The organism is Bacillus sp. BS98, assembly GCF_008432245.1.
GTDB lineage: Bacteria > Bacillota > Bacilli > Bacillales > Bacillaceae_G > Bacillus_A > Bacillus_A toyonensis.
In genome coordinates this window covers 1-115,343 of the sequence record NZ_CP043832.1, presented here as the reverse complement: position 1 = coordinate 115,343, position 115,343 = coordinate 1, and the positions used below count along the sequence as shown (strand labels likewise).

Sequence of the window (115,343 nt, the reverse complement as noted above, 5' to 3'; positions counted from 1 at the left end):
AATATGATGAAATTGTATGAAGCGCAGTCAAGGGAGAGACATATAAAGAAACAAAATGAACACATGCTTATACTCATCTCTAATTTATATGAAGACGCAGTTCATTTAAAAAAAACGTTACAGGATGCTGAGAATATAACCAAAAAATCCTATGATTTATATAAAAGCTTAGACGCTTTTGAGCATAAAAAAATGAGCTTTCAGTTTGAGGATTTAAGGCAACAGGCATTACAAATTGCTGGTGAGGTCCATGATGTTAAAAAGGATAACCAACGTATTTTTGCTGGACTTTCAAAGTTAATTTCTGATGAAAGTTTTACAGATTATATGTCTGTACATGAACTGGTAAACATCATTATACGAGCAAATGCAAAATACGCCCGGTTACTAGAGAAAGACATCCAATTTGTATATAAAATTGATGGCGTGCATCCTCACTATCATATTTACACAATCTTATCTATTATAAATAATATCGTTACAAACGCTGTAGAAGCTATCCAAGATATGGGAACCATCACAATTGACATTAATAAAGACCATCATTTCGTTGAATTTCGAATAGAAGATAACGGTCCCGGTATTTCTTCAAAATATAAAGATTCAATTTTTGAACCAGGGTTTACTTCTAAATATGATAATTTAGGTAATCCATCGACAGGCATCGGACTATCGTATGTTAAAGAAATAGTTGAACAACTTGAAGGTGATGTTACGCTTGAGGACAGAACCGAAGGAAAAGGATCAATCTTTATAATTAGATTAGGGGTTGATCATATAATTTCGAAAGGGTGATTCTATGTATTTTTATATAGTAGATGATGAAAAAGCGGTTCGCTCAATGTTGGCTCAAATTATTGAGGATGAAGATCTTGGAGAGGTTGTAGGAGAAGCTGAGGATGGTTTATTGTTAGATCAACAAATGCTAATTCTCAAAAATATAGACATTTTATTTATCGATTTGTTAATGCCGATTCAAGATGGAATAAAAACAATTCGTCAAATAAAACCCACGTTTAAAGGGAAAATCATCATGGTCTCTCAAGTAGAATCAAAAGAATTAATTGCTGAAGCGTATTCGCTTGGCGTTGAATACTACATTATTAAACCAATTAACCGGATTGAAGTATTAACAGTCGTTCAGAAAGTCATTGAACGAATTCGTTTGGAAAAATCGATAAAAAATATTCAAGAATCGCTCAATACGATACTAAAATTGGATAGTGATCCAAGTATGCAGGAAAAATATCGTAATGAAAAGCATCTAAATACTTTCAACCATTTTCAAAATGCCATTCATTTTCTTCTATCTGAATTAGGAATAGCCAGTGAAAGTGGAAGTAAAGATTTAATGGATATGCTAGATTATTTATATAAATATGAACAAGATAAAACGTTGGAACAAGGTTTTCCCTCACTAAAAGAGATTTTTGTGAATTTGGCTCAAAAAAAACTTGGAGAATCAGCTGAAGATACTGAATTAAAAAGGTTCATAGAAGCTTCCAAACAACGGATTCGGAGAGCGATTTATCAATCATTAAACCATTTAGCATCCCTTGGACTTACTGATTTTTTAAACCCGAAGTTCGAAAATTATGCTTCGAGATTTTTTGATTTTACTACCGTAAGGAGAAAGATGACAGAGTTGAATAATGAGCCAACGTTACCGGCTCGTATTGATACGAAAAAATTTATTCAGGTCCTTTATTTTGAAGCAAAACGAATTCACTTGGAATTACGATGATAAACTCTTACTAATTCAAAATCTCAATTGGTATATTTATATTTGGATGGTTATTGGACTTATTATATATATGTTATATGGAAAAAACAAAAGTAATTTAGCTAAAAATATAAATAAATAATAAGTTGAATTAAAGAAAAAAAGATGCTATCTAGCATCTTTTTTTCTTTAAGAGGCAACATTGATACTTATATTATTTGCAATTTGAATGTGGGCATATAAATAAGAGAAAAGGAAATAATATCTAACAAATTATAAATGGAAATCGTATTTTAGGTCAGAAATGTTTTATGTTAACTAGTTTGCTGGTATTAAATAGCATATGGTCTCGCTTTTCTGTTCTTTGGTCTGATGGCGATTTTTAATTAATTAAATACCGATTTTTTGAAATATATCCTAGTACTGTATATAAAGCAGGTGATCAAAATGTGGAACATAATTGTTTCTTATCTTCCGGATTGGAAAATATTTGTACAAGCTTTTATCTTGTTTTTAATTCCATATACTATCTCAAGATTTTTTCATTGGGTCCGTATGTCAGAGAAAGAGTGGTAAGAATGAGTTGGTGGAAATCAAAAGATAAACAGGTGCAAAAAAATACTATTCAAAGTGAAACTAATCAACAATATAAGCCTTCTCAAAATGCAAATATTCATTTCACGGATGATTTTGCTTCCAATTTAGAACTCATAAAACAAAAAATCGGTCATAATTCTGATATTCGCTTTCGGGAGTTTAATATTGGACGCACAGGTATTCAAGCTGGGATCATTTTTGTTGAGGGACTATCAGATAAAGAGATAATTGACAAACATATTATGAAATTACTAATGGATGATTTTTCTGACGAATATAAAAATGAATCTTCTTATGTGGAGGGTACCGTTTCAAAAGCATATATTAAAAATAAAGTTCTTTCAATTAGTGAAGTAGCAGAAGTCCATTACATAAATGATTTGATATCAAAAGTATTGATAGGTTCGACAGCTCTTTTGATTGATGGTTTAGCAGATGTGTTTATTCTGGGCACAACAAAAGCGAATAAACGGAACATTGAAGAACCAGTATCGGAGGCTTTAGTAAGAGGTCCGCGGGTGGGTTTTACTGAGGTATTAAGTGATAATACCTCACTTTTGCGACGGCATTGTGCAGATGAGAACTTATCATTAGTAAAGCTATCAGTAGGAGAACGTGCAAAAAAAGAGTTAGTTGTGGCTTTTATTAAAGATCTTGCTAGTACAGAATTGGTGGAAGAAGTAAAAAATAGAATTCAGAAAATCAACATAGATAGTGTACTCGAATCTGGTTATATAGAGCAGCTCATTGAAGATAATTATTTCAGTCCTTTTCCGCAGATTCAGAATACCGAACGACCTGATCGTGTTATTAGTGCTTTGATGGAAGGCCGAGTAGCTATTTTGTTAGATGGAACACCGTTTGTTTTAATTGCTCCAGTTACATTTAGTATGTTGCTGCAATCACCAGAAGATTATTATGAACGGTGGATTCCTGGTACGCTTCTCCGTTTATTACGCTTCATGACAGCTTTTGTTTCATTATTTGCTCCAGCACTGTATATTTCTTTTATTTCATTTCATCCAGGATTAATTCCCACTAAGCTAGCTATTTCAATTATCGGATCGCGAGAAGGAGTTCCTTTTCCCGCTCTAATAGAAGCGTTGATTATGGAAGTGGCTATCGAAGTTTTACGGGAAGCAGGTTTACGTCTGCCTAAACCGATTGGACCTGCAATGGGAATTGTGGGCGGGTTAATTATTGGTCAGGCCGCCGTTGAAGCAGGAATTGTTAGTCCAATAATGGTTATCATTGTTGCGGTAACAGCTATTTCTTCCTTTACTATCCCACAATATAGTGTAGGGATTACGTTACGCATTCTTCGTTTTGTAGCTATGTTTTGTGCTGCGATTTTTGGCTTGTATGGAGTTATTCTCTTCTTTCTTTTACTTTGCAGTCATTTAGTGAAATTGAAAAGTTTTGGCGTTCCTTATACCAGCCCTGCTGTTCCGTATCAATTTAGTGATTGGAAAGATTTTATGGTTCGCATGCCATTAAAAATGATGAGACGCCGACCGAAAATAATGAATACCAAAAATACTATCCGCAAAAGGTAGCTGATGACGAAAGGAAGTGGCCTTCAGTGATTACTAAACCCAAAGACCGTATAACAAATTCGCAGGCAGTTGTTATTATTGTAAATTACATACTTGGAACAGGAATTCTCACTCTGCCCAGAGCATCTGTGGAAAAAGTGAAAACACCAGATGTATGGCTAAGTGTGATATTAGGTGGGATACTCGCAATGGTTACAGGAATAATCATGGTAAAATTAAGTCAGCAGTTTCCAGAAAAAACTTTTTATCAATACAGCCAAGAAATTGTAGGGGAATGGATAGGCAGATTGCTTAGTTTACTTATTATAGGTTATTTTCTTACAACTTCAGCTTTTCAAATTCGTTCAATGGCAGAAGTAATAGGCTTTTTTTTACTGGAAGGAACTCCTACATGGGCCATTATTATGCCTTTTATGTGGATAGGTCTTTATTTGATTATGAGTGGTATTAATTCAATTGCACGGATGTTTGAAATAATATTTCCTATAACGGTTTTTATTTTTTTACTCATTTCCTTTATGAGTATCGGAATATTTGAGGTAGATAATCTCCGTCCCGTATTAGGTTTGGGGATCAAACCGGTGTTAGATGGGATAAAAACAACGTCTCTCGCATATACAGGTCCTGAAATTATGTTAATTCTTTTGGTGTTTATGGAACAACCAAATAAAGCAGTAAAAGTCATTCTAGTTGGAATTTCTATTCCGTTAGTCTTTTATGTAATAACTGTTGTAATGGTCATTGGTGCATTATCTATTGATGGAGTTGTAACAAGAACATGGCCGACAATTGACCTTATGCGCAGTTTTGAAATTTCTGGTTTGATATTTGAACGTTTTGAGTCTTTATTGCTTGTAATATGGATTATGCAAATATTTGCTACCTATACGATTAGCTATTATGCTGCTGCATTAGGAGTAGCGCAACTCTTTAAAAAGAGTATTCATCCGTTTATGTTTGTTTTGCTTCCGATTATTTACATCATTGCTATGACTTCGAAAAATATAAATGATTTACTTAAATTGGGGGATATGCTCGGTAATGCTGCTTTATTTTTATTCGGTTTACTGCCACTGCTCCTTCTCATTATTATGCGATTAAAAGGAGGAGTAGCGTGAAAAATAACTTTATTTGTAAACGGTTCTATTTGGCTATGTTATCGATGCTTGTGCTCCTATTTTTAACAGGATGTTGGAGCAGTAAAGAAATAGAAGAGTTGAGTTTAACTGCAGGTATAGCACTAGATAAAGGGAAGGAGTCAACAATTGAGAAAGAGGTTGAGGAAGAAGAATATCCTAAAAGAAACCTTATAACGGCTACTTATCAAATTATTAGTTCGCAAGCGCAAAGTAAAGGAAACGGACAACAAAAACGGTATATAAATGTTTCTGAGACCGGTGATTCTATTCATCAAATTGTTCGTGAGTTTTCATTGAAAAGGGAGAACCAAATGTTCAGCGCACATTTAAAAAACATTGTTATTAGTGATAGTCTTGTACGTACATACAGTTTAGAACAATTACTTGAACAGTATCTCCGTGACAATGAAGTTCGACTTAGCTGTATGATTTTAATTAGCAAGGGCCCAGCGAGGGAGGTTTTGGAATCAAAGAAAAATGGAGAAATCCCAGCATTTCAGTTGACTGGAATTGCAGATAATAGAAATAGAACAACAAGGATTTTACCTCCCGTCTCGCTCACTAAATTAGAAGGAAAGATGCGGTCAGGATCCAGTTTTCTTTTACAAAATGTGGCTTCGATAAATGGGGAAACAAAATTTGCAGGAGCTGCTGTAATTAAAGGGAAAACAAAAAAGTTGATAGGTTTTTTAAACGAACAGGAATTGGAAGGATTAATATGGATAAACGGAAAAAGGAAAGGTGGTGTGGTAAAAACTTTTGATAGAAAATCAAGGAAACTTATTATTTACGAAATAAAGTCAATAAAAAGCAAAATCATACCGCATGTTAACGGAGATAAGATTTCTTTTGATGTAAACATTGAGTCAGAAGGGCGTTTGTCTGAAAATTGGATGCAATCAGAAAAAGATTTTGAAAATGAATTTTTAAAAAAGGAAGAAAAAGCTGTTGAAAAAGAAGTAAAGCACTTGGTACATCATGTTACTGAAAAAATACAAAAAGAATATCAAGTCGACATTGCGGGCTTTAGCAACCAATTAAGAATTAAAAACCCGAGAACATGGGAGAAAGTCAAAAAAGATTGGGATCGAACATTTAGTAAGGTACCGATTAAATATCATGTAAATGTAACTATTGAAGATTATGGGGCATCAAGTTTAAAAAGGTGAGACGTCTTAAGTGACATTATATTTACACCAAAACAAAAAGCTATAAAAATTTTAATTTAAAAATTTTTGTAACTTTTTGTTTTTTTATGTCCTTCTTATTATAAATTAAAGAAATGATTTTATTGAAATTTAATTTTTTCTTCATCATATGCATTGCTTCTACTCTTTAAAGTCGATAAAGGGATTTAATAAAGGAGCTTTATTTAACATTAAGAAAGAAAGAGGAATCGTTACATTGCCTTTACTAGTTTAAATAGGAGGGAGTTCTGAATTGCAAGCGAGAGCGGTGAAGATAGAGGAAATCTATCAAGAAATATTAGACGGTAAAAGAAGTAGATTTCCACCGAATACATGGAAAGAAGATAGCAATAGAGAGCTATCTAAAAGGGTCACAAAATATTTAATTGAAACAATTTTAAAGTGGACTGAAGAAGATATTAAACAAAGATGGAATACGCGTTTAATTATAAAATATCGATTACTTGGGGCGCTCAAACATGGTTATGATAATAGTCCTTATAAGATGATTGAAGACTTATATCCTAATAGATTTAAAGAGTGGGAATTTGGTATGGCACCATTAAATTTTTGGACTAAAGATAAAGCTCTTGAAGTATTAAAGTGGACTATTAAAGAAAAAGAAAAGCTAAGTAAAGTAGAACTATTAAAAATTTATAGTAAAAAATGGTTAGAGAAAAATAAACTCAGTGCGCCATTAGTTATGTATTGGAATGGTAGCCCATATGCAATGATAAATTCTTTATATCCTAATAAATTTAAAGAATGGGAATTCAGTATGACTCCTAACAAGTTTTGGACCAAAGAAAAAGCATTGGCGGCATTAAGATGGACTATTGAAGAAAAAGAAAAATTAACTTCTTTTCAATTATTACAAGTTTACAGTGTCAAATGGCTTACTATTCATAAATTAATTTCTCCTTGTCAGATATTATGGAACAACAGTCCGTACTCTATGATCAATGAGTTATATCCTGGTCAACATAAAGAATGGGAATATAAATTCACACCTACTGGATTTTGGACCGAAAAAAAGGCATTAGAGGCGCTGAAATGGACTATTGAAGAAAAGGAAAAACTAACAGAAGAACAATTACTTTCTATTTATACACAAAGATGGTTAATAAAACATAAGTTATGGACGCCATTAAGAAGATATTGGAATGGAAGTCCATACAAGATGTTAAACACTTTATACCCAAGTCGCTATTCAAAAGATATGTTAAAAGGTTATAAAAATAAATAATGATAATACATAGGAACGAGCAAAAAGAACATCGCTATCAATCTAACGAAATTAAATATCTCAAAGATGAAAAGTTTGAATACTTTAATAATGATTGAAAAAATGTAAATAAATTTTAAAACGTTAGTTTGTGTCTATTTTATAGCTATTAATAAACTCATATCGATTTTTTGAAAGAATGTAAAATCAATAAAAGATAAAGATAACATTAGAAGACTTACTTATATCATATACTATCAAGTTTAAGATAGAGTTAATAAAAATGTTGATTTAATTATTTCTTAACTTAATTATAGGAGCGAAATTATATGTCACCTTTACGAGATGAAGCATTAAAAATGCATAAAGAAAAACAGGGTAAGATTGGTGTTTATCCTAAAGTTAAAGTACAAAACTCAACAGATTTAAGTCTTGCTTACTCCCCAGGTGTTGCGGAGCCATGCTTAGAGATTTATAAAGATGAAAATAAAGTTTTTGACTATACAATGAAAGGCAATCTTGTTGGAGTTATATCAGATGGAACTGCAGTATTAGGACTTGGAAATATCGGACCTAAAGCAGCTATGCCAGTAATGGAAGGAAAAGCTTTACTTTTCAAATCATTTGCTGAAATCGATGCTTTTCCTATTTGTTTAAACACCAATAATCCAGATAAGATTGTTGAGGTTGTTAAATTATTAGAACCAAATTTTGGTGGGATAAATTTAGAAGACATTGCAGCACCTCAGTGCTTTGAAATTGAAGAGCGCCTAAGAAAATCTTGTGATATTCCTATTTTCCATGATGATCAACACGGTACTGCAATTGTAACTATTGCTGGCCTAATTAATGCGCTTAAGTTAACAAATAAAAAAATTGAAGATGTGCAAATTGTTGTAAATGGTGCTGGTGCTGCTGGGATAGCCATTGTAAAGCTTTTACTTCATATGCATGTGAAAAATGTTATTTTGTGTGACACAAAAGGGATAATATATGAAAAGCGACCTATTGGAATGAATGCACTTAAAGAAGAAATAGCTCGTATTACCAATGTAGAACAGAAGCAGGGAACATTAGCAGAGGCACTTATTGATGCTGATGTATTTATTGGTGTATCAGCTGCAGATGTAGTTGATGAGGATATGATTCATTCTATGAATCATAATCCTATTATTTTTGCTTTGGCTAACCCTACACCTGAAATTATGCCTAATAAAGCAAAAATAGCTGGAGCGCTAGTAGTTGGTACAGGTCGTTCTGACTTTCCTAATCAAGTAAATAATGTACTTGCTTTCCCTGGAGTTTTTCGTGGAGCTTTAGATGTACAAGCAAAAGAAATTAATGAAGAAATGAAGCTAGCAGCTGTTTATGCAATAGCTGATTTAATTTCAGAAGAAGAGCTTCATGTAAACTATGTTATTCCAAACCCGTTTGATCCTAGGGTGGTGCCACATGTAGCTTATGCTGTTGCACGTGCTGCAGTGGAAACCGGTGTTGCAAGAAAAAATATCAGCATGTCTGAAATTAAAAACAATCTACTAAGATTAATAAAAGAGGAAAAAGTATTAAAATAAGTATTTTTCTCAAGATAATATTATTGTAGCAAAGATAACATGTATTTGAAACAGGCTATCTCACCTGAGATAGCTTACTATATTCTTGAAACTTTTTAATTGTTTCATGTGTTTTTGATTAGATTTTGTAGTATTAATTATCAAATTAAAGTTATGTTTCTATTAGAATTAGCTTGCAAGTGTATTGATTCCTTTATTCATCAGGCTTTTTGTATAAGTTAGTTGTAAAAAAGCGGACAAATTCATGTTCTTAAGAGATTTAACAAAAAATCATTTATTGACTATTAATTATAATTAGAGTGGATTTTTGCAAACATGTAAAGGTCGTGTGTACAACTTTGATTAAAACCAACAAACCATTACTTTAATAGATTAATAACAGAAGGCTTTCTACTTATTTCTAAGCGTATAAAACGTTTATATATGTGATTCTTAGAAGACTTTTGTATAGGGATGATAATTTTTAAATTTCATTGGCATATACAGGAATTGTAGTAGATCTTATTTAGAATAATAATTTCAAATCAATAAATTTTATAATAGAGGGAGCAAGATTGAATTATTATGAATAAACAAATAGGGTTCATCGGATGTGGAAATATGGGTATTGCTATGATAGGTGGGATGATTAGCAAAAATTTAGTTTCTCCAGATCAAATAATTTGTTCAGATTTAAACGTCAGTAATTTAAAAAATGCTAGTGATAACTATGACATAACTACAACTACTAACAACAATGAAGTAGCTAACAAGGCGGACATTTTAATTTTATCAATTAAACCAGATTTATACCCATCAGTAATTAACCAAATAAAAGATCAGATAAAAAATGATGTAATTGTTGTAACTATTGCTGCAGGAAAAAGTATGAAGAGCACTGAGAATGAGTTTGGTAGAAAGTTAAAGGTTGTTAGAGTAATGCCTAATACACCGGCACTTGTTGGGGAAGGAATGTCTGCGTTATGTTTTAATGAAATGGTTAAAGAAAAAGATATAGAAGAAGTACTAAATATATTTAATATTTTTGGCAAAACGGAGGTCGTAAATGAAAAACTAATGGATGTTGTAACAGCTATTAGTGGTTCTTCTCCGGCATATGTGTATATGTTTATAGAAGCCATGGCAGATGCTGCTGTACTTGGTGGTATGCTAAGAAATCAAGCTTATAAATTCGCAGCTCAGGCTGTATTAGGTTCTGCAAAAATGGTATTGGAAACGGGGATACATCCAGGTGAATTGAAGGATATGGTTTGTTCTCCAGGTGGAACGACGATAGAAGCTGTAGCAACACTTGAAGAAAAAGGTTTAAGAACAGCTATCATTTCAGCTATGAAACGTTGTACTCAAAAATCTGTTGAAATATCTAGTTTAACTAGTAAGTGAGAAGCATTGTTTAGGCGTAACGTCATATCCATTAATTCAAACTTTTTATTTAAGTTAAAAGTTTGTTGTTATTCTCTTATAGGGCGTGGAACCATAAAATACTCTTCCCCAACGGTGCTCTAGGCTGGAATAAGCTAAACTAGTATTAAAATTATGTAAAAAATAAAGAGCGTGTACAAATGTGTAATCGGAGGATTTGTTATGTCAAATAAAGTTCCTACGTCCTTTATTATTATTATAGGATTGATGCTGTTTGCATTGTTTTTTGGAGCAGGAAATTTAATTTTCCCACCTATGCTTGGTCAAATGGCTGGAAAAAACGTATGGATAGCCAATGCAGGTTTTTTAGTTACCGGAGTTGGTTTACCATTATTAGCAATAACAGCATTTGTTTATTCAGGTAAAAATGATTTGCAATCTTTAGCTAGTCGTGTACATCCGGTATTTGGTATTGTATTTACAACCGTTCTCTATCTAGCGATTGGTCCTTTTTACGCCATCCCTAGATCTGGAAATGTATCGTTTGAAATCGGAATTAAACCTTTTTTATCAAATGATGCTAGTCCTGTTACATTAATCATATTTACAATCTTATTTTTTACAGTTACATGTTTATTATCACTTAATCCTACAAAAATTATTGATATAGTTGGAAAAGTTTTGACTCCTATCAAATTAACCGTTATTGGAATGCTCGTAGTTGTAGCTTTTGTTCATCCAATTGGCAGAATTCAAGCACCTGTTGAAGGGTATACATCAGATGCATTCTTTAAAGGTTTTCAAGAAGGTTATTTAACATTGGATGCTCTTGGAGCTTTTGTTTTCGGAATCATTATTGTGAATGCAATTAGGGAAAAAGGGGCTATCACTAAAAAACAGCTTATAATTGTTTGTGCAAAAGCAACGGTTATTGCTGCTACACTCTTAGCTCTTATCTATACTGCACTTTCCTATATGGGGGCTTCTAGTGTTGAAAAGCTAGGTCTTTTAGATAATGGGGCTGAAGTTTTAGCAAAAGTTTCGGACTATTATTTTGGTTCGTATGGTGCAATTTTATTGGGTTTAATGATTACAGTAGCATGTTTAACCACAAGCGTAGGACTTATCACTGCTTGTTCTTCTTTTTTTCATGGATTATTTCCAAAGATCTCTTACAAAAAATTTGTTATTATTTTGTCTGTTTTCAGTACACTAGTTGCAAATATAGGATTAACACAATTAATTATGATTTCGATCCCTGTATTAATAACTATGTATCCAATTGCTATTACTTTAATATTCTTAACGTTTTTACACTCTGTATTTAATGGTAGATTTGAAGTATATCAAGGGAGTTTGATATTAACATTTATTATTAGTTCATTAGATGGCTTAAATGCTGCTGGAATAAAAATCGAACTAATTCATAATTTTCTTGAGCATTTTCTCCCTTTATATAGTGTAGGTTTAGGATGGGTACTTCCAGCTATTATAGGCGGTGTATGCGGTTATATTTTTAGTGTATTACGAAAGAAAAATGACCTTAGTTCTGGTGAAACTCAATTATATAAATAAATTATTTTTGTATATGATATCATCGTATTGCTATCGAGGAAGAAAGCTAAGTATCTCTTTAGAATGTGTAAATCTGTTATTTATTGCTTTGGGGGCAAATCAAACCAGCTATAATATATTGTAGCTAATCTTTGTTGAACACTGGATTAAAGAGAAAAAATAGAATGTATTAACCTAAAAACACCAATTAATTTATAGAATATTTAAAATCTATTTAATGTAAAAGAAATATTATGAGGCTAGCTAATAACTAAGTAAATTTATATACAACAATAACGAGAAGAATAAACCTTATTTTTAAAGGGGATACAGAGAAAATGAGTAATTTATTAAAAAAGAAATCCGTTACGCAATTGTTAGAGCATAATCAAAGCAAGACCTTAACGAAAACATTAGGAGCATTTGATTTAATTATGTTAGGGGTAGGCTCGATAATTGGAACGGGGGTTCTTGTGTTAACTGGATTAGTAGCAGCAAGAGATGCTGGTCCAGCAGTTATTTTTTCGTTTGTACTTGCAGCAATTATATGTGGATTTATAGGATTATGCTACGCAGAAATTGCTTCTACACTCCCGACGTCTGGTAGTGTATATACGTATTCGTATGCAACAATTGGTGAGTTTATTGCTCATCTAGTAGGTTGGTCGTTACTTCTAATATATATAGTGGCAACAGCGGCTGTTGCTGCTGGATGGACAGGGTATTTCCACAATTTAATAATGGGATTTGGATTAGAGATACCCAAAGCTCTAGTAAAGATTCCGTCGCAAGGTGGTATTGTGAATCTACCAGCGGTAATCATTACATTGATATTAACATGGATGTTATCGCGCGGTACGAAGGAAAGTAAACGTATCAATAATATAATGGTATTGGTTAAAATTGGAATGATTTTATTGTTTGTTACGGTTGGTATATTCTATGTAAAACCAATGAATTGGGTACCAATTGCACCATACGGTTTAAGTGGAGTTTTTACTGGTGGAGCAGCCATTTTATTCGCTTTTACGGGTTTTGATATATTAGCAACTTCAGCAGAAGAAGTAAAAGATCCGCAACGTAATCTCCCAATTGGTATTATTGCATCATTAATCATATGTACAATTATTTATGTTATGGTTTGCCTTGTTATGACAGGAATGGTTTCCTATAAAGAATTAAATGTGCCTGAGGCAATGGCTTATGTAATGGAAGTTGTAGGGCAAGGAAAAGTCGCTGGTGTAATTGCTGCAGGTGCTGTAATTGGTCTTATGGCTGTTATTTTCTCGAATATGTATGCAGCAACACGAGTATTTTTTGCAATGAGTCGTGATGGACTGTTACCCAAATCATTTGCGAAGGTCAATAAGAAGACTGGAGCACCCACCTTTATAACCGGATTGGCAGGATTAGGGAGCTCTGTAATAGCTGGGTTTATTGATTTGAAAGAATTGGTTAATTTAGTTAACATCGGTAGTTTAGTAACGTTTACGTTAGTTTGTGTATCAGTTATTATCCTCCGTAAATCACACCCAAATTTAAAACGTGGATTTACGGTACCTTTTGTACCTGTATTACCAAGCATCTCAATTGTATGTTGTGTGTTCTTAATGCTAAATTTACCGCTAAGGACATGGTTGTACTTTAGCATTTGGATTACTATTGGGGCAATAATATACTTCATTTATTCGATAAAACACAGTAATTTAAATGAGGAACCGATTTCAAAATCATATGATAAAATTGCGAGATAATAACAATAGAAAATTCTATTAATAATCATATTGATAGTTGAGTAACATAGAAATTAGCTTCTCAATGTTAGCCTGAAAGCAATGTGATGCTACCTCCTAAAAAGCTTAAATTGATAGACATGTTGCTAAAGTCCCAATATAGATTGTGATTCCTATGAAAATATTTTATAAATGCAAATACAGTTATTTCTTTCCTTTAAATTTGAATAAATAAAATCATACATAATGTATGATTTAAAAAATCAATAAAGTCCCCTTGACGATTAAAAGTAGAATGCTATAATAAACGAAAACATATGAATATATGAGCAATTATTCATATGTTTTTTAAAAGAGTAGGCACTGTTGAGAACTATTTCTTAGATTTTATGTTGTCATTGCTGTTGCTGTTCAAGCTAGTTTGAGTATGGGATCTTACTTGCAAATAGAAGGTTATCATTTTGTAATCCTTGATAGTGGGAAATGTATTAGAGATTTGTGGAGAAACATATATGAATCCTTGTTTTTATTAGCACATAGATTACATGGTTCACTGTCAGGAATGAGATTTTTTATAAAATAGAGTACATGCAGAAAACGCAATGCATATTTTTGTCTTTTTCGTATTTTTCTATAACTATAAAGAGGTGTAAAAGGATGAAAAATCATACGAATAAACTTAAGTATAAAGGTATTTCTATAATTTATGATTACTTAATGAGTAACAAATTATTTATAAAGGCAAGGGAGCGAGCTTTCTCTCTTCTTCCTCTTAAGTCGAAACAAGATATTTTATTTGTTGGTGTCGGAACTGGAGAGGACTTACGATTTATTCCTTCAGATGTCAATATTACGGGAATTGATCTTTCACAAGATATGTTAAACAAAGCAAGAACTAAAATAAAGGAAAATCAAGTTACACTTCTACAAATGAATGCAGAGCAATTACAGTTTCCAGATGAATCTTTTGATGTAGTATCGTTAAATCTCATTTTAAGTGTTGTGGAACATCCAAAGCAGGCTTTAGCTGAAGCTCTTCGAGTAACTAAACAAACAGGATTCTTATTAGTTTTTGATAAATTTTTGCCGGAGGAAATGTCTTCCAGTATAAGCAGAAGCATAATCAATAGTATTACTTCCTTTGTAGGCACAGATATTAATCGAAAGTTTAGTGACATATGTATAGATTTACCAATGAAAATTGTATATGAGGAACCCTCTATATTTAAAGGAAATTATAAAATTATTCTTGTACAAAGGGAAGTATGATGTTGAATTTAAAGATAATGTATACTGTGTCAATATTTGCTATCTATAATATAAAAATGGTCTGATTTTTCTTTTGATAGAAAATCAGACTATTTTTATGTTGAAATTTGCTTTGCTTATATTTTTGTTAAAATATGAGTGTTTGCCTACTACTATCAACTTAAAAAATGTATATTTACATAAAATGAACTATAAGCTAAATTTTTATAAATTACTAGCTGTAGAAATTCTTTTTTTGCTATGTGGAAATTTAAAATCTTAACTTAATTGTGATAGGGCAGTACGCCTTTTTTAATGTTTAATATTAAAAAAAATCTGTATTTTTTGGTTAGACTTTGTAGTATTGATTGTAAACTTAATATAAATTTCGTTAGATTAAACTTTACTTGAGCACTATTAATTACCATCAGAGTGTATCATTAAAAATCTGCAAGAAAGATTTTCATAACCTTAATTTATACCAACAAACTTTTTTTAGATAAATGAATAGTAAACTTTCTTCTCTATTCATTTATCTCATATGAAAAAAATCATTAAAGATTACTATTATTTGCGGGTACTATCACTCCTTCACAGAAATTGAAGAAGGAGTGTTCTGTTAGTAAGAGAGAAAATGAGAGATGCTAGGGCAGCCAAGTGCTCTTTTGGAAATTTTGACTACTTTTCATGATTTAAACTACTAAGGAGAGGGAAGTATGAGTGAATTGCATTTTATGAGTCTAGAAGAACTGGATAATAAATTAAAAAAATCTGACAGTGGTATTTATCTAATTAAAGATTATAATGACAATATTGTTTATGTGGGAAAGGCTTTTAGTATAAAGAGTAGAGTTTTAGCTCATTTCAATAGTTATTCGAATATTAAGGAGTATGTACATTTATTTAATAAAGTAGCGTATCTCATTGAAGATAGTTTGTTAAAACGTTCTTTATTACGGGTTACTTATATAATGAAATATAAATCAGTATTAAACAAAGAAGTTCAAAAAGAGTTCCCAGAGTTATATACTCAATACATTAAGCAGACAAATAAAAAATCCATGTTATTAGAAATTGAGGAAGCTAAAGAAAAAAGGGAACGACAAGAAGTTATATTACAAAAAATTGAAACAGAGAAACAACATCAGTCAGTATTGGAATTAAAAGAACTGCAAAATAAAAAAACAAGAGAAAAGGGTGAGCTAAAGAATAAATTAGTAAAATTAGTTGGTGGAAAAACTATGTTTTATGAAATAATTTCTTTGTTAGACAATAGATATAACTATCATGTCCTCGCAAAAGTATTAAACGTAGAACTTCAAACTTTAATTACAATTAAAGAACACCGAAACAATTTCCGGATACCTGGTAATCATAAGAGGACGATAAAGCATCAAGATATAATATATGCTTTATCTGGAAAAAAGAATTTAAGTAATCCAAGGCTAAATCCTTAACTATAAAATACATCACAATTTAAATCGGTGACTCATTATGCGGTTGCTGACACTATACGCTTGCCCACTATATATATTTTTCTTAAGTTGATAGATGTAGGGTAACACCACGTGACCATCAACTTAAGAAGAATAAACGCCACCAAAACAAAAAAAGCCCCAAATTTTTCTTGAAAATAAGTTGGGGCTTTTGAACCAGAAAAGTATATTTTTAACTATGAAAACTACGATACATTTTTCCTTTTTTCCTACTTGCTAAATTCAGCAAGTAAAATTTTTTTAAAAGGATTAGGACTGTCAGTTCTACCCAAACTATTCCAATTGACGACCAACGTATGCTTGCCTCCAAGCTTACCTCCAACAAGAGTAGTAAACCCTAGAATGCCACCTGTGTGTCCCCATATCGAGACACCGCTTGGAAGCTTAGTTTCATAGATCCCAAGACCATATCCATCGATTCCTTCTTTTCCTGTAGGAACTGTAGTAAGCATTTGTTTTAGTTGCTGTTCCTTCAGTAATTTGCCACCGAGCAAGTAAGAGAAGAATTTGTTTAAGTCGTCAGCAGTAGAAATCATATCTCCAGCAGAGCTACCTGCACTTGGGTTATAATAAGTAACGTCTTTTAGCTCACTTGCTCCGTCTGGTTGGACATATCCACGGGCATGGTTAGTGCCTGGAATAACACTTGAGTTGCCTGGTAGGAATGTATTCGACAATTCAAGTGGTTCAATAATTCGATTTTCAACCTCTTCCGCATAGCTGTTTCCAGTTACTTTTTCAATAAGAATGCCCAGTAATACGTATCCTGTGTTTGAATAAGACCAGCCCTTTCCTGGAGCAAAGTCTGGAGGCAGAGACACCCCCATCTTCACTAACTCTTCAGCCGTATACGATTTTTTTGTATCCGTAAAATCAGCGTCTTTTGACCTTGAGTATTCAGCGATACCACTTGTATGGTTCAATATGTGCCGGATAGTAATCTTGTTACCATCATATCCATTTCCTTGAATGACACCAGGCAACCAGTCTTCGATATAGTCGTCTAGCTTCAGGCGATTCTCTCCAACTAATTGAAGTACAACTGTTGCGGTGAACGTCTTCGTCACACTCCCAATGCGAAAGCGAAAATCTGTTTTCATTGGTTTCTTGTTTCTCAGATCCGCTATTCCAGTGGCATACCCCCACGTTTTTCCACCCTCAGAAGTTTTAGCAAGTATCCCCGGGTATCCAAGTTGCAATGTATCCCGCATTGCTTGCTTGACGGAAGTATGATCTCGTTGAGTATTTGTTTGTAACGAACTAGATACATTTTGAGTGGGCTCTGCTTTTACAATTGAGGTTGGTGTTGTATATAACAGGGAACTTCCAGCTATTAAAAGGGCCAGACTTGCACATGTAATTTGACTACGTATTTTCATATGGCATTCCTCTCCTCTATTCATATTGTATAAGTGTTTGCTTACTGATCCTTACTTCCTGAAAAGACTTAGGGAAAGGCCCTCACGCATATAGATTAAAGCCCCAGTACAAAGGTATCTATCAATACCAACAATTTGAGCCAGTTAAATCTCCATCCCTTCTATAAAAAAATTATTCAAAGGTATGAAAGCATATTATGTACCCTTAGTTATTGTTAGGATTAACACAACATGAGACATAGCCCCAACCCATATTTTACTTTATTTATCCATGATATGTATTGAGAAAGAATGTAAATTCGAATCCTTTCCGTACCCCAACTATTGATCGTTTTTTTCACCTATTATAATTAATTATTTAGAATGTCATAATAAAAAACTGTAAAAAAATAACGAGTCCCTTAACGTACAGGAAGCGGTTGAAAAATATGTCTAAACGCACAATTTTCTTTTTTTGATATGGTGCCTCCATCGCAATCAAGCTAAGGTTTTGAAGTACCCACTAAATGAAATTTTTCTTTCTCTATAGTTAGTTATTTTGAGAAGTCAGCTCATTTTTTGTTTTTGGGGTGTTTACTTTTCTTAAGTTGATGGATGTGGGGTCTCGCCACATCGCTATCAAGCTAAGCTCATACAACGTCACTTATAGTAGAGGTTATTTCTTTTTTTCTAGAGGATACATGTAGGGAATTTAAAGATTTGCATACGAAATAAACCCTAATGGGTTTCACTTTTTTGAATTAAGCGACTTGATTATCAGATAAGGTACAATTGTAAACGGCACTTAATATATCAAAGACCGTTTTTTTCTCATATCTATGGGATTTCCGCCAGTTTTGCTGTAGGAGATTGAACAGGCGATTTAACACCTTTGATGGCTCTTGGGTGTTTTTTTTGTATAGTTTGGAATAGAAGAAGAAAATGGGAGTAAAGAGTGGGGATTTTCTAAAAAGACATATCAACAGAAGACAGATTTTATATACTTAGCTGAAGAAGCTTTAACAAAAGAGGAGCTTGAATAGTATATACAATTGTATAAGGAAACTTTTTCTCTTCAGAAAAAAGGGTAGGCAGCTGAGTCGTTCAGCGTTATATCGTGAAATTGATAAGAGAAATTTGAAAATGAATAAATAATGTGTCTATGAATTTATTAGCAAATAAAATTCATAGACACATTGGAAAATGTTATAATTTCAAAAATTACTTTGCTAAATATGGATGCTAATTTTTATAGATATTATTGGAAGTGGGGTAATGTTGTATGAAATCAATAAATGTAAATGGGAATATATATCATATTGAATGTGTTCCTTTTGAAGATAAAAGTGAGCAGGACGAAGAGGGATACTACGAATATTTTTACAAAGGAGTCAATTTATCGTTTCACTCGGACAAAGAAACAATAAAAGCCCGAATTTATGATGGGGAAGAAGTAATATATTTTTTTAGAAATCCAATTCTTACTTTTGATATAGATTTTGAAGCGATAAAGGTATATATAATTAAAGAATATAATGTAAAAAAAATTAAGATTCCAGGTGGGGAAAAAGCCTATATAGAGTTATAGTCATAATCGATCTCTGTCTTTATCATTATATATTAAATGCAAAGGTAGGTAGTTATATGATTCGTGAAGCTGAACCAAAGGACAGTAATGTAATTGAAAATCTATATAAAAAATTAGCACCACATAGCAAAAATATTAAGGTTTTACCAGAAAGAATTGAGCAGATAAGGAATGATTCTAATAATTTTTTGTTTGTCTATGAGGAAAGTGGTAACGTCAAAGGGAGTATATTTATGACGTTTTGTCTTGATCCTGGATACCAATTTAGACCGTATACTGTTTTAGAGTATGTAATTGTAAATGAAGATTTTCGAGGTAATGGGATAGGGGAAAAGTTATTGAAACATGTAGAACAGATATCAATTGCAAGGGGTTCCACAAGAATTATCTTATTAAGTAGTGCAACTAGAATAAAAGCACATAAATTCTTCACTAAAAATGGATACAATGGAACCATAAGTAAGGGTTTCAAGAAGTATATACCAATTAATTAAATTTTATTTATAGATGCTTTTGCTTAGAGTGTTTAGAAAGAATAACGTTTTTTGTACTTAGAGGTAGTGAAAATTCGTAAGTTAATGGATATAGATTATTAACTTAAAACATCATAATTTCAATTGTCTAAAGACAATGGTCTTTCATTAATATAATAAATGGAAGGTTATTTAATTCCCTATTTTTGGATATGTAAAATTACATAAAAAAACATGTTTAAATAAGACGCGCTTTTATATATAACTAGAGGTAGAGAAGGAAAATTATTGTTTAGGGTTAATTTAAAATTTTTAATTTAATCGATGTATGATGGTATTCCTTTAAGAGAGAAATTAAGCAGTTAGCCTTTGCTAATCGCTCTTTTATTAGAGCTATTTAACTGTCGTTGTTAAGATGAATATCCGCATAAGAATCTTTATATTTAGGAAGGAATAAAAAATGAAAAAAATCGTATCAACACTATGTATAGCTGGAGTGACTTTAACTATTTTAGGAGCATGTCCTCAAAGTAGTTATGCTCATCTCGATCAAATTGATTTAAATGAGAATGATCCTATTACTGCAAGATGGTCTGCAGAAGCTCCGTATCATTCTGATAAAAGTACACATTTATGGATTGCAAAACAAGCTATTGAAATTATGAAAACAGAATCTAATATTGAAGCAAATAAGCAGGCTGTGGACTTTTTAAATTATCCACAATATAAAGATCTATTTTCTAAAGGATTATATGATGCAGATTATAATGCAGAGTTTAATGATGGTGGAACAGGAATAGGCGGCGTTTTTAAAGGCGGATGGAAATCTCATTTTTATGATCCTGATACTAAAGAAAATTATAGAGGAGAAACAAATCCAACGGCTCTTACACAAGGTAAGAAATACTTTTATGAATCTGGAGAACACTTACGAAATAAGGACTATGAAAAAGCTTTCTATTACTTAGGAGTAGCCACGCACTACTTTACAGATGCTACCCAACCTATGCATGCAGCAAATTTTACTGCAATTGATACGAGAGCTATAAAATATCATAGCTACTTTGAAAATTATGTTACAACCATTCAAAATCAATTTGCAGTCAATACTGGAGGGAATTATAACAATTCTCTATCCACACCTGAAGAATGGATTGATTATGCAGCCCGAGTAGCTAAACCTGAAATCCAAAATATTACTAATGATAAAACATTTAAGTATTATAATAGTGGTAAGGCACAATTGTGGCAAGAAATGGTTACCCCAGCTGTGCAGCGAAGCTTAGGAGAAGCTCAGCGCAATACAGCAGGTTTCTTAAATCTGTGGTTTAAAACTTTTACTGAAAATGTAAAATCTCCAAGTATAGAGACTGCATTAATCTATGATATAGAAGGAAACGTCATAGAAGCAGGGAGAAACTATTATATCGTACCAAGTGAATCTCCTTATCAAGGTCTAACATTTGAATGGTATATGGCAAATCGTTACGATTATGTCACACTTGCAAATAAAGAAAACAATGGTTTATCTGGTACACCTATGGAATTTGAATTCTACAAAGAAAATGATGCAAAGCTACACCACGGGGAGAGTATATATCTTCGCATGAAGCACTCAAATTACGACCAATTCCAATATTTAAATTGGTCTAATTATTCTAGTTGGATTCACCTTGCTCAAAAATCTGATAGTTTAGCTGATTTTAAAATTAAAATTAACCTGGACAATCCTACAGAATATAATATTTTTACAGATGACTATCCATTAAATTATGAGAATATAAATGCAAAGAAAAATTGGATTGTACTAGGTGAAAAAAAACAAAAACCTAGCTCATGGAAGTTTATCCCTGTTAGATAACCTAAAAAGAAAAGCACTCGTCCTTAATCAGAACGAGTGTTTTTTATCATTTTAACCAAGAAGGCTCCTTTCTCAAGGAACGCGAAGAGAGTAGGCGGGAGATGAGTTGGCTTCGGACAAGGGATGGCAGGAAGCCATCTTAATCAATTCAAAGATAAATATTATATATAACCAAACATATGCAATATCTTCTAAAAAGGTATCCATAATTCCCTTATTTCATCAAAAACCCATATTTGATGAAATAATAATTAAATCACTGAATACATTCGACAAAAATCTACTGTTTACGCATTGGGAATTTAATGTTTTAATAAAGTTGTAATTGGTATGACCATTATGGAAGAAGAATATGAAAAGCCTTCATCTATCCTAGAAGCTAGATGAAAAAACTATATAAAGTTCAAAAAAATGGTGTTATCTATATCGTACAATCAATAAATATGGACGTATATTAGATATTTAACTTCGAAAATAGCGAAGTTTTTTGAAATCCACAGACTTTCAAAATCGGGGTCATACTTCTCTTACGATTAAAGGAATTGAAACGCTTCATGCTCTATATAAACGAAACCGAAGTTTGCGACTAAACTTTGGTTTTTCAACGTGTAGTGAGTTACAGTGATTCCTTACTATTAATAAAAAGTGTTATAGGTTTGTTAATTTACACAATGAATACTTTTTTACATTTTACAGTAGTTGAACTACTCACCACTTAACGTCCTAACGGACTGTTTGAAGTGGGAGATTCCTGCGAACACCAATTATCCACCGGTTATCTTAGCAGGCTCTACCCGTAGTCCCTACGGTGAGAACATAAGTATCTTGTACGTTGACTCACCACACTCCCTACTTTAGCTTGGTTTTCGCAACTTCAGCAAGTGTGGGCGATAGAACGTTGAAGATTTTACGGTTGCAACGTTTTTCTGCAACCAACCTCATATCTTCAGTTTTCAAAGAGCAATCTGTACAAGTAAATGATAGCAAACATGTTGGCCTATGCCAACCGACATTCATCTCCCACCTAAAATTGGTGTTTCACACCTTCACATTTTTGAGGAAGGAGTCTTCTGTCGGAAAACGATAAAAACTATATTTAAAATAGGATGGATGAGTTTTGACATATATGAAAAATGATTTCTCTAAAATCAACTTTAACAGTTTAGAAGAGTTTGCGGACACAATTAGTGAGATTCTACAATGCCCAGTTACAATTGAAGATGTGAATCATCGACTTCTGGCATATAGTACTCATGACGAAAGAATAGACTCCGCGAGAGTTGCAACTATTATGGGAAGACGTGTACCTGAAAAAGTAATTAATAGTTTGTGGAAAGAAGGCATTATTCCTGAACTTTTGAAAAAACGTGAACCTATTCGTATAAAGAAGATAGATGGTGTTGGTCTCAGTAACAGGGTTGCTATCTCTATTTGGAACAAAGAGGAAGTTTTGGGGTTCATCTGGGCTATGGAAGACGAACATCCCTTAACTGAGGAAAATTGCACCTTGCTGAAAAAAGCTGCGGAGGCCATAAAAAGTAAATTAATACAGATTCAAGCTCGTAAAAATATAAAGGGCGAACAATCACAAGAATTTTTATGGAAATTATTGACCAATCATATAAAAGTAAATGAAGAGATTATTGAAAATTTCCATCGACTGCACATTACTCCTGCATCTGTATTTACTATCATCGTATTCCAGTTTGAACAGACAATTATAAATGAAATAGAAAGACAGATTTCTTATTTGTTAAAAACAAGCCAACATTTCGAAGGTTTACTTGGCACAATAGATCGTAATCGATTAATTCTTCTTATTCCATTAGATGGTGTTAATCGACCGTCCAATGAAATCAACAATTTCGTTGAAATGTTTGTGCATAAAATGGAAAAACGATTTGGAATTAAGTCTATCAAGCCAGCGTTCAGTAGTGTTTATAGTGATTATCAAAAAGTTGATAAAGCTTATAAAGAGGCTCTAACTGTTTTATCTATAAAGGAAAAATTCCCTTGCGACACAGCAAATATCTACGGATATCAAAATATGGGTATTTATCAATTGATTGACCTTCTCCTTGAGAAAAGAAAATGTGAAGAGTATGAAAATCAAGCGTTACAAAAGCTGTATGATTATGACCATAAGTATAATTGTGATCTTGTTGAGACGTTGGAAACCTTTCTGAACAAAGACTGCAATGTGGGGGAGGTAGCAAAATCTTTAAATATTCATCCGAATACATTAAGTTATAGACTTAAACGTATTTGTGAAATCAGTGAGATTGATTTAAAAGATCCAAATAAAAAAATGATTATGTTCTTGGATCTTAAACTAAAAAAATTCTTGTAGCAGCATCCTTTTGTGGAATTCCACAAAAGGATGCTGCATTTTTCTTTTTTTTCAACAATGAAAAAAGATTTTTAATACCCTATACTTGGACTACAACTAAGTTACACAAAGATAAGTACAGGGGGGAAATCATTTCATGATTATTGGAGTTCCAAAGGAAATTAAAAATAATGAAAACCGTGTTGCACTTACACCTGCAGGAGTTCTTACGTTTGTAAAGGCTGGACATAAAGTACTGATTGAAACAAATGCTGGTGTCGAAAGTGGGTTTAGAAATGTAGATTATGCATATGCGGGTGCAGAAATTATTCAAAGTGCTGCAGAAGTATGGAGACAATCAGAAATGATTATGAAAGTAAAAGAGCCCCTCACCAGTGAATACACATACTTTCGTCCTGAGTTAATTCTATTCACTTACTTGCATTTGGCTGCAGAGCCAGCTTTAGCTCAAGCTCTTAAAGATAATGGCGTTACTGCAATTGCTTACGAAACTGTAGAAGTGAATCATACACTTCCTCTTCTTACACCAATGAGTGAGGTAGCTGGACGAATGTCTGTGCAAATTGGCGCACAATTCCTACAGAAATCAAATGGTGGACAAGGGATTCTTCTGGCAGGTGTTCCCGGTGTAAATCGTGGAAAAATCGCTATTCTCGGAGGAGGGATTGTAGGAACAAATGCTGCGAAAATGGCAATTGGCCTAGGTGCTGATGTAACAATTATTGACTTGAATGCAGAAAGGTTACGCCAACTGGATGACATTTTTGGTACTCAAATCAAAACATTGATGTCCAACCCGTTTAACATCGCGGAAACAGTAAAACAAGCAGATTTATTAATTAGTGCTGTTTTAATTCCTGGTGCAAAAGCACCTAAGCTAGTTACAGAAGAAATGGTAAGGGCAATGAAAACCGGTTCTGTAATCGTGGATGTAGCCATTGATCAAGGTGGGGCCGTGGAAACTTGCGCTCATGTTACAACGCATGATAACCCGACATTCGAAAAGCATGGAGTACTTCACTACTCTGTTGCGAATATGCCAGGGGCAGTTCCAAGAACTTCCACCATCGCTTTAACTAATGTAACACTTCCATATGCTTTACAAATCGCCAATAAGGGTGTGCAAGAAGCAATCTTTGAAAACAATGCATTAAAACTCGGTGTAAACATGCTGAACGGTGAAGTTATATGTGAAGTGGTTGCAAAAGAACTCGGCTATGCTTGTGTTTCTATAGAAGAAGCTCTTGCGAAAAAATAAACCAAATTAACATGAGCCTTTCATGTATTAAATAAGATGAAAAAAGAAGCTAAGTTGTTGTCATTTGATTTAAGAAATTAGCGGTAAAATAGTTAAACTATCTGAATCCCTCAAGAAGATTGGATAGAATTATTATCTAATCTTCTTGTATTATAAGAAAGCTTTAATCGATTTAATAGTTAATATAAACATATCAGGAATCGTTTTCATATCCGTTAATGAAGTTTTAAAAATTATATGAAGGATAAACGTCTTTTCCTCCAAATACTTCAAAAGGATTATCTGTAAATCGTATCAACGCGGAAAAACACCCTCAATGTAGCTTTGGACATTGTATATATCCTCAACAACTTATATCTCTTCTATTAAAAAGAGAAAAATTATTACTTTGATTTGTTATTTATTAACGTCATAGCAAATCAAATGTGAATCACATAATAAAATTAATATATGCAGCGAAAGGGATTACTATTATGAGAAATACTACTAATATACAACGTATATCTATTACAATTATAGCAATTATTGCAGTAGTAGCTTGCTATTTTATGTATCAATCTCTTACTTCACCAGCAAGATCCGTAACGAAGCAAGAGAATTCAGTGCAATTAGCAAGTGAACAAGCCAAAAATGAAATAAAGAAAGAAGCACCAAAGCGCTTTAATGGCCAAGAGAGAAAAGTTGCTTATCTTACTTTTGATGATGGACCTGGTAAATATACAGCTGAGTTGTTAGACATCCTACGACAAAATGGCGCGGAAGCAACATTTTTTTTAATTGGTGAAAACGTGAAGCAGTTTCCGGATTTAGTGAAACGAGAGAAAGAAGAAGGCCATTATGTGGGCATGCACAGTATGACACATAACTTTAAGAAATTATATACCGATGGTGAGTATGTAAATGAAATGAAGGAAGATCAAAATTTAATAGCAAATATTCTGAAGGAATCTCCCAAATTAACACGTCCACCATATGGCTCCATGCCAGGACTAAATGAAGAACTTCGCAATAAAGCAGTAAAAGCTGGTTTTACAGTTTGGGATTGGACAATTGACTCTTTAGATTGGAAGTATAACAAGATGCCAATTGATTCAGCTTCAGCTCAAATTGTTCAAAATGTACTAGCAGGTGCAACAGAACCACAAGAAGTTATTTTAATGCATGATATTCATCCGCAATCTGTTGCTGCTGTACCAGCTATCATAAAAGGATTAAAAGAAAAAGGATATGAACTTGAAGCGTATCATGAAGAGGAACATTTTCCAGTAAATTTTTGGCACGATAAACGTATTTGACATTGTAGGAGGGATTGAAATTGTTTAATAGAAAAGCGATCCTAATAGGAATCATATCAATTGGATTTCTAGGGGGATGTTTAGGAGCAAAGTCAGAAGAGAAATTATACGTTGCTTTTGAAAAGGCAGCAAATCAAGAAAAAACGTTATCTGATAATGTAAAAAAATTAGAGCAGTTAGAAGCAAAGGGACAAGAATTGTATAATCAAATTATACAGAAAGGACAAGAGAATAATGAGGAAGCACTACCCCAAGTAGAACAAGCTGTTGCAAATGTATCTGAACGTGAGAAAGAATTAGATAATGAAGCAGATGTATTAGAAAAAGCACAAAAAGAAGTAACATCAGTTCTTAATGATATAAATAAAATCGAGGATAAAAAATTACAAGAACAAGCCAAAACAGTAGAAAAAGCTTATAAAAAACGTTATGATGCTTTTCTAAAAATGAATGGAAGTTACAAAAAATCATTAGTAATTGAAAAGGAACTTTATGAAAAGCTAAAAGAAAAAGAAACAAAACTAAAAGAGATTAGTGAGAAAGTTAAAGCTTACAATGTAATAAATGAAGAAACACTAAAGGAAAAAGAAAAGTTCAATCAATATACTACAGAGTATAATAAGGAGAAATTAAATTTTTATAAAGATGCGAAGATAAAAATAAAAGAGCAAAAGCCAGAGAAATAGTTATGAATTTAAGTATCTTGAAATTCTTCTATCTATAGACTAATCAAAATTTTACACCGAGCTTCTTATATTGAAAATCTGTAAAAAGGATAAATTGGGATTGTGAAATATTAGAAGGGGGTACTCTAGTACTAGTTTAACTAAATGATATAATCTAAAAGTCGAAAAAGCATTTTATAATGCTCTTTCGACTTTTTGGCTTGGTAACAAAGAATAAAATTACAAATTAAGGAATTTCTATATAAAAGTTTCGTTGTATAGATGTACTTTTTCTCATATTCATAGAGTTTTCATTTGTTTTCTGTTGATAATTACTTATGAGAAAAAGTAACCAAACATATCAGCAAAGTTTAAGGGAGGATTATACATGCCCACACAATTAAAGAAAAATAATCGTTATATGGTCGGATTAGATAGTTTAAGAGGACTGGCTATACTAGGTGTCGTGTTATATCACGTCAACTATAAATGGATACCTGGAGGATTCCTGGGCGTTACAGTCTTCTTTGTGCTCTCTGGTTATTTAATTACCGATCTTCTTGCTACTGAGTGGGAGAAATATAAAAGAATTGATTTAAAAAATTTCTGGATACGTAGGGCAAGAAGATTACTTCCAGGAATGTTTGTTATGCTCATTATCGTTTTTGCATGGGTGACGTTATTTCATAACTCCTTACTAGGAAAAATGCGGGGAGATTCGTTAGCAGCAGTATTATATATTAGTAACTGGTGGTACATTTATCATAAATTATCATATTTCGATAACTTTGGCCAACCTACTCCTTTAAATCATTTTTGGTCGTTGGCCGTTGAAGAGCAATTTTATGTATTCTGGCCATTCATACTTAGCTTAGGATTCTACTACATAAAAAAACGATCACGTATGACACTATTTATTTTTTTAGGAGCAATTGCTTCAGCAATTGCAATGGCTGTACTGTATGAACCAGGAAGTGATCCAAGTAGAGTTTATTATGGTACCGATACAAGAGCGTTTTCTCTATTAATAGGGGCAGTACTCGCTCTACTTTGGCCAAGTAATAGACTTTCTAATAAAATTATTCCGTCAGCCCGTCTTGTTTTAGATGTAGTTGGGGGAATCGCTTTAATTATTATTTTAATTATGTTTTGGGAGACAAATCAATATGACTCATTCCTATATCGTGGAGGAATGTTATTTTTATCAGTTGTTACTGCTTTATTAGTAGCCAACCTTGCTCATCCAACTAGCAGAATTAGTGTGCTTTTAAGGTTTAAACCATTACGTTGGATTGGTATTCGGTCCTATGGAATATACCTTTGGCATTATCCGATTATCACATTGACGAGCTCGCAAGCTAGTACAGAAGGACCTCATCTTACTAAAGCTATTTTTCAAGTTTTTTTGATTCTAATTATGGCACATCTTTCGTGGAAGTTTATTGAAAATCCAATTCGTCAAGGTGCATTGAAGAATCTTCGTTTAAAGGACTTGAAAATAAGAGACTTATCATTCGTTAATAGAGTTGCTTTAGCATGTACAATATTCCTCTCCATAACAGTTATCTTTGGTTTCTCAACAGCCGGCAAAGTAAAAGACAATTCTAAACAAGTTAGGACAGAGGCGGTACAAGTGAAAAAAAATGAGGAACCTGCTCATCCAGTTACTAAGGAAGAGAAACCGGTTGATAAAACATTAGAGGACGAAAATAAAGATTCCTCTAAACAAATTAAACAACCTAAAACTGTTACAGCCATTGGTGATTCAATTATGATCGATATCTCTCCATATTTAAAAGATGCTTTTCCTAATATTACTATTGATGCGAAAATTGGAAGACAGATGTCTCAAGCATTGGAGATAGTAGAGGGAATGAAAAAGGAAGGCACTTTAGGAAGTCATGTTATTATTGGATTAGGTACAAATGGGGCATTTACTACTGAGCAACTAGAATCGTTAATTCAGTTAATAGGTGATGAACGTGAAATTGTATTAGTTAATACTAGAATACCTCGTCCGTGGGAGTCCGTAGTTAATGAGAAATTAAAAGAAGTCTCTTCCAAATTTCCAAATACTGTGCTAGTTGATTGGTATGCAGCAAGTGCTGAAAATCAATCATATTTCGAACCAGATGGAATTCATTTAAATCCAACAGGAGCAAAAGAATACGCTTCACTTGTTGTTCAGCATATAGATAGGTAATTTGATTCTCGTCTAGATAATTTACCATTCATTTTATTTTTAAAATAGAGGTAGTCAAAACGTCTTTTTGTTATATCTATCAATAGGATTTAGCTGTAAAACAAGTTATTTAACTCCATAATTAACTAAACTCAAGGTTTGTTATAATAAAGAACATAAGCATGTTATTAGTTTAGAATAGAATTTAATCAGAAAAATTTATTTCCTTGATTTTACGTCAAACAAAAAGACTCCATTTTGAAAAAGATTAATCAAAATGGAGTCTTTTTGTGCTAATCAGTATATACATCAGAACAATTTTGTTACATTCGTATTCTTTTAAGTCTATATTTTCTGTTTCTATGTAATTTAGAAATATCTTGTGCTAAAAACGTAATTGTAATGATAACTAATACAAGATTAACGATAAAAGTCGTTATTACAATTCTATCTGTCAAAGAGAAAAAGGAGACATACATGAAGAAAATTACAGTAATGAAAGGAATACTTTGTCTCATTCGTTTGATAGAATTTGTTTTTTTCTTATCATAATATGTCATAATTGTGCCTATAATTAATAGTACAGGGGCAGTAATAAAGATTCCAATCCACCCAAATCCTTTTTTAATAAACCAAGGAAAAAATGGAACATTTGTGGAGCAAATAAATAGGGTAGTTACTAAAGTGAATAGTTGAATGAGTGTTAGGGTTATAGTTATAGTTAAATTGGCTTGTTTCATCTTTTTACACCTCCTAATGAACCTGTATATAAAATTATAAATAATTAATATGTTTTTATATTATTACAGTGGAAGTTTTATCAAGAATAAAAAGGTTAGCTAATCTCCTACTTACTAATAAAACGATTCCTGATAATGCTTCTAACTGTTTTTGTTTATCACTAGTAGTAGTAACCAGGTGATACATTTTCTCCTCATTGTTTTCTTCCATTCCACCTATATCCCTTTCCCCATACAGTAAGGAGAAATTGAGGATTAGAAGGACTAGGTTCGATCTTCTGACGAAGACGACTGATATTCACATCTACTACTTTTGTGTCACTTAAACAATTTATACCCCATATTTTATTTAAGAGTTCATCACGTGGAATTGGTTTTATGGAATTTTCCATTAAATATCGTAAAATAATATACTCTGTTGGAGTTAAGTCAATTTTTATCCCATCCTTATATAATTTTTCTTGCAGAATATTTAATTTAAATGGTTCTGAGTGAATTGATGCCATATCCTTTTTAGTTTCTTTTACTCTTCTTAGCAATGATTGTACACGTGCTACTAATTCATTTATACTAAATGGCTTTTTAATATAATCATCTGCCCCAATTGTCAAACCGTGAACCTGATCTTTACCTTGCACACGTGACGTTAACATGATAATACCAATCTTCTCGTTGTTTTTTCGTATTTGTTTGCATACCTGAAAACCATCTATTCCTGGTAACATAACATCAAGTATTATAATATCAACATTATGATTTTCTAGAAGATCAAGAGCTTTTTCACCTGTATCGGTTTCTAGAACATTGAAACCAGCATGCTTCATCTTTAAAGTAATAAAACTACGAATTGTTATCTCATCATCTAATACTAAAATTGTTGTCATACTCTCTGCTCCTTTATTTTCGTTGATAATCAGCCATGGATTTGATAAAAGATTTAGGATTCTGGTAGTTGGAGTTTTTGTGGAATTTCATATACATGCTCTCTTGTTTTAACTGCCGCTTCATAATTTTTGATCTTTGGCCATTCCTTATGATCAAAGGTATAAACTTCAAGCCACGTTTTATCTGTATCAGTATAAAAAAACGTTGAGTAGTTCAATGTAATTAGAGTATAGAGTGTTCAAAACGTTTTTTCATTGTTAAGAAGGGAGAAAAATACATCTCACTTTTGTGGAATTACACAAAAACTTTATTTAATCAATTGCATCCTGAACACCCTGAACCAATACTCTATTATTATTTTGCTACTGTTGTTTTCTATATGTATTACCTTCTAGCGGGTACCATATATGTCTATCAACCTAAGAACCTAATAAAAAAACGTTATTCTTTCTAAACAAGATTATTAGAAAGAATAACGTTTTTTATGAATCTTTTGATTTAAGAGGGATTACCAGTATTTGCTGAAGATCTGCGAAGACATTTAACTCATTCTATTTTGGAAGAACTCACAAAAGACTTAGGTTTTATAATCTGAAAGGATCATGTTTTACAACTCATAAGACATGTCTTCAAACCTTCGTGGCCTTATTATAAACATCGCATCTTTTTTCAAAGCATCGTGACTTTATTTAAAAGCGACACCATTATTCTGAAGAGGTGGATACCTCTCATATATATAAAAATGACGTAGAACATATTCTACGTCATTTTTATATAAACACTTTAAAGGATTAGGGGCCTTACATTTTGACTTTTTTTACATATCTGAATGAATTAAATTTATATTACCCGTTTAAGTGAGCCTGTAAAAGCAAAGGATATTGTAGTAGCTGTATTCTTTGCTTCAACTTTCCTGAATTATATAAATTTAAATTCGCTGTTTGTTTACAGATTTTGTAGCCATCAGAGTAGGTTCTAGGGTGTATTTACTTGATATAACACTGCTACGAATATTTGGAATCAGAGTCATTAGCGAGATTACATTTTTGAGATACTGCTTATTCTTCGCTTCAAGAGATATTTGTCCCAAACTTATTTTAAAATCCCTAACTTACTTCAATTTTCAATACACCTTTAACACTAAAACCAACCAATTTATACCCACTATATGAGCCAAAGATAGTGAGTATAAATTGTCATATCTGTTTTAACTTTAAATTGCATCTCATACCTTAGACTTTTGCAGAAATTCATGCTGATTGACAAGGTGTCACTCTTTTTATTGACTTTTTTTGGTGAAATTTTGCGCTCCAGAATTATTTAAACGTTAAGCATGACAAGTTTTAATAAAGAACTCCAATAATTCCATAATAGGAACTTAAATAAAGGTTCTTCCATAGTGTTTCTAAATATTTTTTTGCTTCACTGTACCCCATGAATTTCAAAACACAATAAAATCTAATTGTATATTGAAGAGGTGTTACTTGTTTGGTTTGAGGTAATACCACAGATGATACTTTTTGCTTTTTCACTTATCGAATAATCTACAACACATACATACTTATTAAATATTTACTAAGCTTAAATTATAGATACAAAAAAACTGAAATTTACTTCTTTTGTATCTTATAGAATGTAAGGACCTTACATCCAAAATTAAAACATTTATTTTTCGATAAGTAAATGATGAAACCTTATTTGTAATCATTTGTTACCTTTAATTGAACTACTCACCACTTAACGTCCTAACGGATTGTTTAAAGTGGGAGATTCCTGCGAAAACCGATGTATCCACCGGTTATCTTAGCAGGCTCTACCCGTAGTCCCTACGGTGAGAACATAAGTATTTTGTACGTTGACGCACCACACTCCCTACTTTAGCTTGGTTTTCGCAACTTCGGCAAGCGTGGGGCGATAGAACGTTGAAGATTTTACGGTTGCAACGTCTTTCTGCAACCAACCTCATATCTTCAGTTTTCGAAGAGCAATCTGTACAAGTAAATGCCAGCAAACATGTTGGCCTATGCGAACTTACATTCAGCTCCCACCTAAAAGTGTTGTTTCACACCTTCATATTTTTGAGGGGGAGTCTTCTGGAAGAAAATGATAAAGTTTATATTGCAATTGCTGAAAATAAGCATGTATGCATTTCATATCAAATACAAAATATGTTCCGAATGGGAGAATTATGATTAAATGCTGAAAAGGTAACAACTTTGTTACTTTTTGTTGATATTTGTCGATTTGAATGTTATATTCATAACAACAAAGAAAGAGTAAACAAAAAACCCTTATCAAGTGATATTTCAGAATTTTTAGTTTTCTCTACCTATGTACTTCTTGTGTCGAAGAAGTTTGTGCATTTTTTTCCACTCTTTCTTTGTTCACCCTACATAAGAAAACAATCTGTTTTTATACAGGTTGTTTTTTTTTGCGTTATAACGTCCAGCAAAAACATGGAGTGGCTTTGCAATATGTTTTATAATTAGACTTGTAGTTTACTTCAATTACGGTTAAAAAAATAATACCTTACAAAAGGAAAATGCAGTATAATGAAAAGGCTGTTGTCCCATTAGGACAGCAGTTTTTGTCGTACTGGTACAAAAAATAATATCACTGTCTATACTGAAAGTAATGAAAGAAGTACGTCACTTTTTTCATTATTAGGATATGGTTTGTAAGGGGTTATGATTAAATGCCGAAAAAGTAACAATTATGTTACCTTTTGTTGATATATGTCTTTTTGATGCTATATTCATAATAACAAAGAAAGAGTAAACAGAAACCCTAACTAGTATGATATCAGAATTCTTAGTTCTATCTAATCGATCTACTTTTTGTGCTTTATAAGTTTGTGTCTTTTTGCCATTCTTTCTTTGTTTTACCCTTAAATGAAAACAATCTGTTTTATACAGGTTGTTTTCTTTTTGTAAAAATATAATTTATTTTATTATTTTAAGGTATTTGTTTAAGCAAGACATGTACTATGAATTATAAGGTTCATTGTTTATTTATCCTATAATTATTATATAATAATTATAGGGTTTTATTTTAAAAAGAGATTTTTACTAATGATTTATATATATAATATATCTAGTATGTTATCTTTTTCTTTTTTAAGGAACAAAAAGTTGCTGTCCTAAAGGACAACAACTTTTTTCTATACTGGTGCAAAAAAATTAATAATTTCATTGAGCAAGAGAATCATTATTTAAATTGTCTGGGTTTCAAAACTTCGCTATGATTCTCGTATAATAAACATACATAAATCGGTAATATAGATCAAGGTATTGGTTCGCACTACTGATTTTTATAATACTGCTCGTCCATTAATTGGTTGAACTGGTCGGTTATTCGTTGGGAATAATTTATGGAACACTTTAATTTGTTTTTTGGACATCTCTATTGTCTGTTTCATCACAATCCATTGGACATTTTCAGTACAAGGAGGTGTGGTCAAAGACCCCATGTAACGGAAGGATGAATGATCAGAAGGAAGAATCTGTTTTATATCAATGGTATGTTGCACATCGGCCTTTATATTTTTTCTGTGCGGGAGATTTTGCCACATAGCTGCAAAACCTTCGTTTTTTTGTCCTTCTTTGATCATAATACCAACTACTGCTAACTGACCTTGATCATTTTGATGGACTAGATGTAATTCCATATCTGCATGTTTTCCTTCAAATTGGTGCTCACTTGGTGTATGAAAATGGAATTGTTTTAATGTGTAACGATTTTCTCCTAGCGTGAGATAATCATCAGAACTATTTGCTTTTCCCTCAATACTATGCCCATTATTTTTAATAGAAAATGATATTGGTTGATAGTTTATTTGCAAAAGATTATTATCAACTGTTGATTTTATTTGTTCTGTTTTGATATCTATCGGAGATTGTTCTTGCCCATTTAAACACATATTGTATTCTGGTTTCAATTTTCCCCAGTGCTCTGGACCAGTAGTCCCTTTATATGACCACTGCGTATTTTCCTTCGTAGATTGTTTTTGCGGAGCCTCTTGTTTTGCTGTGTTACATCCCATCAATACTACACTCATTGTTAATATAAGGGGAGTTTTATAAACAAACTTTAAGCCTTTCATACTGTTTCCTCCTTAGTTGATAAAACATTGTATTTAAAGAATATTGCTTGTAACTAAAGGTTCTGTTACAAATTCGCCAAAAATATTAAGAATTTAGAGAAGCATTCCTCGATTGTTATGCAATTTAAGTTATTAAATAGAAAAATGGAATACGGAAACTATACAGTTAATTTACGCGAAAAGGAATAACTATGCTTCTTACCCAAGTTAGAAAATCTTTATACAAAGTCAGGTTGCAGGCGATAATTTTTAAATACTATGAGAAATGGAAGTAAGAACATATTACATTTCTATCGTTCTATTTGTCTTCATGTAGTACTAAATAGAATAACTTCTTACCCATACCCATACCCAAAATCGATTATGTAATCTAATTATGATTCAAATTACTTAACCTGGTCATATTTAGTTGGCATTCCTGTATTCATTCCGAAGCATGGATGTTTTATCATTCTTATATTCATCATCCTCATTCCTAATTGATATTGACTTTCATTTTATATTTATTATAATTATATATAAATTATTAAAAAAAAATCAATATAGATTTATATTCTTTGATGTGATACTATGTATTTCTGGTTATGTTGAAGAGTTTTCAACAATAAGTTATTTTCCTAAATCTACGAAATAGAGAAATCAGTTTAATTGGATCTACCTTCCATCAACATCAAGCTAAAAAACAACCCAAATATAAAAAGATTGAATTCTCAAGATGAAAATGTACAATTTTGTTTTAAGTGCGTCATAAAATTTTTAAGTTGATGGAGAGATAGGGTGACCTCTACTAGTTAGTGGTAATATTAGTTTGTGAAAAAATGTCGAATTTGTGAGAATTTTGTGATTTTTTGTCTTGTGATACTTTATATTTAGTGCTAAACTCATAATACAAAGAAAGAGTAGCCGAAAATATCTCCATCCGAACAGAAAAGACTGAAGATTCAGTCTAATTATTAAATGAATAATACTCATGTTTACTACTCTTTCTTTGTTTTATTTTATATATGATATTGAACATTATGTATAGATAGCGGGGTGAATGGAATGTAATTATTCGGTAAAAGTAGAGGATAAGTATTCTGTTGTTTGTATGACATCTTAATGAATAACATACTTATTACAAATATTTGTAGAGAGAATTGAGACGTTTTTTTCAATCTAGCAACGAAAAATGTGAGTTCATACAAGTAAATAAACAGCTACAAATAATTATGAATCTAGTCAACAAACTGAGAATTTCATTGAAGATTCGGTATAACGAGATTTAGCCATGGAGTTTATCATTCATGCAGATTTTAATTAAGATTCTAAATGCATAAGTAGACCGAAATTGATAAACGTTTTTGATGATCTTTTTGAAAATTATAAGACTATCTAATTAAAAATCTGAGAAATGATTTTTAAGTGACATTTGAATAAACAAAATTATTTGTGATTTATATTTTTACTAAATGAATCAAGAATTAGGTAGTGGTGTAGAACAATAATTTAAGGACAATATTTTGGTGTATATAGGAGGGAGTATAAAATAAGGATCTTATCTCAAGAGGGATATTAATGTACGTTTGGTTTCTTTAATTACAAAATCAATTACAAAAACTACAAAAACTATCTTTGGCATTTAAAAAGCCCTATATTACGGATGGGAGCATGAAAGAATGCCTATAGGAGGGGGAAAAAGATTCTGGTGAATAATGTTATAAATCATTTAAAAACGCGATTAAAAAACTGAATATATTAATATTGTGAATATAAAGACAATAAAAGGTAATATCAATAAACTAATAGCGTTGAAATAAAAGCATTATTAATCAGAAATGTATGCTCAAAATAAGACGGTAGATATGATATAAAATCTCGGGATTTTATAGGAATGATGAAAAACGTAACTTCGCCAGTTACAATTATATCGAAAATTGTTTAACTTGTAAATATTAAACTTAGTGAAAGTAATGTTACATTTAAAAAATGAAGTTTAGTAGAGTACAAGAGAATTATTTATAGAAATTTGTTTTCAAGCTTTATGTGTATAACGATTAAAAGAAATGGAATACCATCAGCCTATAAAGTCATTGTCATTGCATATTCATATTAGAGCCATCTAATTATAACTGATAGGAGAATGACATGATCAAGAAAGTAACTTCGATTTTTTCGATTCTAATGCTTTTTATATTTACTATAGGTCAGAGTTTCACATCGATAATAGCAAATGCACAGGAGTTAAATACAACAGGATTTGTTGATAGTTTTACAATCGATAAAACGACGCTTAACTCCGGAGAAACGACAAGAATGGCAGTACAGTTTAGTGATAAATCTGGGAATCAAATGAAAGCTGGAGATACATTAACATTAACATTACCTTCAGAATTGAAAGGATATAGTGGAACTATTCCATTAAATAATGATGCAGGTGTTAATTTTGGTACTTGTCAAATAAAGACAACTAATGTTGTATGTACATTTAGTGATACGGTTGAGAAACTTAAAAATATTAGAGGGAATTTTTATTTCCAAGTTAAAGCAATTGATGTTGCACAAGGACAAACGGTAACAACTGAAACGAATTTAGGTACACAATTAGAAAAGAAAACGGTAACGATTATCGGCCCGACTGGTGGTGGAGGTGGCGGATCTTCACCATTTTCATACAAAACGGGTAGCATTCAACCAGAAAACACTAATGAAGTACAATGGGTTTTAAATGCAAATACTTCAAAACAAAATTTAGATAGTGATATTGTTTTGGTTGATACTTTACAAGAAGGGCAAACGCTAAATCAAGATAGTCTCCGTATTGGAGGATTTGCAGCTCCAATGACACCACAAGAATTCCAAGCGCAAGGTTATGGCACGGTTACATTTATTGGTGATAATGGATTTAAAGCTGTTATCAATAAAGATAAAGCCAATGGTCTTACTTTTGTTTTTGAATATAAAGCAAATATAACTGATAGTGGAAAGAAATTAGAAGCATTTTATAATAATTATAACGTAGACTACAAGGTTACAGGTGAAGAGAAAGTATCTAAATCAGATAGTGTCAGTGTTAAAAATATAGATCAGGGCGGCGGTGCGCAAGGCGATTTACCTCCTAAGGGAACGTTAAGAATTGTGAAGCACATTGCCGGTAATGAGACAAAATTTATACCAAATGTTTCATTTAACTTGTATACGGAGTCAGGTCAGCAAATTGGTAGTACGTATACAACCGATCAACAAGGTATGGTCGAGGTTCCTAATTTAGACCCAGGTAATTACTATGTACAGGAGATTGCAGGTCCAAACTATTTGGATTTTGATCCTCAAGTAAAAGTACCTTTTACCATTGATGCCAATGCTGATAAAGGTGTAAAGCTTACTATTCCGAATAAAGTAAAAACGACATCTGTTTCAGGAACGAAAACATGGAATGACAACAATGCAACAGATCGTCCAAGCTCAATTCAAGTAGAGTTACTGCAAAATGGAAATTCAATCAAAACACAAGAAGTAACAGCAGTGAATAGCTGGAACTATACGTTTGCAGATTTACCTGCATATGATAATGATGGTAATGCTTATACGTATACAATAAAAGAGCAACCAGTAGCGGGATACAAATCAGAAGTGAATGGCTACAACATTACAAATACAAAAGATGCAAAGACATCTGTTTCAGGAACGAAAACATGGAAAGACGGAAATGCAACAGATCGTCCAAGCTCAATCCAAGTAGACTTATTGCAAAATGGGAACGTAATCCAAACAAAAGAAGTAACAGCAGCAAATAGTTGGAATTATACATTTGCAGACTTAGCACAATACGATATGAACGGTGTTGCTTATACGTATACAGTAAAAGAGCAACCGGTAGTGGGATACAAATCAGAAGTAAATGGCTACAACATCACAAATACAAAAGTAGCGAAAATGACAGTAGAAGGAACGAAGAAGTGGAAAGACGGAAATGCAACAGATCGTCCAAGCTCAATCCAAGTAGATTTACTACAAAACGGAAATGTAATCCAAACACAAGAAGTAGCAGCGGCAAATGATTGGAAATATTCATTTACAAATGTAGAATCATATGATGTGAATGGTAGTGCCTATACGTATACAGTAAAAGAACGACCAGTAGCGGGATACAAATCAGAAATAAACGGTTATGACATTACAAATACAAAAGTAGGCCAAACAACGGTAGAAGGAACAAAAACGTGGAAGGACGGAAACGCAACAAATCGTCCGACAACAATCAAGGTAGACTTACTACAAAATGGTCAAGTAGTTGCGACGCAAGAAGTAAGTGAAGCAACAGGCTGGAAATATGGATTCAAAGACTTAGCAGCATATGATGCCGAAGGAAATGCGTACAAGTATGAAGTAAAAGAACAACCGGTGGATGGATATAAAACAGAAGTAAACGGTTATGACATTACCAATACAAAAGATGCAAAAACATCTGTTTTAGGAACGAAAACATGGAATGATGGAAATGCAACAAATCGTCCAAGCTCAATCCAAATAGACTTATTGCAAAATGGAAACATAATCCAAACAAAAGAAGTAACAGCAGCGAACGGTTGGAATTATACTTTTGTAGACCTAGCGCAATATGATGCAAATGGTGTTGCTTATACGTATACAGTAAAAGAAAAACCGGTAGCGGGATACAAATCAGAAGTAAATGGCTACAACATTACAAATACAAAAGTAGCGAAAATGACAGTAGCAGGAACAAAAGCGTGGAAAGATGGAAATGCAATAGATCGTCCGACAATGATCAAAGTAGACTTACTACAAAATGGAAATGTGATCAAAACACAAGACGTACTAGCAGCAATAGGTTGGAAATATATATTTGCAGATTTAGAAGCATACGATGCGAATGGAGTAGCTTATCAATATGAAGTGAAAGAACACCTAGTAGCGGGATACAAATCAGAGATAAGCGGTTATGATATTACGAATACAAAAGTGGCACAAACAACGGTAGAAGGAACAAAGACATGGAAAGACGGAAACGCAACAAATCGTCCAGAAATGATCAAAGTGGACTTACTACAGAATGGTAAAGTAATTGATACAAAAGAAGTAAGCGCAGCGAGCGAATGGAAATATGCGTTTACAGACTTAGCGGCATATGATGCCGAAGGAAATGTGTACAAGTATGAAGTAAAAGAACAACCGGTAGATGGATATAAATCCGAAGTAAAAGGTTATGACATTACAAATACAAAAGTGGCACAAACAAAAGTAGAAGGAACGAAGACGTGGAAGGACGGAAACGCAACAAATCGTCCAACAACAATCAAGGTAGACTTACTACAAAATGGTAAAGTAATTGACACAAAAGAAGTGAGCGCAGCGGGCGAATGGAAATATGCGTTTACAGACTTAGCGGCATATGATGCCGAAGGAAATGCATATAAGTATGAAGTAAAAGAACAACCGGTAGATGGATATAAATCCGAAGTAAAAGGTTATGACATTACAAATACAAAAATGGCACAAACAAAAGTAGAAGGAACGAAGACGTGGAAGGACGGAAACGCAACAAATCGTCCAACAACAATCAAGGTAGACTTACTACAAAATGGTAAAGTAATTGACACAAAAGAAGTGAGCGCAGCGGGCGAATGGAAATATGCGTTTACAGATTTAGCGGCATATGATGCCGAAGGAAATGCATATAAGTATGAAGTAAAAGAACAACCAGTAGATGGATATAAATCAGAGGTTCATGGTTATGACATTACAAATACAAAAGTAGCGCAAACAACAGTAGAAGGAACGAAGACGTGGAAAGATGGAAATGCGACAAACCGTCCGACAACAATCATGGTAGACTTACTACAAAATGGTAAAGTAATTGACACAAAAGAAGTGAGCGCAGCGGGCGAATGGAAATATGCGTTTACAGATTTAGCGGCATATGATGCCGAAGGAAATGCATATAAGTATGAAGTAAAAGAACAACCAGTAGATGGATATAAATCAGAGGTTCATGGTTATGACATTACAAATACAAAAGTAGCGCAAACAACAGTAGAAGGAACGAAGACGTGGAAAGATGGAAATGCGACAAACCGTCCGACAACAATCAAAGTAGACCTACTACAAAATGGCAAAGTAATTGATACAAAAGAAGTGAGCGCAGCGGGCGAATGGAAATATGCGTTTACAGACTTAGCGGCATATGATGCCGAAGGAAATGCGTACAAGTATGAAGTAAAAGAACAACCAGTAGATGGATATAAATCAGAGGTTCATGGTTATGACATTACGAATACAAAAGTAGCGCAAACAACAGTAGAAGGAACGAAGACGTGGAAGGACGGAAACGCAACAAATCGTCCAGAAATGATCAAAGTGGACTTACTACAAAATGGCAAAGTGATTGATACAAAAGAAGTGAGCGCAGCGGGCGAATGGAAATATGCGTTTACAGATTTAGCGGCATATGATGCCGAAGGAAATGCGTACAAGTATGAAGTAAAAGAACAACCAGTAGATGGATATAAATCCGAAGTAAAAGGTTATGACATTACAAATACAAAAGTGGCACAAACAAAAGTAGAAGGAACGAAGACGTGGAAGGACGGAAACGCAACAAATCGTCCAGAAATGATCAAAGTGGACTTACTACAAAATGGCAAAGTGATTGATACAAAAGAAGTGAGCGCAGCGGGCGAATGGAAATATGCGTTTACAGATTTAGCGGCATATGATGCCGAAGGAAATGCATATAAGTATGAAGTAAAAGAACAACCGGTGGATGGATATAAATCAGAGGTTCATGGTTATGACATTACGAATACAAAAGTAGCGAACTTAACAGTAGAAGGAACAAAAACGTGGAACGATAACAACGCAACAGATCGTCCAAGCTCGATTAAAGTAGACTTACTACAAAACGGTAAAGTAGTAGATACAAAAGAAGCAACAGCGGCAACAAACTGGAAATATGCATTTGCGGATGTAGAAGCATATGACGCAAATGGAGTAGCATACAAGTATGAAGTGAAGGAACAGCCAGTAGCGGGATACCAATCTGACGTACACGGTTATGACATCACAAATACAAAAGTAGGCGAAACAAAAGTAGAAGGAACGAAAACATGGAAAGACGATAACGCGAAAGATCGTCCGGAAATGATTACAGTAGACCTTTTACAAAATGGTACAGTGATTTCGACGCAAGAAGTAAGCAAAGTAACAGGCTGGAAATACGAATTCAAAGATTTAGCAGCGTATGATACAGAAGGTAAAGCATACAAGTATGAAGTGAAAGAGCAAGCAGTACCAGGATATGAATCAAAAGTAAGTGGTACTGACATCACAAATACAAAAATAGGTCAAACAAAAGTAGAAGGAACGAAGACATGGAAAGACGGAAATGCGAAAGATCGTCCGGAAATGATCAAAGTAGACTTACTACAAAACGGTAAAGTAGTAGATACAAAAGAAGTAACAGCGGCAACAGAATGGAAGTACACATTTGAAAACCTCAAAGCATACGATGCAGAAGGTAAAGCATACAAGTATGAAGTGAAAGAGCAAGCAGTACCAGGATATGAATCAAAAGTAAGTGGTACTGACATCACAAATACAAAAGTAGGCCAAACAAAGGTAGAAGGAACGAAGACATGGAAAGACGGAAATGCGAAAGATCGTCCGGAAATAATCAAAGTAGACTTACTACAAAATGGCAAAGTAATTGCAACACAAGAGGTAAGTAAAGCAAGTGAATGGAAGTACGTGTTTACAGATTTAGCTGCATATGATGCCGAAGGAAATGCATACAAGTATGAAGTAAAAGAACAGCCAGTAGATGGATATAAATCAGAGGTAAAAGGTTATGACATTACGAATACAAAAGTAGGCGAAACAAAAGTAGAAGGAACGAAGACATGGAAGGATGGAAATGTAAAAAACCGTCCGGAAATGATCAAGATTGATCTACTACAAAATGGAAAAGTGATCGCAACAAAAGAAGTGAGCGCAGCAGATGAATGGAAATATGCGTTTACAGATTTAGCGGCATATGATGCCGAAGGAAATGCATACAAGTATGAAGTGAAAGAACAACCAGTGGATGGATATAAATCAGAGGTAAAAGGTTATGACATTACAAATACAAAAGTAGGCGAAACAAAAGTAGAAGGAACGAAGACATGGAAGGATGACAATGCGAAAGACCGTCCGACAATGATCAAGGTAGATCTACTACAAAATGGCAAAGTGATCGCGACAAAAGAAGTGAGCGCAGCAGATGAATGGAAATATGCATTTACAGACTTAGCGGCATATGATGCCGAAGGAAATGCATATAAGTATGAAGTGAAAGAACAACCAGTGAATGGATATAAATCAGAAGTACATGGTTATGACATCACGAATATAAAAGATCCAAGTACGGATCCAAAAGATCCAAGTACGAATCCAAAAGATCCAAGTACAGATCCAAAAGATCCAAGTACGAATCCAAAAGATCCAAGTACAGATCCAAAAGATCCAAGTACAGATCCAAAAGATCCAAGTACGGATCCAAAAGATCCAAGTACAGATTCAAAAAATCCACCTACTCAAGAAAATTCTACGACATCAGTATGGCTTCCTAAAACAGGTGGAACATCAATGGATATGATTTCATATATTGCTGGAATGTTGTTATTGGCTTTAGGTGGATTCGTATTAGTTCGTCAACGAATGAGATAAAAAGACTGGTTATGTTGGTTTGAATTATAGCTTGATCAAAGTGTTGCTGTAAATATAGATTTTATAAATAGAGGAGACCCACACATTTTGAAAAAAGTTTAATCAAAATGTGTGGGTCTTAATTTTAGATTTCTTAAGTTTGTATAATTAATTGTGTTTTTTGTGTTTACTTTCATTTAATCCACCCTCAGAGAGTAGATATAGGTAGATCTATATTGACTGTTGTTCCTTTACCTACTTCACTTTCAATAAATATCTTTCCTTGGTGCTTCTCAATAATTTTATAACAGATCATTAATCCTAAACCGATACCATTTTCTTTGAGACTATAGAATGGTTCTCCTAGGTAAGGTATACGTTCCTGTTCAATTCCACACCCATAATCAGTAAATCGAATGTTTACTTGATTTTGATCAGGTGCATATTCGATTTGAATCAATATTTCCCCTCCCATTGAAGTTGCCTCAATTGCATTTTTTAAGATATTTATAAAAACTTGCTTTAATTGATTACATTCACAAAGTATGAATGAAGTATCAGATGTAAACTGAGTTTTAATTTGTATGCAATTCATTGTCGCTTGAGGTTCAAGTAACATTACAACTTGCTTCATTAATACATTCAGGTCATTAGTTTTAATTTCTAATGCCTCAGGTTTTGCTAATGTCATAAATTCGCTAGTAATACTATCTATACGTTCAATCTCTGATAACACTATATCTATGTAATGCTCGGTATCCTTATTTCCCAGTGATTGTAATAACTGCATGAATCCTTTCATTGCTGTTAAAGGATTTTTAATTTCATGAGCAATTGCAGTGGATAATTGACCTACTACAGCAAGTTTCTCCGATTTTCGTAATAATTCCTCTGTTTTTAGCCGTTCAGTGATGTCTCGAGAGATGCTTAAGAAAACTTTTTTGCCATTCAAGTTAAACACACGAATAGAAAATTCAATTGTCAGGGTTTTTCCTCTAGGAAAAACAAATTCATCTTGTAATGTAAAAGATGTTTGCCCTTCTCTAATTTTTTCTATGATTCTTTGGACCATTGGAGAATCTGGTAGAACGTTACTAGGGAAAGACATCGAAAGAAGTTCTTCTCTACTATATCCAAATCTTTTACACGCAACAGGATTTACTTCGATAAAGCGAGTTGGTAATTCATTATCATTCAGTTCCACTACATATACTGCATCAGTTGCTTGTTCGATGAGTGCACGGTATTTCATTTCACTGTCACTTAATTGCTGGTGTAATTGATGCAGTTTTCTTTCTGCTTGTTTCCTTTCAGAAATGTCTCTACAAATTCCTGATAAAGCAATTACATTACCTCTAAAATCTAAAATAGGCGAAATTGTCAGGCTTACATCAATTAAAGTTTTATCTTTTCTTTGTCTAACAGTTTCAAAACGGGTAAGAATTGGGTCATTCATATTGGTATTTTTAATGTGGTTTATATATTCTAAAGTTTGATCTATTAAAAATTCAGGCACGCAAGGTAATTTTTTTCCTACAGATTCTTTTTCTGACCAACCAAATATTCTCTCATAAGCTTTATTCGCTTGTAACATATGCCCATCTAAATCAAATATAGTGATAGCATCTACATTATGGTTAATAAATGATTCTAGTCGCTCTTTGGTAACCTTCAGTTCATTTTCCGCATTTATTCTTTTCGTTATATCAACAGTAGAACCAACTACCTCAACCACTGTTCCCCCTCTTTTAACAGGTCTAAGAGAGAAAAGTATCGTAGCCTCATCATTTGGCCATGGTAGTTCAAAAGTTACTTCTTCACCATCCCATGCCTGTTGATAATATTTTAATAGTCGAGGAATTAAATGAAATGGAATAATTGAAGCATCTATATTAGATAAACATTTACCTACGACTTGCTGAGAGTGAAACCCGTTTTGATAAAATAATTGTCCATCACATAGAGTATGGACAAAATTCCCCCCTACTTTTTCGAATTTAAAAATACCTCCTTGCAATTGGTGTACAGTATCCTTTAATTCTCGCTTTGATTCTAGTAATGTTTCATTCGCTTTGGCTAAATTTTGTGTTAAAACATATAACTTTTGATACGACTCCATAAGAAAAATACCAATTAAGAGTCCGCATGATATAAAAAATGTACCTTGGATGTTAAGAAGTATAAGTGGTATAGAAGGAAAAAAGAATCCAAATACAACATGAATTATAACTAGATAAGCAGCTAGATAAAGAAAAACGCTTTTAAAAGGATGGATATTTTTTAGATATGTTTTGAATATAGTATATATAATAGCTATTCCTAAAGATGCTATTAAAGCTGGTCCCCAATCACCACCAAGGTAGAAAATACGCATAAATAAAATAAACATTAATGTAATCCAACCAGCTGTACGACCAAAATAAATAAAAGAAATAATTAGTGGAACGACTCGCAGGTCGTAAAACAATCCCATGTGCTTAAAATTAAAAATCATTAAAATGGCAGCTATGATACCTGCGTAAATACCACAAAATAAACGAAATGATTTAGAATCTACTTTACTTATAAATACTTGAATAAAAATAGATGTACTAACTAAGAATGCAAAAATAGATAGATTAATGATGAACCCTGTAAAAAGCATGCCATATTCCCCCTTAGTAAATATATTGAAAAATAGAAAGGAAATTCTATGAATTATGCGGTGATTAGACTTGTTATTTGGAAAAGGGAAATGAGTATTGATAAAAATTCAGTTCTTTTTTATCTTTTTCCAACAATAGATCCTTCACTAAAATATTAAATGTAAGAAACATTAATTTTAGATAGGAAATGAATGCTAATAAGGATATATAATCAGGGCATCTACAACCCATGTTAGTAAATAATGTGTATAAGTTTTGTATCTATTTAAATAGGCGATAAGAAATAGTAATTGCTTAAAAGATGGGGGACAGTCGTCTCCTGGCCGTAGGAACTACGGGAATAGCCTAATGAACTAGAAACCAATAAGTTTTCAGTACCTAACAATCTCCCACTTCAAACATTGAACTAGAATGTTAAGTGGTGATTAGTCCGAAATATTTTCTGTATTAATAAAAATAATAAACTAAGTATAAAAAAAAGAAAACAACTTGGATAGGAACAAATTGTTTTCTTATGAAGGGTACAACAAAGAAAGAGTAGGGAAGGAATACACAAACATGCCAATCTAACGGAGTGGAGTAAAATAGGTAAAGACTGAAAAATCAGAAAATTTATAAAGCGAAGTTTCCTATTTAATCTCTTTCTTTGTAAGTATAAGTTTAACATCAATAACAAGATAAAACAACAAAAAAATACAAAATTCTGATAAATTCGACATCAAATTAACTGCTAAATAAATCTTTTACGTTAATATATGAAAAATTTCTTATTAAAATGTACTGAATGGATTTTGTAACATTTGCGAAATCAGTGGATCCAGATCCAGGTGATGAAGATGATCCTGTGACGCAGAATGGCTATACGTATGCGGATAATAATCCGGCGATGATGACAGATCCGGATGGTCACTTTGCTCAATTTTTAATTCCAGTAGCTATACATGGCGCACGTTATGCAGCTAAGAAACGCGCAAAATATACTTATAGATATGCTAGAGGAAGAGCTTTTGAGAAAAAAGCTCTAAGAGAACTGGGATTAAAAAAGAACTCTAAACGTATAAATGGTACTATACCTGATAGTTTATCTAAAGGAAGAATTACAGAAATAAAAGATGTTCGAAGGGTATCAATGAGCAAACAGTTTAGAAGGTATGTAAAAACTGGGAAAAGGATTGATTTAGTTGTTTCGAAACATTCTAGAGTTTCTAAGCCACTTCAAGCAGCGATAAAGAAATCAGGTGGTAAAATAAAAGTTAGATATGGGAAAAATCGATACTATACTCATAAATAATTTTTTGAAAGTTGAAAAATATTGTTTAATAATGTAAACAATGAATCAAAATTAAATTATTATAGAAAGGAGCTTTATTTTGACTGTAACAATGAGTGTTTATACTAAAGAGAATATTGGTTCCAAGATATATGCAAATTATTTTTTTAATACGCTACAAAATAAAGGACTTACTGTCAAAAAAATTGCACTTTATGAGCCCATAAATAAAGAATTTACTATAGAAAAAGCAGTGGAAATGTGGAATTTGGCTGAACCTGGTTGTTATGATGAAGAATTAGATGCATTGATTGGTACTGCGGGGGGGCTTCTTGGTAAAGGGCAAGGGTTTTCTTTTATGGTAAATTGGTGGAATAATCCTAAGGAAGCTAGTATAAATTATTTAGATATTAGTTTTCAGGAAAAAACGTTTAATAAATATAAAGATGCTATAATAGTAATATTCAAAGAAATAACATTATTATTTAATGCCTTATACGGATATATAAGTGAAGAAAATGCTATAGATCGTCAACATGTAACCGGTACTTTAAAAGAAAGAATACCTGGGATATTTTGGTGCAATTACTTTGGTGATGTTTTTGCTGGTTATATTGGGAAAGAAAAATTAAATTCTTTTCATTGGTTTGAAAAATTGGAGATGGATAAAGGAATATTAACTTTTATAGGAGAGAGTCCTCAAGATGACTTTTTACAAATAGAAAAACAAATCAAAAATAATTTTGGTTTAGATTTGTTTAACGGTCAATCAAGAGAATATCCAAAATTATAAAGTAATTATTATTTTGTAGAAAGGGAATCTATACAAGGATTCCCTTTTTTATTTGAATGTTTTTATCCCTTGAAAAAGGTTGATCATGAAAAGATGGTGTTCGTCTAGCGACGAAATCACAAGGCCAAACGTTATTCTATCACTACAGTCTACGTGGTGACGTAGTGGCGATGACAGATGCAAACGGACAAGTAGTCGCAAATTATGAATATGATGCATGGGGTAATGTCTTAAAGAATGACGCGAAAGGTATTGCAGCAGAGAATCCATTTGGATATGCGGGATACCTGTATGATAAAGAAATTGGCATGTATTACTTAATTGCGCGATACTATAATCCAGATCCGGGTGATGAAGATGATCCTGTGACGCAGAATGGTTATACGTATGCGGATAATAATCCAGTGATGAATGTGGATTCAGATGGTCACTTGGCATGGATGGTATTCAATGCAGGATTCGCAGCATATGATGGTTATAATGCTTATAAAAAGAATGGCTGGAAAGCAGCAGCAATAGCTGTTGGCGTTGGTTTAGTCGGTGGAGCAGCTTTCAAAGGTGGAAAGATAGCTTATAAAGCTGCTAAGAATTGGTATACTACGACACGCCATTGGAGTAAGGGAACATTTAAAAGCAGATCAAAATCTCTAGCATATCATCATAAAAAGCATGTAACTTGGAAAGAAAAATCTTATGGCCAAAAAAGATATACAGATATGGCTAGATCTTTTTATCGATCAAACAAACATTTGAGACAAGAAGTAGTTTTATCAAATGGAAAAAAAGGTTATAAAATTAAGAATGGGAAAAAAGGTGGTTATTATACTAAAAACGGTAAGATAATTACTTACTGGAATAATGGATGGAAAAAGAAAAAGCGCTAAGAATTTAATAAGTGAATGGATTGTGAATATTACAATGGCAAAAATTAATTTAGAATTATTGCAAGAGATAAAGAATGCTAAAATACAATTAGAAATTCCATATCCTTCAGATGATATTGAGCGCATCCAATTAGATTATAATATAGATTGCTTTGCTGAAGATTATTACAATTATTGTTCGATAATTGAAGGAAGTTTAAGTTATGTTTTATCTCAAAAAAAAATTCCTATTCATCAAAGGAGATTATTGTATAAAAATTTTTATCAAATGTATCCCCAATATATGTTCTTATTTAGAGAAAAATCAAAGTATCAAGAATTGCATCAGCAATTAAATGTTTATGAATATACTCGGAATTTATTAATTAGAGCAGTTGAAACATATTAGTCTAGAGTTATAGTAAGTCGATATATATTAGTAATAATTAGATTTTTAATGGGTAAGTTAGGGGTTTGTTGCAAATTTGAAAAAAGCAAAAACGGGTTGGTAAATGAGGAATACTGTTTAGAAAGTAGCTAGTAATTATTGAAGTTCATTGTACGTTGAAAAGGCGGAGTCTCTTTGAAGACTTCGCCTTTGTTTATATATATCGTGAGTAATCTCGATGCCTTATAGCGTACGTGAAGCATAACAAAAATTTTGAAACTCTACATATATCTAGAGAAACAATCTTACTCGAACGTTACAAATATGATAAAACAGGGAACCGTACTGAGATTGCACGAGACCTTGGAAGCGGAAAAAAAGAAATTGTAAAATACGAATATGATTACGATGGTTTTGGTAACCGTAAAACGGTTAAAGAAACAGTAGCAGGAAAAATAGTAAAAAATGTGAGTCTAGCCTTTAACGCTGGGAACCAACTAGAAACGTACGGAAATGAAAAGTTGAAATACGATGCAAATGGTAACCGTACAGCAGATGGCAAGTATAGCTATACATGGAATGAAGCAGATCAATTAACGACCATTACGAAACAAGGTGAAACGGCACCATTTGCGAAATATAAATATGACGATGATGGTCGCCGTATTGAAAAAGAAGTAAATGGGCAAATCACACGTTACTTCTACGATGGTGACAGCATTAATCCTTTATATGAAACAAATGGAGAGGGAAATGTCCTTCGTCAATATGTATACTCAATAGACGGTGTACGTCTCGCGATGAAAGCACAAGGACAAACGTTATTCTACCACTACAACCCACGTGGTGACGTGGTAGCGATGACAGACCAAAATGGACAAATTGTTGCAAACTATGAATATGATGCATGGGGTAATGTATTAAAGAGTGACGCAAAGGGTATTGCAGCAGACAATCCATTCGGATATGCGGGATACATGTATGATAAAGAGATTGGCATGTATTACTTGATTGCTCGTTACTATAATCCAGAGCATGGTGTATTCTTATCAGTAGATCCAGATCCGGGTGATGAAGATGATCCTGTTACACAAAATGGATATACGTATGCAGATAATAATCCTGTAATGAAGATTGATCCGGATGGGCATAAAGCATGGAAAAAGAAAGGAAAACGTATTTGGTATGCAACGAAGGCCGGTGCTAAAGCAGGTGCTAAGGCTGTTTATCAAAGTTATGCTAGTATTGGGAAGGCCTTATCCTTATCAGTGGGGTTCTCTATTGGATATTCTAAAGGGAAATTTCAATATAAAAAACAGAACAGGCCAGCTTATAATAAAGCCTACGTAAATAAAGCTGCTAGAAAGGCTGGACTTAAAGTAGGATTTAAAGTGTTTTGGGGCGTTGGGTTAATAGAAGATGCTTATACTTTTGGATCGGCGGCATATAAGGGATATAAAAAAGCGTATAAAAGTTATCGTTAAAATAATAAAAAATCTAAGTGAAGAAAGTGATAGGGTAAATATAAATGATAAATATTTATGTTATAGACAATTTGTTTCCACTAATATTAAAATATCCAATACGGATAATTTTAATATTAGCAGGGTTAGGTTTGATTCTTAAGTGTATAAAGCAAAGACTCTTTTTATCAGCAGTACTTATGGTATCCGCACTCGCTTTACTTATTATTGTTACTTTTACAAATATTTTAACATCAGTACTAACAGATATTCCTCTCACAGTACAGTATGTTAGTTTAGTAATCTTTACGATAATTTATTGTTTTATATTTGATTATGAGTTATCCCGTAATTAAATAACGTAGAACTAGAAGTGGAACACTATACTATTGTAAGGTTATAAAAATTATGTTGCTAAGTTTTGTAACATCCAACTAGATTAGAGATTTGTCACTAACTAGAATTCAACTATGGTGCTTATCCCATCCCTTTGAAAAGGGGGAATTAGAAAAAAGCAAGCTTGCCTTTTAAGGAAGCTTGCTTTTTTCTAAGCTATATTCGTATTCTTTGACTCTTCTATAAAATGTATTACTCTTCATTCCTACTCTTTGCATTGCTTCTACTGCAGTAATTTTATGATTTTTCCATTCTTGATAAGTTTCTATAAAATTATCATCAATTTCAACTTTTTTGCGGCCAAATTTAACACCTTTTTGAAGTGCAATTGTAATTCCCTCTTTTTGTCGTTCACGAATCCTTTTTCTTTCATCTTCAGCCATATAACTTAATAAATGCAAAATTAAATCTGAAATAAGGGTTTCAATTCCATTTAAATCTTTATATTTCATGGTGTTAAGAAGGGGCATATCTAACACAACGATATCAATTTCTTTTTCCTCAATTAATTCTTGCCATTCGTCTAAAATCATTTGTTTATTTCTTCCCAAACGATCTAGTGATTGAATATATAAAATATCTCCATTTCTCAACATACGCTTCATAAGTTGATATTCAGGACGCTTAAAATCTTTTCCACTCGCTCTCTCTATAAAGATGTATTCTTCAGGAATATTTATTTCTGATGCAGTCACAAGTTGTCTTTCAATAGATTGATCCTTACTACTTACTCTAATGATTGCTCGTTACTTTAATCCAGAGCATGGTGTATTCTTATCAGTGGATCCTGATCCAGGTGATGAGGATGATCCTGTGACACAGAATGGGTACACATATGCAGATAATAATCCAGTGATGATGACGGATCCAGATGGTAAATGGGCATGGTTAGTACCGGTTGCAATTGCAGGTGGAATGGTAGCAGCTAGGTATGGTGCGAAATATGCAATCCGCTATGGTGCGAAATATGGTAAACAGGCAGCAAAGTGGGTAGGTAATAAGGCGAAGACAGTTTATAATAATTATAAACACTCTGGGGCTGTGAACAAAAAATTAAAAAATATAGGGAAGCAAACTAATAAAGTACAGCATATTTTAGCTCCAAAGCACAATTGGAATAAAGTTACAAAAAAAACCGGGTGATTTTAAATCTGTTTCTAAAGTTATGGGGAAGGTAATGAGGAAAGGGAAGGAAACACCATATAAAAAATCAAGTTATCAAAGAACTATGAAGGTGAAAGGACAACAAGTAACGGTTACGTATGCTAAAAAGAACGGGAAGATATATATATCAAATGGGTGGGTAAAATAATGAATAATTTGTTAAAAGATGCAATTTATCGAGGAGACATTGGAAATGCTATAGCACATGCAAATAAAATAAGTATTGAGGAATTAGAGGATTTATTAATAGAATGGTCTTTTAATGAACCCAATATTATTGTATACACTTTCTTGACTAGTTATTTAGAGAGTCGAAATGATGCTAGATTACATTCACTAGCATCAGATATTTTATGTCATCCACTATGTCATTTAGAGGGGGCATACCTAGCTGCTTTTTATCATGCAAAGAAGTGTATCGAATTGGAGCCTAATAATATGCAATATAGGGAGTTTTTATTGTTTTTTGCTAGTGTTCCAGATGATGTTTTTGAAGAAAAATCAGCTATGAATTGGGCAAAAGATATATTAAAAGATGACCCAAACAATGAGGTAGCTAAAAATTATATAGAAGAAAATTTATGACAAATGGATAGTAAGTTCGTTATTTGAATTGGAAAATGAATGTTTGCTATATGATGTAGAATAAATGAAAGTAGAATAATAAACAGAGAAGTAATTGAAAGAGGGAAGAGCTGATGTGATGTAGACTCTTCTCTCTTTTTGTATACAATTAATTTTTGTTGATTATAAAATCATAAGAAGAAGCGTTATACTACAACCCACGTGGTGATGTCATTGCAATGACAGACCAAAATGGACAAGTCGTAGCAAACTATGAATATGATGCATGGGGTAACGTATTAAAGAGCGACGCAAAAGATATCGCAGCAGAGAATCCGTTTGGATATGCAGGATACATGTATGATAAAGAGATTGGCATGTATTATTTGATTGCGAGATATTACCAACCAGAGCATGGTGTGTTCTTATCGGTAGATCCAGATCCGGGTGATGAAGATGATCCGATTACGATGAACGTATACACGTATACGGATAATAACCCAGTTATGACGACGGATCCAGATGGTCATGTACCTTGGTTAGTTATTAACGCTGGTTTTGCCGCTTATGATGCGTATGGAGCTTATAAATCTAGTAAAATTTGTAAAAGCGTTGGGAAAGCAGGGCTAAAAGGATTTGTAGGTGGGCCACGTATTAAAGCTGTTCGACAAATTGGAAAAGTTGTACAGATGAAGAATGCTAAGAATATTCGTTTTACACAGGATAGTGTAAAAGGGACTTTCCAAAGTGGTGGATCGGTAAATAAGTTGGCTAATCAAATGAAAAGAGGACAGGTTAGTTCAAGAAATTTACCACCAATTAAAATATTTAAGCATCAAGGTAATATCCATTCCTTTGATAATAGGAGGTTGTATGCTGCAAAAAAAGCAGGTGTGAATGTTAGGGTTCAATGGGCTACAGCGAAGGAGATACAAAAAGAACTAAGGAAAGGTAAACTAAGTACTAAAAATCAAAGGGAATCTATAATGGTTAGAGGTAGTAGAAAAAATATAAAAGGGGTAATAATGTGGATATCTATGATTTAATTAGTAATGTGGATTCAAAAGAGAAACTGTTAGAATTTCTATTTTACTTGCAAAAAGATTTCAAAGAGAATAAAGATGAATGGGAAAATATAAAAATAGAGGATTATCTAGAGGGCATGGAAGCGTGGTTAAATGATTGTGAGGGAGTCTATCAAAACAGAGGTGAAGAGATACCGAAAAATATATCATGGGGTTTCATTGCACAGGTGTTATTAGCGGCAGCCTACTATGAATAAATTAATTGATCGAGGTCTAAGCTCGAATAAAAAGTGAAGAGTCTAAATGGGGTTCAGCCGAGATACGTGTAAAAATGGGTCATATAGTGGAATTTATCTCCATCATATGACCCCCTTTTATTTTAATATGCATATGTGCATTGGTTTTTGTATCATTTGCATAAAGTTAGGTAATATTACTTAATTGCGCGATACTATAATCCAGAGCATGGTGTATTCTTATCAATAGATCCAGATCCGGGTGATGAAGATGATCTTGTGACGCAGAATGGCTATACGTATGCGGATGGTCACTTTGCTCAATTTTTAATTCCAGTAGCTATACATGGCGCAAGAATGGCTGCTCCTCATGTCGCACGTTATGCAGCGAAAAAAGGAATTAAACGGGCGACTTTAAATGCTATGAAAAAGAAGCTTTTTCAAGTGCATCACTTTGCAACAAATAAAAGTGAAAAATATACAAATCAATTCCAGAAAATAAGTAAAAAATATGATTTAGATTTAGATGCAGGCTGGAATAAAAAAAGGATGCGTCATCAGGGGAGACATCCAAATGCATACCATGAATTTATGTTAAGAAATATGAAAAAGATTGATAAGCAAGCTAAAGGGGATAGGCAGCAGTTTCTAAGGTCTTATCGAAGCTTAAGAAAACATGTTTAAAAAATTCAGATATGCTATATTCACCATATTGGAAAAATAAAAAGAAGAGGAGATAAAAATGCGTGAGATTTATAAATATTTAGATGAGTTGCAGAATGATATTTTTGTACTACAGTGTGAGGGAATTGAAAGAAAATATTATCAAATTTGTGTACAATTAGCAGGTATGGACGCTGCAAAAAAATAAATGCAATAGACATGACGGGATATAAAAAGGAATTAAAAGAAAGGTTTATAGAGGTTAGTAATTATTTAAATAATAATAAAATAAAAAGTGTTTATTTTGAATATGATTTAGATAATAATTGGGCTGGACAATATTATTTGTGTGAGGACTATTATCCTATAGAAGATGAGGATGACGATTGGGCATGTGAATGGGAATTTTGTATAGAAGGTCCAGAACAAAAAGAGTTTAGTACTATATATGATAAAAGTGATGGGTTTGATACTACTGAGGCATCACATGGAATTATAATCTTTTTGATTGCACGAACAGTTATTGCGTATCTAAAGAGTGTTCCAAAAAGTGATTTAGATATTCCTGTTTGTATTGGTTTCCATGACCAAGAGCCAATTTTTCGATTAATAAGGGATTAATAGCTATTAATTGATACGTGGTAGAAGAGAGAATGAACCGAGAGGTCTTAAGGATTTTATTACCTGAAGAAAGAGGGGTTTTACTAACTCGTTCAGAGTGTAGTGACGATTATAAGAGACAATTAGATAACATTGAAAGTTCTGTTGCAAAGTGTGAAAAAAATTGAGCGAGGGTTATAAAGTGGAGATCGGGTTAAGCGACCGCTACTAATTTTTGTAGTGCATTGTACGCCGAAAAGACGGAGTCTAATCCAAGACCTCGTCTCTGTTTATATATAGCCTGAATCGTTTCAATCCCTACGGATACTTTGGAATCCAGAAGATTTGGCAAAGCGTCGTTTTACATGTCGATGATCTTGTTCAATAAGATTATTACGATGTTTAATGGTACAGTGTTTGGTATGTGTATAATAATTGTTTTTCTTTAATTTTTTAAATGCACAAAGCAAAGCCGGGGCCTTGTCTGTCGTATGAACCGATGGTTCTCCAAAAGCGTTGACGAGTCGCTTTATAAACATTTAATCCGCTTGATGATCACGTGTTCTACGAAGTTGAATATCCAAAGTATGTCCATCTCCATCAATTGCACGATAAAGATAGCGCCACTCCCCTTTAACTTTGATGTAAGTCTCATCTAAATGCCAAACAGGGTGTGCCGTTTTGTTTTTCTTTTTCCATATTCATGCACCTAAAGTATGATTGTTGTAGGATGAACGGATATACCACGTTCTTTCAAGATTTCAGAAACACCACAATAATTTAACAATAATAGCCGACGGCTACCAAGATAATGTCTCTCTCGAATTGTTTTCCTTTAAAATATCCCATATGTTATGCTCCTCATCTCATTCTTTCTACAGTCTAGCTCAGCTCCAAAAACTTTGCAATAGAACCCTTATGACTATGTATATATAATAGTTAACTTCCCTCTATATAGATATGCAATTTTACATATCCATATAGAGGAAGAAATAAGCGAAAAGTATTGAAAAGTTATACTGAAATAATTTTTCTGGAATGAAAATTCACCTAGTTAAATTAAATTAAGTACCTTTTTATTAGTACTATTAAATTATAATTATTTTAATTATAGTAGTGAAGTTGCATAGCAATTTTAGAAGTATAGTATTTTAATTTCTACACATATCAAATAATTAAGATAAAAAAACAAAAAAGGACAAAATTATACAAAAATCAACAAAATTTTACTATATACGCAATGAAAATTTGATGTTTTAATAAGGGCACAAGATGTTAGTTACATTTTAAGACATGTAAAATCAAGATTATCTTCGTATATGCCTTTTATGTAATGACTTAGGAAATAAGTTTATAGTAGAGCATTATGTACAAATGTTTACAATCTATATTCCTAAAAAATCATCTTTAAAATAATCTATATAGATTAATAGTTACAATGTTAGGTTTCAGATTAATTAAAATTTAGTCCAACTATTTTATCAAAAGGCACCAATAAATGGGAGGGATCACCATGAAAAAAGCGTTAGTCGCAGGGTTATTAGTTACAGCAGTATCTACAAGTTGCTTCTCACCTGTAAATATTTATGCAGAAAGTAATACAACTTATTTACAACCAAGTAGTATACTTGGACCCGCTATGGATAGGTTATCAAATTCGATTACGAACTTAGGATCACAGACGCCATTAATTCAAGGATATGGGCTAATCATATTACAGCAACCAGATCTTGATGTAAGTACTATATATGGAATAACAACTGATCAAGCCACTATAAGAAACCATGTTCGAGACTGCCTGGATGTAAATAACCACAAATTATCCGTTGTAAATCAAGAGATACAGAGTTTCGGAATAAGATTTACAAATTACTACAATAAATTAGTTGAACTATCTGGAAAGATGAATGAAGATCCGGAAGCAAGAGCATTATTTGTACGTATTTTTAACTTACTTCAAGGTGACGTTCAAAAAATTCAGTATAATATGAAAATAACTTCGGAAGACTTAAACGATTCTAAAAACGAATTGGTTGAAGATAGTAATAAATTTTCTAGTAAAGTTAGCAAAGCGTTTGAATCTTATAAGGGTTCCGACGGTGACATTGAAAAATTAAGAACGGAAATGGGACAACTTAATGCAGGTATTCAAGAAGATTTTGAAAAACTTCTAGCTCTACCAAAAGAAAATCTAGACGGTTCTTTAAATATTACAAAGTCGGTTATTAATATTTTGAAAGACGGAGTTAAGGATAAAACTGTAGACGTGTCTAATTTGGAAGCGGTTTATAACCAATATGGAGAACTCACAAATGATAAAGTAACAGAACTGAATAAAGCTATTGCTCAAAAGCAACAGAAACTAATTCAATTGGTACAAAATTTATCGAATATTGAAGTGCAAGCAACTCAAATGACACTTATTGAGCAGCAATTAAATAACTTTACAAGAACAGTTAAAAAGCAAACTCAGAGTTTTGACAATCTAGTAAGTAGTTGGGACACCTTTAATATCATAATGATTGAAACGGGGACAAGTCTTAATACTGATGCAAAAATAGATTCAAATTCATTACAAGCACGATTAAAAGAGCTTAAACAGTTTACGGATGAATTGAAAAAACAAACAACGGAATATCAAGAGAGTGTTACAAAAATAAAAGTAACAGGATGAGATTTGTAGAATCCAGAACAATAATTCTTAATAATATAATGTAAGGAGAGAAAAATGTGATGAAAAAACCTTATAAAGTAATGGCTTTATCTACATTAATAGCAACAATCGTAGCGGGTGGCATTATGCCATCATATGCTTCGGCAGCGGAACCAGCACCTATTTATGCAAATCAAGACCTTAAATACCCTAGTTATTACCTTGGACCAACAGGGCTTGATAATGCGATGAAGGATACTAAATCCAATATGTTGGTAATGGACCTGTATGCCTTAACTATTCTTAAACAAGCAGATATTAATTTGGATGGTTTACCTTCAGTTGGCGATAATTTAAAAACATCCATTAAAGCCAACCAAAATCTTACTAGAGAAAATGCAACATACTGGTTAAATAATTTGAAATCAGGGATAGTTACGACGAATCAAAATATTATCAGTTATGATACAAAATTCCAAAATTATTCTCGTTATTTATTACAATATAAAAATGATCCAGTCAAACTAACAGCTTTGCTTACAAAGTTGAATGGTGAAATTTCACAGAATAAAGATCAAGTGACCAAATTAGTGGAGGATTTAAAAAGCTTTCGCGGCAAATTAGAAAAAGATACACAAAATTTAAAAGGGAATTCTGAAGATATCGTAAATATTTTAACTGGTCAAGAAGCTGGAATTCCACTGTTTCAGAAACAAATCGAAACAAATAAAGCATTAATCGATGAGAATAACAAAATTTATATTGCATCGTCGGTTGCAACTGCTGCTGGTGCATATTTAGTTCTTTCACCTTTTGCGCCCATTGGTGCACCTATATTAGGAGGCGGGATATACGGAGTAGTTTCATCGCAGCAGCAGATAATTAAGGCACAAGAAGAAATTATAACGCTAACACAAAATATTTCAATGGCGCAACTACAGTCAGCTAGGTTAACGATAGTGCAAAGTGATATTAAAAATTTAACAGATACAATTGATAAAGCTATTGTTTCTCTTGAAAATATAAAGACTGCGTGGGATGGAATGGGAACAAAATATGACTCATTGATTAAGAGTGCTAAAGCTGTTGACCCAGAATTCCTTGCTATGGATATAACAGCAGATCTGGATACAGCGAAGGATCATTGGGCGGATATTAGAAAGTATGCTGAAAAAATTCAAAGTAGTGAGATTTCATTCGTAGAAGATAAAAAATAATATTACTTCAAGAAATTGCCGAAGTAATGAAAATATAATATACTGAGTTTCCTTTTTGAAGAATATATAATGTGAGTCTCCTGTTCAAGTATGAGCAGGAGACTTCCTATATAGTTATGAAACTTAATAAAAATTATAGAATAAGAAAGTACGAGAATCTCTATTTTAATATGTTGTTTTATTTGCAATCATCGTAATTCATTTGAAGTAAAGAATCGAAGCTTATGAATTTAATAAAACATGTGATGTATGTGAAAGAGTAGGTGAAAAAGATGAATAAGAATTTATATAAGAAAATTATTTTGTCAACAATCATTACGGGAATGGCAGCGAGTAATGTAATTCCACTTCATACTTTGGCAGCAGAACAAACTGTGTCCCAACAGCAAGAAAGTTTGAAGAACTATTCCCTTGGTCCTGGTGAATTTAAAGAAGTAATGGGAAAAATGGTGGCAAATATCCTTACAATGGATTCATATGCCAATACAATCAGTAATCAACAGCTGACAGATTTAAGTAAAATAAGTTCTATAAATGGTGATTTACAAGCAAACATGATTAAGCATCAACGGGATGCAATAGAGAATGCCGACTTTTGGTTCATGTATTTTAAAACTCGTATTATGTACACGCATCAGAATATTGTAAGTTATAATGATACGTTTCAAGCAAGTTATAAGCTTTTACTAACTGCTATAGAGCAAAAAGATACGGAGAAATTAAAATATGAACTAGAAAATTTGTACAATAGTATTTTGTACAATAGTCAAAAATTAGATGCACTGTTAGAAAAATTGAAAAATTTTCAAGGTGAAATAGCAGAAGATACAAGAAATTTCAAAGAAGATTTCAATCAATTGGAGAATATTCTAGAAAGTACGAACGTGGGTATTCCGCTTCTACAACAACGAATTGAGAATTGTAATAATACAATTAAAGAAAACTATGATAAACGTGGTGGCTATATAGCTTTATCTGTATTTATGCCTCCGGTTGGTATACCATTGATTGTCACTGCTGACAAGAATATCGCATCTGCACAACAAGAAATAGAACAATTAAAGTCCAGAATTTCTGGAGCAGAGGCCGAAGTAGTTATTTTGACTGATGCCAAAAATAAAACGGAACATATGGCTGCAACAGTTGGTACAGCTGTTACTGCTCTTGAAAATATAAAGACTCAGTGGGGGACAGTGGGGAAAAAATATAAATCATTGATTGACAGTGTTGACAACATTAATCTAGACCTGTTTGATGAGATTATAAGAGCAGATCTGAATACAGCGAAGGATAATTGGCAGGACCTTAAAAATTATACGGATAAATTATATGAAGGTGCTAAGATTGCACAAAATAAATAGATTGTACAAATTGGAAAAGCGCAAATAGGACCGGATTGCAACTGAATACGTGTAAAATAACAAAATATACGTTATATAGAAAAGATAGTTTAGTTGTTTCAGGTTCTTGGAATGTATGAGACACTATTCATAATGAATCATGTAGCAAAAGAAAAGGGATACAAAAAGGACTTAGAAGAGATCCAAGATAAAAAATTGAGAGATTAGCATATAGTTTATAGAAATTGCTTAACAAAACCGGATGAAAACAGTAGATTTATTTTTAAGTACCTCAACAACTTGAATTAGGCCTTTAAGTTGTTTTGTATGTATTTTTATTGGTTTGTTGTTTAAAACCTGATACATGCGAATCTGAGGGTCTGTTTTTTGAGGGTGACTAGATAAAATATTGAATTTAATGTAAAAATGGTATTATTTTACAATTGCGATGGAATAAAAATATTATTTCAGATGAATATGAAATAATAGAGGAATGATAGAAATATAAATTGTTTAACCTAAATATCTAATAAAAGAAAACATTAAATAACTAGCTATATGAAAGATGGTATTACTATTTTAAGAAGACGGTTTTAAAAGAACCGCCTTCTTTTTGTTTCTCTATAAAAAGATACAGACTAATTAATGCCATTTCTATGTTTTATAATTGTAATAGACTTATTTTAAACAGCTTTTTTAGTAGCTATGTTAAAGGTATTACTTCTCATGCTATAAAATTGTAGGCCTAATGAAATAATCATAGAAATTATCGCGAAGTAGATTAGAGCCATAGTCCCCATTCCAAGAGAAATTACTACTCCACCTAATGTGGCACCTACTGAACTTCCTAGATAGTTAATAGAACTATTGAGGGCGACAGCTGCACTTCCATGTTTAGGTTGATAGGATAATAAAATATGTTGCTGTGGTGCTCCTGATGCCCATCCCATTGCTCCCCATATGAAAAATGGTAAGTACTTTATAATTGTTAGATTAATCATTATAGGAATACATACAACTGAGACAGTTAAGATAATTAAAATAAGAGCCATTAAAGTTTTTGGTTTTTTGAAGTAATCAATTAAATATCCAATTGTTATACTTCCAAATAATCCACCCAATCCCCAAGCCCATAAATAAATTGTTAAATCACTTGAGTTATCAAGATCTTGTAATAATGGCGATAGATAGGTATATAAACCTAAACTTGAAATACTTGCAAAGAATGTTATTAAAACAGTGATAGTAACTCTTCTATCTAAAAACATTGCAAGTCTTTCTTTCATAGCAGGTGGTGCTGTGACTGGAACATGTGGTAGAAACTTAAGAATACTAATAGCAGCAATTAAACTAAGTAGTACCACAAACCACATTGCTGATTGCCAATCAAACTTGTCTGCGATATAAAGACCTATAGGAACACCTAATACAGTTCCCATACTCATGCCACCGATTGTTAAGCCAAGTGCGCGTCCTTTCTTTTCTACAGGTACTAACATAGTTGAGCCTGCGACAGCTAAAGGAGAAAATAATCCAGCACCAACACCAGCAATTGCCCTTGATATTAAGAATACCGAAAAGTTTGGAGATACTGCAGTTAATGCATTTGCAAGACCAAATATAACTATTGAAGTCAATAGAACTTTTTTGATAGGTTTACCTGCTAAGAGAGAAGCAAACAGTGGAGCGGATATTGCATAGCATAATGTAAATATACTTACCGCTTGCCCAACTTGGGATGCACTTTTTTGATAGGTATCACTAATTCCAGGAACTAGTCCAGCAATAATATAAGCATCGAATCCCAAGGCAAACATACCAATAGCTAAAAAAATAACTTTTTTCATAGTTTTGCCACCTTTACATTGTCAAGATTAAAATAAATTATCAATCTTATACACTCTAGTTGCTAGTTTTATACAGATAGAGAATGATTATTGAATTAATATATAACTCTATAAGGATTTCGTTTTCAATTATAATAATTGAGCTATATATAATTATTGAATAATGCCATAGTAATTAAAAATCTGCAGATTAAATTAAGGTAAAATAACATTTGATAATCATTACTCGTCTAGCTTAAGTAGGTTAATATTAGTATACTTAATGAATGGAATTAAATAAAATGAATAATATTAATGCAAGGGATGAAAAAAACTCATGAGTATTATTAAGTATGAAATTTTTGAATCAGTTATTACAACGGGGAGTTTTACAAAGGCTGCTGAAAAATTAAACATGACGCAATCTGCAGTAAGCCATGCAATTTCTAGCTTAGAAAAGGAATTAGGAACGTCTTTATTCCTAAGAACTGGTCGAACAATTACTTTAACTCTTCATGGCACTAAAGCTTATGAGTATATTGGTCAGATATTAAATATAAACCGTAAATTAATAGAGACTAATTTTAATGATGAATTATTGCCTAAAACACTAAAGATTGGGGCCTTTACAAGTGTAAAAAAACATATATTACCTCCAATTATGAAAGAATTTAATAAATTGTATCCGTTTATTGAAATTATAATATTTGAGGGGACTTATGATGAAATTCAAGAATGGGTTATTAATAAAGTAATTGACCTGGGATTTACAATTAACGGGGAATTCGGATGTGAATCCGTTCCATTTTGGGAAGATGAGTTAGTTATAGCAACACCAAATGACTTAAAGGTAATTCCTGAAGATTGCTCTTTAAAGGATTTCTTTGATCAAAATAATATCATTATGCCAGCAGCGCCGTACAGAAATCAAGTTGAGAAATTTTTTAATCAGCACAGTATAGAGCCTAAGGTTCATTCATATATAAGTGACTGCAATACAATAGTGAAAATGATTGATTTAGGAATAGGTATTTCTATAGGACCAAAGCTTTTCTTAAAATCATTTGATAATATAAAGATATATAAATTACCAGATAGGCATTATAGAAATATATACATATCTTATAAACATTCTACAGAATTAACACAAGCAGAAGGCTATTATGTTCAGGAATTTATAAAAATAGCAAGGAACTTATTTTAAGTTCCTTGCTATTTTTTATCCTAGTCGCCCAAATCCGCTATTTTCGTTAAGCAAGACCCTTTTCTCCGAACTGTTATATTTAACTGTGTAAAAGCTCGATTTCTTAGAATCAATTTCATTAAGTAATTCCTGTAAGCGAACTGCATCTTTTAGGTTTGGAAAACCAAAAGAAGGTTCTTTTTCTAGCATAACAAAATCAGTAACATCTTTGACTACATTTATAATTCGTTCTATTTTTCTATCCCCATCATATTCATGTTCAAGGGAATTAAAGTATAACAGTTCTTCAGATTGTGTACTAGTTTCTGTCCAAATTTTTACTGAATCTTCATACCAGTTTGGCGTGTCATAAGATAGTTGAGCAAAAATTAATTGATTATTAGCATCTTGAAAAACAAAATCTAATTCTCTTCTTCTGAATAAGTTTACAAAACTACTGTACCCTGTCACTACAGCACCATTTATTTCACCCATCACAGAAACGCTATCTGAAATTTCATCTCCAGAGATTGAATAATCAGATTTTACCCCTTGAATATGTCTTAATTTTAATGATGAATTACCGTTGATCCATTGAACAAGATCTAAAGAGTGTATAATTTCACTGATAACTCCTGTTGTAGGTCGGTAGTCATTAATTCTATTTTTTTCCCATAAGAAGTTGGCACGTACTAATTTTAAATTATTTTCATTTACATATGCTTTTAATAATCGAGCGGCTTGTGAATATCTTGCAACCATATTTAAGCAAAAGCCCGATGTGTATTTTAATAGTTTCTCTGCATTTTCTAATTTGAAATTTGGATCAACAAAAGGCTTTTCACATATTACAAATCCGTTGAAATTTTGAATTGAAAATAATACTTCTCCATGATTTTCGTCATTAACGGATATTACTAAAATATCTGGTTTAAATAATTCTAAAGCAGATTCGATAGTCGGATAATACACTAAATTAATATCTTTTTGAGATCTTGAAGTGTAAGCAATATCAATATCATTATTGTATAGATGTGAGATGTTATGGAAAGCTTCTAAAAACATTTGCCCTGAAAAACCCATTCCAATAATTAAGACTTTCATTTTGGTATGCTCCTATTCTATTGTTTTAAATAATAACTGTTCTCCAGTTTGGAGATAACCTCTTTTTCTATTGAACTCTTCAGCCATTTTACTAGATTGAACAACAATTTTTTGAACATCATTTTCTTTAAACCAATTATGAAAAGCATCCATCATGGCTTCTGCAATTCCTAGACCACGTCTATCTTTGCTTACTACAAGAGATTGTCCCCAACCAACTCGTCCGTTAAGTGCACCTACCATAGGAGCGCGTAAATCAATTATTCCAATAACACATGAACATATTTTTTCATCTTTATCATATTGAGCGACCTGAATCAGTACATTCTCATTTGAAATATTCTCTTTAATCCAATGGCGATAAGCATTTTGCCAGGCCAAATTATCTTCTTCACTTTTTGCTGCATAATGTGTGTCACCACTAGATAATAAAATCTTTCTTAATTCCACTAATTCTTCAGTGTCTTGAATGGTAGCTTTACGAATCACTAATTTTTCTTGCATAATCAAATTTCCTCCTAGAGTTCATTGTTTGATGGATCTGTATTTTTAGGGGTTATAATAACCAGACTAAAGACATTTTTATCTATGAATTAAAATATAATGATAAATCATTTTCATAATCATAAACTTAATTTGAGAATGTATAGTTGATCTTTAACTATTAACTTTAATAACCTAAAAATACCTTTTTTGTAAAATTAGTTTTCACGAGCCAAATATTATCATGACTTAAATATTATATCAATATTAATTTTCTAACTCTTTAGAAAAAAAATTTAAAAATAAAAAATTTATTTTCTTGTTAGATAAATGGCTGTAAACACTCTATTTATCAGCTTTTCACTATTTCTAATCGTATTAAAACTTAAAATTTAATATAAATATATATATATAGGAAGAGTAAAAATATAATTTACCGAAAAAATTTTATTTTTAAAATTTTCGTTTGTTTTTTTTGTGCATTATGCCTATAATGAGAGAGCACCACAACTTTATTAACATTTTTTTACATTACCCCTTTAAATTGATAGTTAGAGAACTTATAATTGGAGGCACAATATGTATACAGAAATATTAAATGAAAAGCTAGTAGAACTGAAAAAAAGTGGGCAATACCGTGAGTTTGTTACATTAAATCGAATTCGTGGACAATATCCTTTAGCTAAATTAAATGGATCAGAAGATAGTCAGCCTGTAGTAGTTTGGTGCAGTAATGATTACTTAGGTATGTCACAACATCCAGTTGTTGTTGAGGCTATGCATAATGCAATTGATTTATATGGTGCGGGATCAGGTGGTTCTAGAAATATTGGTGGTACACATTATCAATATGAGGCATTGGAGTCATCATTAGCTGAATGGCATGGTAAAGAATCTGCGCTTGTATTCCCGACAGGATATGGATCAAATGATGCAACACTTCAGTGTTTACTACGTTTATTTGAAGATTGTATTGTTTTTTCCGATGAGCTTAATCATGCGTCTATAATTAATGGGATACGTAGTACGAAGGTAGAGCGTACAATTTTTAAGCATAATAATACAGAACATTTAGAGCAATTACTTGCATCACAACCATATAATCGACCAAAAGTAATTGTTTTTGAGTCAGTTTATTCTATGGATGGTGACATTGCACCAATTGAAGAAATTGTTAAACTTGCTAAGAAGTATAACGCTTTAACATTCCTTGATGAAGTTCATGCAATTGGTATGTATGGACCTAGAGGGGCAGGAATAGCTGCTGATCTAGGTATTGCAGATTCGGTTGATATTATTCAAGGGACTATGGCTAAGGGAATTGGTGTTATCGGAGGTTATATTACAGGTTCGGGACCAATGATTGATGCAATCCGATCTTTTGCCTCAGGTTTTATATTTACGACTTCACTACCACCAGCTATAGTAGCGGCATGTTATACAAGTGTTGAGCACTTAAAGGTTTCTAAAGTAGAAAGAGATGGTTTACATAAAAAAACAGAAATGCTAAGGAATTCTTTTGAAAGAGCGGGAATTCCAATTATGAATTCAAGCGAGACACATATATTACCAGTTTTAGTTGGTGATGCAACAAAGTGTAAAGCGGCTGCACGTCAGTTACTTGAGAAACATAATGTATATTTACAACCAATTAATTCACCAACTGTACCAATTGGGACCGAGAGATTTAGGGTAAACATTACTCCAAATCACACTGAAGAACAAATTATACAATTAACAAATGCACTAACCGAAGTATTTATTGCATTCGATATACCTTTCTTGAAAGAAGAACAAGTCATAGTATAATACTATTATTTTAAATTCTTTATATATGGTTATATTAATTACTTATTTAAATAATATTTTACTATATTAAAATTACATATGGTTTATTACTTAAAATACCCCATATAAATATGGGGTATTTTAAGTGAGGGGGAGTTAGTTATGGAAAGTTGTTCTATGTTCGATATTGTAAAAACTAATAATTTATCACCTGAAATTATGGGAACCGAAATGGGTAAGTTAGCTAGAGAATTATTTATTTTAAGACCTGAAGAAGTGAATATTTCAATTTATGGAAGCTTTAAAAACGTCACGAATAAACATGAATTACAAATAGGCTTTTTGAAAGGAATATTTAGTTCCTCTGAAAAGGATATGTTAGAAAAAGTTCCATTTATTATTGATAATTGTACTGTAATTAAATTTGTAGAAGGTTATGCAAAAACAAGTTATCCTTATACTGCAAAAATTTCTTTGTTAAATGGAACAGAAAGTATAGAAGTTGTTACATATAAAAATGATGTGGGAAAAATACTTATTTCAGAAATTAATGGTTTTAATGTTAAAATATCAGAAAACAGTCCAAATCTTTTAGTACGAAATAAAAACAGTTGTAAATTTCTCGCTTTTATAACATCCTTATTCAATGATTATGAAATTAATATTATAAAAATTCATTGTTCATCTCAAAAGATAGATAATATTATGGTCATTGAATTAGACAGATTACCATCGGCTAAAATAATTGAAAGGATTCATAGTAATCCTTATGTCTATACGGCTATTGTGATAAATTGAATTAATTCATAATAAGTTTCGCATTATTCGTTATAGAAGTATAAAATGAGACTCAAATATTATAATGAATAATATATAGAATTTAAAACCGATTATAAATGTATGGGAAAGAATAAAAATTCAGCAATAAAAAATTGCTGAATTTTTATTCTTTACTGTTTATTCTTTCCTATTCTTCCTAAACTATCTTTAATAGTTGTTTCCCCAAGTTGTGTATATAGCAAAGCTGTATCTTGACTGGTATGCCCAAGTTGTTGCATCACTTGTAATGAGTCCTTTTCTTCCATATATAATTTATTTGCCAGTGTATGTCTTAATTTATGGGGAGACATTCTTTTTCCATAGGCCTTCGTATATTTTTCTACTATATCTTGGATAGCTCTAACCGAAAGAGGCTGTGCAGTATGTTTATACTTCGATAAAAACACATTTTTTAATTCTTTCCCTGGAGCGTATTTGTTATCTCTAATTTCCATATACTTTTCAATATCATTCAACGCAATGGGGGTAATCCATACTGAATCTTCTTTATTTCCTTTTCGGATCACATCAATTAGTCTTTCTTTTAAGTTCATATCTTCCATACGAAGATCGGCCAATTCACTTACACGAATACCACTACCAAGAAAAAGGGAAAGGATAGCTACATCACGATCTTTATCTCTTAGGAAATAGAACAACTGATGTTTTGTTAAAGATTTTTCGTGTTCATACTTAACATAATTCAAAAATTCTTGATCGTCATCATTATGAAATATCTTAGATCTCATACGTTTTGCACGAGCATTTAATGTTTCTTTATCTTTATGTATTTCTATTTTAGCCATTACATTTCTATAAAAATAACATTCTCCAGCATCATTTTCTGATAGGGAGGTAAGGTACTTAAATAAAGACTTTAAGGCCGAAATTTTTCTGTTAACAGAGGAATTCTGCATGTTTTGTTGTAATTTTAGAAACCTTATAAAGTTCTCAACATCTTTTTTCTTTAAATTCTCCAAATCAGAGAAGGATATGTCTTTTATGGGTTTCAATTCAATAATTTGTTCAGATAATAACCAATTAAAGAAGACTCTGAAATCATATACATAATTCAGTAGAGTGGAGGGAGAGGCATCATGCAATTCTTTGTACTCCACAAATTCTTCTATGTAAAAGGGCATTTCATTTAAATTTTCGTATAATTTCTTACGATGTACGGATTTTTGACGTTGCTTGCTGTAATCCATAAAAATCACCTCATATCTACTATAACAGAAAAAACACACGAACACAAGTTCGCGTGAAATTCAATTTTTACACGGACTTATTTACATAATTAAATTATGGTTGCTATAATTTAACTGAAATTGAATAAGAATAGCGTAATCATTCTATTGAAAATGATAGATAACCAAATGATAAATTAAAATTACATTATAAAACTAGTAGAAAAATCACATGTAAATGTAGATAAAATAAAGGATTTTTCACATAAAAATCAATATGTGGAAACAGTTTAAAAGTTGTTATCAAATATGAATTGGTTATTTTAATCATGATTATGAGGAATTAATTAGATTAACATAAGAAAAAATCTTATAAATTAAAATGTAATTTACTATAAAATATGAATTATATAGGCACATATCAATACGCTAAGATCAATGTAATTAAGTTCAAACCCCTAGAGACTGTATTAGAGTTTTATTTAACATTATTATTGTTCGTGAAATTGGTATTTCGTGCGAAGTTTTGAAGTGTTTATTTTTTTGCCTCTTTATACATGCATCATTCACTTCCCTTTCGTCAGTATGAAGATATTTTAGTTTCAGATACATTCAACTATACACATTAATATCGATTACATGGTTGTTTCTAAGACATAGCCAGTATATAACATTTTAATATCAAACAGTTAACTTTAACATCTTAAGATTAAATAAATTTTGTTTTTCACAAAACTTATTTGTTGTGATGTCGAAATAGAATTTTCCCTTTAATCCTTTATTATTGTACTTGGTTTAGTTGAGCATTCCACTAAATTTGATTTTAATACAGATTTCAAAATATAACTTCTAACTCAATGATATAAGTATTCTTTTCATTTTGAGATTTATTTCACTCGTTTTTTACAAATACCTATAAGATAGATTGACTAATTATTTAAAAACTTATAGAGATAGCAACACACATCCATCAACTTTAGAGTTTTATAAAACCCCAAAACGAAAAAGTTGTACATTTTCAACTGGAGATGTCAATTTTCTCGTTTTGGGATATTTACTTTTCTGAACTTAATAGCGATGGGTGATATCCTTATTACGTGATGATTGTTAAACGTCCAATTTTATTGCACTCTTCAGCGAACCAAAGATCGCCATCTGGACAAAACGTGATACCATGTGGCTCTGCATTATTTGTAGGTATCGTATATTCCGTAATAACTCCTTCAACTGTAATTCGGCCGATTTGGTTACCTCCCCATTCCGAGAACCACAGATCTCCGTTCTTCCCAGGTATTATGGCATGAGGACGAGCGTTCGGCGTGGGTATAACAAATTCTTTGAACTCACCTTTTAACGTAATTCTACCAATTTTATTACCCATGATTTGTACAAACCATAATGCTCCATCTGGGCCGCTCGTAATTCCAACTGGCCCGGAGTTAGGTGTTGGGATTGGATATTCTGTTACCTCACCTTTAGTGGTTATTCTCCCAATCGTATTGTTCTGATTCTGTGTAAACCATAATGCTCCGTCTAATCCCAAAGTAATAAATGAAGGAAATGATTTGGAATTAGGCAATTCAAACTCGATGATTTCACCTGACTTTGTTATTCTTCCGATTCTACCACCATTCATTTCTGTAAACCATATTGCTCCATCAGGACCTTCCGTTATGCCAAAAGGTGCAGCGTTCGTTGTGGGGAGTACATGTTCTTCAAAAAGACCGTTCATCGATATTTTACCAATTTTGTTTGAGTTATATTCCGTAAACCATAAGTCACCGGTCTGGTCCGAGATAATTGACATAGCTCCTGCATTTGCTGTTGGAATTGGAAAAGAATTTATTTCACCATTAGCATTTATTCTACTAATTCGATTCCCTTTCTGTTGCGTAAACCACAATGCTCCGTCTTTTCCTACTGTTATTCCATATGGTCCTGAATCTATTTCATTGACTACATATTCTTGTATCGTGATTCGCATATCATACCCTCCTATTGAAAATTTTGAGTGTTGTCTATGATTATATCACTTGTAATCATCAGGTAGCTGTGGGAGTAATCTTAGTTGTATAAATGATAGTAAAAACAAAAAAGACATAAATTATCTATCTACGTTAATTTATGTCTTTTTTAACTAAAACTAAATTATTTTATGATTTAGTTTTGTGAAGTCTGATAGTCTTTTATTTTTTGGTTAATAGCAGATGCAATGAATTCTTCAATGGTAGTGTTGGTTTCTTCTACTATTTTATTAATTGCTTGATATTCTTTGCTAGAAAGTGTAACTGGTTTTGTCACGCTACTACTATCTAAATATATACTATTATTTACACGCTTTATTAATTTTCCTTCTATTATATATGGTGTTAAGTATTCTATCCATTCCATTTGCATACCCATAGGTAATTCAATAAGAGATTGGCGTATATCGAAATACCAAAAACCCTCCTCTTCTGAAACCTTTAGATTTCTTGGTGATACGTACTGAAGGATTAAGTCAATCAATTGGAAAGAATTGCTGCGTAATTGATCGGACTTAGGTAAACGGAATTTAACAAACCTTTGATGATGACTACGTGGTTTATCAGGTAGATCGTATGCTGGTACGAATCCTGATTTAATAGCTTCATTTAAGTTGAACTCACTTCCAAATTCATCAATCAACATAATATCACCACGCTTAGGAATAGAAATGACCCTTGCTATCGTATTACTTTGAATATATTTATGGAAAAGGACTGTATTATACTTTTGTGAGTATGTATATAACGTGTTTTCTTGATCAAATTGTTTTATAACTTGAAGTAACTCTTCTTCTCTAATGAATTTTGTTTCGCGGTTACGATGTTCCCGTATAGTAGCGGCTAATTCTCCTTCCCCTAACCATTTTTCTAATTGATATGTGCTTATACCATATTTTTTACTAGCTTGGTAAAGGGTAATACCTTCGGTTTCTCTTCCCTTTTTAATTGTTTCCACATCTTCTCTTTTGAAAAGGAAACTTCCATCTAAACGCCATGTATCCTTGTTGATTGGTACTAATTCTTCCTGTTTGATTAAATTATTAACAACGAAATTACTAACTTCTAAATATTCCCTCACTTCGTTTGTATTCATAATCATTTGCTGATTCTCACTCATATTTCCTCTCCTCTTATATTTCATTTATATGTATTTTAAAAAACATTTAAGTCTAATTTTAATTTTAAATAATATATAACTTTAATTCATTATAACATATTTAAAGTTTAATCTTTTTACACAATTTAATAAAAATGATTTATATTTACTAATTAAATTAATTTTTATATTCATTTAAAAATAATAACAAAAACAGTTATATAAGTTAGATTAATATAACCATAGAAAATGGGCGTTTTTCTATGGTTATATGACACTTTCATTTTTATAAAGTTTAATTTTGCTATGTAAATAATTTTGAATGTAATTCAGGTATAATAGTAAATACAAAAGAAATTAATAAGGAGTTGAATAACAATGAAATTTGAATTAATTACAATTCATAGTGGAAATTCTTTAGAAAATATAGAGAAACAAAAACAAAATTTCGCAAACATAATTGCATTATGGAATCGTGATTATATAAATGAAGCTGAATTTAAAAAGGAAAATAACGAAAGAGAAGATTCATATACATATGAGGGATTTTCAGATGAAGAAATTTTGTACTACTACTTAAATCGGCAAACACATTTTGACCAAGAAAAACGTATAAAGGATGCATCCAGGACTCTATATGCACGTGATCTAAGCCAGTTCTATTTTTTTATCAAACAAAGTACAGAATTTCTGCAGCAAGATGTTAAAGATTATGTAATTGGCCAAGTTTGGAGGAATTTAAGAAAACGACATATCAGAAACTACCAAAAGTGGTTATCCCAGGAGGCATTCTCCTATCAATCAAAAGAAAAGTACAAAGCATCTACGATTAGTAGAAAACTTGGTGTAATCCGCTCTTACTTGAAATGGTTGTATGAAATTCAATATATCCGGGAACCTCTTCATATAGAGATTCTAAGTACGACCGTTAATAAACAACATAAACCCAAACGCGAGTTATCATATGAGGAAGTGAAGCATCTGCTACATTACTATAAGGACAATGAAATCAATTACGCTTTATTATCGGTCCTGGCTACTACCGGATTACGTGTTGCAGAAGTCGCTCATGCCAAATGGGAAGATCTTGAGTATGACGCTATACGTGGACGTTACTATTTAACAGTTGATACAAAGGGAGATAATGAACGGATTGTTTCTATTAATAAGGACATTTTTAACCGTATTGTTGCATTTCGAATCCGGAGAAGGTTACCTGTAAACATTGGGAATAAAAATGGTGGGACTATATTTCAAACAAAGAACCATACTGCTTATAGAGAGAATTATTTGTCACAATATATTTCTAAAATTATAAAGGACACCAAGTTACCTTTTACAGAGAATATACGAATTACCCCTCACTTCTTTAGACATTTTTATGTACAGTACTTATATGATTATAAGGGGCTAGCACCTCATGTCATAGCGGCTGCAGTTGGGCATAAAAATGATAGAACTACAAAAGAAAATTACTTGAAGCAAAGACTTACAAAGGATAATGATGTAGGTAACTTAATTGGTGATGATGAATTTTAATGTGTAATTAACATATAATAAAATTGAAATAGGGCAAGGTTAAACAAATATCCCGTTTCACCTTACCTTGTCCGTTTGAATTGTTTTAAATATTTATACTGCATAGACTTCAATCAATAATATAATTCTATCTCTCTATCAAATTTAAGGTTTCACTTCGAAGTGTACTATTATCTTTAAATATTCCTTTATATGATGAAGTTATAGTCATTGAACCAGGTTTTTTCACACCTCTCATTGTCATACACATATGCTCAGCTTCAATTACTACAATTACACCTTTTGGCTCTAAAGTTTCAAAAATTACATTTGCTAATTCATTGGTTATTCTTTCCTGTAACTGTGGTCTTTTGCATATGGTTTCTAAAGCTCTAGCTAATTTGCTTAACCCAGTTACTTTTCCATTATTAGGAATATAACCTATGTGAGCTATTCCAAAAAAAGGTACCAAATGATGTTCACACATAGAATAGAACGGAATTTCTTTAACTAATACCAATTCTTCATGATTTTCATTAAATATTTTTAACAAATGTTCAGAAGGGTTTTGACCTAAACCTTGAAAAACTTCCTTATACATTTTTGCTACTCGCTTTGGGGTTTCCAAAATACCCTCCCTATTAATATCTTCTCCAATTGCTTCAAGAATCATTTTTACTGCTACTTCAATTTTGTCAGTATCTATCTCTACACTTTGGATTGTTTTTAAGCTCATATATTATCTCCACCTTATTAATTTATTCATAAAATGCCCTTATTTATACGCCTCGTTTATTTCCCCATACTAAAGCATGAAGTTGAGGTAATACTTTTGCATCATTCATTTCTTTACACTGTACAACTTTTTCAATCAACCGTTCATATTTCTGTAATAAGTTTTTAATAAGCGCTGCATCATCCACCGTTTTCGTATCATCGTTCCCAACTTGTAAGAAAAATGGTACTTGCGGATATCGCTTGTGCACCTTTACTGCATATTCAAAATCGTAATCTTCAAATACAACTACTTTTAAACTAAAATTTTTTCTTTCTAATTTATGGATAACAGAATCTAGCATTGTAAAATCTGTTTTCATCTTCGAACTTGGTGGTTTTGGCGAAATTGTCACTTCTTCAATTTGAAGCAACCATTCTTGCCACTTACTCCCTTGCGTCTCAATCGCTGTACGAATTCCATTCTCTTTTAATACAGTAAGAAGAAACTGAATATTTTTCAGCAAAACGGGATTTCCACCTGAAATTGTAACGTGAGAAAAATTTTCTCCACCAATTCCAACAAGTTCATTCCAAATTTCTTCTGGTGCCATTTGTCTAACTTGTTCTTTTGCTGAGCCATCCCATGTAAAGGCTGAATCGCACCAAGAGCAGCTATAGTCACAACCTGCTGTGCGAATGAACATCGTTTTTTGTCCGATAACCATTCCTTCTCCTTGAATGGTTGGGCCAAATATCTCCAACACAGGAATCCTACTCATCAAGTATCCACTCCCGTCTTACTTCTGCATAACTCGTTGGTGTTTCAAAGAGACGTACGAATTCGACACGAGCTCCTTTATATTCTTCTGATCGATTCCCTTTTATTAATGCTTCTACCATCTTTTCATAAATCCAGACAACCATATTTTCCGCAGTCGTATTCATCACTGGTAATGTCTCATTTAAATAGCGATGATCCAAATAAATCTCTATTTCGTTTTTCCAAATTTCTTTTATATCTCCAAAGTCAATTACAAGTCCAATGTCATTTACATATCCACTAATACCAAATACAACTTTGTATGTATGACCATGTAAATTTTTGCATTTCCCTTCATAACAGTGCAAATGGTGTGCTGCATCAAATGTAAATTCCTTGCTAACCATTACTCTTTTATTATGGTATTTTAATTGCTCAAGCTGAATATCCTTGTCCATTTTTTGTAAATTTTCTACAATGTGAAACCCGAAAAAATTTTCCATTATTCATTCTCCCCTTTGCGTTCTTGTAGGTACGTATCTAATCCTACTTTACGAAGTTGACATGCTGGACATTCACCGCAACCATCACCAATGATTCCGTTATAACATGTTAATGTTTTTTCTCTAACAAACTCGAATGCGCCAAGTTCATCAGATAATTTCCATGTGTCTGCTTTATCAATCCACATAAGTGGTGTATGGATGACAAATGGATAATCCATAGATAAATTTAATGTAACGTTTAACGATTTCACAAACACGTCACGGCAATCTGGATAACCACTAAAATCAGTTTCACATACACCCGTTACAATATGACGTGCTCCAACTTGTTTTGCTAATACAGCAGCAAATGATAAGAATAGTAAATTCCGCCCATCTACAAATGTCGATGGTAATTCCCCTTCTTCATGTGTAATCTCCATATCTATTCTGGTTAACGCATTTGGGGCTAGCTGATTTAGTAAGCTCATATCTATCACTTTATGTTTAATGCGAAGCTCGTTCGCAATTTTCGCTGCACAATCAATTTCTAACTTATGACGTTGATTGTAGTTAAATGTTACAGCTTCCACCTCTGCAAATTGTTGCATTGCCCAAAATAAACATGTTGTGCTATCTTGTCCACCACTAAAAACAACTATTGCTTTATCATTAGAGTACATTTTATTCTCCCCTTAACTACTTGCACTGTTATAATATCTTAAGGCAAACTTCCAAAAATAAATTGAAATAATAAAAAATCCAATAGAATAACCCAATAAAACGAATACATCGTTTAGTTCTAATCGACCAATTAAAGCATAAGTTGGAATATTACTAACAATAACAATAGGAAAAACAAATAAAAAAACAAATCGACTTATTCCTTTATATAAGGAAGATGGGTATCTAAGTAATGTCATAGTACCAAGAAATAACTCATGCATACCTTCAACTTTGGTTAACCATATAGATAAAGTCATTAAAATAAACCACAGAGAATACGAGAGTATAATCCCTAAAAACAATAGACCCAAGAAAGAAAATCCATTTACAATACTAACACTCTCTCCCTTTTGTAATAATGCATAACTAATTAACAATACGGCTGGTAAACAGTTCCCTAAGTTGCCTAAATCAAGCTTTCTTAATGAAACTAGAAACTGACTATTAATAGGTTTAAACAATATCTGATCTAAACTTCCTTGGTTAACTAAACTCGGTATATACGGTAGATTATTAATAAAAAGAGTAAACATCAAAGATTTTATCAACTCACTTGTTCCAATTAACAAATAAATATCATTTGTATTCCAACCATTAATATTACCAAAACTATCAAATATACTATTAAAAAATACTAAAGTAACAATGAACCAAACAACGCTATCTAATATATTTAAAAAAAAGTTAACTCTATACATCATAATATTACTTAAATTAATTTTAAGAATTGCTTTTAACATTTTTAAATATCTAATCATATTTATGCACCAACAGATTCATATTTATTTAACCCCTTCTTCCAAAGTATTCTAATAAGGACATAGAAAACTAAAGACCATATCACTTGTGAAATTAATCCATTTACAATTTCAGTGCCACTTAACTTTCCTAAATATACATTTACCGGAAAGTGAATTAAGTATGAAAAAGGTAAAAAACGAGTTATTGTATTTAATGGAGCTGGTAAAAATTCAAGCGGAATAAGCGATCCAGATAATAATTCTAATACTATATCTACAGTAAAGAAAAAGGATGATATCTCTACAAAGTAAAATGAGAAGAGTGATATCAAATAATAAACCATATAATATAGTATTGATGCTCCTACTATTGAAAGAATGAACAGGAAAGTATATTTTAAAGTAGGCAAAAGGAAATAATCCCTGTTCAGGAATATTATCGGTATTATCGGTATCACTGACATCAGTAAATGAATAATTTTGTTACCTAAATTATGGCTAAACCAGTATCCAAAATATGAAAATGGTTTTATAAGATATTTTGATAATTCACCGGATTGTATTTCCTCATTTATCGACCAGTGCATTTCAGGAATTAGTAAAAGTTCAATTAACTTAGCAATTATTACATAAGTAATCATCATTTCAAGAGTATAACCCTGAATATTGCTTTGTGTTTCAAAGAGAGAATGCCACAATAGTATTAAAGCCACAAGCGGTATTAAACCAAAAATCATATATAATACAACATTCATGCGATACTGAAAAACTGCTTGAAATGAAAGCATCATTGGTTTTAAATACTTCTTCATACTGTTATTTTCACTCCAGTCGATTCCATTGAATAAATATCTTCAATGAGGTCTTGTGATGACATTTCAGTCAAATTGTAGTCAATAACATTGAATTCTTTTAATATGCTAGATATGGTCTCGTTCACTAACTTATCTTGAACTTTTATTGTTACACTAAATTTATCCGACTCTTTAACTTCTCCATATTTCTTAAGATCTTGAGAATTTATTTCATTTTCAAAGCTAAGATATATATATTTATAACTCTTAATTTCTTCTTTTATTTTTTTGAAATTGTTATTAAAAACAACTTCTCCATTCTTCAATATTATTAATTCTTCACATAGCTCATATATATCCGGGAAATAATGGCTAGTTATTACAACTGTTGTATTTCTTTCTTTGCAATAATTTTTGAGGAAATTCCTGATATTCTTTTGAGCAAGAAAATCCAATCCAATAGTCGGTTCATCTAAAAATAATATTTTAGGTGAGTGTAATATTGAAGCAATCAACTCACATTTCATTCTCTCTCCTAACGATAGATTCCTTACTGGCGATTTAAGAATTTCTGATACCCCGAGATTTTTAGCTAATTCATCTACATTCTTTCTGAACTCTGTATCAGACAGCTCATATATTTCTTTATGTAATAAAAATGTTTCGTAAGGGGAAAGATCCCACCATAGCTGATTTTTTTGTCCTAAAACAACGCCAATAGACTTTAAAAAATCTTTCTTCTTATCATGAGGGTTAAATCCATTTATCAAGATTCTCCCGGAAGTTGGTTTAATTAACCCAACCATGGCTTTCATTAGGGTAGACTTACCAGCACCATTCGCGCCAATAAGCCCTATTATTTTACCTTCTTTTATTTTGAATGACACATCACTTAAAGCAGTAACCGTGACCTTTTCTCTTTTAAATAAACTCTTGAAAGAGTTTATTAATCCTTCTTCAATTTTTACTCTTTCAAAAGTTTTTGATACATTTTCAATTTCAATGATATCCATCTTCTCTCTCCTTTTTACTACTTACTTACCACCCTAAAAACTTCTGCAAATTGCACTCCTGCCTGCATACCCCTATAAGCATTCAGCCCCAAAACTCCATCAACCAAATTTAATGTTTTAAGTTGGGATTCATATTTTTTAATTGATGCTTTTTTCAGTTCAATAAACCTGGTAATATCTTTTACAACCTGATAGTTTTTCATGGGAGTCCATACTTCATACTGTAAACACATCGGAGCAAAATTCTCTTTTAAGAACCCCGATTGACACAGGAATATTGCTTCTGATACAACTTCATTTACTATTCGATGATCCCTATCACTTTCCATATCATGGGGGAAATAAATAAAATTAGGCTTATATTTTGAGATTTCATGAATAATTTCTTCCACAAAATCTAAAGAATACACAAGTGATCTGTCTGGTTTCTTTAAAAATTTAATATCTCCTTTTTCTATCCCTAATGTATTACAAGCATTTATACACTCGTTCTCTCTATTTGAAATAATTTCATTTAAATCTCCTACTCCTCCAGATAAATCTCCTTTTGTAATTATTATTACTTTTATATGTTCACCCTTACTAATAGCTTGAGCAATTGTTCCACCACAGCCAATGACTTCATCGTCATGGTGTGGCGCTATAACTAAATGTTTTTTTACAATATCCTTCATTCAGCATCACCTTTATTGAACAGGTAAATCATTTACCTATTATTTTAATTAAAAATTATTTACTCTGGAGTATACTAACTGGATACATTTTATTTTCACTAGAAAAATATACTTTTTAAGAGCGTCTATTCACACTGTATATCATTAAAATTTCCCCCTTGCTTCCTACATTCGTACACCATAAATTCACTATTCCTCCCAAAAGGATTTTTATTGTAATCACCATAAAAATTTTTTATACTGAATCCTTCTATTTCTAAGAGATACTGCATTTCGGATGGTAAAGTATATTTTGCAAGAAATCTAAAATTTTTTTCACTTAAAAAATTATCTGTTATGTCATAAACCTCAAAATAACAAGTGGTTTCAACTATTTGCTTATAATGATCTGCTTTTACGACATCCCATGATTTAATTTTATATTTTTTAAAATTCTCCCCTTTAATAGGACTATTTCCTCCATCACTCACTCTCTTAGAATAAGGAAGAATAGTTGGAGGTGTAATAATATCGAAAACAAAAATCCCGTCTTCTTTTAATAGTAATTTAATGTTCCTAAGAGCTAATTTTTGTTGTGACGATGTAAGTAAATATTCAAATACACCACCAGACATAAATATAAAATCAAATTTTCTTTCAGACTTAAAATCTGTAGCAGAAGAAACCTTAAATTCTATTTTATCCTTAATATTTGGCATCTCATCTAACTTCTTACTGGCTTTTTCAATCATTCCTGCTGATATATCAACACTAGTTACATTCGCGCCTTTTTCAGCAAGAATAAAAGATAATCTACCAGTACCGCACCCCAAATCTAAAACTTCATCATTTGCTTTTACCAAACCACTGTAAAAATCAAAAATACCATCAGGTTCTGGGATAATAATGTCGTATAATTCAGAAATTTCATCGTATTGTTGCTGCATTGTTTTCCTCCTTAATGCATTTCTTTTTTATATCCCCTATAAAAGGCAAGCTGCCAAAATATGAGATAGAAAGCAGTTAAATAACCGTATTTTTTTTTAATATACTTATATGAGTTAATAATGGACTTCGTTTTATTTTTAGGTTCATAATAACCATCTTTTTTGTGTAAAACCCCACGTGCATGACCTACACCATAATTAAATGAACTTTTCAAATCTTGCTTAATGCTTAACTCTGGATGAATAATTCTTGCTTTATCATCATATAAAATCTTAAGATTTGCAGATTTAACTCTAATATCAAAATCATAATCCTCTGTCCAAGATAAATTCTCATCAAAATAATATCCATTTACCTTCGCTAAGATTGCTTTATTAAATGCCAATGGAGGTGAATATGCATTTTTTTTGCAAGTATGTATATGTCTTGCGCGTGCAATGATTTTTCCAATTTTACTGTTAAAGGAAAACATCACCCTTCCTTTAGCCAAAGGTCCTGCATCTAATAATTTGAATAACTTATTGATGGTACCTGGCATAAAAACACAATCTGAATCCATAATTAACACATTATCTTTACTAGAAATTTCAATTCCATAATTATAAGCTTTTGCTAAATTAGGTGTAGGTAATTCCCCAATTACTGCATTGCTAGAATAAGCGATTTTTTTTACTTCTTCTGTTGCACCATTTAAGACAACGACAACCTCTACATTTTCATCAATACTTTTTAAACACTTTTCCAATCTAACATCATTATAAGCCGGTATTACAATTGATAGATTCAACATATCTACTCACCTTATTTAAACAATTATCCATACTACTCAAAACTTCATCTAAACAATAAAATTCTCCTGAATCCTTTAACTCGACTAATTTATCTTTATTATTTCTATATGTTTCTATATCTGGGGTTAAAAGAAAAGTAATTCCCAGATCCTCACAAATATCTTTAATTACAGGAGCCATTGAATATTTTTTTACCGGTATACCATATTGTACTACTACATCGTATGAATTTGATTCTAGGTAGCTCCTAATTCTTTCTATCAATTTATCCCTATATTCTTTCATTAATTCTTCATAAATTACTGGATCCTCAATGTCATCCATCCAATCGTACGCACAAAAAGTAGGATTCATTTGGTATTCATATGGTATAATTCCCGCATTTGATAGAATAATTGGATGAACCATTGGGTATTTATTTGTAACTTCTCTAATTTTTTTACCAATATATGAAAAATCATATGGTTTAGCCCAAGAACAAACTTGTAAAAAAGCAATTCTTTTCCCTTGAGGCTTTTCGTAATAATCCCCACAAAAATATTCCTGCCATGTATTAAACTCTTCGTGATGAATATACTTTGAGCAAGCTCCTCGTTTAAAAACTGTTTCCTCTTTTATTAAATCTAATAGTATATATTCTGGGTAGTAAGGATAACTTTTTTTATTAAGTACCAAATCCTTTACCTTTTCATCCTGTAGATTAGAATAATTTCTATTTCTCAAAATCTCTCCTCCTTTATTTAAGAATTAAAAATGAACCTAATAAAAGGGCATCCATCTCTGATCCATAAAATGACCTGATAGCATCACTTGGGTTACATATAATTGGTTCTTTTCCTACATTAAACGATGTATTCATTACTGCAGGAATTCCTGTTTTCTGGTAAAAGTTATAGATTGTTTCATAATAATCAGAATTCATATCCCTCGTAACTACCTGGGCCCTTGTTGATCCATCAACATGAACTATTGCTGGAACTAAATGATGTACCTCTTTTTTAACAGTAGAATTTAACAGCATATAAGGGTTATTTATTCTTTCTTCTAATACTACAGAAGCGTTTTCATCTATGATACTAGGAGCCAATGGTCTCCATTGCTCTCTTTTCTTAATGGTATTTACTTTATTTAACATATCCTTATTCTGAGGGTTAGCTATTATGCTTCTATTTCCTAGAGCTCTAGGACCGAATTCCATCTTTCCAGAAAATCTTCCTATTATCTTATTTTGCATTAATAACTCGGAGCATCTATCATATTTATTAGAACCTAATTCTATATATGACAAATTATATTTTTTTAATATATTTAAGATACTAGAATCAGTAAATTCCGGACCAGAATATACATGATCTACAGTGAATATAGGCGCTATACCATTTTCTGCAAGAAACCATGTAGCTGCTCCAATACTTACCCCACTATCTGAAGCACCTGGTTGAATGTACAGACTATTCACTTCTGGTAAATCAGCTATAATTCTATTTGCTATACAATTTAATGCTACTCCTCCCGAAAGACACAAATTATTAATTCCAGTTAGATTAACAGCTTTTTTTACAAGCTTAACAATTGCCCTTTCCAAGGCTGCCTGACCTGAGGCTGCAATATTTTTATATTCCATTACTGATGAATTCATTAATAGTATTGAATCTATTGGATTATATTCATATTTAATATAATTAGGAGCTATCTTTGTTATACTATTAATAACTTTTATCCAATCTTTTAATACCGAAAAATATTTACCATTCATACTAACTGTATTTCTATTTGGTTTCAAAGGATTTTCCAGTATTTCAGGAAATTCAAATATTTCTTCCCCATATGAAGATAGGCCCATTAACTTCCCTTCATTATGCCTCCCTAAACCTGAAAATACAGTTAATGCTTCATAAAAAATACCTAAAGAATGTTCTAACGGGTATTTTTCTAGTACTTCAATTATATTACCTTTTCCTTTTGCTATAGTTATTGACTCTTCTTCTCCACTTCCATCAATAACTATTATGGTAGCTTCATTGAATCCTGAACTAAAGAACGCACCAGAAGCATGTGCCAAATGATGAGAACACATATGGATTTGAGGATCTTTATCTCTCTTGAAAATTCTCTTCGGAAAAATCTTTTCAAGACATTCATCTTTGTTAAGCTTCTTTGAATACTTCTCAAAATATAATTGTTCTACATCCCAGCCCATAACAATATGATCTACTTCATTTGGAGTAATTTCAGCTTCCTTTAAGCAATAAGCTATTGAATTATATGGAATTTTATCTAATGCTTTTTTTTGACGAATAAATCTTTCTTCTTCAGCTGCAGCTATTAATTTACCATTATAAAATAAACACGCACTTGCATCATGAACATCAAAGTCCCACCCATTGACTCCTAAAACATACATTATATTACCTCGCAGTTATTTTATATTTTTCTTCTAATCTCATAATATTCTTGCGGAAAAAGGGTTGGTTTATCTATTAATCTTACAAAAACTAACATATCCGTTTGAATATATAAATTTTGGAATGTATCTTTAGAAAAGCCTATGCCATCTAAGTCTTTTTTTATTAATTCTTCATCAATGTAAGGCTCTTCAGCCACTTTATAAGAACTTAAATCGTGAATAATTTCTTTTAAATAAAAGCCTAAAGATGTCAAGAAATTCTGCAAATAAACCGCCCTATTACCTAATCTTTTAACACTTATATTTAAAAAAATTAAATCACCCTTTTGACCTTTTAATAATTCATTAGCTCTATTTAACCACAAATCTAACCCTCTACCATCATCTATAGGGTCACAATGTATTGCATCATACTTATTCCTTAAATCTTCTATAACTTCATTTCTAACATCAAAATTATAAAACTTAATATCATTGTCTGTACGTTTAAAATATTCAATCAATTCTTCGTCGATATCTCCTACACTTATTTCTCTGTTTTTATATTGTTTAAGGGCCAAGCTTGTATAATCATCATCTCCGCAAAAAAAGATATTTTTATTAGATGATAACTCTTGATTTATTATTTCAGCTCTTCTCAACGAACTATCCCAAGTAGCTTTAAATTGAGCATATTTTTTTTTGTTTATTTTATTCTCATATCCTGTATTAGGAAGAGAGGCTGGTTCATATAAAATACTACTTGTTAAATCTTGTGAAAACCTTATTTTATTTTCTATAATTTCAACTAAATTTCTTTCTTTTAATACTTTTAATAATCTTAAAGCCAAACTTAAAGTCCCAGTTATTTTGACCAGATCATCTAAAGTATCTACAGTATTAATGGACTTCCAAATTATAAATTCGAATTGTTTTTCACTAATTTCATACCATTTTTTCCAAAAATGCAAAAGTACCCCTCTGTTTTTTAATTTTGGTACTTTATCTAACTCTTCTTCATAGTCTAATTCAATAAATCTTTCATATAATAAAATAATCTTATTTTCTTTCATACTGTATACCCTACCTTAAAAAAGTTACATATACAGTTAAACTGCATATGTAACCTCCTTATTTTAAAAACTTAACCTAATGTCTTGCCTGCACGAATTAATAAATCCTCTTCATCTAATTCAAGATCTTCAAGTTCTAGCATTTCTTCATGAATATATTCCTTTTCCATTTCACATTCCCCCTTTTAAAGATAATTGTGTAGTTCAAATATTTGCAACAGATCTGCACCACCAATATTAGCATAAAAATAGAATTTTCTGATTAATAAATAAATTGTATTTGTAGATAAAAAATGTTCAGAAAATTAAGTATAATTTTTCCTGATAAAACAATAATAGGAATAATTATGGGTATTTATATTATTTTAGTTTTTATATTAGGATTTTTTAAAAACCTAGTATAGAGCCTTTTCTTAGAGATTTTTGTCGATTTTCTTTTTTATAAATTTTTCAAAAAATGTTTATTTTCGAGGGCTATTGGGGGGATGTCTATTTTTTGGGGGCACGATAATTTGAAGTGCCCGCATAAATTAGACAGGTTATTTCATTAGGTAACTTTTTGGGTTCTGGTGCAAAAATATTATTTAGAGACATAATGAAGGATGTGCATTTGACGTAAATATGGAGTTTGTGGAACGGGTGAAAGATTTACCGCCTACTTCAGATAAGAAAAAGTATTTATTTAGAGAAATCATTACTTATGATGTACAAGGTAATCCTATAACAGAAGTGTTTAAATATACTGTTGTTAATACAGGGATCCTGAATAAAGTTTGTAATAAAACCCCATTATCTAACATCGGCGCAGAGTCTGGTGATATTTATAAAATTTCACCACACCAGTTCAGGCACACGGTGGCTACCGAAATGATTGATGCTGGGGTGGATATTTACGCTGTTAAAAACTTCTTAGGACATTCATCTGTTACGATGACGGAGAATTATATTAAAGTGTACCAACAACGATTAAAGAAAGAGTTCAAAGAAAAACTACTTAAATCTGATGCCACTGCAATTAAAGAGAATCTACCTGGACAAGAAGAAATCTTTGGCGATAACAAGTGGGTCAAAAATAAGATTATCGCTATTTTCGACCAAGGTGATGGGTGTTGTGAGCATCCATATAAAATGCCTTCCTGTCCCCATCAAGTTGCTTGTAAAACGTGTATCAAGAAAAAGATACTCCCAAGACATAAGAACGCTGTTGTAGATACCATAGACGCGTTCACAACCCATTTAAACCAAGCTAAACAGATTGGGCTTGAAGAAAAGATTGAGGAATTTGATAAAGTTGTGCAGTTCTACCAAAATGCATTGGAAGTCATCAAAAAGGGTGAAACGTTCGACGCAGCGAAACACTTTTACACTGGAGGGGTTCATTGATGGCTAATATGAACCCGAATACCTCAAAAATGGTTGAAACAAAGAAAATGGAAAGCGACTTGAAGAAACAGGCTGTTTTAGGTATTTTAAAGGAGGTAACGCTCCTTGATGACCCTATAAATAATCCAATCTCAAAAGCTGAAATATGCCGTAAGGCAGGTGTGAGTAAAACATTCTTATATTCTTATCGGGAAGAGCTTATAAAGCCAATCGATGAAGCAATAAAGAAACAAAATTAGAAGATAAAGATTATCAAAAAAAACAGATGTTCAGCGAAAGCTCAAAAGACAAGTTGATTGAGTCCCTAAAAAGAAGAATATCCGAGTTGGATGTAGAAAACAAAAAACTAAAAAAAGACAATGCCATTTTACTTGGTAAATTGTCAAAATTGTAGGAATGGTAAAACCAAAATGCTTGTTAACTTAACATGAGTATGATACGCAAAAGACCTTTCATGTTTTGAAAGGTCTTTTGTATTTGATTATTCACCTGTTTCAGTAAATTGTTTAATACGTGCACCGATTTCATCGCGAACACGTTGAAATTCAGACCACTCTTTTCCTGCTGGGTCATCAAATCCCCAATGAACACGATTCACATGTGGAGGTGTAGACGGACACACTGAATCCGCATGACTACAAAGAGTAACCACTAAATCCGCACTATTTAAAATGTTTGTATCAATAATATCTGATGTTTGATTTGTTATATCGATATCCACTTCTTTCATGGCTTTAATTGCATTTGGATTCACGCCATGCGCTTCAATTCCTGCGGAATATACATTCCACTTATCACCTAGGTATTGTTTCCCTAAAGCTTCTGCCATTTGGCTGCGGCATGAGTTTCCCGTGCATAAAAAGTAGATCGTCTTTTTGTTTTCCATGTTGTTTTCCACCTTTGTTTTTCAATTTATACTGGTTGGTCATTGAAGTATTTACGCTTAAACCAAAAAGCAACATTTACAAGTGCAATCATTACAGGTACTTCGACTAATGGTCCAATGACAGCTGCAAATGCTGCACCTGAATGAATACCAAAGACCCCAACAGCCACAGCAATCGCTAACTCAAAGTTATTACTACCTGCTGTAAATGCTAATGTTGTTGTCACAGGATAGTTTGCACCGATTTTTCTTCCCATAAAGAAAGAAACAAAAAACATCACAATAAAATAAATCAATAACGGAATCGCTATGCGTACTACATCTAATGGTACGCTAATAATCATTTCTCCTTTTAAAGAGAACATAATGATAATCGTAAATAGCAATGCAATTAATGTAAGGGGACTAATCTTAGGTATAAACACCTTTTCATACCACATTCTCCCCTTTAACTTCACTAATACAAAGCGTGTCAACATACCCGCTAGGAAAGGAATACCCAAATAGATAAATACTGATTTAGCTACTTCTGCCATTGTAATATCAACAATAGCCCCTTCAATTCCTAACCATTCGGGGATTACTGTTACAAACACATATGCATAAACCGAGAAAAATAACATTTGGAAGACCGAGTTAAAAGCCACCAAACCCGCTGCATATTCTTTATCACCATCAGCAAGATCATTCCAAACAATAACCATCGCAATACAACGTGCTAGACCAATCATAATAAGTCCTACCATATACTCTGGTTTATCAGGGAGAAAAATAATTGCTAGAACAAACATAAGTACAGGTCCAATAATCCAGTTTTGAACCAAAGATAGAACCAGAACTTTTACATCTTTAAATACACGACCCATTTCCTCATAGCGGACCTTCGCCAACGGCGGATACATCATTAAAATTAAACCAACAGCAAGTGGTACAGAAGTTGTTCCAACTTGCAATTCATTCAGACCATCTACTACACTAGGAAACACAAATCCTAAACCAATTCCAACAGCCATCGCTAGAAAAATCCACAGTGTTAAATATCGATCTAGAAAAGATAAACGTTTCATTTTATCCTCCTTCTCCTATTAACAACAAGAATTTTTTTCTACTTCGTTAGAAGTGGTACAACAAGATGGATCTTCTATTTTGTGAACAGCACTATCTGCTTTTGTATAAAAGAACTCCCACTCGTTACCATCCGGATCAGTTACCCAAAACTTATCTTGCACAGCATAGCAACAAGTAGTATCCATCTCATCACGTGCAAAGAATCCTTCTTTTTCTAATCTTTCTTTATGAAATGTAATTTCTTCGGCTGTATCCACTTGGAAGCCAAAGTGATTCACCTGATTCCCATTTACCTCATCTCGTACATTAAGTGTGAAATTCAGACCTGGATTATCTAATAAGAATTTTGCATAATCAACTTTTGTTTTAACTGGCGATACACCAAATACCTTTTCATAAAACTCAATAGACTTTTCTAAATTAGTAACATTGATACCAACATGAACATATTTCATAGATAATTCCTCCTTTTTATATGCTATTAATCAATTTTTTTTGATTAATAGCACAAAAATTTAACAACAGCTGCCTTTTCCTGTTTTTCTAAAGATACAGCATAGTTCTTCTGATAATAAATTGTTTACTTCAGCATCATTTAAATCATAATAACTCCACGTACCTTTTGTTTCTTTTACAATTAAACCCGCATCCAATAGGATTTTCAAATGATAAGACAACTTAGATTGAGTCATTTCAAAAGCCTCTGTTAGATCACATACACAAGTCTGTCCTCGTTGACAAAGTTCATACATAATCTCTAACCGCTTTTGATCAGCCAGTGCTTTAAACTTCTTCTCATACAACTGAAAATCTTTTACCATCATTATTCACTCCCTTCGTCAACTTTTTTCGATGTATAAAGTATATACCTTTCTTATTTCATTATGCAACTAATTAATCAATTTTTTTTGATTAATATAGACCAATCTAAATAAAAGGAGCCTATATCGAAAGTTACTTAGTAATTTTCGATATAGGCTTTTAATTATAATACTTACTTGTAGTTATATATCTTTAAATTTCATAGGTTCTTTTTTTATTACTGATTATTTTTGTTCTAAAATACGTTCAATTTCATCTATGCCTAATTTACTGGCTTTAGCAATCGTTTCAAGTGGTACACCAAGCTCATGCATACCTTTAATCATCTGTATTTTTCCTTGCTGAACCCCTTCTTGAATTCCTTCTTTTTTTCCCTCGTTACGAGCATGAGCAAACTTTGCTGCCTCATCCATTAAGGCCTTTTCTCTTGCTTCATATGCTTGACGGAAAGAAGAATCTTGACTCATATGTTCCCACTTATTTATTGCTTTTTGTAAAATCGGATCTTCGTTCATGGCAATGTCCTCCAATGTTTGTGTGAGATACTCATCTTCATTCGCTGGTAATAATAATAACCAACGAACAAAAGAATCTTCCCACGGATTAACTTTCTCTTCGCGCCATTGCTGTAGTAACTTTGGAATCTCTACAATATGAACTTCTATATCGTCACTTAATAGCTTTTGTTGTTGCTGATTCCAAAGGATTCCTGTTGTATGAAATGCTTCATATTCTGGAAACATCACAAAGTTTAACAAGTTAATGGTAATCGTTTTATGAAGTGAGCTATAAGGCATTCCTTTTTGCAATTGAGAGGTGTATAGCCTTCCCCAATAATACAAGCTTCGTTTGATCATATCGTGATTGTTATTCAATTGTATTTCTACATTTACCTTTGTTCCTGTATTTAATGTAGTCGAAATATCTAAAATGGATAATTTATCTTCTTCATATTCTCGATGCAAATGTGGATCTTCTAATTGCAGGGAAACAATAGGTGATTCTAAAGAATCTTTTAATATGGCATTTAAAAAAGCAACTAAAATATCTTCATTCCCATTTGTGCCAAATAACTGCTTAAATGCAAAATCGATACGTAAATTTACTAATGAATTGGACATGATTCTCCTCTTCCTGTTTCAGACTATATCTTTCCCTTTATTGTACATAAAACTAAAGCCAACATGCAAACAATCCTTATGATTTATATAGAGGATGCATACAGATCTACACGATAGATTCTCGAAGATGATTTGGGATCACCATATCATTTTGAGAAAATGGTACGCTAAGGAATTTATCGTTTTCCGACAGAAAACTCCTTCCTCAAAAATGTGAAGGTGTGAAACACCAATTTTAGGTGGGAGATGAATGTCGGTTGGCATAAGCCAACATATTTGCTACCATATACTTGTACAGATTGCTCTTCGAAAACTGAAGATATGAGGTTGGTCGCGGAAAAACGTTGCAACCGTAAATTCTTCAACGTTCTATCGCCCCACGCTTGCCGAAGTTGCGAAAACCAAGCTAAAGTAGGGAGTGTGGTGAGTCAACGTACAAGATATTTATGTTCCCACCGTAGGGACTACGGGTAGAGCCTGCTAAGATAACCGGTGGATACATCGGTGTTCGCAGGAATCTCCCACTTCAAACAGTCCGTAAGGACGTTAAGTGGTGAGTAGTTCAAAACCGCAACTAACCTTGATAAGTTGTATTTTTAAGGATTATGCAGTTTTCTACTTTTGTTCTTCTTTAAATTGTAGTGCCCAATCCGGTGTATACTCCTCAATAACAACGGGTCTTTCCATATTTCTAATTCCCCTTATGTATTTTGCGATTGAACATAATATCAAATTTAGATGAGTAAAGCTACTTCAAATGAATAGAATCCACTCTTTAGGAATACATAAAATATATACGTACAAGTTTAGTCTAATCACTACATCATTAGTGAAAGTAGAATTCTATAAATTTTGGAGGAAGACATATGCAAAAAAAGGTTCTTCTGTTTACAGATTTGGGAATTGATGATGCATTTGCTATGCTGTACACTTTTTTTCGTAAAGATATTCAACTTGTAGGGATTGTAGCCGATTATGGAAATGTATCAAGAGAAAATGTAATAAGAAATATTAACTATTTGAAGTACATAGCGGGAAAAAAAGAGATACCTGTATTCCTTGGTGCTTCTGTACCGTTGACAGGTATATTGGTTCACTATTTCCCTGAGGTACATGGAAAAGTCGGATTAGGACCTATCATTCCCCCTGAAATTTCTTATCCAGTTTATCCTTTAAATGATATTTATCAAATTATACATTCAAATTTAGAAGACCTTACAATTATCAATTTGGGAAGACTTTCTTCGCTAGCTACGACCTTTGTATTGAATTTAGAAACAATGCGTAACGTAAGAGAATGCATTTGCATGGGCGGAGCTTTTTTCTATCCAGGTAACGTGACTGCCGTGGCTGAAGCTAACTTTTACGCAGATCCTTATGCAGCAAATTTAATTCTGCAGCATGCGAAGAACTTAACAATTATCCCATTAAATGTAACTCAACATGCGATTGTTACACCCGAAATGGTCCAGCAAATCGATGCATTTCATCGGAATACACAGGATCTTGCAGGACTCATCATCAAACCTATGTTAGACTATTATTATAATTTCTACTCCAAGTCTAATCCTGGTATAAGCGGAAGCCCTATGCATGATTTTGTAACAGTGTGGTATTTGCTGAATCAAGAGGCTGTTAGCCTTTCAAGAGTACCCATTAAAGTTATTCCTGATCAAGGAGAAGGATTTGGTCAAAGCATTGCAGACTTTCGTTTTGCTACGAATCCAGGCTATAAAACACATAATGTAGCTTTTCAATTTGATTATGAAAGATTCCAGAAGGATATTATGGAAACATTCTTAAAAAAGAGAGTGTAACATACTTTATTAACTTCAAATAATACGGATTATGTGAATGAAAAGTCACTTCACTTAACGTACAGGAATTCGAATTTTTTAGGTTAAAATTCGCTTAGCATACAAAAATTCCGAAATGTTGGCTGTACTTATATTAAAAAATACTATGTGAAAATTCATAAATAAAAACTAGTAACAAAGCATCTTAATGTTTATGAGATGCTTTGTTACTAGTTTCTCTTCTCCCTAATCTCCTGCGAGACCATATTTATTTAAATTTTCCATATCTTATTTGATTTACTTATTCTGTAACACCAGATTGGGTTACCTTTACATCAGCTGTTACACGAAAACGTAAATGTTTATAGGATTCTTCCCATTCTTGACTGTTCCATTTTCTTACGTGAGTTCTACCAAGTTTTCTAAGTCCTATAGGATCTGTGCCTTTTTTAATAAAACTCTTTATCAATGTAGTTGCTTTTTTTTTTATTTCTTTTTCCATAATTTTTTCTAATTTTTTTATTTCTCTAGGATTATCTAGATTTTTTGTTTTTGTAAATTCTTGAATTTCAGCTTTAACTTGAATATGAGCATTTACGAATGGATGCTTGCTATTCCCCTCCATCTTATATTTTGTTCTAGCCTTTATATTCTCTATCGTGGCGTAAGTATTTGAAGAACCAGGTAGTTTGAATTGGTATGTGCCTTGTTTAAAAGTATCTGTCAACAATTTAAATACAAATAAATCTTTAGGTTTCACTGTATCAACCATTTTACATCTTTTAAAAAGTGCTATTCCATTTAACTCCAACACGTTATCTTTTTTAGATATCATCGGTAAATATGAATCTCTCGCATCATCATCAAGTTGGTTTAAAAACATAAAAAAATTTGTTTTTGGTTGCGTTCCATTGTCCATATTTTGCTCCAGTAAAGAAGATAGATAGGAAGCAATTTCTTTTTCTTTAGAATAGTTCCCCTTTAATAGTGATTCACCTTTTACATTTGTAATTGCTAAATAAATTGCATTTCCTACACTGGGATTTCGGTTCAAAGTCTCTAAAATTTCCTGCATTCCCTTTTCAATTATTTTTTCATTAAATATAATAACACGCAATTGACCTAACTCTAGAGGTCCAGAAGATTTTTCGGATGCTCTTGCAAGAACTTCTCTACCAGTCTGGCCTGATGCTGAATAGATTTTCGTTTCACCTTCCCCGCCTCCTTTATAAGCTGCAATCGCAAAGGTTCCTTTTAGCTTACCTTCTGCTTCAGTATCATATGCCGCAACTTGAACTAAATCAATGTCATCCACAATTTTCGTTTTAGCACAACCTATTGAGAAGACACTTAATATAAGGAAAAGTATCCATCGCTTCATGTTTATCTCCTTAACTTTATTTTGGCGGTTTGAATTAGCCATAGTACAGGTAGGTATACATATATATATACAAAGCCAATTTGACCTGTCCAAGTATTTAATAAGTTAATTTTATTACGGTTATTTAAGAAAAATGATAAAACAAAGATGAATACGATGATGACTGGCAAAACATATTTTTGCTTTATTCCTAGTGCCTCTTTTATACCACGACTTACTCCCCATAGTGTAAAGGAAACATTGGGTAATATAAAAAAAGCCCAAAAAGAAACAATAATGTATTCAAACCGTTCTATAAAGGGAAATTGTATAATTTTAATCATGCTTAAATATGCCCATATCGCGCTCGCGAGTTGTTTTTCACTAAAAAACGCAAGAGTTAAAATCATAAGGTATGTGTAGACAATAGTCGTTACTAAATTTGCATAGTGCGCATATTTTTGAGACGTTTTTGCCTTTCTAATAAATGGGTAGTACAACAATAACATTTCAAATCCAAAAAAACTAAACATATTTCCTTTCATTCCTTTCATAATTTCTAGGAATGAATGCTGTGCAATTGGAAATAAATTTCGGAAATCTGCATACTGCAAAGGATAAAAAAATGTGAAAATTAGAATACTTGGGATAACGATTCCAAAGAAGCCGATTCCGGCAACTACACGAAATCCTCCAGTTACAATGTAATAACATAGGCCTAAAAAAGCCCCCGCTATAACCCAAGATGAAATTGAAGGAAACATCCAAACATGTACTATTTCGATATAAGTATGTAGTGTTGTTGCACCTAACAATACAATATAGGATAAAAAAATGAAGTTGAACAATCCACCAATCCATTTTCCAAGTACGTTTTGATTGATTGCAATGATGTCTCCATTACCCTGATTTAAAATCTGATATATGATCCAAATCATAAGATTAACAGATATTCCAAAAAGTAGCGTACTAATCCATGCATCATTTCCAACTAATTTTGCACTAATCCTTTCAAAGCCAAGCATACCAACCCCCATCTGTATAGTAATAATTAAAAAAAACACCATATATGGAGATACTTGATACTCAATTGGGATCTGTTTCATAATGCTCCTCCCTGTCAAATTCAGTCATCAAAATCATTTCGTGATATGATTTTATTTTTCTCTACCTCTTCTGGATTAAAACGAAAACGCTGTTTAGATCTTGAAAAAATTGGACGTCGGAACATCGCTGAGATTGGCAGACGTATAATGCTGTCTTTCCAATCTGTAGGGCGTGTGGGATAAAAAGGGAACAAATAAGGACGTCTTAATGATTCTGTACGTAATAAGCGTGCTAAAAGGAAAGAACTTGTTAAAACAATTCCTAATAAGCCCAGCAGGTGTGCAGCTATTATAAAAGGAAAACGAATTACTCGAATTGTATTACCAATTCGATATATTGGTGCTGTAAATGAACTAAGAGCTGAAAGTGCAACAATGATAATAAGTACGTTACTTGTAAGACTTGCCTCCACCGATGCTTGTCCAATTACAATACCCCCTACTATACCGACAGTTAAACCCACTTTAGTTGGTAAACGTGTCCCCGCTTCTCTCAGTAATTCAATCGTTATTTCTAAAAAAAGTGCTTCAATTAATGGAGGAAAAGGTACTTTACTTCTCGATATGATCAACGTTGCAAGAAGTTCTTTTGGAATAAGCTCATAATGATATGTTAAGATCGAAACATATAATGGAGTCGTTAAAACAGAAAAGATAAAAGCAAAAATCCTTAACAGTCGAAAAAATGAGGCAATAATCCAAGGCATGGTGTAATCTTCTGTCGTAGAAAAAAAGTCAATTAATGTTGTTGGAAGGGTGATAGCGTAAGGTGAGCCATCTACAAAAAGTGCAATTTTCCCTTCTGCCAATACAGCTGCTACACGGTCTGGTCGTTCTGTATTCAAAAATTGAGGAAATATAGAATTAGGATTGTCTGCAATTAACTGAATCAAATACGTGCTATCCAAAACGTGGTCTGTTTTTATTTGACTCACCCGTTTTATAATTTCTTGTAGATTTTGATCATTTACAATTCCCTCAATATATACAATTGCAACGGTTGTATTAGAAAGAGATCCTACCTTCAATTCCTTCATTTGTAAATAAGGTGTTGGAAGCTTTCTACGTACTAAATTTAAGTTTACATCTAAATCTTCAACAAACGCGATTTGTGGACCCACGATATTGTATTCAATTTCAGCTTTTGTAATATCTCTTTTTTCTTTCTTTGACACATTTATTAACAAGCCATTTAATTTATCTGTATCGAACTGAATAAGTATATAGCCGCTTAAAATACTATCCTGAATATCTTCCATTTGATTTGTTATTTTTGAATTTTCAAAGGGTAAGACAGACTGAATATCTTGTAATGAATCGAAGCTCTTCTCCTTTATATAAGTTAAAATCTCTTCATGGAATATATTCACATCGATTAATGTTCTAAAATATGAAATGACTATAGAGGAATTGTTTGAATTGATTTCCAATGTTATAAAATCTTTAGATTTTTTTAGTAATTGCATTAAATCCTGTAAAGATTTTATAGATTCATCAGGTACTTTTTCATAAGGTTTCAATTGATAATACCCTTCCTTTCAGAAAGAAGTTACATAAAGTTTTTAAGAAATTTATATTTTAAAAATCAGGCATACTGATATGCAAATATGTCCATTGAATTAGCAATAACCTCTATGAAAATAACTTAACCAAAATTGGTTAAAAAATGCATTGAAAGTAAAAGTTAGAAATAGTTGTAAGCGAAAATATGATATAGATTAAATGAAATCTCCACGCTGTACTTTTACCAACTTCTCTTCGAGATACCCGCCAACTAAATGATATAAAACCTAAGCTAAGACATTTTTTAAAAGTTGAATAACTGATTTTCCTATGTTAAGGATTTATGAGATGACAAAAGCCCCCTTTTTTTCTACAAAAAAGGGGGCTCGGGTGTATCATTTCTATTTTATTGGAAATTGTAGCACGTAAATTTCTTCTTCAATAACATCCATCTGAAGACGTAATGTTTTACATGCATCTTCTACAGCTTGATTATATACAAGTGGGCCAATTTCTTTCATCATAAATTCCAATATATATTCAGCTTCAAGTGAACTTAAGTCTAGTTCGAATTTTTTATTTAGTCTCAAAGAATAGAATCGAGAACTAATAAGAGGGAGTATATCTAAAAAGATTAAAACGGATCATAACATGGAAAATATAATCAGTCCATGTCATGATCCATTTTTATACGTATAGGCTAAATTTTCAAACTATCATTATGTTATTACATTTTATGTCCCCATTGGTCAAAGTGATAATCTTTACCGTCAATTTTAAACCAACCGTCTGCATAAAGGGAACCATCTTCCCTAGCACAATACCAAAGGTATCCATATGCAAGAGGCCAAGGTCTATATCCACCACCAACTTGGAACCATCCTGTTTTAGCTGCCCCATTCTCATCGAAGTAATAATATTTATTATCGATAGTTTGCCAGCCCGTTTGTGCTACGCCGTTATTGTCAAAGTGATATAGTTTACCGTCGATTTTTTCAAATCCTGCTCGGTTAACAGATCCATCTTCATGGAAATAAAATCTTTTCCCGTCAATGTTTTCATAATTATTGAAAATAGTATTGTGGCCATTTGTGAAATAGTATCTTTTACCGTCTATCATTTTCCAGCCGGTATAGAAAGCGCCATCTTCTAAACTATAATATGCTATTGTGTTCGCATTTTTGTTGATTCCTGTTTTCAAAATTGAACCGTCGTTATTAAATGCTAATATTTTGTTGTCAAGCTTAACATTAACAGTGTTGTTTATAGCTTCCCCATTTAGATTAGAAACTCTCTCCAGCACACCTTTGTCGGAAAAGTGAAGGATGACATCTTGATCTTCTAAACGTAGTTCTTTTTTATTTGGCACGAAGTTTTGGAAGTAATAAATTTTCCCATCTATATCTTTCAAGCCTTCTTTAACAAACGCTCCAGAGGCATCAGAATAGTATAGGTCTCTCCATGCTGATCGTTGCAGAACACCGGAGTCATTGAAGTTATAGTACTTCCCATCAATTAGTGAATCACTTCCTCCTCCAGTAACCATGTAGCCATAAGGGGATGAGAAATAATAAGTCTTCTCCTTAATTTCTTGCCAGCCTGTCAAAATGACTCCTTCAGCATCTGCAAAGGAATAACCAGTACCTCGATTTATCCAACTGTTCTTTATCACGTTTCCAGAGGAATCTTTTGCACTATATTTAGTAGGGTCCTTTTCATTAGATATAATCTCTATTTTGTCATAATTTTGTTTCTCATTTTCTTTACCTGGATACCACTCTATTAACCAATTGTTAATTTCATTGTTGCTTTTATCAGAGAAACGAATTTCAGATTTGAAACTCCAATCAGTACCAAATTGAGAAGTATATTGATTACCAGCCAAACTTACCCCATTTTTGTTATTCAAACGGAATTGAAATTTCCCATCGTTAGAATTTCCTATCTGAACAAGTTCAAACACTTCATCATCGCCAAGCGAATCGGAATATTGAAGTCCGTTTCCTTCTTTTCCTGAAAGATATTTTGAACCTGTCTTTACGATTACTTTATTCGTTCCTTTTTTATAAGGGATAATTTGATAACCTTTACCGTCATTTAGTGTAATGAATGGCAGTGCCATAGATGTCTCTAGGACGTTAGTACGCTCCGCCAATACATCAGATAATCGATCATAAAAATCTGCACGAGCTTTAGGATCATTATTAACATAGTTGTCAAGGACATCTTTAGATACTGGCTTTGAAGTTAATGTTATCAATCGTTTTTGTTCATCTGATAATTTATTTGCTATCTGATCAAATAGGTAATCTGAATTTCTAGCAATCACCGTCCAATCGCCAAAGGAGTCACCGGAATATTTTTTGTAAAGTGGACCAAGAAATCTTGGGTTTTTACCAGATGCTTTTTCTACAAATGCATGTTGGCCTTGATTTATCACAACTCCGGTCTTTCCTTCGTCTAATTGTGCTTGTGTAATGTAAAGAAGATCGTGTTCTGAAACATTTGCTGCATTAGGGTTTAAATCTATAATTGCACCTGCTTCAGTAATTTTAAGCTGCTGTCCAGATTTTAGTTGATGAATTTCAATTTTTCCATTTGGATAGCGTACTTTAACTTGTTTAAGAAAATTCAAATCACCTTGTGTATGATACATAGAAATATTAAATTCCCCAGATTTAAAACTAGGAGCTTGGTAAGTTTCGTTTTCTGCATATACATCAATGTGAGTACCTGGGTCTCGATCCCCTGGGCTTATTCCAAGTGCTTCATAAGTGTTTGCTACAGCACCTAATACAGTAATAGTTATATCTACTACCGCACCTATCCCTGCACTAGCCTTACTTTCTCCAACAGGAGCCATAGAAAAAAGAATACCTAATGCCGCTGTTGCAGGGATTACCTTCTTTCCAATTCCTACAGGAAGAATTTTTTTTACCCTTTTTGTTTCTTTTCCATTCATAATGTCATTCCTCGCTTTTTATTTTTCTATTTATTAATCCGAATCTTACGTTCGAAAGGTTATCTTAATTTAAAAACCTTTCAAATCTCTTACGTAAATATTACAAAAGTCTTTCATAAGGTGATTTTATTGTTTGTTTTCACTAATTCTCCATAATTCACTCTTAACCAAAGTAATATTCCTATAACATATCCCTTGAAACCTGTTTGAACTACCCTCACTTTCACTTCGTTTAGAAGAGGGGGATTCCTAAGTAAAGAGTTCTATCGAACTCTAATTTATTAGGCTAGCTCCACAGTCCTTGCGGTTAGAAGCCTTATCGCTTCTTTCTTTAGATTGATACTTGCGTTAATTCAAATAGTTGCACAAAAACGAAACCTTTCAAACTCGAATTTAAAGGCCATCTACCAGAAAAGGCTAAAGCCTCAGTTAAAATGAAGTTGGATACTGGAGAATAAAGCCACTAAAAAAAGAATGCCCTTTTTGTTATTTAAAGGAGCATTCTTTTTTTATAAGATAAGCGTACATTCCCTTTCAGCAAAGGTTTAAAGAATTTCTTGTTATGAGGATCTTTATGTTTCTCATGTATGACGAAAGCCTGTTACAATAGAACTAAGTCAAATATGAAATACCCTTAGGAAGCTCTCATAGGTATAAGATCTATGGGGGATTTTTCATTACAGTTATTTTGAAGTTTTTGCACCATAACCGTTAATACCTTATTTTCAAAATTTATAGTGTAACAACGTTAGTACATATTTTAGATACTTCAGGGTCATGAGTAACAATTAGAATTGTTTTTCCTTCATTATTTAATGATTTTAATATACTAAGCACCTGATCCCGATTCACTTCATCTAATGATCCAGTTGGCTCATCTGCTAGGATGATATCATTCTTTTTTAACATGAGCCTAGCTAATGCTATTCTTTGTTGTTCTCCACCACTAAGTTGATAAATTTTACTGTTTAATTTGTCTAGTAGCCCAACTTTTTCTAGAACTTCTTTTTTCTTGTCATCTTTATTAGGTAACTTAACATATTCTAGTGCTACATCTAAATTTTTGCTCACAGTCTCATTATCAATTAATGCATAATTTTGAAAGAGATAGCCTATTGTATATCTAAAAAGCTCGATTTGTTTTTTCTCGCTCTTCCAAGCGTTTTCTATTCCTTGTATGATTACATCTCCAGAGTCTGGTTCTTCTAAAAGACCTACTATATTTAATAGCGTTGATTTTCCGGTTCCACTTTGACCCGTAATAGCCATCATTTCTCCTTTATTTACAACCAAATTAAAATTATCAAGCACTTGTTTATTTTCATATTTCTTAGATATATTTTTTAGCTCAATTTCCACTTGAACTACGCTCCTTTTAATACGTCCTTATTTTTCTTCTTTTCTACAAATCGAATGATGAAATAAACAATTAATAATTCAACTAACCAATAAGCTGGAATTATAAGTGAAATAATTGTATAGGTTGCTAATTTAAATGTTAATGCACCTAAATAAATTATTAACCAAAAAAGACTTAAGAGAAAACAGATTTTACTGTGTCGCTTATAAAAATCAAAGCCATTGATTCTTTGAACGGCATGAATAAATTTATTTCTTTCTAAATAATTTAAAATTGTAAAACAAGTAATAATAATCTCTATGCTAAGTAATAATGTTACAAAAAGAAGAGTAAATTGAAGTTCGCTTTTTAATTTAAAGAGATAATCATCTACAATACTATATAATGACGGCGTTGTAAGAATGATATCTTGGAGACCTGCGATTTTAATGTCTTCTTTTAATTCTTTATAAGGCTGACTTGGATTATCTACTTTTGGGAAAAAATAACGCCCAGTTAAATAACTTAAATAGCTGTCTCCACCCATATTTTCTGAGTTAACAACAATCAATATAGCGCCCTTGCTATAATTTTGGTTGTTAACCTCTAGCATAGGATTATACAAAAAATGTTTTTGGTTATCTTGGATATAGAGAAGTTTAATTTCAACCTGTTTATGTGGTTCAATTTTTTCTCCTATGCTTTCCTTATGTTTATCTTCATCAATAAACCTTGTGAATTGATACCATTCTTTATACATTTTTAAAATATCAGCTTCGTTGCTGCGATATTTATTGGGAACTAATATAACTAAATAGTCACCATAATCAGCATCGATATTGATTTTTTTACCATTCAAATCATAAACTGGATTATCTTGTAAATAATTAGAGTTCACTTGAAGGGTGTTACCGCCGTGAGGATCATACTCTTTAACATCTCCTATAGTATTGTTTAAAGAATTGTTATACTCTAACTGTTTTTTGTACGTTATACCATCTGATGGTTTTATAAGCAAAGCCCCTTTTTGGTTAGTTATTCCAAATAGTTTCTTGCTTTTAATTCCAGTTTCATATTCCCAGTTTGTGCGGTCGCCTATAATATTACTTTGATATTCATAAAAACTATAATTTTTTGTTGTATCCCATTGTTCCTGGTTAGAGTTTTGTACAGTTAGATCTTGATAATAATTTATAAGATTAAAAGAAAAGATAATTAGAAAAATCGAAAAGATAAACTTTGAACTATAATTTAAAAATTGAACTAGTTTTAATGGTTTTTTATTTTTTAATAGTTCCAGAATTTTTATATGATATATCATTAAAGAAGGAAGTAGGCTAACTAGAATAGAAATACCTGAAAAAATTAATTGCCACACAATCCATGTACTACCAAAATCTAAGAATTTACTCATCCCATTATAAAAAAACAAGTATATTACTTGTCCTATAATAACTACCATTAAGGATAACGTATGAATTTGAATACTTTCTTTTAATAGATGCTTAAAAATCAGTTCTCTATCCGTATATCCAAACAGTTTTCTAATTGCCAAACTTTTATAATTTAATAATATATAATATAAAAAACTCAGGAAGATGAGTAACAGAACTATAGTAAGAACTATAATAAAGTACTTATCAACTCCCTGATTTTCTAGGATGTTCATAGCACCTACTCGTTCTGACTCTTCCGTTTTGAACCCGATTTCGGTATTTAATTTCTCTTTTACCTTTTGAACAACGTTTGGATTGTTACTATCAACAAAATAAGCGCCTCTCAAGTTTTCATCTTTTGCCGCTTCTATAGGCCTAATTTCCACCATAAGTTCAGGTGAAAATATGTTTATCTTTCCAACCTGCTCTTTATCTTTCGTATCTCTTGATGACAAATAACTTGCTGCGGAATGATCTTGAGTGAATATCTCTCCCCATTCTAGCGGATATTTTTGTTTGAATTGTGTTTCATCCCCGATAGCTGCATAGATAGTTACTTTTTGTTTTTTTGAAGTTTTAATCGGTTTATATGATAATTTATAGATGTTGATTTTTTCCTTTTTGGATAATTCCTCAATCTTTCTTAGTTTATCTTCCGGGCGTTCATCTTTATTCAATTCAACCACTTGAATTCCATTTTTATCAGAAAAATTTATATTTACCATTTCTCTTTTTTCAAAGTGCTTAGTAAATACAAATGAAGATACAGCATAGGCTACAAGTACTAAAGTAATTAATATTTTTTTCATACCAGTCTCCATTTTCCGTATTCTATTTTCATTTAGAATTCAAATGAAGATAGAATACCCTTTGTCTTCAAATATTAATAAAAATAATTTGCTTATCTATATGTATATAAGTCACATAAAATAGAATCCTAGAACATGCAGGTAATAACCCACGAGTTCTAGGATTTTTCTTACTTTTTATTTAACAGACCAATAAGATTCATCTACACCAGCTGTATCAGGTGCACTTGCATATGAAGTATAACCTGGGTTCGTCCATGGAGAACTATAATAATATTGTCCGATTACTGAAGATTTGTGAACTTTGCTTCCGTGGTAATAATTTGACCAAACTGAACCACCACCGGTTCCATAATTCCATGTTCCCCCCCCTACATTTTGTGTTGCAGCAAATGCTGCTGTTGCTCCTGAACCAAGTATTGCAGCACTTAATACTAATGAACTTACAGTTTTTTTCAATTTCAATGTTTTTTCCCCCTTTAACATCTAATTAATTTATTTAGATATTGCAGACTGACTACCTTTTTATTTTTAAACAACCGCATTAAAAAATAAATATATAGAACAGAATACAATAAACTAACAAATAGGAAGTAAATAAGGTAAAGATACTCAAATGAAAAAATAATTCAATTAAAAATAGGGTGGGAAATATTAACTTCAAATCGTTTTTTTAAATATTATCACAGTTTTTTTCAAGAAAGACACATTCAAAATTTTTTAAATAAAATTCAGAATTTTCTGTAATTATTTGATATAAAAATAGTGATACTTAAAAAGAAAATTTTCAATCAAGTAAGTATTTACAAATATAGAGGGGAGTAATTGGAAAGTATTTTAAATGATGCAATTTAAGAAATAGACATTTTCAATTTTTTGTTAGCATGGAATCGTATGGTATGCGATCTAAAAAAAATTTGTGGTAAGTGTGAGAAATCACTTTGTTTAATACGTTATATAAGGTATAAGAAATTGTCTATCCATTATTAACGTTACATATTACAAATTAAATATTTCGATAATACGGAAAGAATAAATTTTTACTAAATATGCCTTAGATTCACTTTCTTAATTGCATAAAAAATTAAAATAAGAAAGAATTTAGGGGGTGAGATAGTATGAAAGATATTTATGAACTATTACAAGAGATCCATATAAACCTAACTGAATTTGAAGAAATAAAATGTAGTGAGGTAGAAAAAGAGAAAGTAAAAGGTTTTGTAAAAGAGTTAATTAAAAAGAAGGAAGACTGAAAATGTTTATAACGCAAGTATCAATCTAAAGAATGAAGCGATAAGGCTTCTAACCGCAAGGACTGTGGAGATAGCCTAACTCTTTACTTAGGAATCTCCCTCTTCTAAAAAAGTGAAAGTGGGGGTAGTTTAATCATAAGAAGTCATTGACGTATTTGAAACATGAAAATTAATTGTATTAACTTTAAATAACAGCACGGTATTAGTACATCCATTGACCTTTAATTTTTACATATGTCTCATCAATCCGCTAAGAATCCTTGATTGACTTAGGGGGTTCTGGAACAAAGATTATTATTTTTTACTTACAATTAGTAGATTTGTAATCTAGTAGTATTTCAACAATGGAATTAATAGTTTTGTTTTGGGCACTATAGTAGACTTCTAATCCTTTTCTATCATTTCTAATTAATTTTTGAGATTTCATCTTTGCTAAATGCTGTGAAACAGTAGATTGTGGGATACCCAGTATACCTACAATTTGTGTTACATTACATGCCCCTCTTATAATTAATTCTTTCAAAATTTCAATTCTTACTGGATGAGCTAATGCCTTAAAAACTTCTGCGTCTTTTTCATAATTTAACAAACTAAACATCTCCTTTTGAATCGATATATGTTTATAATATTAATAATTTATTCTGCATCATCTTTTTGATTTAATTAGTTTTTTATTTTTTCAACATACCCTGGTATGCTTGAGACACTCTTATTCTCTTTTTTTACTTCCTTTAATTCATCTGAAAATGTTGCATTTGGCTTTTTCATATTAGACATAATTCCAAGATCACCTTTGATGGTTTCTTACCTAAGTAACTTTGCTTAACCGAATCAGTGGTTTCTAGTAGTAGGAATTGACCTCTACCAAGGAATTGACTCCCTTCATGTACTTTCGCAAGAATCCTTTTTGGGATATGCCAGAAATTCCAATAGTTAATAGCGATTGTGTAAACCCTACACCTAATGTATCGACTTATTTGATACATTGTTAGCTATTCGCCAGAACCTCTATGTAACTAATTTTTTTCAAAGAGTATTTTTCTATAAAAAACTGCAACTCTAATTGTTAGTTATGTCTAACAATTAGAATTGCAGTTCACCAATTAGGTTATATTTTGCTTTCTATTTAGACACGTACAGCTGTACCGCTTACTGCAACCATTAGCATTCCATCACGAACGACTTCGTAGTCTACATCGATACCAACAATTGCATTTGCTCCTTTTTGCGTTGCAAGTTGTTTCATTTCTTCCATGGCAATGTCACGAGCTTCTTTTAATTTACTTTCATAAGCACCAGAACGGCCACCTACAACGTCACGAACAGAAGCGAATATGTCGCGTACGATATTTGCACCCATAATTGCTTCACCGTTTACGATGTCTATATACTCAATAATTTCTTTACCCTGAATAGTATTAGTTGTTGTTACGATCATTATTAACACACTCCTATAATTTTTAAAAAGTTATTGTTGATTGCTATAATCCTATTATTAATTTTAAAAACTAAATAAACTATCTAATAACCTTACTTGAACTACCCCCACTTTCACTTCGTTTAGAAGAGGGGGATTCCTAAGTAAAGAGTTCTATTGAACTCTAATTTATTAGGCTATCTCCGCAGTCCTTGCGGTTAGAAGCCTTATCGCTTCATTCTTTAGATTAATACTTGCGTTAATATCCCTATCATGGTGTGTACGACAAGAAGGGCAGTCCCATTTACGTAGGTTGAGATTTTTAACGTCTTTGTTTTGATATCCACAACAAGAACATAATTGGCTGGAAGCAAATGTTTTCGATACGACAATGACTTGTTTGCCGTACCATTTTGCTTTGTATTCCAACATGGTTCGAAACTGTGACCATGATACCTCACTAATTGCTTTTGCTAACTTATGATTCTTTAACATATTCGATACTTGCAAATCCTCTATACCGATAACATCGTGGTTTTTGATGATTTCAGTTGAGATTTTGTCCAAGTAATCTTTTCTAGCATTTGCCATGTATTCATGAATTCTAGCCACTTTTACTCGCTGTTTATTCCAGCGAGAAGATCCTTTTGTTCTTCTAGAAAGAACACGCTGTGCTTTCGCCAACTTCTCTTCTAATGATCGAAAAAACTTCGGATTTTTATAGATTGTTCCATCTGACAAAATGGCGAAATCTTTTAGTCCCACATCCATTCCAATGTAAGAATGTGTTTTCGGAAGTTCTTGTACTTCTGTTTCAACTAACAAGGACACAAAGTATCTGCCAGAAGGGTTCCGTCTAACTGTAGCATTTAAAATACGTCCTTTTACTTCACGACTTTTGGCAAATCGAACAAGACCTAGTTTTGGCAATTTTATTTTGTCTCCTACAACGGCAATGTTTTCATTTGTTTGTTTTGTGTTGTAAGATTGTACGTTGTTTTTCTTAGATTTGAAACACGGGGCACTGTTTTGTTTTTTGAAAAAGCGTGTATAAGCATCCGCAAGGTTGCGAACAGACGACTGAATCGCAATACTATCCACTTCTTTGAGCCAAACAAATTCTTTCTTCATGGCAGGAAGTTTGGCAGAGCATGTACCATATGTCAAACCTTTCCCTGTCTCTTTGTATGCGTTATCCCATAGAGATAGGAAATGATTGAATACAAAACGAGAACAGCCAATTGTTTTATTAATTAGGGTTGCTTGTGCTTGATTTGGATAGATACGAAATTTATATGCTTTATTAATCATCACTCATTTCACCTCCATTTCGGCATGTGTCTATTATACAACAAACATACATTCGATAGATAGTGAAGTAACAGTTTATGTATGTCGAACAATTAAGATTGCTTCCTGCCATCTCTTGTCCGAAGCCAATTCATCTCCCACCTACTCACTTCGCGTTCCTTGAGGAAGGAGTCTTCTTGGCTAAAATGATAAAGATGACAGTTCTGTAAGGGTGAAAGAAAACAAGCTATCCACAAAAAACTTGTTTCTTGTAGGGGTTATTTATCAAAAAACTGCATATCCATCAATCATATCTACTGGTAATTTATTATATACAGATGCTTCAGAAATAATAGTAGCCGATACTACATATAACGATAAAACATCGATTTTAACATTTATAATCTTAAAGAAATAGATTTAATTTTCAATTCATTCCCATCAGAAAATGATACTGATTCGACGTTCTTTTGAATTGCCCTATTGCCCAAATTTGTTTTCTTAACACTAATATTAAAATGCTTTCAATATTAAAAATAGTTTTTGTAAGTTTTGTAAATACTTTTGTAATTAAAAAAAAGTATAAGCGAATCGATTTTCTGCCAAATTAGTTGCAATGTTTGTTTTCGTTCCATCTATATCCTTTTCCTCGTACCGTAAGGAGAAACTCAGGATTAGAAGGACTAGTTTCGATCTTTTGACGAAGACGATTGATATTCACATCGATGACTTTTGTATTACCTACACAATTTATACCCCATATTTTATTTAGGAGTTCATTACGTGAAATTGGTTTCATGGAATTTTCCATTAAATATCGTAAAATAATATGCTCTGTTGGAGTTAAATCAATTACTATCTCATTCCTATATAATTCTCCTAGCAGAAGATTTAATTGAAATGGCCCCGAATGAATCAATTCCAATTCCTTTTTATTTTTTTGAATTCTTCTTAGCAATGATTGTACACGTGCTACTAATTCAATTATACTAAATGGCTTTTTAATATAATCATCTGCCCCAATTGTCAAACCGTGTACCTGATCTTTCTCTTGAACAAGTGCCGTTAATATAATAATACCAATATCTTCATTGTTTTTTCGTATACTTTTGCATACCCGAAATCCATCTATTCCTGGTAACATAACATCAAGTATTACAATATCAACATTATTCTGTTCTAAAAGTTCAAGAGCTTTTTCACCTGTATCGGTTTCTAAAACATTGAAACCAGCACGCTGCATGTTCAATGTAATAAAACTACGGATGGTTATATCATCTTCTAATACTAAGATTGTTGTCATACTCACCGCTCCTTTACTCTTGTTGATAAACGGCTATTGGTTTGATATAAGTTCTAAGATTCTGGTAGTTTATTTTCAAAAAATTTTATATACATGTGCACTTTTTTTATATGTATCAACTCCTAGGAGTCACTATATATGTCCATCAACTTAAAAATCTAGTAAAAAAACTGTCATCCTTTCGATTTAGTCTTTTAGAAAGAATAACGTGGAGCTAGTAAAGATTCTTAAGTTGGTGGACATGGAGTGGTATCCCTAGTTTATTCGTTCTATATTAATTAAGTGATAGGACTTTTTCGTCCTTAATCTCATTCCCCTGTCAACTCTACGACCACATAATTTATTACGTGAAAACGAAATATTTTTCATCGTTTGCTCTTAAATTCCCACGTTTTTATATACACCTCAAAACGCTTTGACTAGATAATACAAGTTCTCTTCTGATTCACCTGAATAAAGTTGAGCCTCTTGAAACTCCCCAATCGATTAGCTGATTAATGATGCGCCGTTTTTTTCTTTTTACATGATAGATGTGCTGTTCTAGTTTTTTTGGACCTTTTGCATGCTTTCAAGAAATTAATTCTTGTGTTGCCATTTCTACAAACTGAATATCAGACTCTACAAGGTATTGAACATATGCCGTTTTCGCCTTCATATATTCATCTTCATTTTTCCATCTGTGATGGCTGCCATCATAAAGTATAAAAAAGGAGTCGCTTTTCAACGGACTTATCAATTTATTTATTTCGTTATTCTGATTAAATATTTCTTTTGCTTTTTTATGTGCCTGTAACACTTTGTCTTTCGAACATCCACCTACAAGCAAATAATGTGGAGTAATTAAACTCATTTTGTTATTCCCCCCCTCTATTGCCCTCATATACGATCCAGAAAGGATAGGAACAAAGAGCACGTATTGATTCTTCAAGCTAACATGATTTAAAAAGCATGAATGAGAGGAAGGATAATCTCAAATGGCTAGTGATATCTTCTAAAAAGCTGTCCTTCTTCTCACTTTGTACAACAAACACTTTAAGTTCGGATAAATGAGCTTGTTCTTTATACTTAGCTTTAATATCAAAGATGGTTCCACTTAAAAATGATTATGCATTTCTCCCCCACTTGAATCCAACGGTTTCATGAAGCATTTGTTTTGTCATTTCCATTGTGAATTCTTGGGCCTGCTTTTTCGAATGGATATCTATAATTCCATTCGAAGCAATCATTTCTCCCACCCTTTCGTAGTTATGGCGTTTTTATATAACTAAATACAATACAACTAACCAAAATGGCATTACCATTAAAAATCCATTTCTAATCCCTATTGCAAAAGCCAAAGGATTAACATTACAGTATGACGTTGCCTCTTTTTTAACTCGCTGCAACATCTTTTTTTGGGTGGGAAGGCTCATAGTGAATCTCCTTATCTTTCAATCTGTTTTCGTTTTCCATAACAAACTACCACCAAAACAGCCTATACAATAAATCACAATGAATTTCATAAAAATTTCTATAATTGCATCCGTCATTCCCCATTCTCCTCTCCCAAGGCCTGTAATACACAAGCTACAATTAGCAAAGTAAGAATTAATAATAAGCTCCCTATATTTCGGCATTTTCTAAGCATCGGCATTCTCTCCTCATAATTAACATTTATTTCAGAAAAAAACCAAGCTAAGAAAATTCAGAGAAGAAAAGAGCCCAATTTACCTCGTTATGAGCAAATCGGCTCTTTAATATTCAAAAGACATAAGCAATGTAAACTTATTGGGTGTAATCTCCCAAACTTATATTCTCCTAAGAAATTAATATCTTCCTAGCCTAAAGGCGAATATCGTACGCTAGAGATCTTTTCATTTAAGAAGCTTGGTTGTTCCAAAATGCTGGCGGTAGCCCCAAATAGTACATAATATCCTCGAATGATATTAATATAATCTCCATGCAATATCAATTCTTTTTTTATAAAAATTATAAAAAAAGAATTGATATTGGTTTTTTCATGACATTTATCGACAAATTATTTACTTTTATCAATTATCAATTTATAATAATTACAACTTAATATACATACTACATAACATGAAATAATTACTTAGTTGAGCATATAGTTCCCACTGGAGCTGTTTAAAAAAAATTCCAAAATGATGGACGAGTACTCATGCGGATTAATTTATATAAATATAAGGGGAATGAAACTGCAGAAAAGATGTGTGATTAGTATGCTCTAGCTTAGAAGATTACTAATCGGTTGAATAATTTTAGGTGATAAAAAAGAGTCATGGATTTTTTGCAGAGTATTTTAGGTTGGCTATGGTAAATATACAAGATATATTTATAGATTGATTCGCGGACCCTATCTCAAAAAATGAAATAAAAACGATTTTTAATTATTGACAAGAAATAAAACTAAATATATATTAAATTATAATAATTATTATAAAAAAATTATTATCGTTTATAAACAGGAGGTTCCACTTCATGAATCCAAATAATCGCTTAACAACAAACCAAGGTGCTCCAGTTGGAGATAACCAAAATTCTCGTACAGCTGGTCGCCGTGGGTCGGTATTATTAGAAGACTATCATTTAGTAGAAAAGCTTGCCCATTTTGATCGTGAGCGTATTCCAGAGCGCGTTGTACATGCACGTGGTGCAGGTGCTCACGGTGTATTTGTAACTAAAAACAGTATGAAGCAATATACGAAGGCAGCATTTTTACAAAATGAAGGAACTGAAACGCCTGTATTCGTTCGTTTCTCAACAGTTATTCATGGCCAAGGCTCTCCGGAGACAGCACGTGATCCGCGTGGGTTCGCTGTTAAATTTTATACAGAAGAAGGAAACTACGATATCGTAGGTAACCATTTACCAGTTTTCTTCATTCGTGATGCAATTAAATTCCCTGACATGGTGCATTCTTTAAAGCCAGCACCTGATACAAATATTCAAACGCCAGATCGTTATTGGGATTTTATGACGTTAACACCAGAATCTACTCATATGATGACATGGGTATTTTCTGATTATGGTACACCAGCAAACTATCGTGAAATGGAAGGTTTCGGCGTCCATTCATTTAAATGGATTAATGCAAAAGGTAAAATTGTTTACATTAAATATCATTGGAAACCACAGCAGGGTGTACGAAATTTAAGTGCAAAAGAAGTGGAACAAGTACAAGGTAAAGATTTCAATCATGCAACTCGCGATTTATTCGATGCGATTGAAAAAGGAAATCATCCAAATGGGGTCTATACGTACAAGTGATGCAATTAGATCAAATGGATTCTTTAGATTTCGACCCATTAGATCCAACAAAAGTTTGGCCAGAAGATTGTTTCCCACTCATTGAAGTAGGGACAATGACACTAAATCGTAACCCACAAAACTTTTTTGCGGAAGTAGAGCAAGTGGCCTTTACACCAAGTGCAACTATACCTGGTATTGAACCGTCTGAAGATAAGCTATTACAAGGTCGTTTATTCTCTTACCCAGATACACAGCGTTACCGACTTGGTGCAAATTATTTACAAATCCCTGTAACTGCCCATACGCAACTGTTCGTAATCAACAACGTGATGGTGCGATGCAAGTAAATCAAAACCCATCTACAATAAACTATGAACCGAGCCGCCATACTGAAAATCCAGTTGAAGACCCAACATACCGCGATTCAACTATGAGAGTAGGAGGCTATGTATCTCGTGAAAAAAATGAGAAACCGAACGACTTCAAACAAGCCGGTGAGCGTTATCGTTCATTCTCTAAAGAAGAGCAAGACAACTTAATTGCAAACTTAACTAATGACTTGAAAGACGTAAATGAGCGTACGAAACTACTAGCTATTTGTAACTTCTTCCGTGCAGATCGCGAATATGGTATTCGCTTAGCAGAAGCATTAAATGTTGATATTTCATCGTATGTAGGAATTTCTACAAAATAATAGCATGCTTAATTTTATTTTACTCTCAAATTTAACTTACAATATGTAAGAAAAGAAGTTGTCTCAAAAATCCGTTTAAAAACGACTTTTTAGGGACAACTTCTTTTTTTAGTTCTCTTCAACAATAGATAGGATTATTAATATTTGTTCATACAATTTATGCAGCATTTCCAAATTATTATTTTGTTTTTGCTAATCCTACAATTGCAATGCAGGCATATAGCTAACATATATTGAATGTATTTTCTTATTATCGTTATAGCAAGGTTCTACACGCTTCCCTATGGATATATTTTCATTTAGGGAATCTTGGCGAAGAACTAATGTATACTTGATCTTTATACTTTATAACTTTATAAGAATAAAGATCGAAAAACAGATAGTTAATCAATTTTAATTGTGTAAAAACTACATACCTATAAACAGTATTAATAATGGATAAATACTTCTCGTCATGGGAAGTACCTAATATCTTGAAGAGAGATTTCAAGGCATCTAATGTTGAGGAGGATAATTTGTGGGTATGCAAGGGAGATTAATTTGCTTTATGGAGTAGGTAAATAAGATAGAATAATAGATTATGAAAGAGCCCTTAGGAGATAGGGACTCCTTAGGGCTCGCCTAATCACATGAATTGATTAGGAGGAATATAAACATTTTAACATATAGCTGATTCATTTGAAGGTAACAAAAAAATTACAGAATTTACGATACGAGAAAGCCCACGCAGGACTTTAGTCCTTCTTTAGACGTGGGAGTGTCAATCTCTCTATTGTTTCAATTTGAACTCCTGATTCAGTCTTACTTTTATTCAATGCACTGAGGTACAACTATTTTAGTACCTTTTTAAATTTGCAACCAAAAGTAATTACCATACCTGCAAGAACCATCAATATGCCTATTGCTGCACTGTTATTTGTAGTTGTACCTGCTTTTGGAAGCTCTTTATACATATCTTCTTTTTCATCAGAATTACTGTTTTTAGGGATATTATTAATACCATTTTCTTTATCTGTCACTACCACTTTTTGTATTGTAGTTACCTCATTACTACCGGAGTCACGACCAAGGAATTTTACCTCGGAAGTACCCGTTTTAAATATATCTATTTCACCAAAATGTCTTACTTTATCAGTAATATTACCATCTTCTTTCTCAATAGCTTTAACCCCAGTCATTGGTGCGAATTTGTCTTCTGCATTCATATTCCCTTCAGTAGGTACAGTTAACTCAGGCTCTTGAATCTCAATAGGTTTTTCTTTTTCTTTAACTGTTACAGTTTGTATTTGAGTTGCCAAATGACCTGCAGAATCTCTAACTATATATTTAATCGTGCAAGTGCCAGGTGTATTTGTATCTACTTCATCTTCATATTTTACTTCTGATGTAAGGTCACCATCTTCTTTATCAGTAGCACTTACATCTCTCATTGGATCGAATTTATCCCCTTCCGAAATTGTAGTTTCTGAGGGTACTTTTAGTGATGGCGGCTCATCTTTTATTTCTTCTTTCTCTTTAACCGTAACCGTTTGTTTCGCGTTTACTTTATGATTTTTAGAGTCTTTAACTGTGTAAGTTAACTCGTAAGTGCCTGCTTTAGAGGTATCTATTTTACCGTCAACTGTTATTTTATTAGTAAGGTCTCCGTCTTCCTTATCAGTAGCAGACACTCCTGACATTGGATCGAATGAACTACCTATAGTAATTGTCGCTCCAACAGGTACTGTAAAATTCGGTTCCATATCTGGAGTTTCTTCTACAATTACAGGTTTAGAATCTGTTGCTTCCCAAATAGGTGCGGTTAATATCGGATAGTTCAAAGCTTCTATTTTTTGTCGCGTTTCTTGTGATGCTTTCAGTCCCCATTGATCAAAAAACGGGAGTACATTTTGTTTCGCTACTTTGGATGTATTGTAAATGAATGCTTGAATTTTCTCTTCATCCGTTTTTGGAAGTCGATCCTTTGGTAACTCACGATATAGTTTGTGAAGATTCGGATAAAAGTCTTCACCATATGCGAGATGAAGTTGCCAAGGCATAACAAGTTTCACAAACAAGTCATTTATATTTTTATAGTCTTTATCTATTTGTTTTAAGTATGCAAAAGCTTTATCGTAATCACCTGATTTTTCTAAGCGCGTCGGTTGATTCGGGAATAATCGCTTTTGTGCAGCTAAAGAATATAGATTAACTGTTACTTCACCCATCCCTCTTAAATCATTCCACGTCCATGGGTGTTGTTGTCTTGCATGTCCCGCTTCGTGCATTTGTCCCCATCCAAATTTATTTACATTTAAAGCACTTTCAATTGCGTTACCAGCAGTAGTAAATGCAGCTCCATCTAGACTTGCATACATGCCCCATGTTGGTCTGTTAGGATTTTCTATAAAGGCCCAAATACGTTCAGTCGAACGATGTAAAGGATTAGGATCTGTTTCAGATAATCCAGATATTTTATCTTGCGCTCGAATCATTTCATCATATGTTTCTAATAACGGGATAGGATCTTGATTCACTATATGCTTCTTAGCACTATCCTGAGTAACCGTAAGTACTGCTTTCCTTGATTTTAATTGAACAGCATGTGCATTTGGATACTTGTCCATCATCGCCATCCAGTCTGCTTTCGTATGCTTCCCTAGTTCAAAGAGTGGAATATGGCTCCCACCTTGTGTGACTTTTACCTTAACTGTTCCTGTAGTTTGATTATTATCAAGTCCTAATAACCCACCATTTGGAGATGAAATCTTATTCGTACCAGGAGAAAGTTTAATTTCTTTTCCCCATTCTTTATCATAGCCATGTGTTCCAATAATTGCTCTAATCTTATTCGTTCCTGATACTTCAACTGTAACCTCTTCATTCGGTTTTATATAAATTCCAGTTGGTATATAGTTTTTTGTTCACTTCTTCTCTCTCTTGTGGCTTCATCCTGATAGCTTCCTGTAGCTGGTAGCTCAAACTCCCTTAGTTCATATTGGTTTGTAGTTTGTTGATTAACTGTTTCAGCGTGTACATTTAAATTGTTTGTTATAATAGGTGTAAATACTGTAGTTGTCAAAATAGCAGATGTCGCAATTACTTTCATCGGTTTTTGAAATATATAATGATTCCTTTTCTGCATATAAATAATCCTTTCTTTTTCAATTTGTTCCGTTAAAATCCTTTTGTTGAACGAATGTAATTAATTTCGATCTCCTGGCGAGTTTATATTTCTGAAATTTCAGAAATATAAACTCGGAAATCTTACTATTGTTTAATAAATATAAAACATACCAGAAGAAAGAAATTTTCAACCTTGTTTATACTAAAT

General features: G+C 32.4%; 88 protein-coding genes and 10 pseudogenes (1 of these 98 running past the window's edge). 48 read left to right on the top strand and 50 right to left on the bottom strand.

All coding sequences use genetic code 11. From position 1 onward, the window contains the following. The 12 genes from F0362_RS29030 to F0362_RS28975 form a co-directional block, all read left to right on the top strand. Positions 1-795, top strand: the 3' portion of a protein-coding gene (locus tag F0362_RS29030) for an ATP-binding protein (protein WP_000584785.1). It extends 522 nt beyond the left edge of the window; the window shows 795 of its 1,317 coding nt (coding positions 523-1,317); the start codon falls outside the window, past its left edge; it ends in the stop codon at positions 793-795. A gap of 4 nt (positions 796-799) precedes the next feature. Next, the gene (locus F0362_RS29025; RefSeq protein ID WP_000274098.1) at positions 800-1,744 is read left to right on the top strand and encodes a response regulator; all 945 of its coding nucleotides are present in this window, start codon (positions 800-802) and stop codon (positions 1,742-1,744) included. A 557-nt stretch (positions 1,745-2,301) separates the two neighbouring features. Continuing rightward, on the top strand, positions 2,302-3,876 hold the full coding sequence (locus F0362_RS29020) for a spore germination protein (RefSeq protein WP_141438360.1): 1,575 nt from the start codon (positions 2,302-2,304) through the stop codon (positions 3,874-3,876). Between the two features lie 26 nt (positions 3,877-3,902). Further along, positions 3,903-4,994: a spore germination protein gene (locus F0362_RS29015; RefSeq protein ID WP_000628984.1), complete on the top strand. Its 1,092-nt coding sequence runs from the start codon at positions 3,903-3,905 to the stop codon at positions 4,992-4,994. After that, positions 4,991-6,184 (top strand): Ger(x)C family spore germination protein, encoded by a 1,194-nt coding sequence (locus F0362_RS29010; RefSeq protein WP_000794305.1) that lies wholly within the window; start codon positions 4,991-4,993, stop codon positions 6,182-6,184. The genes F0362_RS29015 and F0362_RS29010 overlap by 4 nt, the downstream gene beginning before the upstream one ends. Before the next feature lie 271 nt (positions 6,185-6,455). Then, the gene (locus F0362_RS29005; RefSeq protein WP_001148885.1) at positions 6,456-7,448 is read left to right on the top strand and encodes a DUF4046 domain-containing protein; all 993 of its coding nucleotides are present in this window, start codon (positions 6,456-6,458) and stop codon (positions 7,446-7,448) included. 308 nt (positions 7,449-7,756) lie between these two features. Then, positions 7,757-9,001 carry an NAD(P)-dependent malic enzyme gene (locus tag F0362_RS29000; protein WP_000074774.1) on the top strand — a complete coding sequence of 415 codons (1,245 nt, stop codon included), beginning with the start codon at positions 7,757-7,759 and terminating at the stop codon, positions 8,999-9,001. A 564-nt stretch (positions 9,002-9,565) separates the two neighbouring features. After that, on the top strand, positions 9,566-10,384 hold the full coding sequence (gene proC / locus F0362_RS28995) for a pyrroline-5-carboxylate reductase (RefSeq protein WP_001041312.1): 819 nt from the start codon (positions 9,566-9,568) through the stop codon (positions 10,382-10,384). Between the two features lie 201 nt (positions 10,385-10,585). Beyond that, positions 10,586-11,938: a branched-chain amino acid transport system II carrier protein BrnQ5 gene (brnQ, locus tag F0362_RS28990; protein WP_000066872.1), complete on the top strand. Its 1,353-nt coding sequence runs from the start codon at positions 10,586-10,588 to the stop codon at positions 11,936-11,938. Between the two features lie 317 nt (positions 11,939-12,255). Continuing rightward, positions 12,256-13,671, top strand: coding sequence for an amino acid permease (locus F0362_RS28985; RefSeq protein WP_000067440.1), 1,416 nt, complete (start codon positions 12,256-12,258; stop codon positions 13,669-13,671). Between the two features lie 636 nt (positions 13,672-14,307). Beyond that, the gene (locus F0362_RS28980) at positions 14,308-14,919 is read left to right on the top strand and encodes a class I SAM-dependent methyltransferase (RefSeq protein WP_000788721.1); all 612 of its coding nucleotides are present in this window, start codon (positions 14,308-14,310) and stop codon (positions 14,917-14,919) included. Positions 14,920-15,614: 695 nt separating this feature from the next. After that, positions 15,615-16,355, top strand: a complete 741-nt coding sequence (locus tag F0362_RS28975; RefSeq protein WP_098009799.1) for a GIY-YIG nuclease family protein — start codon at positions 15,615-15,617, stop codon at positions 16,353-16,355. A 248-nt stretch (positions 16,356-16,603) separates the two neighbouring features. Here F0362_RS28975 and F0362_RS28970 read toward each other — a convergent pair whose 3' ends face one another. Both F0362_RS28970 and F0362_RS28965 read right to left on the bottom strand, forming a co-directional pair. Beyond that, the gene (locus F0362_RS28970) at positions 16,604-17,773 is read right to left on the bottom strand and encodes a serine hydrolase domain-containing protein (protein WP_098009797.1); all 1,170 of its coding nucleotides are present in this window, start codon (positions 17,771-17,773) and stop codon (positions 16,604-16,606) included. Between the two features lie 740 nt (positions 17,774-18,513). Next, a pseudogene (locus F0362_RS28965) lies at positions 18,514-18,697 on the bottom strand (IS4 family transposase); the annotation flags it as partial. 337 nt (positions 18,698-19,034) lie between these two features. Between F0362_RS28965 and F0362_RS28960 the strand changes: the two are divergent. The 9 genes and pseudogenes from F0362_RS28960 (at position 19,035) to F0362_RS28920 (ending at position 29,445) form a co-directional block, all read left to right on the top strand. Next, positions 19,035-19,340, top strand: coding sequence for a hypothetical protein (locus tag F0362_RS28960; RefSeq protein ID WP_000836236.1), 306 nt, complete (start codon positions 19,035-19,037; stop codon positions 19,338-19,340). A 56-nt stretch (positions 19,341-19,396) separates the two neighbouring features. Continuing rightward, positions 19,397-19,834 carry a GNAT family N-acetyltransferase gene (locus tag F0362_RS28955; protein WP_000617458.1) on the top strand — a complete coding sequence of 146 codons (438 nt, stop codon included), beginning with the start codon at positions 19,397-19,399 and terminating at the stop codon, positions 19,832-19,834. A 439-nt stretch (positions 19,835-20,273) separates the two neighbouring features. Then, complete coding sequence (locus tag F0362_RS28950) at positions 20,274-21,674, top strand: zinc dependent phospholipase C family protein (protein WP_000725198.1); 1,401 nt, start codon at positions 20,274-20,276, stop codon at positions 21,672-21,674. A gap of 337 nt (positions 21,675-22,011) precedes the next feature. Continuing rightward, positions 22,012-22,299 (top strand): annotated as a pseudogene (locus tag F0362_RS31140) (DDE-type integrase/transposase/recombinase); the annotation flags it as partial. Between the two features lie 501 nt (positions 22,300-22,800). Next, positions 22,801-24,024: a PucR family transcriptional regulator gene (locus F0362_RS28940; protein WP_002040123.1), complete on the top strand. Its 1,224-nt coding sequence runs from the start codon at positions 22,801-22,803 to the stop codon at positions 24,022-24,024. Between the two features lie 136 nt (positions 24,025-24,160). Further along, entirely contained in the window at positions 24,161-25,282 is a 1,122-nt protein-coding gene (gene ald, locus F0362_RS28935; protein WP_098009795.1) for an alanine dehydrogenase, read from the top strand. Between the two features lie 473 nt (positions 25,283-25,755). Next, positions 25,756-26,577 (top strand): peptidoglycan-N-acetylglucosamine deacetylase, encoded by an 822-nt coding sequence (locus tag F0362_RS28930; protein WP_001246628.1) that lies wholly within the window; start codon positions 25,756-25,758, stop codon positions 26,575-26,577. A 20-nt stretch (positions 26,578-26,597) separates the two neighbouring features. Continuing rightward, positions 26,598-27,263 (top strand): YkyA family protein, encoded by a 666-nt coding sequence (locus tag F0362_RS28925; protein WP_098009793.1) that lies wholly within the window; start codon positions 26,598-26,600, stop codon positions 27,261-27,263. A 367-nt stretch (positions 27,264-27,630) separates the two neighbouring features. Further along, positions 27,631-29,445, top strand: a complete 1,815-nt coding sequence (locus F0362_RS28920) for an acyltransferase family protein (RefSeq protein ID WP_001143142.1) — start codon at positions 27,631-27,633, stop codon at positions 29,443-29,445. 302 nt (positions 29,446-29,747) lie between these two features. Here the strand turns inward: F0362_RS28920 and F0362_RS28915 are convergent, their stop codons facing one another. The 3 genes from F0362_RS28915 to F0362_RS28900 form a co-directional block, all read right to left on the bottom strand. Continuing rightward, complete coding sequence (locus F0362_RS28915; protein ID WP_149890187.1) at positions 29,748-30,164, bottom strand: hypothetical protein; 417 nt, start codon at positions 30,162-30,164, stop codon at positions 29,748-29,750. A gap of 194 nt (positions 30,165-30,358) precedes the next feature. After that, positions 30,359-31,048 carry a response regulator transcription factor gene (locus F0362_RS28910; RefSeq protein ID WP_000207753.1) on the bottom strand — a complete coding sequence of 230 codons (690 nt, stop codon included), beginning with the start codon at positions 31,046-31,048 and terminating at the stop codon, positions 30,359-30,361. 3,311 nt (positions 31,049-34,359) lie between these two features. Continuing rightward, positions 34,360-35,151: a carbonic anhydrase gene (locus tag F0362_RS28900; RefSeq protein WP_149890186.1), complete on the bottom strand. Its 792-nt coding sequence runs from the start codon at positions 35,149-35,151 to the stop codon at positions 34,360-34,362. 2,127 nt (positions 35,152-37,278) lie between these two features. On the opposite strand from F0362_RS28900, the gene F0362_RS28895 reads away from it, so the two are divergent. Further along, complete coding sequence (locus F0362_RS28895; RefSeq protein ID WP_149890185.1) at positions 37,279-43,857, top strand: Cna B-type domain-containing protein; 6,579 nt, start codon at positions 37,279-37,281, stop codon at positions 43,855-43,857. Positions 43,858-44,044: 187 nt separating this feature from the next. Here the strand turns inward: F0362_RS28895 and F0362_RS28890 are convergent, their stop codons facing one another. Continuing rightward, on the bottom strand, positions 44,045-46,480 hold the full coding sequence (locus F0362_RS28890) for a PAS domain S-box protein (protein ID WP_000899496.1): 2,436 nt from the start codon (positions 46,478-46,480) through the stop codon (positions 44,045-44,047). 785 nt (positions 46,481-47,265) lie between these two features. Here F0362_RS28890 and F0362_RS28885 point away from each other — a divergent pair. The 4 genes and pseudogenes from F0362_RS28885 (at position 47,266) to F0362_RS28870 (ending at position 49,816) form a co-directional block, all read left to right on the top strand. Further along, positions 47,266-47,772 (top strand): putative toxin, encoded by a 507-nt coding sequence (locus F0362_RS28885; protein WP_000348316.1) that lies wholly within the window; start codon positions 47,266-47,268, stop codon positions 47,770-47,772. Positions 47,773-47,851: 79 nt separating this feature from the next. After that, positions 47,852-48,544, top strand: coding sequence for a hypothetical protein (locus F0362_RS28880; RefSeq protein WP_000219086.1), 693 nt, complete (start codon positions 47,852-47,854; stop codon positions 48,542-48,544). 92 nt (positions 48,545-48,636) lie between these two features. Then, positions 48,637-49,428: pseudogene (locus tag F0362_RS28875) on the top strand (RHS repeat-associated core domain-containing protein); the annotation flags it as partial. A gap of 22 nt (positions 49,429-49,450) precedes the next feature. Beyond that, complete coding sequence (locus F0362_RS28870) at positions 49,451-49,816, top strand: YxiJ-like family protein (RefSeq protein WP_224993714.1); 366 nt, start codon at positions 49,451-49,453, stop codon at positions 49,814-49,816. A 135-nt stretch (positions 49,817-49,951) separates the two neighbouring features. Here F0362_RS28870 and F0362_RS31135 read toward each other — a convergent pair. Then, a pseudogene (locus tag F0362_RS31135) lies at positions 49,952-50,044 on the bottom strand (IS6 family transposase); the annotation flags it as partial. Positions 50,045-50,049: 5 nt separating this feature from the next. Here F0362_RS31135 and F0362_RS28865 point away from each other — a divergent pair. Together F0362_RS28865 and F0362_RS31505 are read left to right on the top strand one after the other, a co-directional pair. Then, a complete protein-coding gene (locus F0362_RS28865; protein WP_000682224.1) occupies positions 50,050-51,279 on the top strand; it encodes an RHS repeat domain-containing protein in 1,230 nt (409 codons plus the stop codon). Between the two features lie 44 nt (positions 51,280-51,323). Further along, positions 51,324-51,614, top strand: coding sequence for a hypothetical protein (locus F0362_RS31505; RefSeq protein WP_000608385.1), 291 nt, complete (start codon positions 51,324-51,326; stop codon positions 51,612-51,614). 171 nt (positions 51,615-51,785) lie between these two features. Here F0362_RS31505 and F0362_RS28855 read toward each other — a convergent pair whose 3' ends face one another. After that, entirely contained in the window at positions 51,786-52,349 is a 564-nt protein-coding gene (locus tag F0362_RS28855; RefSeq protein ID WP_000127207.1) for a recombinase family protein, read from the bottom strand. 40 nt (positions 52,350-52,389) lie between these two features. Between F0362_RS28855 and F0362_RS28850 the strand changes: the two are divergent. From F0362_RS28850 to F0362_RS28825, 8 genes and pseudogenes are all read left to right on the top strand, one after another. Next, positions 52,390-52,710 (top strand): annotated as a pseudogene (locus F0362_RS28850) (RHS repeat-associated core domain-containing protein); the annotation flags it as partial. A 121-nt stretch (positions 52,711-52,831) separates the two neighbouring features. Further along, positions 52,832-52,966, top strand: a complete 135-nt coding sequence (locus F0362_RS31130; RefSeq protein ID WP_240522382.1) for a polymorphic toxin type 35 domain-containing protein — start codon at positions 52,832-52,834, stop codon at positions 52,964-52,966. After that, positions 52,966-53,403, top strand: a complete 438-nt coding sequence (locus tag F0362_RS28845; RefSeq protein WP_001061275.1) for a hypothetical protein — start codon at positions 52,966-52,968, stop codon at positions 53,401-53,403. Before F0362_RS31130 ends, F0362_RS28845 begins: the two co-directional genes overlap by 1 nt. A gap of 158 nt (positions 53,404-53,561) precedes the next feature. Beyond that, positions 53,562-54,041: pseudogene (locus tag F0362_RS28840) on the top strand (RHS repeat domain-containing protein); the annotation flags it as partial. Positions 54,042-54,409: 368 nt separating this feature from the next. Then, a complete protein-coding gene (locus F0362_RS28835; protein WP_000356072.1) occupies positions 54,410-54,664 on the top strand; it encodes a DUF7660 family protein in 255 nt (84 codons plus the stop codon). A 258-nt stretch (positions 54,665-54,922) separates the two neighbouring features. Continuing rightward, positions 54,923-55,327 carry an AHH domain-containing protein gene (locus F0362_RS28830; protein WP_002156197.1) on the top strand — a complete coding sequence of 135 codons (405 nt, stop codon included), beginning with the start codon at positions 54,923-54,925 and terminating at the stop codon, positions 55,325-55,327. A gap of 58 nt (positions 55,328-55,385) precedes the next feature. Continuing rightward, positions 55,386-55,514 carry a hypothetical protein gene (locus F0362_RS31305; protein ID WP_002156196.1) on the top strand — a complete coding sequence of 43 codons (129 nt, stop codon included), beginning with the start codon at positions 55,386-55,388 and terminating at the stop codon, positions 55,512-55,514. An 11-nt stretch (positions 55,515-55,525) separates the two neighbouring features. Beyond that, positions 55,526-55,927: a hypothetical protein gene (locus F0362_RS28825; protein ID WP_002156195.1), complete on the top strand. Its 402-nt coding sequence runs from the start codon at positions 55,526-55,528 to the stop codon at positions 55,925-55,927. A 193-nt stretch (positions 55,928-56,120) separates the two neighbouring features. On the opposite strand, the pseudogene F0362_RS28820 reads toward F0362_RS28825, so the two are convergent. Beyond that, positions 56,121-56,755 (bottom strand): annotated as a pseudogene (locus F0362_RS28820) (IS6 family transposase). A 664-nt stretch (positions 56,756-57,419) separates the two neighbouring features. Here F0362_RS28820 and F0362_RS28815 point away from each other — a divergent pair. The 3 genes from F0362_RS28815 (at position 57,420) to F0362_RS28805 (ending at position 61,137) form a co-directional block, all read left to right on the top strand. Then, positions 57,420-58,580 (top strand): non-hemolytic enterotoxin subunit A, encoded by a 1,161-nt coding sequence (locus F0362_RS28815; RefSeq protein ID WP_000709936.1) that lies wholly within the window; start codon positions 57,420-57,422, stop codon positions 58,578-58,580. 59 nt (positions 58,581-58,639) lie between these two features. After that, positions 58,640-59,776, top strand: a complete 1,137-nt coding sequence (locus F0362_RS28810) for a non-hemolytic enterotoxin subunit B (RefSeq protein ID WP_000743454.1) — start codon at positions 58,640-58,642, stop codon at positions 59,774-59,776. A gap of 272 nt (positions 59,777-60,048) precedes the next feature. Then, complete coding sequence (locus F0362_RS28805) at positions 60,049-61,137, top strand: non-hemolytic enterotoxin subunit C (protein ID WP_001039028.1); 1,089 nt, start codon at positions 60,049-60,051, stop codon at positions 61,135-61,137. A 662-nt stretch (positions 61,138-61,799) separates the two neighbouring features. Here F0362_RS28805 and F0362_RS28800 read toward each other — a convergent pair. Further along, a complete protein-coding gene (locus tag F0362_RS28800; RefSeq protein ID WP_149890184.1) occupies positions 61,800-62,963 on the bottom strand; it encodes an MFS transporter in 1,164 nt (387 codons plus the stop codon). A 316-nt stretch (positions 62,964-63,279) separates the two neighbouring features. On the opposite strand from F0362_RS28800, the gene F0362_RS28795 reads away from it, so the two are divergent. Continuing rightward, complete coding sequence (locus F0362_RS28795; protein ID WP_000022496.1) at positions 63,280-64,146, top strand: LysR family transcriptional regulator; 867 nt, start codon at positions 63,280-63,282, stop codon at positions 64,144-64,146. Between the two features lie 15 nt (positions 64,147-64,161). Here the strand turns inward: F0362_RS28795 and F0362_RS28790 are convergent, their stop codons facing one another. Both F0362_RS28790 and F0362_RS28785 read right to left on the bottom strand, forming a co-directional pair. Further along, the gene (locus F0362_RS28790) at positions 64,162-65,229 is read right to left on the bottom strand and encodes a Gfo/Idh/MocA family oxidoreductase (protein WP_149890183.1); all 1,068 of its coding nucleotides are present in this window, start codon (positions 65,227-65,229) and stop codon (positions 64,162-64,164) included. 12 nt (positions 65,230-65,241) lie between these two features. Beyond that, on the bottom strand, positions 65,242-65,733 hold the full coding sequence (locus tag F0362_RS28785) for a GNAT family N-acetyltransferase (RefSeq protein WP_070174298.1): 492 nt from the start codon (positions 65,731-65,733) through the stop codon (positions 65,242-65,244). A gap of 558 nt (positions 65,734-66,291) precedes the next feature. Between F0362_RS28785 and hemA the strand changes: the two genes are divergently transcribed. Together hemA and F0362_RS28775 are read left to right on the top strand one after the other, a co-directional pair. Further along, on the top strand, positions 66,292-67,521 hold the full coding sequence (gene hemA / locus F0362_RS28780) for a 5-aminolevulinate synthase (RefSeq protein ID WP_000287835.1): 1,230 nt from the start codon (positions 66,292-66,294) through the stop codon (positions 67,519-67,521). A gap of 141 nt (positions 67,522-67,662) precedes the next feature. Then, complete coding sequence (locus F0362_RS28775) at positions 67,663-68,298, top strand: ACT domain-containing protein (RefSeq protein WP_000443215.1); 636 nt, start codon at positions 67,663-67,665, stop codon at positions 68,296-68,298. 152 nt (positions 68,299-68,450) lie between these two features. On the opposite strand, the gene xerS is transcribed toward F0362_RS28775, so the two are convergent. The 3 genes from xerS to F0362_RS28760 form a co-directional block, all read right to left on the bottom strand. Further along, positions 68,451-69,527: a tyrosine recombinase XerS gene (xerS, locus tag F0362_RS28770; RefSeq protein WP_149890182.1), complete on the bottom strand. Its 1,077-nt coding sequence runs from the start codon at positions 69,525-69,527 to the stop codon at positions 68,451-68,453. Between the two features lie 1,072 nt (positions 69,528-70,599). Then, complete coding sequence (locus F0362_RS28765; protein ID WP_149890181.1) at positions 70,600-71,490, bottom strand: virginiamycin B lyase family protein; 891 nt, start codon at positions 71,488-71,490, stop codon at positions 70,600-70,602. A 176-nt stretch (positions 71,491-71,666) separates the two neighbouring features. After that, a complete protein-coding gene (locus tag F0362_RS28760) occupies positions 71,667-72,650 on the bottom strand; it encodes a DNA-binding protein (RefSeq protein ID WP_149890180.1) in 984 nt (327 codons plus the stop codon). 357 nt (positions 72,651-73,007) lie between these two features. On the opposite strand from F0362_RS28760, the gene F0362_RS28755 reads away from it, so the two are divergent. Continuing rightward, positions 73,008-74,168 (top strand): tyrosine-type recombinase/integrase, encoded by a 1,161-nt coding sequence (locus tag F0362_RS28755; RefSeq protein WP_000667335.1) that lies wholly within the window; start codon positions 73,008-73,010, stop codon positions 74,166-74,168. 127 nt (positions 74,169-74,295) lie between these two features. Here the strand turns inward: F0362_RS28755 and folE are convergent, their stop codons facing one another. The 13 genes from folE to F0362_RS28690 form a co-directional block, all read right to left on the bottom strand. Beyond that, positions 74,296-74,883 carry a GTP cyclohydrolase I FolE gene (gene folE, locus F0362_RS28750; RefSeq protein ID WP_000054142.1) on the bottom strand — a complete coding sequence of 196 codons (588 nt, stop codon included), beginning with the start codon at positions 74,881-74,883 and terminating at the stop codon, positions 74,296-74,298. A 43-nt stretch (positions 74,884-74,926) separates the two neighbouring features. After that, the gene (queE, locus tag F0362_RS28745; protein WP_000086945.1) at positions 74,927-75,643 is read right to left on the bottom strand and encodes a 7-carboxy-7-deazaguanine synthase QueE; all 717 of its coding nucleotides are present in this window, start codon (positions 75,641-75,643) and stop codon (positions 74,927-74,929) included. Further along, positions 75,636-76,127: a 6-carboxytetrahydropterin synthase QueD gene (queD, locus tag F0362_RS28740; protein ID WP_098009818.1), complete on the bottom strand. Its 492-nt coding sequence runs from the start codon at positions 76,125-76,127 to the stop codon at positions 75,636-75,638. Before queD ends, queE begins: the two co-directional genes overlap by 8 nt. Continuing rightward, entirely contained in the window at positions 76,127-76,792 is a 666-nt protein-coding gene (gene queC / locus F0362_RS28735; protein ID WP_000287174.1) for a 7-cyano-7-deazaguanine synthase QueC, read from the bottom strand. Before queC ends, queD begins: the two co-directional genes overlap by 1 nt. Positions 76,793-76,804: 12 nt before the next feature. After that, entirely contained in the window at positions 76,805-77,593 is a 789-nt protein-coding gene (locus F0362_RS28730) for an ABC transporter permease (RefSeq protein ID WP_000621952.1), read from the bottom strand. 2 nt (positions 77,594-77,595) lie between these two features. Further along, positions 77,596-78,387: an ABC transporter permease gene (locus F0362_RS28725; protein ID WP_000760371.1), complete on the bottom strand. Its 792-nt coding sequence runs from the start codon at positions 78,385-78,387 to the stop codon at positions 77,596-77,598. Beyond that, positions 78,384-79,382 carry an ABC transporter ATP-binding protein gene (locus tag F0362_RS28720; RefSeq protein ID WP_000351265.1) on the bottom strand — a complete coding sequence of 333 codons (999 nt, stop codon included), beginning with the start codon at positions 79,380-79,382 and terminating at the stop codon, positions 78,384-78,386. Before F0362_RS28720 ends, F0362_RS28725 begins: the two co-directional genes overlap by 4 nt. Before the next feature lie 17 nt (positions 79,383-79,399). Then, positions 79,400-80,056, bottom strand: a complete 657-nt coding sequence (locus F0362_RS28715) for a PIG-L deacetylase family protein (protein WP_000652093.1) — start codon at positions 80,054-80,056, stop codon at positions 79,400-79,402. Between the two features lie 125 nt (positions 80,057-80,181). Next, positions 80,182-80,982: a class I SAM-dependent methyltransferase gene (locus F0362_RS28710; protein WP_001187390.1), complete on the bottom strand. Its 801-nt coding sequence runs from the start codon at positions 80,980-80,982 to the stop codon at positions 80,182-80,184. An 11-nt stretch (positions 80,983-80,993) separates the two neighbouring features. Next, a complete protein-coding gene (locus tag F0362_RS28705; RefSeq protein WP_000933535.1) occupies positions 80,994-81,773 on the bottom strand; it encodes a glycosyltransferase family 2 protein in 780 nt (259 codons plus the stop codon). Further along, positions 81,739-82,497 (bottom strand): DUF5591 domain-containing protein, encoded by a 759-nt coding sequence (locus F0362_RS28700; protein ID WP_149890179.1) that lies wholly within the window; start codon positions 82,495-82,497, stop codon positions 81,739-81,741. The genes F0362_RS28705 and F0362_RS28700 overlap by 35 nt, the downstream gene beginning before the upstream one ends. Before the next feature lie 13 nt (positions 82,498-82,510). Next, on the bottom strand, positions 82,511-84,178 hold the full coding sequence (locus F0362_RS28695) for a carbamoyltransferase family protein (RefSeq protein ID WP_000289407.1): 1,668 nt from the start codon (positions 84,176-84,178) through the stop codon (positions 82,511-82,513). A gap of 20 nt (positions 84,179-84,198) precedes the next feature. Then, positions 84,199-85,233, bottom strand: a complete 1,035-nt coding sequence (locus tag F0362_RS28690) for a bis-aminopropyl spermidine synthase family protein (RefSeq protein ID WP_097861339.1) — start codon at positions 85,231-85,233, stop codon at positions 84,199-84,201. A 639-nt stretch (positions 85,234-85,872) separates the two neighbouring features. Here F0362_RS28690 and F0362_RS28685 point away from each other — a divergent pair. Next, positions 85,873-86,616: a site-specific integrase gene (locus tag F0362_RS28685; RefSeq protein WP_002105787.1), complete on the top strand. Its 744-nt coding sequence runs from the start codon at positions 85,873-85,875 to the stop codon at positions 86,614-86,616. Further along, positions 86,616-86,855: a hypothetical protein gene (locus tag F0362_RS31125; protein WP_000002615.1), complete on the top strand. Its 240-nt coding sequence runs from the start codon at positions 86,616-86,618 to the stop codon at positions 86,853-86,855. The genes F0362_RS28685 and F0362_RS31125 overlap by 1 nt, the downstream gene beginning before the upstream one ends. A 242-nt stretch (positions 86,856-87,097) precedes the next feature. On the opposite strand, the gene arsC is transcribed toward F0362_RS31125, so the two are convergent. The 5 genes from arsC to F0362_RS28655 all read right to left on the bottom strand — a co-directional run bounded on the left by arsC (position 87,098) and on the right by F0362_RS28655 (position 90,513). Then, positions 87,098-87,502 carry an arsenate reductase (thioredoxin) gene (arsC, locus tag F0362_RS28675; RefSeq protein ID WP_000428324.1) on the bottom strand — a complete coding sequence of 135 codons (405 nt, stop codon included), beginning with the start codon at positions 87,500-87,502 and terminating at the stop codon, positions 87,098-87,100. A gap of 26 nt (positions 87,503-87,528) precedes the next feature. Continuing rightward, positions 87,529-88,569 (bottom strand): ACR3 family arsenite efflux transporter, encoded by a 1,041-nt coding sequence (gene arsB / locus F0362_RS28670; RefSeq protein ID WP_000826534.1) that lies wholly within the window; start codon positions 88,567-88,569, stop codon positions 87,529-87,531. Positions 88,570-88,587: 18 nt separating this feature from the next. Next, a complete protein-coding gene (locus F0362_RS28665) occupies positions 88,588-89,025 on the bottom strand; it encodes an ArsI/CadI family heavy metal resistance metalloenzyme (protein ID WP_000878296.1) in 438 nt (145 codons plus the stop codon). A gap of 60 nt (positions 89,026-89,085) precedes the next feature. Then, positions 89,086-89,391, bottom strand: coding sequence for an arsenical resistance operon transcriptional regulator ArsR (gene arsR, locus F0362_RS28660; protein WP_033659113.1), 306 nt, complete (start codon positions 89,389-89,391; stop codon positions 89,086-89,088). Between the two features lie 225 nt (positions 89,392-89,616). Next, positions 89,617-90,513 (bottom strand): Rpn family recombination-promoting nuclease/putative transposase, encoded by an 897-nt coding sequence (locus F0362_RS28655; protein ID WP_000071780.1) that lies wholly within the window; start codon positions 90,511-90,513, stop codon positions 89,617-89,619. 866 nt (positions 90,514-91,379) lie between these two features. Here F0362_RS28655 and F0362_RS28635 point away from each other — a divergent pair. Continuing rightward, positions 91,380-92,330 carry a nucleoside hydrolase gene (locus F0362_RS28635; RefSeq protein ID WP_001170302.1) on the top strand — a complete coding sequence of 317 codons (951 nt, stop codon included), beginning with the start codon at positions 91,380-91,382 and terminating at the stop codon, positions 92,328-92,330. Between the two features lie 280 nt (positions 92,331-92,610). On the opposite strand, the gene F0362_RS28630 is transcribed toward F0362_RS28635, so the two are convergent. From F0362_RS28630 to F0362_RS28595, 8 genes are all read right to left on the bottom strand, one after another. Further along, positions 92,611-93,690, bottom strand: a complete 1,080-nt coding sequence (locus F0362_RS28630) for a Ger(x)C family spore germination protein (RefSeq protein ID WP_000832868.1) — start codon at positions 93,688-93,690, stop codon at positions 92,611-92,613. A 2-nt stretch (positions 93,691-93,692) separates the two neighbouring features. After that, complete coding sequence (locus tag F0362_RS28625) at positions 93,693-94,775, bottom strand: GerAB/ArcD/ProY family transporter (RefSeq protein ID WP_000809704.1); 1,083 nt, start codon at positions 94,773-94,775, stop codon at positions 93,693-93,695. A 20-nt stretch (positions 94,776-94,795) separates the two neighbouring features. After that, positions 94,796-96,295, bottom strand: coding sequence for a spore germination protein (locus F0362_RS28620; protein WP_098009946.1), 1,500 nt, complete (start codon positions 96,293-96,295; stop codon positions 94,796-94,798). A gap of 384 nt (positions 96,296-96,679) precedes the next feature. Next, positions 96,680-96,868 (bottom strand): DUF2164 family protein, encoded by a 189-nt coding sequence (locus F0362_RS28615; protein ID WP_223268719.1) that lies wholly within the window; start codon positions 96,866-96,868, stop codon positions 96,680-96,682. 137 nt (positions 96,869-97,005) lie between these two features. Beyond that, positions 97,006-99,240, bottom strand: coding sequence for an N-acetylmuramoyl-L-alanine amidase family protein (locus F0362_RS28610; RefSeq protein WP_098009948.1), 2,235 nt, complete (start codon positions 99,238-99,240; stop codon positions 97,006-97,008). Positions 99,241-99,972: 732 nt separating this feature from the next. After that, positions 99,973-100,599 carry an ABC transporter ATP-binding protein gene (locus F0362_RS28605; protein ID WP_000402084.1) on the bottom strand — a complete coding sequence of 209 codons (627 nt, stop codon included), beginning with the start codon at positions 100,597-100,599 and terminating at the stop codon, positions 99,973-99,975. A 5-nt stretch (positions 100,600-100,604) separates the two neighbouring features. Then, entirely contained in the window at positions 100,605-102,824 is a 2,220-nt protein-coding gene (locus F0362_RS28600; RefSeq protein ID WP_098009950.1) for a DUF1430 domain-containing protein, read from the bottom strand. Positions 102,825-103,001: 177 nt separating this feature from the next. Further along, entirely contained in the window at positions 103,002-103,289 is a 288-nt protein-coding gene (locus tag F0362_RS28595) for a lactococcin 972 family bacteriocin (protein WP_000768886.1), read from the bottom strand. Positions 103,290-103,942: 653 nt separating this feature from the next. Here F0362_RS28595 and F0362_RS31300 point away from each other — a divergent pair. Beyond that, positions 103,943-104,077 carry a hypothetical protein gene (locus F0362_RS31300; RefSeq protein ID WP_000653177.1) on the top strand — a complete coding sequence of 45 codons (135 nt, stop codon included), beginning with the start codon at positions 103,943-103,945 and terminating at the stop codon, positions 104,075-104,077. Between the two features lie 205 nt (positions 104,078-104,282). Here the strand turns inward: F0362_RS31300 and F0362_RS30760 are convergent. The 8 genes and pseudogenes from F0362_RS30760 to F0362_RS30695 all read right to left on the bottom strand — a co-directional run. Then, positions 104,283-104,348, bottom strand: a pseudogene (locus F0362_RS30760) (IS6 family transposase); the annotation flags it as partial. Positions 104,349-104,378: 30 nt separating this feature from the next. Continuing rightward, positions 104,379-104,666, bottom strand: coding sequence for an ArsR/SmtB family transcription factor (locus tag F0362_RS28590; protein ID WP_000935902.1), 288 nt, complete (start codon positions 104,664-104,666; stop codon positions 104,379-104,381). A gap of 537 nt (positions 104,667-105,203) precedes the next feature. Further along, positions 105,204-105,515, bottom strand: coding sequence for a heavy metal-binding domain-containing protein (locus F0362_RS28585; RefSeq protein ID WP_000637486.1), 312 nt, complete (start codon positions 105,513-105,515; stop codon positions 105,204-105,206). Positions 105,516-105,686: 171 nt separating this feature from the next. Next, entirely contained in the window at positions 105,687-106,808 is a 1,122-nt protein-coding gene (gene tnpB / locus F0362_RS28580; protein WP_000973303.1) for an IS200/IS605 family element RNA-guided endonuclease TnpB, read from the bottom strand. A gap of 583 nt (positions 106,809-107,391) precedes the next feature. Then, positions 107,392-108,087, bottom strand: a complete 696-nt coding sequence (locus tag F0362_RS28570; protein ID WP_000207757.1) for a response regulator transcription factor — start codon at positions 108,085-108,087, stop codon at positions 107,392-107,394. Positions 108,088-108,655: 568 nt separating this feature from the next. Next, positions 108,656-108,937: a hypothetical protein gene (locus F0362_RS28560; protein WP_000053167.1), complete on the bottom strand. Its 282-nt coding sequence runs from the start codon at positions 108,935-108,937 to the stop codon at positions 108,656-108,658. 253 nt (positions 108,938-109,190) lie between these two features. Beyond that, on the bottom strand, positions 109,191-109,313 hold the full coding sequence (locus F0362_RS31295) for a hypothetical protein (protein WP_000562068.1): 123 nt from the start codon (positions 109,311-109,313) through the stop codon (positions 109,191-109,193). A gap of 30 nt (positions 109,314-109,343) precedes the next feature. After that, positions 109,344-109,499, bottom strand: a complete 156-nt coding sequence (locus F0362_RS30695; protein ID WP_170958044.1) for a hypothetical protein — start codon at positions 109,497-109,499, stop codon at positions 109,344-109,346. Positions 109,500-110,565: 1,066 nt separating this feature from the next. Here F0362_RS30695 and F0362_RS28550 point away from each other — a divergent pair. Then, a pseudogene (locus F0362_RS28550) lies at positions 110,566-112,030 on the top strand (catalase). 830 nt (positions 112,031-112,860) lie between these two features. Here F0362_RS28550 and F0362_RS28545 read toward each other — a convergent pair. Continuing rightward, positions 112,861-115,154 (bottom strand): annotated as a pseudogene (locus F0362_RS28545) (M60 family metallopeptidase). Positions 115,155-115,343 lie beyond the last annotated feature (189 nt).

Coding starts and splice junctions, on each gene's coding strand:
- F0362_RS28765 (WP_149890181.1), bottom strand. CDS start 71,490: ATGCGAATCACGATACAAGAATATGTAGTCAATGAAATAGATTCAGGA.
- F0362_RS28625 (WP_000809704.1), bottom strand. CDS start 94,775: ATGAAACAGATCCCAATTGAGTATCAAGTATCTCCATATATGGTGTTT.
- F0362_RS28655 (WP_000071780.1), bottom strand. CDS start 90,513: ATGTCCAATTCATTAGTAAATTTACGTATCGATTTTGCATTTAAGCAG.
- hemA (WP_000287835.1), top strand. CDS start 66,292: ATGTATACAGAAATATTAAATGAAAAGCTAGTAGAACTGAAAAAAAGT.
- F0362_RS31305 (WP_002156196.1), top strand. CDS start 55,386: ATGCGTGAGATTTATAAATATTTAGATGAGTTGCAGAATGATATTTTT.
- F0362_RS28585 (WP_000637486.1), bottom strand. CDS start 105,515: ATGATCGTAACAACAACTAATACTATTCAGGGTAAAGAAATTATTGAG.
- queD (WP_098009818.1), bottom strand. CDS start 76,127: ATGGAAAATTTTTTCGGGTTTCACATTGTAGAAAATTTACAAAAAATG.
- F0362_RS28955 (WP_000617458.1), top strand. CDS start 19,397: ATGATTCGTGAAGCTGAACCAAAGGACAGTAATGTAATTGAAAATCTA.
- proC (WP_001041312.1), top strand. CDS start 9,566: ATGAATAAACAAATAGGGTTCATCGGATGTGGAAATATGGGTATTGCT.
- F0362_RS28970 (WP_098009797.1), bottom strand. CDS start 17,773: ATGAAAATACGTAGTCAAATTACATGTGCAAGTCTGGCCCTTTTAATA.
- F0362_RS29025 (WP_000274098.1), top strand. CDS start 800: ATGTATTTTTATATAGTAGATGATGAAAAAGCGGTTCGCTCAATGTTG.
- F0362_RS28915 (WP_149890187.1), bottom strand. CDS start 30,164: ATGAAACAAGCCAATTTAACTATAACTATAACCCTAACACTCATTCAA.
- F0362_RS31505 (WP_000608385.1), top strand. CDS start 51,324: ATGATAAATATTTATGTTATAGACAATTTGTTTCCACTAATATTAAAA.
- F0362_RS28890 (WP_000899496.1), bottom strand. CDS start 46,480: ATGCTTTTTACAGGGTTCATCATTAATCTATCTATTTTTGCATTCTTA.
- F0362_RS28790 (WP_149890183.1), bottom strand. CDS start 65,229: ATGAAAGTCTTAATTATTGGAATGGGTTTTTCAGGGCAAATGTTTTTA.
- F0362_RS28950 (WP_000725198.1), top strand. CDS start 20,274: ATGAAAAAAATCGTATCAACACTATGTATAGCTGGAGTGACTTTAACT.
- F0362_RS31130 (WP_240522382.1), top strand. CDS start 52,832: ATGAGGAAAGGGAAGGAAACACCATATAAAAAATCAAGTTATCAAAGA.
- F0362_RS28610 (WP_098009948.1), bottom strand. CDS start 99,240: ATGAATGGAAAAGAAACAAAAAGGGTAAAAAAAATTCTTCCTGTAGGA.
- F0362_RS28730 (WP_000621952.1), bottom strand. CDS start 77,593: ATGATTAGATATTTAAAAATGTTAAAAGCAATTCTTAAAATTAATTTA.
- F0362_RS28985 (WP_000067440.1), top strand. CDS start 12,256: ATGAGTAATTTATTAAAAAAGAAATCCGTTACGCAATTGTTAGAGCAT.
- F0362_RS28600 (WP_098009950.1), bottom strand. CDS start 102,824: ATGAAAAAAATATTAATTACTTTAGTACTTGTAGCCTATGCTGTATCT.
- F0362_RS28710 (WP_001187390.1), bottom strand. CDS start 80,982: ATGCAGCAACAATACGATGAAATTTCTGAATTATACGACATTATTATC.
- F0362_RS28725 (WP_000760371.1), bottom strand. CDS start 78,387: ATGAAGAAGTATTTAAAACCAATGATGCTTTCATTTCAAGCAGTTTTT.
- F0362_RS28775 (WP_000443215.1), top strand. CDS start 67,663: ATGGAAAGTTGTTCTATGTTCGATATTGTAAAAACTAATAATTTATCA.
- F0362_RS28975 (WP_098009799.1), top strand. CDS start 15,615: ATGAGTGAATTGCATTTTATGAGTCTAGAAGAACTGGATAATAAATTA.
- brnQ (WP_000066872.1), top strand. CDS start 10,586: ATGTCAAATAAAGTTCCTACGTCCTTTATTATTATTATAGGATTGATG.
- F0362_RS28940 (WP_002040123.1), top strand. CDS start 22,801: ATGAAAAATGATTTCTCTAAAATCAACTTTAACAGTTTAGAAGAGTTT.
- F0362_RS28630 (WP_000832868.1), bottom strand. CDS start 93,690: ATGAAGCGATGGATACTTTTCCTTATATTAAGTGTCTTCTCAATAGGT.
- F0362_RS28570 (WP_000207757.1), bottom strand. CDS start 108,087: ATGACAACAATCTTAGTATTAGAAGATGATATAACCATCCGTAGTTTT.
- arsB (WP_000826534.1), bottom strand. CDS start 88,569: ATGAAACGTTTATCTTTTCTAGATCGATATTTAACACTGTGGATTTTT.
- F0362_RS28920 (WP_001143142.1), top strand. CDS start 27,631: ATGCCCACACAATTAAAGAAAAATAATCGTTATATGGTCGGATTAGAT.
- F0362_RS28895 (WP_149890185.1), top strand. CDS start 37,279: ATGATCAAGAAAGTAACTTCGATTTTTTCGATTCTAATGCTTTTTATA.
- F0362_RS28805 (WP_001039028.1), top strand. CDS start 60,049: ATGAATAAGAATTTATATAAGAAAATTATTTTGTCAACAATCATTACG.
- queE (WP_000086945.1), bottom strand. CDS start 75,643: ATGAGTAGGATTCCTGTGTTGGAGATATTTGGCCCAACCATTCAAGGA.
- F0362_RS29020 (WP_141438360.1), top strand. CDS start 2,302: ATGAGTTGGTGGAAATCAAAAGATAAACAGGTGCAAAAAAATACTATT.
- F0362_RS28980 (WP_000788721.1), top strand. CDS start 14,308: ATGAAAAATCATACGAATAAACTTAAGTATAAAGGTATTTCTATAATT.
- arsR (WP_033659113.1), bottom strand. CDS start 89,391: ATGGTAAAAGATTTTCAGTTGTATGAGAAGAAGTTTAAAGCACTGGCT.
- F0362_RS28665 (WP_000878296.1), bottom strand. CDS start 89,025: ATGAAATATGTTCATGTTGGTATCAATGTTACTAATTTAGAAAAGTCT.
- F0362_RS29000 (WP_000074774.1), top strand. CDS start 7,757: ATGTCACCTTTACGAGATGAAGCATTAAAAATGCATAAAGAAAAACAG.
- F0362_RS28885 (WP_000348316.1), top strand. CDS start 47,266: ATGGATTTTGTAACATTTGCGAAATCAGTGGATCCAGATCCAGGTGAT.
- F0362_RS28755 (WP_000667335.1), top strand. CDS start 73,008: ATGAAATTTGAATTAATTACAATTCATAGTGGAAATTCTTTAGAAAAT.
- F0362_RS28800 (WP_149890184.1), bottom strand. CDS start 62,963: ATGAAAAAAGTTATTTTTTTAGCTATTGGTATGTTTGCCTTGGGATTC.
- F0362_RS28720 (WP_000351265.1), bottom strand. CDS start 79,382: ATGGATATCATTGAAATTGAAAATGTATCAAAAACTTTTGAAAGAGTA.
- F0362_RS28795 (WP_000022496.1), top strand. CDS start 63,280: ATGAGTATTATTAAGTATGAAATTTTTGAATCAGTTATTACAACGGGG.
- xerS (WP_149890182.1), bottom strand. CDS start 69,527: ATGGATTACAGCAAGCAACGTCAAAAATCCGTACATCGTAAGAAATTA.
- F0362_RS28845 (WP_001061275.1), top strand. CDS start 52,966: ATGAATAATTTGTTAAAAGATGCAATTTATCGAGGAGACATTGGAAAT.
- F0362_RS31295 (WP_000562068.1), bottom strand. CDS start 109,313: ATGATTGCTTCGAATGGAATTATAGATATCCATTCGAAAAAGCAGGCC.
- F0362_RS28825 (WP_002156195.1), top strand. CDS start 55,526: ATGACGGGATATAAAAAGGAATTAAAAGAAAGGTTTATAGAGGTTAGT.
- folE (WP_000054142.1), bottom strand. CDS start 74,883: ATGAGCTTAAAAACAATCCAAAGTGTAGAGATAGATACTGACAAAATT.
- F0362_RS28705 (WP_000933535.1), bottom strand. CDS start 81,773: ATGTTGAATCTATCAATTGTAATACCGGCTTATAATGATGTTAGATTG.
- F0362_RS28810 (WP_000743454.1), top strand. CDS start 58,640: ATGAAAAAACCTTATAAAGTAATGGCTTTATCTACATTAATAGCAACA.
- queC (WP_000287174.1), bottom strand. CDS start 76,792: ATGTACTCTAATGATAAAGCAATAGTTGTTTTTAGTGGTGGACAAGAT.
- ald (WP_098009795.1), top strand. CDS start 24,161: ATGATTATTGGAGTTCCAAAGGAAATTAAAAATAATGAAAACCGTGTT.
- F0362_RS28785 (WP_070174298.1), bottom strand. CDS start 65,733: ATGCAAGAAAAATTAGTGATTCGTAAAGCTACCATTCAAGACACTGAA.
- F0362_RS28960 (WP_000836236.1), top strand. CDS start 19,035: ATGAAATCAATAAATGTAAATGGGAATATATATCATATTGAATGTGTT.
- F0362_RS28910 (WP_000207753.1), bottom strand. CDS start 31,048: ATGACAACAATTTTAGTATTAGATGATGAGATAACAATTCGTAGTTTT.
- F0362_RS30695 (WP_170958044.1), bottom strand. CDS start 109,499: ATGAGCCTTCCCACCCAAAAAAAGATGTTGCAGCGAGTTAAAAAAGAG.
- F0362_RS28635 (WP_001170302.1), top strand. CDS start 91,380: ATGCAAAAAAAGGTTCTTCTGTTTACAGATTTGGGAATTGATGATGCA.
- F0362_RS28560 (WP_000053167.1), bottom strand. CDS start 108,937: ATGAGTTTAATTACTCCACATTATTTGCTTGTAGGTGGATGTTCGAAA.
- F0362_RS28695 (WP_000289407.1), bottom strand. CDS start 84,178: ATGTATGTTTTAGGAGTCAATGGGTGGGACTTTGATGTTCATGATGCA.
- arsC (WP_000428324.1), bottom strand. CDS start 87,502: ATGGAAAACAAAAAGACGATCTACTTTTTATGCACGGGAAACTCATGC.
- F0362_RS28815 (WP_000709936.1), top strand. CDS start 57,420: ATGAAAAAAGCGTTAGTCGCAGGGTTATTAGTTACAGCAGTATCTACA.
- F0362_RS31125 (WP_000002615.1), top strand. CDS start 86,616: ATGGCTAATATGAACCCGAATACCTCAAAAATGGTTGAAACAAAGAAA.
- F0362_RS31300 (WP_000653177.1), top strand. CDS start 103,943: ATGAAAGATATTTATGAACTATTACAAGAGATCCATATAAACCTAACT.
- F0362_RS28900 (WP_149890186.1), bottom strand. CDS start 35,151: ATGAAAGGCTTAAAGTTTGTTTATAAAACTCCCCTTATATTAACAATG.
- F0362_RS28690 (WP_097861339.1), bottom strand. CDS start 85,233: ATGAAAGAAAATAAGATTATTTTATTATATGAAAGATTTATTGAATTA.
- F0362_RS28760 (WP_149890180.1), bottom strand. CDS start 72,650: ATGAGTGAGAATCAGCAAATGATTATGAATACAAACGAAGTGAGGGAA.
- F0362_RS28715 (WP_000652093.1), bottom strand. CDS start 80,056: ATGAAGGATATTGTAAAAAAACATTTAGTTATAGCGCCACACCATGAC.
- F0362_RS28930 (WP_001246628.1), top strand. CDS start 25,756: ATGAGAAATACTACTAATATACAACGTATATCTATTACAATTATAGCA.